Source organism: Pseudomonas sp. CFII64, assembly GCF_000416235.1.
Classification (GTDB): Bacteria; Pseudomonadota; Gammaproteobacteria; order Pseudomonadales; family Pseudomonadaceae; genus Aquipseudomonas.
In genome coordinates this window covers 113,581-203,049 of the sequence record NZ_ATLO01000007.1, presented here as the reverse complement: position 1 = coordinate 203,049, position 89,469 = coordinate 113,581, and the positions used below count along the sequence as shown (strand labels likewise).

The 89,469-nt window shown below is 59.9% G+C and carries 79 protein-coding genes and 1 pseudogene (1 of these 80 only partly in view); 49 read left to right on the top strand and 31 right to left on the bottom strand.

Annotated features, from left to right (window positions below):
- Positions 1 to 116: 116 nt before the first annotated feature.
- On the bottom strand, positions 117 to 680 hold the full coding sequence (locus CFII64_RS04400) for a murein L,D-transpeptidase family protein (RefSeq protein WP_020289558.1): 564 nt from the start codon (positions 678 to 680) through the stop codon (positions 117 to 119).
- A 43-nt stretch (positions 681 to 723) separates the two neighbouring features.
- Complete coding sequence (locus tag CFII64_RS04395) at positions 724 to 1,275, bottom strand: NUDIX hydrolase (RefSeq protein ID WP_020289557.1); 552 nt, start codon at positions 1,273 to 1,275, stop codon at positions 724 to 726.
- Positions 1,276 to 1,431: 156 nt separating this feature from the next.
- Between CFII64_RS04395 and CFII64_RS04390 the strand changes: the two genes are divergently transcribed.
- From CFII64_RS04390 to purT, 5 genes are all read left to right on the top strand, one after another.
- The gene (locus CFII64_RS04390; RefSeq protein WP_020289556.1) at positions 1,432 to 2,034 is read left to right on the top strand and encodes a CoA pyrophosphatase; all 603 of its coding nucleotides are present in this window, start codon (positions 1,432 to 1,434) and stop codon (positions 2,032 to 2,034) included.
- Positions 2,035 to 2,066: 32 nt separating this feature from the next.
- Positions 2,067 to 2,591, top strand: a complete 525-nt coding sequence (locus CFII64_RS04385; protein ID WP_020289555.1) for a gamma carbonic anhydrase family protein — start codon at positions 2,067 to 2,069, stop codon at positions 2,589 to 2,591.
- Between the two features lie 2 nt (positions 2,592 to 2,593).
- Positions 2,594 to 2,797 (top strand): DUF1289 domain-containing protein, encoded by a 204-nt coding sequence (locus CFII64_RS04380; protein WP_020289554.1) that lies wholly within the window; start codon positions 2,594 to 2,596, stop codon positions 2,795 to 2,797.
- 102 nt (positions 2,798 to 2,899) lie between these two features.
- Positions 2,900 to 3,367: a hypothetical protein gene (locus CFII64_RS04375; protein WP_020289553.1), complete on the top strand. Its 468-nt coding sequence runs from the start codon at positions 2,900 to 2,902 to the stop codon at positions 3,365 to 3,367.
- 103 nt (positions 3,368 to 3,470) lie between these two features.
- Entirely contained in the window at positions 3,471 to 4,652 is a 1,182-nt protein-coding gene (gene purT, locus CFII64_RS04370; protein ID WP_020289552.1) for a formate-dependent phosphoribosylglycinamide formyltransferase, read from the top strand.
- Positions 4,653 to 4,726: 74 nt separating this feature from the next.
- Here the strand turns inward: purT and CFII64_RS04365 are convergent, their stop codons facing one another.
- The 4 genes and pseudogenes from CFII64_RS04365 to CFII64_RS04350 all read right to left on the bottom strand — a co-directional run bounded on the left by CFII64_RS04365 (position 4,727) and on the right by CFII64_RS04350 (position 9,279).
- A complete protein-coding gene (locus tag CFII64_RS04365; protein WP_020289551.1) occupies positions 4,727 to 5,446 on the bottom strand; it encodes a WbqC family protein in 720 nt (239 codons plus the stop codon).
- A gap of 159 nt (positions 5,447 to 5,605) precedes the next feature.
- Positions 5,606 to 6,906 (bottom strand): annotated as a pseudogene (locus CFII64_RS04360) (MFS transporter).
- Between the two features lie 300 nt (positions 6,907 to 7,206).
- Positions 7,207 to 8,454, bottom strand: a complete 1,248-nt coding sequence (locus CFII64_RS04355; protein ID WP_020289550.1) for an HlyC/CorC family transporter — start codon at positions 8,452 to 8,454, stop codon at positions 7,207 to 7,209.
- Positions 8,455 to 8,466: 12 nt separating this feature from the next.
- Complete coding sequence (locus CFII64_RS04350; protein ID WP_020289549.1) at positions 8,467 to 9,279, bottom strand: inner membrane protein YpjD; 813 nt, start codon at positions 9,277 to 9,279, stop codon at positions 8,467 to 8,469.
- A 198-nt stretch (positions 9,280 to 9,477) separates the two neighbouring features.
- Between CFII64_RS04350 and ffh the strand changes: the two genes are divergently transcribed.
- The 11 genes from ffh to CFII64_RS04295 all read left to right on the top strand — a co-directional run bounded on the left by ffh (position 9,478) and on the right by CFII64_RS04295 (position 23,004).
- Positions 9,478 to 10,854: a signal recognition particle protein gene (gene ffh / locus CFII64_RS04345; protein WP_020289548.1), complete on the top strand. Its 1,377-nt coding sequence runs from the start codon at positions 9,478 to 9,480 to the stop codon at positions 10,852 to 10,854.
- A gap of 248 nt (positions 10,855 to 11,102) precedes the next feature.
- A complete protein-coding gene (gene rpsP / locus CFII64_RS04340; protein ID WP_020289547.1) occupies positions 11,103 to 11,360 on the top strand; it encodes a 30S ribosomal protein S16 in 258 nt (85 codons plus the stop codon).
- Positions 11,361 to 11,365: 5 nt separating this feature from the next.
- A complete protein-coding gene (rimM, locus tag CFII64_RS04335; RefSeq protein WP_020289546.1) occupies positions 11,366 to 11,902 on the top strand; it encodes a ribosome maturation factor RimM in 537 nt (178 codons plus the stop codon).
- Positions 11,903 to 11,907: 5 nt separating this feature from the next.
- Positions 11,908 to 12,660, top strand: a complete 753-nt coding sequence (trmD, locus tag CFII64_RS04330) for a tRNA (guanosine(37)-N1)-methyltransferase TrmD (RefSeq protein WP_020289545.1) — start codon at positions 11,908 to 11,910, stop codon at positions 12,658 to 12,660.
- A gap of 43 nt (positions 12,661 to 12,703) precedes the next feature.
- Positions 12,704 to 13,054 carry a 50S ribosomal protein L19 gene (rplS, locus tag CFII64_RS04325; protein WP_020289544.1) on the top strand — a complete coding sequence of 117 codons (351 nt, stop codon included), beginning with the start codon at positions 12,704 to 12,706 and terminating at the stop codon, positions 13,052 to 13,054.
- Positions 13,055 to 13,169: 115 nt separating this feature from the next.
- The gene (xerD, locus tag CFII64_RS04320) at positions 13,170 to 14,066 is read left to right on the top strand and encodes a site-specific tyrosine recombinase XerD (protein WP_020289543.1); all 897 of its coding nucleotides are present in this window, start codon (positions 13,170 to 13,172) and stop codon (positions 14,064 to 14,066) included.
- A 150-nt stretch (positions 14,067 to 14,216) separates the two neighbouring features.
- The gene (locus CFII64_RS04315) at positions 14,217 to 14,957 is read left to right on the top strand and encodes a thioredoxin fold domain-containing protein (protein ID WP_020289542.1); all 741 of its coding nucleotides are present in this window, start codon (positions 14,217 to 14,219) and stop codon (positions 14,955 to 14,957) included.
- Between the two features lie 138 nt (positions 14,958 to 15,095).
- Complete coding sequence (locus CFII64_RS04310) at positions 15,096 to 16,400, top strand: homoserine dehydrogenase (protein ID WP_020289541.1); 1,305 nt, start codon at positions 15,096 to 15,098, stop codon at positions 16,398 to 16,400.
- Positions 16,401 to 16,504: 104 nt separating this feature from the next.
- Complete coding sequence (gene thrC, locus CFII64_RS04305; protein WP_020289540.1) at positions 16,505 to 17,914, top strand: threonine synthase; 1,410 nt, start codon at positions 16,505 to 16,507, stop codon at positions 17,912 to 17,914.
- 180 nt (positions 17,915 to 18,094) lie between these two features.
- A complete protein-coding gene (locus tag CFII64_RS04300) occupies positions 18,095 to 21,646 on the top strand; it encodes a transporter substrate-binding domain-containing protein (RefSeq protein ID WP_044901163.1) in 3,552 nt (1,183 codons plus the stop codon).
- Between the two features lie 83 nt (positions 21,647 to 21,729).
- Positions 21,730 to 23,004: an EAL domain-containing protein gene (locus CFII64_RS04295; RefSeq protein WP_020289538.1), complete on the top strand. Its 1,275-nt coding sequence runs from the start codon at positions 21,730 to 21,732 to the stop codon at positions 23,002 to 23,004.
- Here the strand turns inward: CFII64_RS04295 and CFII64_RS04290 are convergent.
- Positions 22,973 to 23,629, bottom strand: a complete 657-nt coding sequence (locus tag CFII64_RS04290; protein WP_020289537.1) for a response regulator — start codon at positions 23,627 to 23,629, stop codon at positions 22,973 to 22,975. The two genes, CFII64_RS04295 and CFII64_RS04290, sit on opposite strands and share 32 nt — an antisense overlap.
- A gap of 533 nt (positions 23,630 to 24,162) precedes the next feature.
- Between CFII64_RS04290 and CFII64_RS04285 the strand changes: the two genes are divergently transcribed.
- Positions 24,163 to 24,459 carry a DUF3509 domain-containing protein gene (locus CFII64_RS04285; RefSeq protein WP_020289536.1) on the top strand — a complete coding sequence of 99 codons (297 nt, stop codon included), beginning with the start codon at positions 24,163 to 24,165 and terminating at the stop codon, positions 24,457 to 24,459.
- Positions 24,460 to 24,641: 182 nt separating this feature from the next.
- Here the strand turns inward: CFII64_RS04285 and CFII64_RS04280 are convergent, their stop codons facing one another.
- Positions 24,642 to 25,487: a TIGR02285 family protein gene (locus CFII64_RS04280; protein WP_177325395.1), complete on the bottom strand. Its 846-nt coding sequence runs from the start codon at positions 25,485 to 25,487 to the stop codon at positions 24,642 to 24,644.
- A 381-nt stretch (positions 25,488 to 25,868) separates the two neighbouring features.
- Here CFII64_RS04280 and CFII64_RS04275 point away from each other — a divergent pair, with 381 nt between their 5' ends.
- The 3 genes from CFII64_RS04275 (at position 25,869) to CFII64_RS04265 (ending at position 29,386) form a co-directional block, all read left to right on the top strand.
- Positions 25,869 to 26,411: a YaeQ family protein gene (locus tag CFII64_RS04275; RefSeq protein WP_020289533.1), complete on the top strand. Its 543-nt coding sequence runs from the start codon at positions 25,869 to 25,871 to the stop codon at positions 26,409 to 26,411.
- A gap of 53 nt (positions 26,412 to 26,464) precedes the next feature.
- Positions 26,465 to 28,180 carry a single-stranded-DNA-specific exonuclease RecJ gene (gene recJ / locus CFII64_RS04270; RefSeq protein ID WP_020289532.1) on the top strand — a complete coding sequence of 572 codons (1,716 nt, stop codon included), beginning with the start codon at positions 26,465 to 26,467 and terminating at the stop codon, positions 28,178 to 28,180.
- Positions 28,181 to 28,279: 99 nt separating this feature from the next.
- Positions 28,280 to 29,386, top strand: coding sequence for an NADH:flavin oxidoreductase/NADH oxidase (locus tag CFII64_RS04265; protein ID WP_020289531.1), 1,107 nt, complete (start codon positions 28,280 to 28,282; stop codon positions 29,384 to 29,386).
- Between the two features lie 549 nt (positions 29,387 to 29,935).
- Here CFII64_RS04265 and CFII64_RS04260 read toward each other — a convergent pair.
- The 5 genes from CFII64_RS04260 to ydcS all read right to left on the bottom strand — a co-directional run bounded on the left by CFII64_RS04260 (position 29,936) and on the right by ydcS (position 35,552).
- A complete protein-coding gene (locus CFII64_RS04260; RefSeq protein ID WP_020289530.1) occupies positions 29,936 to 31,360 on the bottom strand; it encodes a gamma-aminobutyraldehyde dehydrogenase in 1,425 nt (474 codons plus the stop codon).
- A gap of 28 nt (positions 31,361 to 31,388) precedes the next feature.
- Positions 31,389 to 32,216: an ABC transporter permease gene (locus tag CFII64_RS04255; protein ID WP_044901150.1), complete on the bottom strand. Its 828-nt coding sequence runs from the start codon at positions 32,214 to 32,216 to the stop codon at positions 31,389 to 31,391.
- Positions 32,206 to 33,144 (bottom strand): ABC transporter permease, encoded by a 939-nt coding sequence (locus CFII64_RS04250; protein WP_020289528.1) that lies wholly within the window; start codon positions 33,142 to 33,144, stop codon positions 32,206 to 32,208. Before CFII64_RS04250 ends, CFII64_RS04255 begins: the two co-directional genes overlap by 11 nt.
- On the bottom strand, positions 33,141 to 34,193 hold the full coding sequence (locus CFII64_RS04245) for an ABC transporter ATP-binding protein (RefSeq protein WP_020289527.1): 1,053 nt from the start codon (positions 34,191 to 34,193) through the stop codon (positions 33,141 to 33,143). Before CFII64_RS04245 ends, CFII64_RS04250 begins: the two co-directional genes overlap by 4 nt.
- 207 nt (positions 34,194 to 34,400) lie before the next feature.
- Positions 34,401 to 35,552 carry a putative ABC transporter substrate-binding protein YdcS gene (gene ydcS, locus CFII64_RS04240; RefSeq protein ID WP_020289526.1) on the bottom strand — a complete coding sequence of 384 codons (1,152 nt, stop codon included), beginning with the start codon at positions 35,550 to 35,552 and terminating at the stop codon, positions 34,401 to 34,403.
- A 206-nt stretch (positions 35,553 to 35,758) separates the two neighbouring features.
- Between ydcS and CFII64_RS04235 the strand changes: the two genes are divergently transcribed.
- The 15 genes from CFII64_RS04235 (at position 35,759) to CFII64_RS04165 (ending at position 52,500) form a co-directional block, all read left to right on the top strand.
- On the top strand, positions 35,759 to 36,526 hold the full coding sequence (locus tag CFII64_RS04235) for a tellurite resistance TerB family protein (RefSeq protein ID WP_020289525.1): 768 nt from the start codon (positions 35,759 to 35,761) through the stop codon (positions 36,524 to 36,526).
- Positions 36,527 to 36,827: 301 nt separating this feature from the next.
- On the top strand, positions 36,828 to 38,450 hold the full coding sequence (locus CFII64_RS04230; RefSeq protein ID WP_020289524.1) for a methyl-accepting chemotaxis protein: 1,623 nt from the start codon (positions 36,828 to 36,830) through the stop codon (positions 38,448 to 38,450).
- A 9-nt stretch (positions 38,451 to 38,459) separates the two neighbouring features.
- Positions 38,460 to 38,987, top strand: a complete 528-nt coding sequence (locus CFII64_RS04225) for a chemotaxis protein CheW (RefSeq protein ID WP_020289523.1) — start codon at positions 38,460 to 38,462, stop codon at positions 38,985 to 38,987.
- Complete coding sequence (locus CFII64_RS04220; RefSeq protein WP_020289522.1) at positions 38,984 to 40,288, top strand: protein-glutamate O-methyltransferase CheR; 1,305 nt, start codon at positions 38,984 to 38,986, stop codon at positions 40,286 to 40,288. Before CFII64_RS04225 ends, CFII64_RS04220 begins: the two co-directional genes overlap by 4 nt.
- Entirely contained in the window at positions 40,285 to 40,974 is a 690-nt protein-coding gene (locus tag CFII64_RS04215) for a chemotaxis protein CheW (protein ID WP_020289521.1), read from the top strand. Before CFII64_RS04220 ends, CFII64_RS04215 begins: the two co-directional genes overlap by 4 nt.
- The gene (locus CFII64_RS04210) at positions 40,971 to 43,358 is read left to right on the top strand and encodes a hybrid sensor histidine kinase/response regulator (protein WP_020289520.1); all 2,388 of its coding nucleotides are present in this window, start codon (positions 40,971 to 40,973) and stop codon (positions 43,356 to 43,358) included. Before CFII64_RS04215 ends, CFII64_RS04210 begins: the two co-directional genes overlap by 4 nt.
- Positions 43,355 to 44,365, top strand: a complete 1,011-nt coding sequence (locus CFII64_RS04205; protein ID WP_020289519.1) for a chemotaxis response regulator protein-glutamate methylesterase — start codon at positions 43,355 to 43,357, stop codon at positions 44,363 to 44,365. The genes CFII64_RS04210 and CFII64_RS04205 overlap by 4 nt, the downstream gene beginning before the upstream one ends.
- A 45-nt stretch (positions 44,366 to 44,410) precedes the next feature.
- Positions 44,411 to 45,415 carry a PleD family two-component system response regulator gene (locus CFII64_RS04200; protein ID WP_020289518.1) on the top strand — a complete coding sequence of 335 codons (1,005 nt, stop codon included), beginning with the start codon at positions 44,411 to 44,413 and terminating at the stop codon, positions 45,413 to 45,415.
- Positions 45,416 to 45,668: 253 nt separating this feature from the next.
- Positions 45,669 to 46,764 (top strand): peptide chain release factor 2 gene (prfB, locus tag CFII64_RS04195; RefSeq protein ID WP_154232620.1). Its coding sequence is split into 2 segments (ribosomal slippage): positions 45,669 to 45,740 and positions 45,742 to 46,764, totalling 1,095 coding nucleotides; the frame shifts between segments, so codons are not numbered across the junction.
- Between the two features lie 97 nt (positions 46,765 to 46,861).
- Positions 46,862 to 48,364 carry a lysine--tRNA ligase gene (lysS, locus tag CFII64_RS04190; protein WP_020289516.1) on the top strand — a complete coding sequence of 501 codons (1,503 nt, stop codon included), beginning with the start codon at positions 46,862 to 46,864 and terminating at the stop codon, positions 48,362 to 48,364.
- A gap of 223 nt (positions 48,365 to 48,587) precedes the next feature.
- Positions 48,588 to 49,319: a TetR/AcrR family transcriptional regulator gene (locus tag CFII64_RS04185; protein WP_020289515.1), complete on the top strand. Its 732-nt coding sequence runs from the start codon at positions 48,588 to 48,590 to the stop codon at positions 49,317 to 49,319.
- 22 nt (positions 49,320 to 49,341) lie between these two features.
- A complete protein-coding gene (locus CFII64_RS04180; RefSeq protein WP_020289514.1) occupies positions 49,342 to 49,887 on the top strand; it encodes a hypothetical protein in 546 nt (181 codons plus the stop codon).
- A gap of 57 nt (positions 49,888 to 49,944) precedes the next feature.
- Positions 49,945 to 51,222, top strand: coding sequence for a flavohemoglobin expression-modulating QEGLA motif protein (locus tag CFII64_RS04175; protein ID WP_020289513.1), 1,278 nt, complete (start codon positions 49,945 to 49,947; stop codon positions 51,220 to 51,222).
- An 88-nt stretch (positions 51,223 to 51,310) separates the two neighbouring features.
- Positions 51,311 to 52,174: an alpha/beta hydrolase gene (locus tag CFII64_RS04170; RefSeq protein ID WP_371106420.1), complete on the top strand. Its 864-nt coding sequence runs from the start codon at positions 51,311 to 51,313 to the stop codon at positions 52,172 to 52,174.
- Positions 52,171 to 52,500, top strand: coding sequence for a hypothetical protein (locus CFII64_RS04165; RefSeq protein ID WP_020289511.1), 330 nt, complete (start codon positions 52,171 to 52,173; stop codon positions 52,498 to 52,500). Before CFII64_RS04170 ends, CFII64_RS04165 begins: the two co-directional genes overlap by 4 nt.
- 217 nt (positions 52,501 to 52,717) lie before the next feature.
- On the opposite strand, the gene CFII64_RS04160 is transcribed toward CFII64_RS04165, so the two are convergent.
- From CFII64_RS04160 to CFII64_RS04150, 3 genes are all read right to left on the bottom strand, one after another.
- Complete coding sequence (locus tag CFII64_RS04160) at positions 52,718 to 53,500, bottom strand: OmpA family protein (protein ID WP_020289510.1); 783 nt, start codon at positions 53,498 to 53,500, stop codon at positions 52,718 to 52,720.
- Between the two features lie 48 nt (positions 53,501 to 53,548).
- Positions 53,549 to 53,968 (bottom strand): DUF4398 domain-containing protein, encoded by a 420-nt coding sequence (locus CFII64_RS04155; RefSeq protein ID WP_020289509.1) that lies wholly within the window; start codon positions 53,966 to 53,968, stop codon positions 53,549 to 53,551.
- A gap of 261 nt (positions 53,969 to 54,229) precedes the next feature.
- Positions 54,230 to 54,574, bottom strand: coding sequence for a hypothetical protein (locus CFII64_RS04150; protein WP_020289508.1), 345 nt, complete (start codon positions 54,572 to 54,574; stop codon positions 54,230 to 54,232).
- Positions 54,575 to 54,805: 231 nt separating this feature from the next.
- Between CFII64_RS04150 and ppc the strand changes: the two genes are divergently transcribed.
- The 7 genes from ppc to CFII64_RS04115 all read left to right on the top strand — a co-directional run bounded on the left by ppc (position 54,806) and on the right by CFII64_RS04115 (position 62,255).
- Entirely contained in the window at positions 54,806 to 57,442 is a 2,637-nt protein-coding gene (gene ppc, locus CFII64_RS04145) for a phosphoenolpyruvate carboxylase (protein WP_020289507.1), read from the top strand.
- 276 nt (positions 57,443 to 57,718) lie between these two features.
- Complete coding sequence (adk, locus tag CFII64_RS04140; protein ID WP_020289506.1) at positions 57,719 to 58,366, top strand: adenylate kinase; 648 nt, start codon at positions 57,719 to 57,721, stop codon at positions 58,364 to 58,366.
- An 85-nt stretch (positions 58,367 to 58,451) separates the two neighbouring features.
- A complete protein-coding gene (tsaB, locus tag CFII64_RS04135; RefSeq protein WP_020289505.1) occupies positions 58,452 to 59,126 on the top strand; it encodes a tRNA (adenosine(37)-N6)-threonylcarbamoyltransferase complex dimerization subunit type 1 TsaB in 675 nt (224 codons plus the stop codon).
- Positions 59,127 to 59,467: 341 nt separating this feature from the next.
- Positions 59,468 to 59,782: a hypothetical protein gene (locus CFII64_RS04130; protein WP_044901149.1), complete on the top strand. Its 315-nt coding sequence runs from the start codon at positions 59,468 to 59,470 to the stop codon at positions 59,780 to 59,782.
- On the top strand, positions 59,779 to 60,663 hold the full coding sequence (locus CFII64_RS04125) for a DUF72 domain-containing protein (protein ID WP_020289503.1): 885 nt from the start codon (positions 59,779 to 59,781) through the stop codon (positions 60,661 to 60,663). Before CFII64_RS04130 ends, CFII64_RS04125 begins: the two co-directional genes overlap by 4 nt.
- Before the next feature lie 57 nt (positions 60,664 to 60,720).
- Entirely contained in the window at positions 60,721 to 61,554 is an 834-nt protein-coding gene (locus CFII64_RS04120) for an oxaloacetate decarboxylase (RefSeq protein WP_020289502.1), read from the top strand.
- Between the two features lie 2 nt (positions 61,555 to 61,556).
- Positions 61,557 to 62,255, top strand: a complete 699-nt coding sequence (locus tag CFII64_RS04115; RefSeq protein ID WP_020289501.1) for an extensin family protein — start codon at positions 61,557 to 61,559, stop codon at positions 62,253 to 62,255.
- Here the strand turns inward: CFII64_RS04115 and CFII64_RS04110 are convergent.
- Positions 62,252 to 62,875, bottom strand: coding sequence for a hypothetical protein (locus tag CFII64_RS04110; protein WP_044901148.1), 624 nt, complete (start codon positions 62,873 to 62,875; stop codon positions 62,252 to 62,254). The two genes, CFII64_RS04115 and CFII64_RS04110, sit on opposite strands and share 4 nt — an antisense overlap.
- A 96-nt stretch (positions 62,876 to 62,971) precedes the next feature.
- Between CFII64_RS04110 and CFII64_RS04105 the strand changes: the two genes are divergently transcribed.
- Positions 62,972 to 63,772, top strand: a complete 801-nt coding sequence (locus CFII64_RS04105; protein WP_020289500.1) for a class I SAM-dependent methyltransferase — start codon at positions 62,972 to 62,974, stop codon at positions 63,770 to 63,772.
- A gap of 330 nt (positions 63,773 to 64,102) precedes the next feature.
- Here CFII64_RS04105 and CFII64_RS04100 read toward each other — a convergent pair whose 3' ends face one another.
- The gene (locus CFII64_RS04100) at positions 64,103 to 64,738 is read right to left on the bottom strand and encodes a TetR/AcrR family transcriptional regulator (protein ID WP_020289499.1); all 636 of its coding nucleotides are present in this window, start codon (positions 64,736 to 64,738) and stop codon (positions 64,103 to 64,105) included.
- A gap of 93 nt (positions 64,739 to 64,831) precedes the next feature.
- Here CFII64_RS04100 and CFII64_RS04095 point away from each other — a divergent pair, with 93 nt between their 5' ends.
- Both CFII64_RS04095 and CFII64_RS04090 read left to right on the top strand, forming a co-directional pair.
- Positions 64,832 to 65,932: an efflux RND transporter periplasmic adaptor subunit gene (locus CFII64_RS04095; RefSeq protein WP_020289498.1), complete on the top strand. Its 1,101-nt coding sequence runs from the start codon at positions 64,832 to 64,834 to the stop codon at positions 65,930 to 65,932.
- A gap of 6 nt (positions 65,933 to 65,938) precedes the next feature.
- Complete coding sequence (locus CFII64_RS04090) at positions 65,939 to 69,004, top strand: efflux RND transporter permease subunit (protein ID WP_020289497.1); 3,066 nt, start codon at positions 65,939 to 65,941, stop codon at positions 69,002 to 69,004.
- A 178-nt stretch (positions 69,005 to 69,182) separates the two neighbouring features.
- On the opposite strand, the gene CFII64_RS04085 is transcribed toward CFII64_RS04090, so the two are convergent.
- From CFII64_RS04085 to CFII64_RS04060, 6 genes are all read right to left on the bottom strand, one after another.
- Complete coding sequence (locus CFII64_RS04085) at positions 69,183 to 69,872, bottom strand: DUF4197 domain-containing protein (protein ID WP_020289496.1); 690 nt, start codon at positions 69,870 to 69,872, stop codon at positions 69,183 to 69,185.
- Positions 69,873 to 69,941: 69 nt separating this feature from the next.
- Positions 69,942 to 72,443: a glycerol-3-phosphate 1-O-acyltransferase PlsB gene (plsB, locus tag CFII64_RS04080; RefSeq protein WP_020289495.1), complete on the bottom strand. Its 2,502-nt coding sequence runs from the start codon at positions 72,441 to 72,443 to the stop codon at positions 69,942 to 69,944.
- Positions 72,444 to 72,618: 175 nt separating this feature from the next.
- Positions 72,619 to 72,996 (bottom strand): hypothetical protein, encoded by a 378-nt coding sequence (locus tag CFII64_RS04075; protein ID WP_020289494.1) that lies wholly within the window; start codon positions 72,994 to 72,996, stop codon positions 72,619 to 72,621.
- A gap of 83 nt (positions 72,997 to 73,079) precedes the next feature.
- On the bottom strand, positions 73,080 to 73,889 hold the full coding sequence (locus tag CFII64_RS04070; protein WP_020289493.1) for a putative RNA methyltransferase: 810 nt from the start codon (positions 73,887 to 73,889) through the stop codon (positions 73,080 to 73,082).
- Positions 73,889 to 75,040 (bottom strand): succinyl-diaminopimelate desuccinylase, encoded by a 1,152-nt coding sequence (gene dapE / locus CFII64_RS04065; protein ID WP_020289492.1) that lies wholly within the window; start codon positions 75,038 to 75,040, stop codon positions 73,889 to 73,891. Before dapE ends, CFII64_RS04070 begins: the two co-directional genes overlap by 1 nt.
- Positions 75,041 to 75,140: 100 nt before the next feature.
- Positions 75,141 to 77,729, bottom strand: coding sequence for a glycosyltransferase family 2 protein (locus tag CFII64_RS04060; RefSeq protein WP_020289491.1), 2,589 nt, complete (start codon positions 77,727 to 77,729; stop codon positions 75,141 to 75,143).
- Positions 77,730 to 78,024: 295 nt separating this feature from the next.
- On the opposite strand from CFII64_RS04060, the gene tcdA reads away from it, so the two are divergent.
- The gene (gene tcdA, locus CFII64_RS04055) at positions 78,025 to 78,870 is read left to right on the top strand and encodes a tRNA cyclic N6-threonylcarbamoyladenosine(37) synthase TcdA (protein ID WP_020289490.1); all 846 of its coding nucleotides are present in this window, start codon (positions 78,025 to 78,027) and stop codon (positions 78,868 to 78,870) included.
- Here tcdA and CFII64_RS04050 read toward each other — a convergent pair.
- From CFII64_RS04050 to map, 7 genes are all read right to left on the bottom strand, one after another.
- Positions 78,846 to 79,259: a SufE family protein gene (locus tag CFII64_RS04050; RefSeq protein ID WP_020289489.1), complete on the bottom strand. Its 414-nt coding sequence runs from the start codon at positions 79,257 to 79,259 to the stop codon at positions 78,846 to 78,848. The genes tcdA and CFII64_RS04050 overlap by 25 nt on opposite strands.
- Positions 79,256 to 80,461, bottom strand: coding sequence for an aminotransferase class V-fold PLP-dependent enzyme (locus tag CFII64_RS04045; protein ID WP_020289488.1), 1,206 nt, complete (start codon positions 80,459 to 80,461; stop codon positions 79,256 to 79,258). Before CFII64_RS04045 ends, CFII64_RS04050 begins: the two co-directional genes overlap by 4 nt.
- Before the next feature lie 67 nt (positions 80,462 to 80,528).
- On the bottom strand, positions 80,529 to 81,563 hold the full coding sequence (gene dapD / locus CFII64_RS04040; RefSeq protein WP_020289487.1) for a 2,3,4,5-tetrahydropyridine-2,6-dicarboxylate N-succinyltransferase: 1,035 nt from the start codon (positions 81,561 to 81,563) through the stop codon (positions 80,529 to 80,531).
- Between the two features lie 45 nt (positions 81,564 to 81,608).
- Positions 81,609 to 81,917 (bottom strand): arsenate reductase, encoded by a 309-nt coding sequence (locus tag CFII64_RS04035; RefSeq protein ID WP_052026570.1) that lies wholly within the window; start codon positions 81,915 to 81,917, stop codon positions 81,609 to 81,611.
- A 414-nt stretch (positions 81,918 to 82,331) separates the two neighbouring features.
- Positions 82,332 to 83,525, bottom strand: coding sequence for a succinyldiaminopimelate transaminase (dapC, locus tag CFII64_RS04030; RefSeq protein ID WP_020289485.1), 1,194 nt, complete (start codon positions 83,523 to 83,525; stop codon positions 82,332 to 82,334).
- Positions 83,526 to 83,594: 69 nt separating this feature from the next.
- Positions 83,595 to 86,294 carry a [protein-PII] uridylyltransferase gene (locus CFII64_RS04025; RefSeq protein WP_020289484.1) on the bottom strand — a complete coding sequence of 900 codons (2,700 nt, stop codon included), beginning with the start codon at positions 86,292 to 86,294 and terminating at the stop codon, positions 83,595 to 83,597.
- Positions 86,295 to 86,341: 47 nt separating this feature from the next.
- Positions 86,342 to 87,124: a type I methionyl aminopeptidase gene (gene map, locus CFII64_RS04020; RefSeq protein WP_020289483.1), complete on the bottom strand. Its 783-nt coding sequence runs from the start codon at positions 87,122 to 87,124 to the stop codon at positions 86,342 to 86,344.
- 316 nt (positions 87,125 to 87,440) lie between these two features.
- On the opposite strand from map, the gene rpsB reads away from it, so the two are divergent.
- From rpsB to pyrH, 3 genes are all read left to right on the top strand, one after another.
- Positions 87,441 to 88,184 (top strand): 30S ribosomal protein S2, encoded by a 744-nt coding sequence (gene rpsB / locus CFII64_RS04015; RefSeq protein WP_020289482.1) that lies wholly within the window; start codon positions 87,441 to 87,443, stop codon positions 88,182 to 88,184.
- Positions 88,185 to 88,375: 191 nt separating this feature from the next.
- A complete protein-coding gene (tsf, locus tag CFII64_RS04010; RefSeq protein ID WP_020289481.1) occupies positions 88,376 to 89,239 on the top strand; it encodes a translation elongation factor Ts in 864 nt (287 codons plus the stop codon).
- Between the two features lie 213 nt (positions 89,240 to 89,452).
- Positions 89,453 to 89,469: the start of a UMP kinase gene (gene pyrH, locus CFII64_RS04005; protein ID WP_003172271.1), read on the top strand. It continues 727 nt past the right edge of the window; the window shows 17 of its 744 coding nt (coding positions 1-17); its start codon is at positions 89,453 to 89,455; its stop codon lies off the right edge, out of view.

Sequence of the window (89,469 nt, the reverse complement as noted above, 5' to 3'; positions counted from 1 at the left end):
CAGATGTACCACTTCTCGCGGATGAATCCGCCCCTACGGCTTGGAGTCTAACGGCCTCTTTGCGGATGAGTCTCCTACAGCAGGTTCTCGTAGGTTGATGTGTGCGGGCAACCGCCTTACGGCCTGATCTCAATCATCGTGCCGTCCTTCACCAGATCCCACACCTCGCGCATGTCATTGTTTTTCATGGCAATGCAGCCGTTGGTCCAGTCCAGTGTCTGGAAATACCATTCCGGGTATTCCTCATCCACAGGCGTGCCGTGGATCATGATCATGCTGCCGGGCTTGACCCCTTCGCGCCGCGAGCGAGCCGAATCGGTGATGTTCGGGTAGGAGATGTGCATCGACAGGTTGTAGTTGGTGCTGTTTTTGCGCCAGTCCAGCCAGTAGAAACCTTCCGGCGTGCGTTGATCGCCTTCCTGCAACTTGGTGCCCTTGGGTTGCTTGCCCAGGGAAATGCGATACGTCTTGAGCGCTTCGCCGCCACTGATCAGCTGCAACTGACGCGCCGATTTGAGCACCAGAACCTTTTCGATCTTGCGATCGGCAATGTTCTCGGTGTTGATCACTTTGTTGCCGACGATTTTCTGCTCGCTGCCCTTGGGCACGATGGTTTGCGTGAACGCAGCCTGGGACAGCGGAACGAATGACAAGCACAAGACAGCAAGCAACCAACGCATCGAAACGATTTCCCTGAAGCGGCGCCAAGCTGCGCCGATGATGTTAAGTGTCCTGTATAGGCCGCGACGGCGGCAACGCGTCGGTTCGCACAGGGTAAATCTGTTGGCGCCGGTCGGCGAAGAAGCATTCTAGAGTACGTCTGACCGTCGTGAAAGCCAGCTCGGACCATGGGATATCGGCTTCGTCGAACAAGGCCACTTCCAGGCTCTCGATGCCGGCGGCGAATGTCGGGGATGCCATCTGCGCACGATAGAACACGTGGACCTGATTGATATGCGGCACATCGACCAACATGTACAGATGCAGATCGCCCAGGACCGCACAGGCTTCTTCATCCGTCTCACGGCGCGCGGCCTGCTCGATGGTCTCGCCGTTCTCCATGAATCCGGCGGGCAGGGTCCAGAAACCCAGGCGCGGCTCGATGGCACGCCGACACAGCAGGACTTTGTCGTCCCACAGGGGCAGGCAACCCGCCACGATATTCGGGTTCTGATAATGAATGGTGTGGCAGTGCTCACAGACGTAGCGTGGGCGGCTATCGCCTTCGGGAATACGCTGTATGACCGGGTTACCGCACTGGCTGCAGAATTTCATGGAGTTATTCGATTGCTGAATTCAGGCGCTATCTTGGCGTGCGACGCGCCTGCTCGGCAAGAAGCGCTTTGTATTGGTCAGAGTTGTCCTACAAGGGCTTGGGCAGTTGGCTGCTTTGGTGCATGATGCCGGGTAGGCAACAGATCGAGATTTCCCATGCTGGACGAGCTACTTCGCCGTGTAAGCAGTCATACGCCGAGCACTCTTGAGACGGATCGACGTTTTCCCGAGGCTGCGGTGTTATTGCCCATTACTCGCAGTGACGAACCCGAGTTGATCCTGACCCTGCGTGCCAGCGGTCTGTCGACCCATGGGGGCGAAGTGGCGTTCCCCGGCGGGCGGCGCGATCCTGATGACGTGGACCTGGTGTTCACCGCCTTGCGCGAGGCCGAAGAGGAAATCGGCTTGCCACCAGGTCTGGTGGAGGTTATCGGCCCGCTCAGCCCATTGATCTCCAAGCACGGCATCAAGGTCACGCCTTACGTAGGACTGATCCCTGATTTCGTTGAATACCGCCCCAATGATGCAGAGATTGCTGCCGTTTTCAGCGTGCCACTGGAGTTTTTTCGCCAGGACACCCGGGAACATACCCACCGCATCGATTACCAGGGGCGCAGCTGGTACGTACCCAGTTATCGTTACGGCGAGTATAAAATCTGGGGCCTGACCGCGATCATGATCGTCGAGCTGATCAATGTGCTGTATGACAGCAAAATCAGCCTGCATCAGCCACCCGAACATTCCGTGACCCGAGCTTGAACAATCGGCCGCCGAGCCTTGAGGAACGATGCATGAAATACCGCCTGGGCGACTCCCGTGTCGAAACCGATCCTGACAGCTGGGTCGCACCCAACGCCGTGCTAATTGGCAAGGTCAAGCTGGAGGCGGGCGCCAGCGTCTGGTTCAACGCCGTGCTGCGTGGCGACAACGAGCTGATTCATATTGGCGAAAACAGCAACGTGCAGGACGGAACCGTCATGCACACCGACATGGGCTCGCCGCTGGAAATTGGCAAAGGCGTGACCATTGGCCATAACGTCATGCTGCATGGTTGCAGCGTTGATGATTACAGCCTGATCGGCATCAATTCGGTGATCCTCAATGGCGCGAAAATCGGCAAATACTGCATCATCGGCGCCAACTCGCTGATCGGCGAAGGCAAGGTCATTCCCGACGGATCATTGGTGATGGGCTCGCCCGGCAAGGTGGTGCGCGAGCTCACCGATATCCAGAAGAAAATGCTCGAAGCCAGCGCCGCGCATTACGTCAGCAATGCCCGGCGCTACGCCCGGGACCTGCAGCCGCAGGAAGACTGATCATGCAGGAACGTCGCGTCGCGTCCCCTTGCGTGAGCATTTGTGCGCTGGATAACGATGATGTCTGCATGGGCTGCCAGCGCACCGTCAAGGAAATCACCGACTGGCACGCTCTGGACAACGAGCAGCGTCGTGCGGTGCTGGTGTTGTGCCATGAGCGGGCCGAGGCGAACGGGTTGATCTGGTCGGTGCCGTCCCCTTCCTGAGACTGCGGTCTGTCCGACACTACGCCTCGCCAACAAGTTGGCGCCTACAGAGTCACGCGGCTGGTACTATCAGCGCATCTTCCCGCCACATAAGCCTCGCCCATGCTCTTCCTGATCACCTACATCGGCAGTGTCGTGCTGATCAACTTTGCGTTCTCCACCGCGCCGCACCTGGACGTCATCTGGTCGGCGTGGGGTGGCCTGGTGTTCGTGCTGCGCGACATGGTGCAGACCCGCTTCGGCCATGGCGCGATCTTCGCCATGCTGGCGGCATTGGTGTTGTCCTACGTGACTTCCGATCCCACCATTGCGCTGGCCAGTGCCACGGCGTTCGCGGTGTCGGAATGCATCGACTGGCTGGTTTTCACCATCACCAAGCGGCCGCTGCATGACCGACTCTGGCTGAGCTCGGCGCTGAGCATCCCGCTGGACACCTTTATCTTCTTCGGCATGATCGACGCCATGACCACGCCAGTCATCGTGACTGCTCTGGCCTCCAAATTCGTCGGTGTGACGGCGGTCTGGCTGATCATGGTCTGGCGCGCGCGCAAGAACGCTTGTCCGGGCTGAGATCCAATTCCCGGGGCTTCGTGGTAAATTGCGCGCCTTTCTCCACCGTGGCGTCCCGCATTCTGGCGGGCTGCCCTCGATATCTGCTCCACGAGGACCTGAGATGACTCAAATCGGAACTCCACTGTCGCCTACCGCGACCCGCGTTTTGCTCTGCGGTTGCGGCGAACTGGGCAAGGAAGTAGTGATCGAATTGCAACGCCTTGGCGTCGAAGTGATCGCGGTTGATCGCTATGCCAACGCGCCAGCCATGCAGGTCGCCCATCGCAGCCATGTGATCAACATGCTCGACGGCGCCGCGCTGCGTGCAGTCATCGAAGCCGAGAAGCCACATTTCATCGTGCCGGAAATCGAGGCCATCGCCACCGCGACGCTGGTGGAACTGGAGTCCGAAGGCTTCACCGTGATTCCCACTGCACGCGCCGCACAGTTGACCATGAACCGCGAAGGCATTCGTCGTCTGGCCGCTGAAGAGCTGGACCTGCCGACTTCGCCGTATCACTTCGCTGACACCTTCGAAGATTATCGCAAGGCCGTGGAAGACCTGGGTTTCCCTTGTGTCGTGAAACCGGTGATGAGTTCGTCGGGCAAGGGCCAGAGCCTGCTCAAGACCACCGATGACGTGCAGAAAGCCTGGGATTACGCCCAGGAGGGCGGTCGCGCCGGCAAAGGTCGGGTGATCATCGAAGGCTTCATCGACTTCGATTACGAAATCACCCTGCTGACCGTGCGTCACGTGGGCGGCACGACGTTCTGCGCGCCGGTCGGCCATCGTCAAGAGAAAGGCGACTATCAGGAGTCCTGGCAGCCACAGGTCATGAGCCCGGTTGCCCTGGCGGAGTCCGAGCGCGTCGCCAAGGCCGTGACTGAAGCCCTGGGCGGTCGCGGGCTGTTTGGCGTCGAGCTGTTTATCAAAGGTGATCAGGTCTGGTTCAGCGAAGTCTCGCCGCGTCCACACGATACCGGCCTGGTGACCCTGATTTCGCAGGATCTGTCGCAATTCGCATTGCACGCCCGCGCCATTCTCGGTCTGCCAATCCCGCTGATTCGGCAGTTCGGACCCTCGGCGTCAGCCGTGATTCTGGTTGAGGGCAAGTCCACCCAGACGGCGTTCGCCAACCTGGGCCAGGCCCTGAGCGAGCCGGATACGGCACTGCGTCTGTTTGGCAAACCGGAAGTCGATGGTCAGCGCCGCATGGGCGTGGCCCTGGCTCGGGACGAGTCCATCGAAGCCGCTCGCGCCAAGGCGACGCGTGCTTCCCGGGCAGTGAAGGTTCAGTTGTAACCTGACCCACGCGCACGCCACAGTTCCCGGATGGCAACTGTGGCGTGTGTATCCAGCGGGGCTCGCCGGATCGTTTAACAGGCTGTTCGCGTGTTTTCGTGAATGTAAGCCGTGACGTCGCCCGGCGGGTTCCACATCAGGACGTCGAGAATCGATAGATTGCCGATGAACTCGTAAGGCGCGGTGTCGTAGACAAACGTCGACACATCCAGAAAGCGCAACTCTATGCCCCGTTGCTGCCACTCACTGGCAACGAATATCGCCCGTCCACCCGGCGCGTTGATATACCGGCTCGCCTCCAGTGCGCTGCTGATTTCCAGTGCCCATTGGCCTGGATGTTGAATGGGCGGCAATTGCAGATCCATGGCCGAATGCGGCTTCCAGCTGAACGGCAGGTCGAGGTAATCGCAGGTGGTTTTGAGCGACTGCGTGTTCAGTTCGCCGACGCCATTGTCCCTGACCGAGGCAAATGTGTTTCTGATCAGGTCGCGGACTTTTTGATAGAAAGGGGCCTTGCCGCGATAGTGCTCCAGCTGGCCAAGAATGCGTTGTAATGCGGCCGCGTGATCAATCACCGTGGTGGCCTGGATCGAGGTGCCCAGTGTGGTGCTGACCGGCACGTTGATGTATTGCCAGCCGCCCTTTGCATCAAGAATCCGGTTGCGATTCATCCAGGTCTTGCGGCAGTACTGCGCGGTGTCGAATATCACTCCGCGTTCCGCCGCCGCGATGAGTTGAAAGTACCCCAGATAGGGGAAGAAATAAGGTTGCATGATGGCTAGCGTGTTGTTCATCTCTGGCGTCTTCAGAACGGTTCCCCGGAGTCTTCAGAATAGCCGTCGAAATCACTGTGCCTGCGGGAATAACCAATGAATACGGGGTTTTCGGCGGTTAGCCGACAAATGACCGGCAGCACGCGCTGCAAATCATCCGTCGACTTTACACAAGTGGCGTCAGGCAATCTTGTCCAGATCGGCGTGGCGCGTTTCCTTCAGGCACAGCACGGCAATCACGCTGATCAATGCCGCAGCTGATACATAGCCGCCAACCCAGCTCAGGCCGCCCATCGCCACCAGTTTCTGGGCGAAAAATGGCGCCACTGATGCGCCGACGATTCCTCCCAGGTTGTAGGCCGCCGACGCGCCGGTGTAACGCACGCGTGTCGGAAACAGCTCTGGCAGCATGGCGCCCATCGGCGCGAAGGTGATGCCCATCAAGAACAGTTCGATGCACAGGAACAAGGCCACTGCCCAGGTCGTGCCATGGGTCAGCAAGGGCTCCATGGTAAAGCCGGACAGAACCGCCAGAACCCCGCCGATGATCAGCACCGGACGCCGACCGAACCGGTCACGGCGGCCGCCATGAACAACACGGCGAAGCACAGCAGGCCGAGGAAGGTTTCGCGACTGTAGCCCAGGGTCGAAACCCCGTAACTCAGCGAGAACACGGTCGAGATGTAAAACAGCGCGTAGCAGACCACCATCGACGCCGCACCCAGCAGCATCGGCGCCCAGTATTGGCTGAACAGCTCGGCAATCGGCATTTTCACCCGCTCGTGGCGCGCAATGGCATTGGCGAAAATTGGCGTTTCTTCCAGTTTAAGCCGCACGTACAGGCCGACCATCACCAACACTGCACTGAGCAGGAACGGAATCCGCCAGCCCCAGGAGCGGAACTGTTCGTCGTCCAGCGTCATCGCCAGGGTCAGAAACAACCCGTTGGCGGCGAGGAAACCAATCGAAGGGCCCAACTGCGGGAACATGCCGAACCAGGCACGCTTGCCCGGCGGGGCGTTTTCAGTGGCCAGCAACGCCGCGCCGCCCCATTCGCCGCCCAGGCCCAGGCCTTGCCCGAAACGCAGGACGCACAGCAGAATCGGCGCCCAGGCCCCGATGGTTGCGTAACCGGGGAGCACGCCGATCAGCGTGGTGCAAACCCCCATCAGCAACAGCGAAGCGACCAGCGTCGACTTGCGACCGATGCGGTCACCAAAGTGGCCGAACAGCGCTGAACCCAACGGGCGTGCGAGAAAAGCGATACCGAAGGTCAGAAACGCCGACAGCATCTGTGCGGTGCCGGACGTCTGCGGAAAGAACACCGGACCGATCACCAGCGCGGCGGCGGTGGCGTAGACATAAAAGTCGTAGAACTCGATCGCCGTACCAATGAAGCTGGCCGTGGCGACCCGTGTCGCAGAGTTGGCCGGACGAGCCGGAGCAGCGTGAGTGTCGCCCAAGGCGGAAGTTCTGGTCATGCGGGAATCCCTGACAGTCATCTTGCCTGTCGACAATCGCCTTGGCTGGGCGACGTGCGGCGGCAAACGTTAATTATTGTGGGGGCAGCGCTGATCAGGGTAGCCCGGATGTGGGCAAGAGGCGTGGCAATGCCGAAGGGTAGGGCGGATGCCAGGGAAGTGCGCGGAACGGTTCAGGCTGTGTGTCTGGCCGATCAGCCAGAGTGCGGGTAGCACGCGGATCGGCGGGGCTGGGTAAGCGGCTCGATTATAGAAAGGCCGCTGCGGGCAGAACAAGGAGGTTTTGCCTGCAACGACGCTTTAATTGACGGCGCGGGTCGCCGAGTTCTGCCACATCAGCACACGAGTGACGCGATTGTCTTCGGTTTGCAGGATTTCCAGGCGATACGGCCCGATCTTCAGGCATACCGAGCTTTCCGGAATGGTTTCCAGCGCTTCGGTCACCAGGCCGTTCAGGGTTTTCGGGCCATCTGAAGGCAGGTGCCAGCCCAGACTCTTGTTCAGATCGCGGATCGACGCTGCGCCATCGACCACCAGACGACCATCGGCCTGAGGATGAATGTGCGGGTTGTCGAGGGTCTGTTCGTTTTCGAATTCGCCGACGATTTCTTCGAGAATGTCTTCCAGGCTCACGATGCCCAGCACTTCGCCGTATTCGTCGACCACCACGCCCAGGCGCCGCTGCTGTTTGTGAAAGTTCAGCAGTTGCAGTTGCAGCGGCGTGCTTTCCGGCACGAAGTACGGCTCATAGCAAGCCGCCAGCAATTGCTCCTTGGTCAACTCGGCCTTGGGCAGCAGATGGCTGATCTGGCGCGTGTTGAGGACGCCCTGAACCTGATTGATGTCGTTGTGATACACCGGCAAGCGGGTATGCCGGGAAACGATCAGGCGCTCGATGATTTGCTCAATGGAGTCATCCAGATTGATCCCGTCGACATCACTGCGCGGCACCAGAATGTCGTTGACGGTGATGCTGTCCAGCGCGTGAATCCCGGACAGTACCGGCGAACCGCCAGGCTCATGCTCGTGGACCCCGTCCTGATTCGGGTCCGACAAGGAATCCTGATCGTCTTCGCGTCGGGGGGCAGGCTTGTTGCGGGCGTTGAACGGCAGCACCAGTACGGTGGCGAGGGTGCTCATTAGCCAGGCCAGCGGCCACATGATTTTCATCGGGATACTGAGCATGCCGTTGGCCAGTTTGATAATGGCCAATGGATGCCGCACGGCCAGACGGCGCGGGGCGTATTCGGCGAACACCAGGATCAGGCCGGTGGTGACAAGCCAGGCAATCGTCGGGCCGTTATCAAGCCAGTATCGCAGCGACAGCAACGTCGCGATTACCACGATCAGGGTTTTGACCAGGGTATTGGTCAGGATCAGGCTGCCGAGCTGGAATTCCAGTCGCGGCTTGGCCGGGTCGGTTGGGCGAGTGCCGATTCGCAGGGCCTTGACGCGGTGGTGCGCGGCTTCGACGGCCGTGAACAAGGCTGACCAGAGGATCAGCAGCGCAACAACACCAAGCATTGGGCCGATGGGCAAGTTATCCATGATCTACGCCCGTCAGATGTGCAGAATGAATTCACGGACCAGCTTGCTGCCGAAATAGGCCAGCATCAGCAGGCAAAAGCCGCCCAGGGTCCAGCGGATGGCCTTGTGTCCGCGCCAGCCCAGACGATTTCGACCCCACAGCAACACACTGAAGACTATCCAGGCCAGACACGCCAGCAGGGTTTTGTGCACCAGATGCTGGGCGAACAGGTTTTCGACGAACAGCCAGCCGGAAATCAGCGAGAGCGACAGCAGCGACCAGCCGGCCCATAGAAAGCCGAACAACAGGCTTTCCATGGTTTGCAGCGGCGGGAAGTTCTTGATCAGCCCTGAAGGGTGCTTGTGCTTGAGTTGATGGTCCTGCACCAGCAGCAGCAGCGCCTGGAACATCGCGATGGTGAACATGCCATAGGCCAGGATCGACAGCAGGATATGGCTGAGAATCCCCGGTTCCTCGTCAATCGGCTGCACGGTGCCGGTCGGCGCGAACTGCGCCAGCAGCACGGTGGCCAGCCCCAGCGGGAACAACAGCACCAGCAGGTTTTCCACCGGAATCCGTACGGTGGCGAGCAGCGTCAGGGCAATCACGGCCACCGCAATCAGGCTGGCGGCGCTGAAGAAGTCCAGGCCGAGCCCGATAGGCCGCACCAACTGCGAGAAAAGCCCAGTGGCGTGCGCGATGACGGCAAGCGTGCCGAGCAGGCAAAGCAGCCGTTTGTCGGCCTTGGTGCCCTGGCTCAGGCGAAGGCCCTGATAGATGGTCGCAGCGGCATAAAGGCAGGCGGCGGCGAGGCTGGGTAGCAGGCTGGGTGGCAAGGGGAACATAAATCCTGATGGGCGGGCCCGAAAGGCGCTGAGTTTCGCATACAACCCGCATTTCACGAAAGACCACAGAGGCAGACTCCGGGCGGAGTCTTCGCTATAATCCGCGACCTGCTCAAGCCGCAGGCTCGCCGAGCGCCAATTTTAATACGGGCCGGGCCGCATCAACCGGGGTTCGACGAGAGCCTGAAAGGATCGCGCATGTTTGAAAACCTTACCGACCGTCTCTCGCAGACGCTGCGCCACGTAACTGGCAAGGCCAAGCTGACCGAGGACAACATCAAAGATACCTTGCGCGAAGTGCGGATGGCTTTGCTTGAAGCTGACGTTGCCTTGCCGGTAGTCAAAGACTTCGTCAACAAGGTCAAGGAGCGCGCTGTCGGCACTGAAGTGTCGCGCAGCCTGACGCCGGGCCAGGCGTTCGTGAAGATCGTCCAGGCCGAGCTGGAAGACATGATGGGGGCGGCCAACGAAGAGCTGAGCCTTGCCGTCACGCCTCCGGCGGTAATCCTGATGGCCGGTCTGCAGGGTGCGGGTAAAACCACCACTGCGGGCAAACTGGCCAAGTTCCTCAAGGAGCGCAAGAAGAAAACCGTCATGGTGGTTTCGGTGGACGTGTATCGTCCCGCGGCCATCAAGCAGCTGGAAACCCTGGCCAATGACATCGGCGTAACGTTCTTCCCTTCCGACATCAGCCAGAAGCCGGTCGAGATTGCGCTGGCAGCTATTAAAGAAGCCAGGCTCAAGTTCATTGACGTGGTGATCGTCGATACCGCCGGTCGTCTGCACATCGATGTCGAGATGATGGGCGAGATCCAGGCTTTGCACGCTGCGGTCAAGCCGGCTGAAACCCTGTTCGTGGTCGACGCCATGACCGGCCAGGACGCCGCCAATACCGCCAAGGCGTTTGGCGATGCCTTGCCGCTGACCGGAGTGATCCTGACCAAGGTCGATGGCGATGCACGCGGTGGCGCGGCGCTGTCGGTCCGGGCAATTACCGGCAAGCCAATCAAATTCATCGGTATGGGCGAGAAGAGCGACGCGCTCGAGCCGTTCCACCCCGACCGTATCGCTTCGCGAATCCTGGGCATGGGCGACGTGCTCAGCCTCATCGAGCAGGCCGAACAGACCCTCGACAAGGACAAGGCCGACAAGCTCGCGAAGAAGCTGAAGAAGGGCAAGGGCTTCGATCTCGAAGACTTCCGCGATCAGCTGCAACAGATGAAGAACATGGGCGGTCTCGGCGGCCTCATGGACAAACTGCCGAGCATCGGCGGTGTGAATCTCTCGCAAATGGGCAATGCCCAGGGCGCGGCAGAGAAACAGTTCAAGCAGATGGAAGCCATCATCAACTCGATGACCCCGGCCGAACGTCGCGACCCGGAGCTGATCAGCGGTTCGCGCAAGCGTCGCATCGCCATGGGTTCGGGCACGCAGGTTCAGGACATCGGGCGTCTGATCAAGCAGCACAAACAGATGCAGAAGATGATGAAGAAATTCTCCGCGAAAGGCGGAATGGCGAAAATGATGCGCGGCATGGGCGGAATGTTGCCCGGCGGCGGCATGCCGAAGATGTGATTACGTCGCGCGCAAGTTCGTTTGCGCGCAGCTCGCCGGGGGGGAACCTCTGGCAAAACACCCGTCTGGCGGGTGTCTATCCGCCGTCGAAACTGACGGCTCCATAGCAAATCTTGATGGCATGCCGATAGGCGCCGGAAAAAGACATTTGCAAAAGTCCGGATATTCCTTAGAATATGCGGCCTTTCGGGCACCTATGCCCGCTGTGCATCTTAGATTTGCAGCACCGACTACAGGAATGATGTTCAATGCTAACCATCCGTCTTGCCCTTGGCGGCTCTAAAAAGCGCCCGTTTTACCACCTCACTGTTACCGATAGCCGCAATGCGCGCGACGGTTCACACAAAGAGCAAATTGGCTTCTTCAACCCGGTTGCCCGTGGTCAGGAAGTTCGTTTGTCCGTGAACGACGAGCGTCTGGCTTACTGGATGAGCGTGGGTGCACAAACATCCGAGCGCGTTGCTCAGCTGTTGAAAGAACGAGCCAAGACTCAGGTCGCGGCCTGAGCAATATGAACGCGACGCCAACTGTTGCCGACGATTTGATCGTCATTGGCAAGATTTACTCGATTCACGGCGTTCGCGGCGAAGTGAAGGTCTTTTCCTTTACTGATCCGATTGGAAACCTGTTGGATTACAAAACCTGGACGCTTCGGCGCGAAGGCAGCGTTAAACAGGTAGAGCTGGTCAGCGGACGCTTGCAAAACAAGTTCCTGGTCGCAAAGCTCAAAGGTCTCGATGATCGTGAAGAAGCTCGTCTTCTGTCCGGTTACGAAATCTGTGTGCCACGCAACCTGTTCCCTGATCTGACCGACGGCGAGTACTACTGGTACCAGCTGGAAGGTTTGAAGGTTATCGACACTCTTGGGCAATTGTTCGGGAAAATCGATCATCTTCTGGAAACCGGCTCGAACGATGTAATGGTGGTCAAGCCCTGCGCAGGCAGCCTGGATGATCGCGAACGCCTGTTGCCCTATACGGAGCAATGCGTGTTGGCAATCGACCTGAGTGCCGGCGAGATGAAGGTGGATTGGGATGCGGACTTCTAAGCGCCATGGCTAGCCTGCGCATAGAAGTGATCAGTCTGTTCCCCGAGATGTTTTCCGCCATCAGCGAATACGGCATAACCAGCCGAGCGGTGAAACAAGGGCTGTTGCAGCTCACTTGTTGGAATCCGCGGGACTACACCACGGATCGACATCACACTGTGGATGATCGCCCATTTGGCGGTGGTCCGGGCATGGTGATGAAGATCAAGCCCCTTGAAGATGCTCTGGTTCAGGCCAGGCAAGCGGCAGGGGAAGCGGCGAAGGTAATTTACCTGTCGCCACAAGGCCGCCAACTGAATCAGTCTGCTGTACGCGAACTGGCACAGGAGGAAGCGATTATCCTCATCGCCGGTCGTTATGAAGGCATTGACGAGCGTTTCATTGAAGCTCATGTCGATGAAGAGTGGTCGATTGGTGACTATGTACTGTCTGGCGGCGAGCTGCCGGCAATGGTGCTGATCGACGCGGTTACGCGGCTGCTGCCTGGAGCTTTAGGGCATGCGGACTCCGCGGAGGAAGATTCCTTCACGGATGGTCTGCTGGATTGCCCGCATTACACCCGACCGGAGGTGTATGTGGATCAGCGTGTTCCCGACGTGTTGCTTAGTGGCAATCACGCACATATCCGGCGTTGGCGTTTACAGCAGTCCCTTGGGCGGACCTGGGAACGACGCGCCGATCTTCTGGAAAGCCGCTCGCTTTCTGGAGAAGAGAAGAAGCTGCTGGCGGAATACATCCGCGAGCGGGACGATAGTTAACGTATCGATGGTCGATCCAGATGGATCACCTTAGGAGCACAGCATGACTAACAAAATCATTCTTGCACTCGAAGCAGAGCAGATGACGAAAGAGATCCCTACCTTTGCCCCGGGCGACACTGTTGTCGTTCAGGTGAAAGTGAAGGAAGGCGACCGTGCGCGTCTGCAAGCGTTCGAGGGCGTAGTAATTGCCAAGCGTAACCGTGGCGTGAACAGTGCTTTCACTGTTCGTAAAATCTCCAACGGTGTTGGCGTTGAGCGTACTTTCCAGACTTACAGCCCGCAAATCGACAGCCTGGCTGTGAAACGTCGCGGTGACGTTCGCAAAGCCAAACTGTACTACCTGCGTGACCTGTCCGGTAAAGCAGCTCGCATCAAGGAAAAACTGGCTTAAGTCCAGCAATCCGATGCAAAAAAAAGCAGCCTTCGGGCTGCTTTTTTGTGCCCGGGATTTTATTGTCCGTGTTCAATAGCGGTCTTTCGCGAAACAGCACAAGCGCCCATCACCTATGTCTGCAATCGACCATCCGCTGATCGACCGTTTTCTCGACGCCCTGTGGCTGGAGAAAGGGCTTTCGGACAACACTCGCGATGCGTATCGCAGCGACCTGGCCTTGTTCAACGGCTGGCTTGAAGAGCGGGGCGTGGACCTGATCAGTGTCGGGCGCGAAGCCATTCTGGATCATCTGGCCTGGCGCGTGGACCAGGCTTACAAGCCACGTTCGACCGCACGTTTTTTGTCCGGAGTGCGCGGTTTCTATCGCTATTTGCTGCGGGAAAAGCTGATCCAGGTCGACCCGACATTGCAAATCGACATGCCACAGCTGGGCAGGCCCTTGCCCAAGTCGCTGTCGGAAGCCGATGTCGAAGCCTTGTTGGCGGCACCCGATCTGAGCGAGGCCATTGGCCAGCGGGATCGCGCGATGCTTGAAGTCCTGTACGCCTGCGGTCTGCGCGTCACCGAATTGATCAGCCTCACGCTGGAGCAAGTCAACCTGCGACAGGGCGTATTGCGGGTCATGGGCAAAGGCAGCAAGGAGCGGCTGGTGCCCATGGGTGAAGAGGCCATCGTCTGGATCGAGCGCTACATGCGCGGTGCTCGCGATGAGCTATTGGCCGGGCGTCCCAGCGATGTGTTGTTCCCCAGCTTGCGCGGCGAACAAATGACGCGCCAGACATTCTGGCATCGCATCAAGCACCAGGCCGCCGTGGCCGGAATCGGCAAGTCACTGTCGCCACATACCTTGCGCCATGCGTTCGCGACCCATCTGCTTAACCACGGCGCAGACTTGCGCGTGGTGCAGATGCTGTTGGGCCATAGCGATCTGTCGACCACGCAGATCTACACCCATGTCGCTCGGGCCCGCTTGCAGGACATGCACGCCAAACATCACCCGCGCGGCTGAACGTACCAATGGCAGGAATTGCCCGATATCCGGCGTCGGTCCGGGTCGGTGTTGCGGGGCTTATGTGATAGTCTTTGCCGGTTTCGCAAATGGATGCTGGCATCCGCTGTTTTCAGCGCCGCCCATTTGCCCACCGCCCGAGGAGTTTTCATGCGCGTGACCCAGATTTTCGCCGCCGCAGTCATTGCGCTGGCCAGTACCTTCAGCCTGATTGCTCAGGCTGATGCGCCCGCCGAACAAGCTATTCGCAAGACGCTGGATTCACTCAAGCTGGAGTTGCCGGTCGACAGCATCGCGGCCAGCCCGCTGAACGGCCTTTACGAGGTCAAGCTCAAGGGCGGCCGCGTGCTGTATGCCAGCGGCGACGGGCAGTTCGTCATGCAGGGTTATCTGTTCCAGATCCAGGATGGCAAACCGGTCAACCTGACCGAGAAAACCGAGCGCCTGGCGATCTCCAAAACCATCAACGGCATCCCGACCGCTGAAATGGTGGTCTACCCGGCCATTGGCGAAACCAAATCACACATCACCGTATTTACTGACACCACGTGCCCGTATTGCCACAAACTGCATGCCGAAGTGCCGCAGTTGAACAAGATGGGTATCGAAGTCCGCTATGTGGCTTTCCCGCGTCAGGGCCTGGGTTCGCCCGGCGATGAGCAACTGCAGGCAGTCTGGTGTTCCAAGGATCGCAAGGGCGCCATGGACCGCATGGTCGATGGCAAGAACATCCAGGCGTCTAAATGCGCCAACCCTGTGACCAAGCAGTTCGAAATGGGCCAGTCGATCGGTGTCAACGGCACACCGGCCATCGTTCTGGCTGACGGTCAACTGATCCCGGGTTACCAGCCTGCGGCGCAAGTGGCCAAACTGGCGCTCGGCGCCGAATAATCCAGCGTCATCAAGGTTTCCTTGAAGACCGTGGGACGACAGCTGCAAGCGTCGTCCCGTTAAATTGAGAGCCGCATGGTGACGTGCGGCTGTTTTCCACGGCCAGCCTTGCGTTGGCCGTTTTACGGGGAGTTCATAGTGAAACCGGTCAAAGTAGGCATCTGTGGGCTAGGTACTGTCGGTGGCGGTACCTTCAACGTACTTCAGCGTAACGCCGAGGAGATTGCCCGCCGCGCCGGGCGTGGAATCGAAGTGGCACAAATTGCCATGCGTACGCCGAACCCCAACTGCCAGATTACCGGTACCTCGACCACCAGCGATGTATTCGCGGTGGCAACCAACCCTGAAATCGATATCGTCATCGAGCTGATCGGCGGCTATACCATAGCCCGCGACCTGGTCCTCAAAGCCATTGAAAATGGCAAGCACGTCGTCACTGCCAACAAGGCGCTGATTGCCGTGCACGGTAACGAGATTTTCGCCAAGGCGCGTGAGAAGGGCGTCATCGTCGCGTTCGAAGCGGCAGTGGCAGGCGGTATTCCGGTGATCAAGGCAATCCGTGAAGGACTGTCGGCAAACCGTATCAACTGGGTAGCCGGGATCATCAACGGCACGGGCAACTTCATCCTCACTGAAATGCGTGAAAAAGGCCGTACGTTCCCGGACGTCCTGGCCGAAGCTCAGGCCCTGGGTTATGCCGAAGCCGATCCGACCTTCGACGTCGAAGGCATCGATGCCGCGCACAAACTGACCATTCTGGCTTCCATCGCGTTCGGTATCCCGCTGCAGTTCGACAAGGCCTACACCGAAGGCATCACCAAGCTGACGACAGCTGACGTGAATTACGCCGAAGCGCTGGGCTATCGCATCAAGCACCTGGGTGTGGCGCGCAGCACTGCCGCCGGCATCGAGTTGCGTGTTCACCCGACGCTGATCCCGGCCGATCGACTGATCGCCAACGTCAACGGCGTGATGAACGCGGTGATGGTCAATGGCGACGCAGCGGGCTCGACGCTGTTCTACGGCGCCGGTGCCGGCATGGAGCCTACGGCTTCGTCGGTAATCGCTGACCTGGTGGACGTCGTGCGCGCCATGACTTCCGATCCGGAAAATCGCGTACCGCACCTGGCCTTCCAGCCGGACTCGCTTTCCGCGCATCCGATCCTGCCGATCGAAGCCTGCGAAAGCGCGTACTACCTGCGAATCCAGGCCAAGGATCATCCGGGCGTACTGGCGCAAGTGGCGAGCATTCTGTCGGAGCGCGGCATCAACATCGAATCCATCATGCAGAAGGAAGTCGAAGAACATGACGGCCTGGTGCCGATGATTCTGTTGACCCATCGCGTGATCGAGCAGCGCATGAATGACGCGATCCAGGCACTGGAAGCGTTGCAGGATGTGGTGGGTCCGGTGGTCCGGATTCGGGTTGAACATCTCAATTAAACACAGCTGCAAGCGGTCAGCGACAAGCTGCAAGCCAGGAGCCTATCGCTTCGAACTTGCAGCTTGACGCTTGAAGCTTGAAGCTCAAACCGAAGGTTTGACTTATGCGCTATATCAGTACCCGCGGCCAAGCGCCTGCGCTGAATTTCGAAGACGTGCTGCTCACTGGCCTGGCCAGCGATGGCGGCCTGTATGTGCCGGAAAACCTGCCGCGCTTCACCCAGGAAGAAATCGCTTCCTGGGCCGGCCTGCCTTATCACGAACTGGCCTTCCGCGTGATGCGCCCCTTCGTGACCGGGAGCATCCCGGATGCGGATTTCAAGAAGATTCTCGAAGAAACCTACGGCGTGTTTGCCCACAGTTCGGTGGCGCCGCTGCGTCAGTTGAACGGCAACGAATGGGTGCTGGAGCTGTTTCACGGCCCGACCCTGGCGTTCAAGGACTTCGCGCTGCAACTGCTGGGTCGTCTGCTCGACTACGTGCTGGCCAAGCGCGGCGAGCGTGTGGTGATTCTGGGCGCAACTTCCGGCGATACCGGTTCGGCAGCGATTGAAGGCTGTCGTCGCTGCGACAACGTCGACATCTTCATCCTGCACCCCAACAACCGGGTTTCGGACGTTCAGCGTCGGCAGATGACCACCATCTTCGGCGATAACATCCACAACATCGCCGTCGAAGGCAACTTCGACGACTGCCAGGAAATGGTCAAGAACAGCTTCGCTGACCAGGCTTTCCTCAAGGGCACGCGGCTGGTGGCGGTCAACTCGATCAACTGGGCGCGGATCATGGCCCAGATCGTCTACTACTTCCATGCGGCCCTGCAGTTGGGTGGCCCGGCGCGTTCGGTGTCGTTCTCGGTGCCGACCGGCAACTTCGGCGACATCTTCGCCGGTTACCTGGCCCGCAACATGGGGCTGCCGATCAACCAGCTGATCGTCGCCACCAACCGCAACGACATCCTGCACCGCTTCATGAGCGGCAATCAGTACGTCAAGGAAACCCTGCACGCCACGTTGTCGCCTTCGATGGACATCATGGTCTCGTCGAACTTCGAGCGGCTGCTGTTCGACATGCACGGTCGCAACGGCGCGGCCATTGCCGGTCTGATGGATACGTTCAAGCAAGGTGGCGGTTTCAGCGTTGAAGACGAGCGCTGGACCGAAACCCGCAAGCTGTTCGACTCCCTGGCGGTCAGTGACGAACAGACCTGCGAAACCATCGCCGAGGTGTTTGCGCAAACCGGTGAGCTGCTGGATCCGCACACCGCCATCGGCGTCAAGGCGGCTCGCGCCTGCCGTCGCAGCCTGGATACGCCGATGGTGATCCTCGGCACCGCCCATCCGGTCAAATTCCCTGAGGCAGTGGAGAAGGCGGGCGTAGGAAAAGCGCTTGAACTACCTGCACATTTGTCTGATTTATTCGAGCGTGACGAACGCTGCACTGTCTTGCCAAACGACCTCAAAGCCATACAGGCCTTCGTCAGCCAGCATGGCAATCGTGGCAAACCGTTGTAACGGTATCGTTGTGTAACAACTTTAGGCCCGCCACCCGGCGGGCCTTCTCATTTCCGCATGCCAAACTTTGGGGGTTGAGGACCTGCGGATGAGTCAGTTTTAGTGAAAGAAACAAACATTGTGCGTGCTTTGAAGGCGCCCGGCCATGCAGCGAATAATCGCGTATTTCACGCGGTTTTCTTGTCGATATTGCTGCTGCTCAGTCAACGGGCCTTCGCCGCCCAGAGCCTGCCGTTCAATCTTGTGGCGCCTTTTGTGGTGCTCGAACCCCTGGCGCTCGACATCCCGGATCGCCAATGGCTGCAGCAGCGCAAAAAACTGCGCGTCGGCATTTCCATTGCAGACTATGAACCCATCGACATCACCAGCGACCACAACCGTTACCAGGGAATCAGCGCCGATTACCTGAGCCTGATTGGCAGTAAGCTGGGTACAACGATTGAGGTCGTGGGTTTCGCCAAACGGCATGAGGCGGTTGTTGCGTTACGCAACGGGACGATCGATATCCTGACCAGCGCCAACGGCTATGAGCGCGGAGTGTCCGGGTTAGCCTATTCAAGCGACTATATGCCGGATCGCTCGTTCGTCATCGGTCGCGGCTCCGACACAGAACTGCCGCCCCATCTGGCCGGAAAAAAGATCGTATTGCTCGATGGCTATGCCGATGATCATGTCGTGCATACGACGTATCCGGACAGCGAGATCATTCTTGCGCCGAACCTGTTCAGTGCCCTGGAAGCCTTGAGTCACGGTGAAGCCGACGCCTTCATTGGCAATGAAGTGATCGCGCGCTCCTACATCGCCTTGCATCCGTATCTGGATTTCCAGATCAAGTTCGAGAGCGCGCTGCCGCCGATGGGCTTTGCGTTTGCAGTTCGGGACGACCAGAAGCGGCTGCTGGCGATGATCAATCAAGCGTTGAACAGCCTCGGTACGGCCCTTAACCGCGAAATTCTCGGCCGCTGGACGCTGGGTCTGGGCTCCGATGTGAATGGCCAGCGCATAACGCTGAGCAATGCCGAAAGAAAATGGATCGTCAAACACCCCAATGTCACGGTGGCCACCAGTCAGCATCCGCCCTATATCTACAAAGACGCGAACGGCCAGTGGGTGGGTTTGAACGTGGATATTCTGGCGAGAATCTCCCGTCTGACCGGTCTGCAGTTCGTGCATGCGGAAGTCGCTTCGACCCGCGCGACCCTGAATCTTCTGCGCGCCGCTCAAGCCGACATGAACACAACCCTGGCGGAAAACAACGAGCGGCGGAAAATCCTCGATTTCACCTATGCCTTTGGGGGCAACAGTTGGGTCTTCGTGGTGCGGGCAGGCAGCGAGTCGCCTGCATCGCTGAAGGATTTGACGGGGCGGACGCTGGCATTGCCCGCCCGGCACGCGCTGGAAGAAGTGATCCGGCGCGAGTTTCCCGCAGTCAAGCTGCGTCAGGTGTCGACTTACGAAGAGGCGCGTCAGCAGGTCGCCAACGGTCAGGCCGACGCGACTGTGCAGAATGAAGCGGGCGCTCACCTGAATCTGCCCGACACACTCAAGGTGGGTCGCAGTGTCGATGGCCGCTGGTCCCCGGACCGGTTTTCGGTGATCAAGGCCCAGCCGGAGTTGCTGAGTATTCTGAACAAGGCCCTTGAAGAGTTTCCGGTGCCTGAAATGCGCGCCATTCGCATGAAATGGCTGGGTGCGGTGGTCCCGCAGCCTTCAATCTGGAACCGGATTCCGGCCTGGATTTACTGGTTGCTGGTTGTGGCGTTGCTCATTGGCATGGTTTCCATGATCTGGAGCAGCCGCTTGCAGGGTCAGATTCGCCAGCGCCAGAAAGCCGAAGAAGCGCTTAACGATCAACTCGCATTCAAGCATGCGCTGCTCAATGGCATACCCAACCCGATTTACGTTCGTGATCTCATGGGGCGCCTGGTTTCCTGCAACAGCAGCTACGAAGAAAGTTTCGGGGTCAGTTTTGAACAGATGAACGGCCGACGTCTGATTGACGTCGACGTGATTCCTCACGAAAGCGCGCAGCAATTGCATGCTGATTACCTGACGTTGCTGAAAACCCGTAAGCCTATGTTTGTGGACCGCAGCATGCAGCTGGTCGACAGACGGATTGATGCCCGGCAATGGACCGTACCGTTTTTCCGTGCCGACGGTCAGCTGCAAGGTCTGTTGGGGGGCTGGATTGATATTACCGACCGCAAACTGTTGGAATCCCAGTTAAGGGACGCCCGCCAGCAGGCGGACCGGGCCAGCGAGGCCAAAAGTGCGTTTCTGGCCAGTATGAGTCACGAAATCCGCACGCCGATGGGGGCGATCATCGGCTTGCTGGAGCTGGAGCGGGAAAAAGCGCTGCGCCTTGGCCAAGCCCCATCCCAAGGCCTGGAAACGGCCTTTCGGTCGGCAACGGAGCTGGTCGAACTGATCGGCGAAAGCCTCGATCTGGCAAAAATCGAAGCGGGAAGTCTGCGGTTGAACCTGGCACTGGTGCCTTTGCAGCCATTCATGGAAGGCATCGTTCAGCTGTTCGAGGCTCAGGCTGCGGAAAAAGACGTTGACCTGTCCCTGAATTTCGCCGAGAGAGCACAGGGCGTTTATCAGCTGGACGCGCTGCGTCTACGTCAGGTTCTGCACAATCTGCTGGCTAACGCATTGAAATTTACCGAGCAGGGCGCGGTGGTTCTGGGTATCGACGCCACGTCCCGTGACGCCGAGTCGGTGCTATTGCACATCAGCGTTCGTGACTCAGGTGTTGGAATCAGCCCCGAGCAGCAAAGGGAGTTGTTCCAGCCATTCGTCCAGGGCAGCGAAGAGATTGCTGGCACTTATGGCGGAACAGGGTTGGGGCTGAGTATTTGCAAACAGCTGGTCGAATTGATGGGGGGCAAGATCAGTCTGTCCAGCGAGGAGGGACAAACCGGCACTGAAATTATCGTAGATATCCCCATCAAGCGTGGTGCCGAGGTGCCCGCCACTTCGATCTCAACGCCGATTCAGACAGCGGCGCTACGCTGCTTGCGGGTGCTGGTCGTCGACGATCTTTCCGCGAACCGTCTGGTCATGACTCAACAGCTTGAGTTCCTTGGTCATCAGGTCGTGGCGGTTGAAGAGGGGCAATTGGCGCTGAAGTTGTGGCGTGAGCAGGCGTTTGATCTATTGCTCACCGATTGCAACATGCCCGGCATGACCGGTTATCAGCTGGCCGAGGCGATTCGGTTATTGGAAGGCGAGCAGCCACGTTGGCGTTGCCCGATCATCGGCTGTACCGCCAACGCGTTGGTGGGAGAGGAACAGCGCTGCATTGCCGCAGGTATGGATGCGGTCATCGTGAAACCTGTTTCCCTTGAGCGTCTGGCTCAGCTCCTTGCGGCCCACGCGCCGCCACTGAGCTTCGATATGGACGCGTTAAGGCGTCTGACCCAGGCCAATCATGAACAAATGCAGCGCATGCTTGCCGAACTCTGCAGAAACCTGGATCAGGAGCAGGGTTTGATTCAACAGGCTGTAGAGCGGCACGACTGGAAGGCCCTGAGCGCAATTACGCACCGTTTGAAAGGCGCTGCCTGTCTGGTTGATGCTGTCGAACTCGCCAGGGCCTGCGCGGCTGTTGACGAACACGCACGTGATAAATCGCAAGCCGCTCTGGATGAGCACTGGCCAATCCTGCAACGATCCATGGTTCGCCTACGCGCCGACATCATTTTGCAGATGGATCGGTCCCTCATTTAGGACATGTCCTATAGGGCAAGGGGGGAGTGGCTGGTTAAAGTACAAGGCATTCGGCCAGGCGGCCTGGAGTCAGGAAACCGATCGTGCGTTCACTTACCGTATTGATACTCGAAGACAACCCTTTCCAGCTGATGGCGTTGCATCAAATGCTCAACGCCAATCAGATTTTCGATGTGCTGACTGCCCCCAGCGTGGCTCAGGCGCGGCAGTCATTGGACAAACGCGGCGGGGTGGACATCGCCATTTGCGATCTGATGATGGAAGGGCCTGATGGTCTGGAGCTGATCCGTCATCTGGCGTTGAGCGGTCAGGCGCGCGCCGTGATCATCCTCAGCAGCACCGAGTCCAGCGTTCAGGAAAGCGTTGCGCAGCTGGCTCGGCAACAGGGCATCACGGTGCTGGGCTGCCTGCAAAAACCGGCGTCTACAGTCGCTATCGGCGAATTGCTGGAAGCGTACGATGTGTTGCCGGATGCTTGCGACGAACCCTTGCCGAGCCCACGTTCCGCCTTGAGCTTCGAGGAACTGTACCCGGCGGCACAGGATGGGCCAATCGATGTGTCGGTGTTGTCCGAGCAATGGGTCGCCTGTTATCAACCCAAGGTCAGCCTGTCTGGTGAAGTACTCGGTGTGGAAGCTTTGGTGCGCTGGCAGCATCCGGAATATGGACTGCTAACCCCCGACTGCTTCATCCCGGCCCTGGATGGCGCGGGATTGATGGTGCCGTTGACCTGGCGCGTGCTCGGTCTGGCGCTGAAACTGTCTGCCGATATGCTGTGCGAGCAGGGCGAGGCGCTGCCGGTGGCGGTCAACATCACCCCGCAAATACTGGAACAGCCCGATTTTGCCGAGCAGGTGCTCGCCCGGCTGGTGCATTTCGGATTACCCGCGCAGATCCTGACCCTGGAAATCGTCGAGCAGGCGGCTCCCGAACCTGCGACCTGGCAAGTAGAAGGTCTGCTGCGCTTGCGCATGCAGGGCTGCAAGCTGTCCATCGATGATTTCGGGACCGGCGCGTCGAACCTTGAACGGTTGCTGCAGCTGCCTTTCACCGAGCTCAAGCTGCCCGCTGAATTCGTGCGTGATATGGCAGAGGACTCGCGCAAAGGTGCCGTGGTTGCCGGAGCAATGCTGATCGCCCGGCAAATGTCGCTGGACGTGGTATTTGAAGGGGTTGAGTCTGTTGACGATTTCTACTCGGTGATGGCGCTGGACGGTGCATCGCTGCAAGGGTATTTCATATCCCGACCCTTGTTGGTACACGATGTAATGCCGTGGATTGCCGAGCGCAGGAGCCAGCAGGCCCGTCAGACCTGGCTAACCACTATCAGCCAAGACCATTCTCCTGCAGGTAGATGAACAACGCGGCCTCGCTTGCCAGCCCCAGTTTGCGCATTGCATTGATTTTTTGCGCACTCACGGTTTGCTTGCTGCGATTGAGCTGAACGGCAATCTCTCCGATTGTCATGCCGGTCGCAAGCAGCCTGATGACTTCGATTTCCCGGGATGACAGCGGTTTTACAGTCCCGTTCAGGTCATGATCAGCAGCGTCCAGCATGATCTGACGCACCGAGTCAGCAATATAGAGATGTTTGCGTCGCACACTGGCGATGGCGGCTGGCAGTTCGCCGGCAACGCTGGCCTTGCTTAACAGTCCCTGGATTTTCAACTCCAGAATCGCTCGAAACAATGCGGCATTGTTGAGCATGGTGACCACGATAATGGGCAGTTCCGGAAAGTCTCGGCGAATCCTGTGCAACAGCCGCAAGCCATCGTTGTGATGTTCGTCGGGCATCATGAAGTCCGTCACCAGCACATCAGCTTCAACCCGCCGCAGGATTTCCAGCAGCTCGTCCGGGTTGCTGGCCTGGGCGATGACTTTCGCGCCATTGTTCTGTTCCAGCACCACCCGCAAACCGATGAGAAATATCGGATGGTCGTCGGCCAGGATGATGCGCAGGGATTTCTCGGCGTAAGCGCTCACAATGTTCATTCCATTTGAATTACGTATCGGGGCGCATCCCCATGAGCAGCGGCTTGCGCGGTCCCTGGCGGCATTAGATACCAGGATTCGACAGGCTGCGGCGCCATGGCAGGAGGAATCTGCGTAGGAATAGGTCGTGATTCTCCGTGAAATTTCCTACAGTTTGTTTGCGGCGGCCAGGCTGCTCACTAAATCCGTAGCAGGTTCTATGGCCGGAATGCCTTGCGGTGCGAGAGAGGGCTTTTGTGGGAGAGGACTTGTCCTCAATAGCCAGCCCAGACGCCTCTGATCCGCCTGACTCACCTGCAGTGCTGAAATGACAGCCATCGAGGACAAGTCCTCTCCCACAGGGGCAGAGCGTCGGATTGTGCCGTCACATGGAATACCGGACTGGTTTTTTCTCTGTCACATTGCGCTGGCATGCTCGAGTGCTCGGTGAGTTGCACCCTCTGGTCAAGCAATAAGAACTTTCTGATGACGCCGATGGTCATTGATAAGCACCTTTGCATTCAAACTGTTGAGTGGTGATCTAGATGGAAAATATCAGCTTACTGCTAAGTCAGGCTCTGGCCCCTTACCAAGCCCACCTTGGGCCGGCCGGACCTCAGGGTGAGCGTTTGGTCTCGCTCAAGGATGCGGCTGGAGCGGTGGTGATCAAGCGTGTTTTCAGCGCAGCGCAACTGGGCGACAAGCGCCAGTTGACGGATGTGGTCGACGGTTTGCGCCGTGATCTGATGGTTGCCGAAGGGCGAATAGAACCTTCTGTGATCGCCGCAATGCGTCATGCGGCGTTGAGTCGCCCGTTTATCTCGTCTCCCGTTTTTGTTTGAGCAGTCCGGGAACCTTATGGTGGCAGTACGCTCTGATTAATTACGGCAGGTTCAACATTGTGCTCCGGTGATTGATGCCTGCCGTACTGGTCCCGATGGACCACGGTTTACCCCGAGTAGTCTCCCCGCTGCTCGGGGTTTCTTTTTTTCCGGGTCGGTATATTCCTGCCGCCGGCCGCCAGTTACCGCAATTCATCCTCAAAGAATGCCTTGGCATCCTGCAGATACTCTTCCCGCTGGCCGTTAGGCAGCCATTGCGCGTACAGCCCGATCAGGCTGGTTTTGCGCAGCACCCGCATCTCGCGATTGATGATCTCCATGGCCTGCTGGCCTTGGGGGGAGTCCGAGCAACCGACATGGGTGAATTGATATTTGGGCGTGCCCTTGACCGGCAGGAATATCAGCTCCTCCTCGACAATGCCTTGTTGGCGGGCCTGATAAAGCGCTTCAGGCCAATAGCTGATCAAGGCTTGCAAGCGGCCCAGGCGCTCCATTTGCAGCAGGCTGCCGATGGCATCGTTGCCGTAATGCAGATTGAGTTCATTTGCTGGAGTGTCCCGCAGGATCCGGTCGATGACCGGCCCGTAGCTGCGTTCGGCAACCACGCCGAGCTTGATCGTGCGGCTCTTGAGCAACGCCGCCAGATCGATCTGGTTATCGGATATAAACGGCGCGAAGCTGGCCATATCGTCGTGACGCACCACCAGGCCATTGCTGCGTACGGCATAGGTCGGGATCGAAAACAGCAGGTTTTTCGCACGCTCGGCAGTCCAGAGCAGCATCGGATCGCAGGTAAACGACGACCTGTCGAGAAGCATCTGCATCCCTCTGGCGCGATTCACGTGCATCAGCAAGTGATCGTACTCAGGCATTCGGGCGATCAGCAGCGGCATCAGCCTGTCGATAGCGCCTTGACCCTGTTGCGGTCCGGAGAAAATGGTCACCGGCGGCATGTCGCGCAACAGCCAGATCAACGTTTCTTTCCCCTGGCTGCTGGAGGGCAAGGCACACAGCGTCAGCAAGGCCAATAAAGAAGCCATGCAGGACCTGGCGGGCAGTGCGCTGCAATAAGGCATTCGCGAATGTCGTCCCCGAGAGATGGCTGAGTATAGGATGCAAAGAAAGAAGCGGGTGTGATCAGCGTCTGAAACAGACATATTCAGCAACAATGCCCGCAATGCCGTCGAGGATATCGTTTTTTTTGATTGAATATCAAAGCCTTGAAACCAATGTGCGCCAATTGAACCAATGTGCATGACAGTGGCGTGGATTTCCGGTGATTCGCCGCATTACAGGTTCGCCACAGGGGTTCATCGATACTCGCGGTCAGGTGATCGGCCGGCTTTGGTCGTTCAACGGGGCTGCATCGGGTAGACTTGCCGCCTTTCCCCGCATCTAGAAGCCCGTTCATGGCCCAGCCGTCCACGACCTACAAATTCGAACTGAACCTCACCGACCTGGATCGTGGGGTTTACGAGAGTGTCAAACAGACCATCGCCCGTCACCCTTCGGAAACCGAAGAACGCATGACTGTGCGCCTGCTTGCCTATGCCTTCTGGTACAACGAGCACCTGTCGTTTGGTCGTGGGTTGTCGGAAGTCGACGAGCCCGCACTTTGGGAAAAAAGCCTGGACGACCGCGTCCTGCACTGGATTGAAGTCGGCCAGCCTGACGCTGATCGCCTGACCTGGTGTTCGCGTCGTACGGAACGCACCAGCCTGCTGGCTTACGGCAGTCTGCGCGTCTGGGAAGGCAAGGTCATCCCGGCAGTCAAGAACCTGAAGAACGTCAATATCGCTTCAGTGCCGCAAGAGATTCTGGAAGTCCTGGCCAAGGACATGCCCCGCGTTATCAAGTGGGACGTCATGATCAGCGAAGGCACGATTTTCGTGACCGATGATCGTGGTCAGCATGAAGTCCAGTTGCAATGGCTTACGGGCGAACGCGACTGATTGGCAGGCTCTACGCTTTAGATCGATAACCACAGAGAACCAGCGAAAACCGCATGCGCATCGAACCTCGTCTGTTGCCGGAAACCCTGCCTTTTCTCGGCGATTTGCCGCCATTGCTTACCCGGCTGTACGCCTCGCGGGGGGTGTTGTCGGAGGCCGAACTCGACAAGAGTCTGGCGCGGCTGATCCCGTATCAGCAGCTCAAGGGCATTGATGCGGCAGTGGATCTGCTGGTGACAGCGCTCAACGAGCGCCAGCGCATTCTGATCGTCGGTGACTTCGACGCAGACGGCGCCACGGCAAGTACCGTCGGCGTGCTGGGTTTGCGTCTGCTGGGCGCGGCCCATGTGGATTATCTGGTGCCCAATCGCTTTGAATATGGCTACGGCCTGACCCCGGAAATCGTCGCCGTCGCCTTGCAGCGCCAGCCGCAATTGCTGATGACGGTGGATAACGGTATTTCCAGCGTTGAAGGCGTGGCAGCCGCCAAGGCCGCCGGCTTGCAGGTGTTGGTTACCGATCACCACTTGCCAGGCCATGAGCTTCCCGCCGCTGACGCCATCGTCAATCCCAACCAGCCGGGCTGTAGCTTTCCGAGCAAGGCGCTGGCCGGTGTCGGGGTGATTTTTTATGTGTTGATGGCCTTGCGCGCGCGGCTGCGGGAAAACGGCTGGTTCGAGGCCAATCAACGTACGCAACCGAATCTGGGCGAATTGCTCGATCTGGTCGCATTGGGCAGCGTTGCCGACGTCGTGCCACTGGATGCCAACAACCGCATCCTCGTCCATCAGGGCCTGATGCGTATTCGCGCCGGGCGTGCGCGCCCTGGACTCAAAGCCATTCTCGAAGTTGCCCGCCGCGAAGCGTCGCGCATCACCTCTACGGATCTGGGCTTCATCATCGGCCCGCGCCTCAATGCGGCGGGGCGTCTGGATGACATGAGTCTGGGCATCGAATGCCTGCTCTGCGAAGACGAAACCCTGGCCCGGGAAATGGCCGGCCAGCTGGATGAGCTCAATCAGGATCGCAAATCCATCGAGCAAGGCATGCAACGCGAAGCCTTGGCCCAGCTCAAGGATCTGCCGCTGGAATCCATGCCGTTCGGTCTGTGTCTGTTCGAGCCGGATTGGCATCAGGGCGTGATCGGTATTCTTGCTTCACGCCTCAAGGAGCGTTATCACCGGCCAACCATTGCCTTCGCCAGTGCGGGCGATGGCGTGCTCAAAGGCTCGGCGCGCTCGGTGCCGGGTTTTCATATTCGTGACGCGCTGGATGCGGTCGCGGCACGGCATCCCGAGCTGATCAGCAAGTTCGGCGGGCATGCCATGGCGGCGGGTCTGTCCTTGCCTGAGGCCAATTTCCCAGCGTTCGCCGAGGCGTTCGATGTCGAGGTGCGGCGTCAGCTCAATGAAGACGATCTGACCGGGCGCTTGCTGTCCGACGGAGCCTTGGCGGTCGAAGAATTCCACCTGGAACTGGCCCGCGCCTTGCGCAATGCCGGCCCTTGGGGACAACACTTTCCAGAGCCGCTGTTTCATGGCGTGTTCCAGCTGGTGGAGCAGCGGGTCGTGGGGGAGCGGCATCTGAAAATGGTGCTCAAAAGCGAGTGCGGCACGCTCAAGCTCGATGCCATCGCGTTTGGCGTGGATCGTGACATTTGGCCCAACCCGAACATCCGCTGGGTCGAGCTGGCTTACAAGCTGGACCTGAACGAGTTTCGCGGCAATGAAACGGTGCAACTGATGGTGGCCCACATCGCGCCGCGCTAGCGATCGGCAGGAACCCTCGGTTGCAAAGGATTGTCGACTACTCTCTTGGTACGGTTTTACAGCCAGCCAAAACGACATTATTCAGCCTGAGAGGTCCCCATGAGCCTGTTGCTAGAACCCTACACCTTGCGCCAGCTGACCCTGCTCAATCGCATTGCCGTATCGCCGATGTGCCAGTACTCATCGGTGGATGGTCTGGCCAACGACTGGCACCTGGTGCATCTCGGCAGCCGCGCAGTCGGCGGCGCCGGCCTGATTTTTACTGAAGCCACGGCGGTCACCAAAGACGGCAGGATCACCCCCGAAGATCTCGGGCTGTGGAACGACGAGCAGATCGAACCGCTGCAACGCATTACCCGCTTCATTACCGCCCAAGGCGCAGTCGCCGGCATTCAGCTGGCTCATGCCGGGCGCAAGGCCAGCACCTGGCGGCCATGGCTCGGAAAATCCGGCAGCATCAAGGCCGAAGAGGGCGGCTGGACGCCTTGGGGTCCGTCGCCGATTGCCTTTGATCCAAAACACACGGCGCCGGTGCAGCTCAGCGAAGCGCAAATCCAGGAAGTCATTCAAGCGTTCGTCGATGCCGCCAAGCGTGCGCTGACTGCCGGCTTCAAGGTCGTGGAAGTGCATGCTGCCCATGGTTATCTACTGCACCAGTTCCTTTCGCCACTGAGCAATCAGCGTCAGGATCAATACGGGGGTTCTTTCGAGAATCGCATTCGCCTGACCCTGGAAGTTACCAAAGCGGTACGCGCGATCTGGCCCGAAGAGCTGCCATTGTTCGTACGCGTGTCGGCTACCGATTGGGTCGAAGACGGCTGGAATCCCGATGAAACGGTCGAACTCGCGCGCCGTCTCAAGGATCTGGGCGTGGACTTGATCGATGTTTCCTCCGGCGGCACGTCGGCCAACGCGGAAATCCCGGTCGGCCCCGGCTATCAGACCCGTTTCGCCGAACGCGTGCGCAAGGAGTCGGGCATGGCCACTGGCACGGTGGGCATGATCACCGAACCCGCCCAGGCCGAGCACATCTTGCGCACCGGTCAGGCCGACATCATCCTGCTGGCCCGCGAACTGCTGCGCGATCCGTACTGGCCGTTGCACGCCGATGACGACCTGGGCGGCCGTCTGGCAACCTGGCCCGCACAATATCAACGCGCGACCCATCGCGATCAGCCGATTCATGAGTCTGATTTGCGGGATTGATAGCACCGGCGTTGAGTTTCTGAGGCGGCGCAACTCCCTGTAGGAGCGAACTTGTTCGCGAAGGGCCGGGACATCCGCCAGAGATTCAGGGCCTGGTACGTTGCTTCGCGGGCAAATTCGTTCCTTGTATGTGCTAGTACGCTTCGTCCGGGCGACGACCCACCCGCATGTTGAGTCGTGTGGCACCCACAGCATTCGCGGTGCGGCTGATGTCGGTTCCGTCCTGACGGCGGGGTCACTTTTGTTTCGACAAAAGTAACCAAAACCATTTTCGCTGACGTCCGGCCCCCGCTTCGCGGCGGTTCCTTCGCTCGATTGTCGGTGTCTGCCAGATCGCGGCACGGAAAAACAAAAGCAAATCCGCGTTGCGGATTCTCAGGCGGTATTTTCTGCCTGCCTCACCGCAAATTCTGGGCAGCTGAATGTATGCTTCACCGCCGCTGCCGGATATGCTTGCGACTCCAGCACCCGGCAACAGAGTACCTACAGGGATTCTGCGGGATTTATCCCGACTCCAACGGAGCGGTGATTGCTGCGCGATATCTCCCCTCAATGCTTGAACATCACATGCCGCACCGTGGTGTAGTCCTCCAACCCATACATCGACAGATCCTTGCCATAGCCGGACAGTTTTTGTCCGCCGTGGGGCATTTCGCTGACCAGCATGAAGTGGGTGTTGACCCAGGTGCAGCCGTATTGCAGGCGTGCGGCCAGGCGGTGGGCGCGGCCGATGTCCTGGGTCCAGACGGATGAGGCCAGGCCATAGTCGGATTCATTGGCCCAGGCCAGCACTTGCGCTTCTTCCTCGAATTTCGTCACCGAAACCACCGGGCCGAACACTTCACGGCGCACGATCTCGTCGTCCTGCTGGGCGTCGGCGATGACCGTGGGTTCGAAGAAGAAACCGTTGCCTTCCACGGCTTTGCCGCCGGTAATCAACCGCGTGTGGGACTGGGCGAGGGCGCGCTCGACGAAACCGGCGACGCGGTCGCGATGCTGGGCACTGATCAGCGGGCCGAGTTCGGTTTGTGGATCGTTCTGCAGGCCGTATTTGATGCTGCTGACGGCTTCGCCCAGCTTCTCGACGAACTTGTCGTAGATGCCTTGCTGCGCGTAGATCCGGCAGGCAGCGGTGCAGTCCTGACCGGCGTTATAGAAGCCGAAAGTGCGAATCCCCTCGACGGCGGCGTCGATGTCGGCGTCATCGAAGATGATCACTGGGGCCTTGCCGCCCAGCTCCATGTGCAGGCGTTTGACCGTGCCAGCGGTGCTGGAAATGATGTGTGAACCGGTGGCAATCGAGCCGGTCAGCGACACCATGCGCACTTTGGCGTGGGTGATCAGCGCATTGCCAACCGTCGAACCGCGCCCGAACACCAGGTTCAGGACGCCAGCGGGGAAGATATCCATCGCCAGCTCCACCAGCCGCAAGGCAGTCAGCGGCGTCTGTTCGGACGGTTTGAGCACTACTGTATTGCCTGCGGCCAGCGCCGGGGCGATTTTCCAGGCGACCATCATCAGCGGGTAGTTCCACGGCGCAATCGAGGCGATCACGCCAATCGGATCGCGGCGGATCATCGACGTGTGCCCCGGCAAGTATTCGCCGGCGGCCGAACCGCCCATGCAGCGACTGGCACCAGCAAAGAAACGGAACACATCGGCAATCGCCGGGATCTCGTCGTTCAAGGCCGCGCTGTAGGGTTTGCCGCAGTTGTCCGATTCCAGCTTCGCCAGCTCCTCGCCGTGGGCTTCAATGGCGTCGGCGAGTTTCAGCAGCAACAGGGCGCGGTCCTTGGGCGGGGTTTGCGACCAGCTTTCAAAGGCGATGTCGGCGGCGCGCACGGCGGCATCCACCTGCGCCTCGCTGGCTTCCTTGAGTTCCACCAACACCCGGCCCAGCGCGGGGTTGAATACTGCCTGGCTCGGACCTTCACCCGCCACGAGCTGGCCGTTGATCAGCAGTCTGGTTTGCATGTTGTTCTCCTCGATCAAGCCTTCAGGTTTATTTACCGCCGCTGCCCGCCACGCTTTCGCCACCGCGCGTCAGGTAATACGCGCCGAGAATCGGCAACATGGTGACCAGCATGACCAGCATCGCCACCACGTTGGTGACTGGCACGTCCCGTGGGCGGCTGAGCTGGTTGAGCAGCCAGATCGGCAGGGTGCGTTCATGACCTGCCGTAAACGTGGTGACGATTATTTCGTCGAACGACAGGGCAAACGCCAGCATGCCCCCGGCCAGCAGCGCCGAGCCAAGATTGGGCAGGATGATGTAGCGAAAGGTCTGCCAGCCGTCGGCGCCCAGATCCATCGAGGCTTCGATAAGGCTGTGGGACGTACGACGCAAGCGGGCGATGACATTGTTATAGACGATGACCACGCAAAATGTGGCGTGGCCGACAATGATCGTGAACATGCCGGGCTCGATGCCCAGGGTCTTGAACGCCGCCAGCAGCGCCAGGCCGGTGATGATGCCGGGCAGGGCGATGGGCAGGATCAGCATCAGGGAAATCGCATCCTTGCCGAAAAAGTCCCGCCGATACAACGCGGCCGACGCCAGGGTGCCGAGCACCATGGCGATCAGCGTCGCTACACAGGCAATCTCCAGGGAAAGCTTGATCGCCTCCAGCACATCAGGCCTGGCGAATGCCACGCTGAACCACTTCAAGGTGAAACCCTGGGGCGGAAAGCTGAAGGCCGCGTCCTGGGTATTGAAGGCGTACATGAAGATGATCACGATCGGGAAATGCAGAAATACCAGGCCGCCCCAGGCGGCGATGCGCAAGCCGAGCGAGGCTTTATCTCCTTGCGGTACGGGACTAGAGCGCATCGAAAGCCCCCAGACGTTTGACGATGGCCAGGTAAATCGCGATCAGCACAATCGGCACCAGGGTAAACGCCGCCGCCATGGGCATATTGCCAATCGCGCCTTGCTGGGCATAGACCATGCTGCCGATGAAATAGCCCGGCGGGCCGATCAACTGCGGCACGATGAAATCGCCCAGGGTCAGGGAAAAGGTGAAGATCGATCCGGCGGCGATCCCAGGAATCGACAGCGGCAGAATCACCTGCATAAAGGTCTGGCGCGGCCTGGCGCCGAGGTCCGCCGACGCTTGCAGCAGTGACGGCGGCAGTCGCTCCAGCGAGGCCTGAATGGGCAGAATCATGAACGGCAGCCAGATATAAACGAATACCAGAAAGCGCCCCAGGTATGACGTCGATAACGTGCTGCCGCCAACGCCCGGAATGCCGAGGATGAACTGCAACGCCGGCTCCAGCCCCAAATGCTGGACAAACCATTGGGCGACGCCGCCTTTGGCCAGCAGCAAGGTCCAGGCGTAGGCCTTGACGATATAACTGGCCCACATCGGCAGCATGACGGCGATGTAGAAAAACGCCTTGATCTTGCCGGTGGTGTAGCGCGCCATGTAATAGGCGATCGGGAAGGCGATCACGCCACTGGCGATGGAAACCGCGACCGCCATCGTCAGCGTACGCTTGATCACGTCGAAGTTGGCTGGCTGCAATAGCGCAGCGAAGTTGGCCAGGGTCAGCTCTGGAGTGACCGCCATGGTGAAGTCGTCGAACGTATAGAAACCCTGCCAGATCAGGCTGAGCAGCGAGCCGAAATACACCGCGCCAAACCAGAGCAATGGCGGGATCAGCAACAGCGCCAGATACAGGTTCGGCCGCGTATACAACAGATCGCAAAAGCGTCGCAGTACTGAGTGGTTCGGTCGCGACGCAATCGGGTTCATGTCAATGATCCTGATGCTTCGCTGGCGGGTGCATCCTGCAAGGCAACCATGGCTTGTTTCGCCCAACGCACCGTCATGCGCTGGCCGGGCGCGTGCTGTCCGGCATTGTCCAGCCATTGGGTATTGGCCTGGCTGATGCTCAGTAACTGGCCGCTGTCGAGGGCCAGTTCGTAGCGCGTCGAACTGCCCTGATATTGAATGTCGTGCAGCAGGCCGGTGACTTCCATTTCATCGCTGGCCAATGGCCCGGCGGCGAAGCGGATATGTTCCGGGCGAATGGAAAAAGGCTGGGCATTGCCGCTCAGCTGGCGGGCCAGATCGCCACGCACGACATTCGAGGTGCCGACGAACTCGGCGACGAAGATCGTGGCGGGCTTCATGTACAGATTACGCGGGGTGTCGACCTGCTCGATGCGGCCTTTATTGAACACCGCGACCCGGTCGGACATGGACAGTGCTTCGGTCTGGTCATGGGTGACGAAGATGAAGGTGATGCCCAACTGACGTTGCAGCTTCTTCAGTTCGCCCTGCATTTGTTCGCGCAACTTGAGGTCCAGCGCGCCCAGCGGTTCGTCGAGCAGCAGCACCCGAGGACGATTGACCAACGCCCTGGCCAGGGCAACCCGCTGGCGCTGACCGCCGGACAATTGCACCGGCTTGCGCTGGCCATAGCCGTCAAGAGCGACCATCGCCAGCGCTTCGTCGGCGCGGGCGTAACGTTCGGCCTTGCCCACGCCCTTGACCTTCAGTCCGTAGGCGACGTTATCGCGCACGTTCATGTGCGGAAACAGCGCGTAATCCTGAAACACCGTGTTCACGTCGCGCTGATATGGCGGCAGGCCAGCGGCTTCTTCGCCATGAATCCGGATCGAGCCGGCGCTGGGCTGTTCGAATCCGGCGATCAAGCGCAGGCACGTGGTCTTGCCCGAGCCGGACGGCCCGAGCATGGAGAAGAACTCACCGTCCTCGATTTCGATGGAAACCCGGTCAACGGCCTTCACCTCGCCAAACTGCCGAGAGACATTGGTGAACTGGACTGCTAAGGGCATTGTGATTGCTCCGCCAGATTGCCAGATTGCCAGATGGCCCGTTGGAGCGAGGCTTGCTGTAGGACCGGCTTTAGCCGGGAGGGAATTTAGGATCTCGCGGCTAAAGTCGCTCCTACGGTCGCTCCTACGGTCGCTCCTACGGTCCGCGCCCACGGTCGCTCCTACGGCGATTCGCGGGCAAGCCTCGCTCCAACGAAATTCGGATTATCAGCGCCCGCCCATAATCGCGATGTAGTCCTGGGTCCAACGGCTGTAAGGCACGAATTTGCCGCCTTCGGCCTGCGGGGTTTTCCAGAAGGCGATGTGCTCGAACTGATCGAAGCCATTGGTGGCGCAGCCTTGAGGGCCAAGCAGCTCATTGGTCTTGCAGGCTTCCGGTACGGCGGGGAGCGAGCCGAACCAGGCCGCGACGTCGCCCTGGACTTTCGGTTGCAGCGACCAGTCCATCCATTTGTAGGCGCAATTGGGGTGTTTGGCGTCGGCGTGCAGCATGGTCGTGTCAGCCCAGCCGGTCGCGCCTTCCTTGGGAATGGTCGAGGCGACAGGCTGTTTGTCGGCTTGCAGGCCATTGACCATGTAGCCCCACGAACTGGACGCTGCGACGCCTTCGTTTTTGACGTCGCTCATTTGCACGGTGGCGTCATGCCAGTAGCGGTGGATCAGCGGTTGTTGTTTGCGCAACAGATCCAGCACGGCGGCGTACTGGGTTTCAGTCAGTTGATAGGGATCAACGATGCCCAGTTCCGGCTTGGCGGATTTGAGGTACAGCGCCGCGTCGGCGATGTAGATAGGGCCGTCGTAAGCCTGGACCCGGCCTTTATTGGGCTTGCCGTCGGGCAAATCCTGCGCTTCGAACACCACGCTCCAGCTGATCGGCGGCACCGGGAATACCTTGGTGTTGTACATCAACACGTTCGGACCCCATTGATAGGGCGTGCCATAAGTTTGCTGATCAACCACGTACCACGGGCCGCCCTTGAGGCGCGGGTCGAGGTTTTTCCAGTTGGGGATCAGCGCGGTATTGATCGGCTGGACGCGCTTGCCGGCGATCAGCCGCAACGATGCATCGCCCGAAGCCGTCACCAGGTCGTAACCACCTTTGGTCATCAGGCTGACCATTTCGTCGGAAGTCGCAGCGGTCTTGACGTTGACCTTACAGCCGGTTTGCTGCTCGAAGCCCGTCACCCAGTCGTACGCTTTGTCGCTCTCGCCCCGCTCGATATAACCCGGCCAGGCAACGATATCCAGTTGACCTTCGCCGTCGCCGACGGCTTTGAGCGTTTCGGCGGCCTGCACGCTGGCGCTGGCGATCAGGCCGGTGACGAGCGCGCTCAGGAGTGCGGTTTTGTGTGCTGACATAAGGATCCCTCTTCTATAGTTATGTTCGGGGCAGTTATCAACAGCGGTGGTGCGACGACGGTAATGCGACTTATTGGAATGCTCACAATGTGCCGGAGCGCCGGTTGCCTTGCAACATCCAGAAGCACACCTGAAGCCAGTGTCGACACACTTCGTTTTAATCTGCTTGCCACTGAACTGCCTGACACAGTCAACGGAGGCTTTCCATGAACACACGTGGCTTACTCGACCAACTGCTTAAATCCGGCCAGCAGATGCTGCAAGACAAGACCAGCGGCTCGCGAACGGCGGGGAAATCCTCGTCCGGCGGCCTGGGTGACCTGCTCGGCGGCGTGGGCAAATCTTCTTCCGGCGGTCTCGGCGATCTGCTGGGCGGTGCCGGTAAGGGCGGCTTGGGCGGCCTGTTGTCGGGTGCCGGTGGCGGCGCGCTGGCGGCAGGCGCCATGGGCTTGCTGATGGGCAACAAAGGCGCACGCAAAGTGGGCGGCAAAGTGCTGACTTACGGCGGTCTGGCAGCGCTCGGGGTTCTGGCCTACAAGGCTTATGGCAACTGGCAGGCCAGCCAGGGTTCCGCGCCACAGAATGAACCGCAAACCATTGATCGCCTGCCACCTGCGCAGGTTGAGGAACACAGCCAGGCGATCTTGCGCGCGCTGGTCGCTGCCGCCAAATCCGATGGTCATGTCGACGACCGCGAACGCGCGCTGATCGAGGGCGAGTTCACCAAGCTGACTAACGATCAGGAGCTGCAACACTGGCTGCATGCCGAGCTGAACAAACCTCTGGATCCGGCGGAAGTCGCCCGCGCCGCCGCCACACCGGAGATGGCCGCCGAGATGTACATCGCCAGCGTCATGCTGGTGGATCAGGAACACTTCATGGAGCGCGCCTATCTCGATGAGCTGGCGCGGCAATTGAAACTCGATCCGGGACTCAAGGCAGAACTGGAAGCGCAGGTGCGCGAGGTGCAATAAGCAGGGGCGCGTCTGGCGTGTCTTCGATAACCGCAGACCCGAAGGCTCTTCTCGATACACCGGGAAGGGCCTTTTTTTATCCAGCACTCGTTTGTGAGGTGATGAATAGTCGGGTCAATTCATTTGTGTGGATTGGTTATGTACGAAATTTCCGATAATCCGGCGGAATAACGCTCTAACTAGCTGTGAAACATCCCTTAATGGGTAAAACGCTGGGCTATAATCATGCCGCGTTGGGCCGCTGCCGGTCCGCTTCTTGAACTCGGTGATCACACCGATGTTGAACTCTTGAGGGCTGACTGTGAAGAACTGGACCTTGCGCCAACGGATTTTGGCGAGTTTTGCTGTAATCATCGCCATCATGCTGCTGATGGTCGTCGTGTCTTACTCGCGCCTGCAAACGATCGAGTCCAATGAAGAGCAGGTCCGCGTCGACGCGCTTCCCGGCGTGTACTTCAGTACGCTGCTGCGCAGTGCATGGGGCGAAAGCTACATCCGCACCCTTGAGCTGATTGGTGAAGGCAAGGGGCGCGAGCTGACGGCAGCGGAAAAAGATCAGTTTCATGAGTTCGAGGGTCGTCTGCAGGAGCAGCTCGACAACTATAAGCGGACCATTTTCGACGACGCCGACCAGGCCAACTTCACCGATTTCGAGAAAAGCCGCGCAACTTACTACCGTCTTCTGGCCCAGGTGCACGAGGCCTATCAGCGCGGCGATTATGCGACCGCGCGTGCGACGTTCTACGACGATATCCGGCCGGTATGGTCCCAAGGCCGCAAGCAGCTGAATGACATCATCGTCGTCAACAAGAAAGTCGCTGATGAAGCAACGTTACGCATCGATGCGGGGGTGAAGGCCGCGCAAATCAGCATGGTCATCTCGCTGTTCGTGGCAATCATTGCTGCCGGGCTGTGCGGCCTGTTGTTGATGCGCAGCATCATGTCGCCCATGCAACGCATCGTGCAGATTCTCGAGACCATGCGCACCGGCGACTTGAGCAAACGGCTCAACCTGGATCGCAAAGACGAGTTCGACGCGGTGGAAACCGGCTTCAACGACATGATGGCCGAGCTGACCGGGCTGGTTTCTCAAGCCCAGCGTTCCTCGGTGCAGGTCACGACTTCCGTGACCGAAATTGCCGCTACCTCCAAGCAACAACAGGCGACGGCCACCGAAACTGCCGCCACCACCACCGAAATTGGCGCGACCAGCCGCGAAATCGCAGCGACTTCACGTGATCTGGTGCGCACCATGATCGAGGTCACCGTGGCTGCTGATCAGGCCTCGGTCCTCGCCGGCTCCGGCCAGCAAGGTCTGGCACGCATGGAAGACACCATGCATTCGGTGATGGGCGCGGCGGATCTGGTCAATGCCAAACTGGCCATTCTCAATGAAAAGGCCGGCAACATTAATCAGGTGGTCGTCACCATCGTCAAAGTGGCCGACCAGACCAATCTGCTGTCCCTCAACGCCGCCATCGAGGCTGAAAAAGCCGGTGAATATGGGCGTGGATTTGCGGTCGTCGCCACCGAAGTGCGACGTCTTGCCGATCAGACGGCCGTCGCCACTTATGACATTGAGCAAATGGTCCGGGAAATCCAGTCGGCGGTGTCGGCTGGAGTGATGGGCATGGACAAATTCTCCGAGGAAGTGCGCCGGGGCATGTTCGAGGTCACCCAGGTAGGCGAGCAGTTGTCGCAGATCATCCATCAGGTGCAGGCGCTGGCGCCTCGGGTATTGATGGTCAACGAAGGCATGCAGGCACAGGCCACCGGTGCCGAACAGATTAATCAGGCGCTGGTGCAGTTGGGCGATGCCAGCAGCCAGACAGTGGAATCCCTGCGCCAGGCCAGCTTTGCCATCGACGAGCTGAGCCAGGTCGCGGTGGGCCTGCGCAGCGGCGTTTCGCGTTTCAAGGTCTGAGCCCGGTCCATGAGTATTCATCCAGTCAAGCGTGGCAGCCACTCGACCTGTAACAACAAATTGTTTTTGTTGTTTCGCATCGGCGAGGAGCGTTACGCCCTGGAAGCGCTGGAAATCGCTGAAATATTGCCGCGTCTGCAACTCAAGCCAATCGGCCATGCGCCGCATTGGGTGGCCGGGGTGCTCGCCCATCGGGGCGCGCTGATTCCGGTCGTCGATCTGAGTGCGCTGACTTTCGGGCTGCCTGCGCGGGTGCGCACCAGTACCCGCCTGGTGCTGGTGAACTATCGCGTCGATGCCCTGCGCCCGGCGCAACTGCTCGGTTTGATTCTGGAACAGGCCACCGACACGTTGCGGTGCGCGCCTGGCGAGTTCAAACCTTATGGGCTGGACAATCCTGAGGCACGCTATCTGGGACCGGTTCGCGAAGACGAGTCGGGCCTGTTGCAATGGATTGGTGTGCAGGACCTGCTCAGCGATGCGGTGCGGGCGCTGCTGTATCCGCTGCCCGCTGATGCGGGCGAGGTGCAGCAATGACCGATCCGGCGCGGTTTTTTGCTTTCCTCAAGGACCGCATCGGTCTGGACGTCGCGTCCGTGGGCGAAGCGATCATCGAACGTGCGCTGCGCCAACGTTGCACGGCGTCCGCGTCGGTGAACTACGACGGTTATTGGGCGCTGCTCCACGGCTCGGCCAGCGAGCAGCAGGCTTTGATCGAAGCGGTGATTGTTCCCGAAACCTGGTTTTTCCGTTATCCGGAATCCTTTGTCACCTTGGGCAAACTGGTGGGCGAAAGACTCGCGGCGCTACAGGGCGTGCGTCCGATGCGCATCCTCAGCTTGCCGTGTTCGACGGGTGAAGAACCTTATTCCATCGCCATGGCCTTGTTCGATGCACATATCGGCGCGCAGCAATTCCAGATCGACGCCATGGACATCAGCCCGATCTCCATCGCCCGTGCCGAGCGTGGGGTTTACGGCAAAAACTCCTTTCGCGGAGCGGACACCGCCTTTCGCGAGCGCTATTTCAGTGCCGTGGAAGAAGGTTTCCTGGTGGATGAACGGGTTCGTGATCGTGTCCGTTTGCGCAGCGGTAATCTGTTGGATCCGGCGCTGCTGACCCAGACGGCTTACGATTTTGTGTTCTGCCGCAATCTGCTGATCTATTTCGATCAGCCGACTCAGAAACAAGTATTTGAAGTGCTCAAGCGCCTGACCCGAGGCGACGGCGTGCTGTTCATCGGACCTGCAGAGGGCAGCCTGTTGACGCGCATGGGCATGCGCTCCATCGGCGTGCCGCAGACATTCGCCTTCAGTCACCACGTCGAGCCGCCTCGGGAAACCAGCCCGAGCCAGGTGCCGCTGCCGCTGGCAAACCTGGCCCGCAGTATGCCGGGCACGGCCGTCGCACCGCCGGTGCGGATGCCGGCCCGTGCCTACCCGCGAGCGAGCGCGCCCGCGCCAACGCCACGCCCCGCGCCTGTTGCCCCGATAGCGGCGAGCGGCACCACGGATGACGTCGCGACCTTGCTGGCAACCATCGCCAGCCTTGCCAATGAAGGTCGCAGCGTTGAGGCGCGTGCAGCGTGCGAGCGTTTCCTGCAACAGCACGAACCGATCGCCCAGATTTTCTATTGGCTCGGATTGCTCAGCGAAGTCGAGGGCAATGCTGCGCTGGCGCAAGGTTTTTACCGAAAGGCCCTTTATTTGCAGCCGCAGCACGCCGAAACACTCGCGCAGCTGGCCGCATTGCTGGAGGCTCAAGGCGACCGCAGCGGTGCGCGTCGCTTGCAGGAGCGTGCAGCCCGTGGCCTGACTAAACAAGGAAGCAGGCAATGAGCGGCAGTTACGGCTATGCGAGTGTTACCCACGAAGACGCTCAAGCCATTGATGATTGCTGGAATCGCATCGGCATCCACGGCGACCGCTCCTGCCCGTTGCTGGTCGAGCATATTCACTGCCGCAACTGCCCGGTTTATTCGGCAGCGGCCACGCGTCTGCTCGACCGCTATGCCCTGACCCGTGACGATCATGATTACTCGCTGACCAGCGAGATGCACGTCGACATCAAGACCCGTTCGATTCTGGTGTTTCGCCTGGGCGAAGAGTGGCTGGCGTTGCCGACGCGCTGCCTGGTGGAAGTCTCGCCATTGCAGGCGATTCACTCGTTACCCCATCAGCGCTCCCGGGCGTTGCTCGGCGTCGCCAATGTGCGCGGAGCGCTGGTTGCCTGTCTGTCGCTGGTGGAATTGCTGGGCCTGGATCCCGCGCCGGCCCTCGCGCACTCGTTACGGATCATGCCGCGCATGCTGATCGTCGCGGCCCAGGGCGGTTCGGTGGTAGTGCCGGTGGATGAAGTCGATGGTATTCATGCCATGGACGAAACCCTGCTCGATTCGGCGTCCGCCTCCGGCGCTCACGCCAACGCACGCTTCACCCGGGGTGTGTTGCAGTGGAAGAACTACAGCCTGCGCTTGCTCGATGAAGAGCAATTGATCTCGGCGATCAATCGGAGCCTGACATGACCCCGGATCAAATGCGCGACGCTTCGCTGTTCGAGCTGTTTACTCTGGAAGCCGAGGCCCAGACCCAGGTCTTGAGCGCCGGGCTGCTGGCCCTTGAACGCAATCCGACCCAGGCCGAGTATCTGGAATCCTGCATGCGTGCCGCCCACTCGCTCAAGGGCGCGGCACGCATCGTCGGAGTCGAGTTCGGCGTCAGTGTTTCCCACGTCATGGAAGACTGCCTGGTCAGCGCCCAGGAAGGTCGCCTGCACTTGCAGCCCGAGCATATCGACGCTTTGTTGCAGGGCACAGACTTGCTGATGCGTATCGCCACGCCCGGCGCGAGCAACATCGCACAAGCCGACATCGATACCTATGTGGTGCGGATGAACACCTTGCTGAAACAGGGTGCGGGCATGTTGCGCGGCGCGACCTTAATGTCAGCCGCGACCGAGTCTGCTGCCGACTTGGCGTTGCTGACCAACGCCATGCTATTGGCAGAAGCTGCGCCTGCCGGCGCCGCTGCCCCGTCGAGCGTGGCGAGCGCGGATCCTGCGTCGCCTGCTGCGAATCTGCTGCCCGAAGCCTTGCCTGCTCAGGCCGAAGCGCAACCCACCACCGCCGCGCCGCGCCGCAACCGCCGGGCCAGCGAAGGTGGCGAGCGGGTTTTGCGGGTCACTGCCGAGCGTTTGAATGGCTTGCTGGACATGTCCAGTAAATCCCTGGTCGAGACGCAGCGCCTCAAGCCGTTTCTGACCAATATGCAACGCCTCAAGCGTCTGCAAGGCAACAGTCTGCGCGCGCTGGATGACCTTGAAGCCGGGTTCGGCGAAACCGGCATGGCGCCCGAGGCCCAGAAAACCCTGCACGAAGCGCGTCGCTTGTTGGCCGAGGCGCAACAGATGCTGATTCACCAGACTGCCGAGCTGGATGAGTTTGGCTGGCTGGCGGCGCAGCGTTCCCAGCAGCTGTATGACATGGCGCTGGCCTGTCGCATGCGGCCGTTTGCCGACGTATTGACGGGTCAGGCGCGGATGGTCCGTGATCTGGGCCGCGAACTGGGCAAGCAGGTACGCCTGGAAATCGAAGGCGAGAAAACCCAGGTTGACCGCGATGTGCTGGAAAAACTTGAAGCGCCGCTGACCCATTTGCTGCGCAATGCCGTGGACCATGGCATTGAGCTGCCGCAAGAGCGTATCGCGGCGGGCAAGCCGGCCGAGGGGCTGATCCGGCTCAAGGCCTCGCATCAGGCCGGTCAACTGCTGGTTGAACTGAGTGACGACGGCAATGGCGTCGACCTGGACAAGCTGCGTAGCAATATCGTCAAGCGGCAGTTGTCGCCCGCTGAAACCGCCGCGCAGTTGAGCGAGGAAGAGTTGTTGAGCTTCCTGTTTCTGCCGGGTTTCAGCATGCGCGACAAGGTCACTGAAATTTCCGGTCGCGGCGTCGGACTCGATGCGGTGCAGGACATGGTGCGCCAGTTGCACGGCGGAGTCGGTCTCGAACAGGTCGCGGGGCAGGGCAGTCGCTTCCTGCTGGAAATGCCCCTGACCCTTTCGGTGGTGCGCAGTCTGGTCGTGGAAGTGGGCGGCGAAGCCTACGCCTTCCCGCTGGCGCACATCGAACGCATGAGCGACGTGGCGTCCGATGAAATCATCCAGCTCGAAGGCCGCCAGCATTTCTGGCACGAAGGTCGGCATGTGGGGCTGGTTGCCGCCAGTCAATTGCTGCAACGTCCTTCCGGGCAAAACACCGATGGCGTGCTCAAGGTGGTGGTGATCCGCGAACGTGACGCCGTGTATGGCGTGGCGGTGGAGCGCTTCATCGGCGAGCGCACGCTGGTGGTTTTGCCCCTGGATCCGCGCCTGGGCAAGGTTCAGGACATCTCGGCCGGCGCATTGCTCGATGATGGTTCGGCGGTGCTGATCATCGATGTCGAAGACATGCTGCGCTCGGTGGAGAAACTGCTGAATACCGGGCGTCTGGAACGTATCGACAGGCGCAATCGCCAGGTCGACGCAGTCACTCGCAAGCGCGTGCTGGTGGTCGATGACTCGCTGACGGTGCGCGAGCTGGAGCGCAAATTGCTGGTCAATCGCGGCTATGAAGTCGTGGTTGCCGTGGACGGCATGGACGGCTGGAATGCCTTGCGTGCCGAAGATTTTGACTTGTTGATTACTGACATCGACATGCCGCGCATGGACGGCATCGAACTGGTCACGCTGTTGCGCCGGGACACGCGTCTGCAGTCGCTGCCGGTGATGGTGGTTTCGTACAAGGATCGCGAAGAAGATCGGCGTCGTGGCCTGGATGCCGGCGCGGATTATTACCTGGCCAAGGCCAGTTTCCATGACGACGCGCTGCTCGATGCCGTTGCCGAATTGATCGGGGATGCTCACGGATGAAAATTGCAATCGTCAACGACATGCCGCTGGCTATCGAGGCGTTGCGTCGCGCGCTGGCCTTCGAGCCTGCGCATCAAGTGGTCTGGGTGGCGTCCGACGGCGCCGAAGCGGTGCGGCGCTGTGCCGAGCTGACACCGGACCTGATCCTGATGGATCTGATCATGCCGGTGATGGATGGCGTGGAGGCGACGCGTCAGATCATGGCGGCGACACCTTGCGCCATTGTCGTGGTCACCGTGGATCGTGAACAGAACGTGCACCGCGTATTCGAGGCCATGGGCCACGGTGCGCTGGACGTGGTGGACACGCCAGCCATTGGCGGCAGCAACCCCAAGGAAGCCGCCGCGCCCTTGCTGCGCAAGATTCTCAATATCGGCTGGTTGATCGGGCAGCGCGGCACGCGTGAACCCGCCGCCGCGACCCCGATCCGCGCGGCCGTGCAGCGACGCGGCCTGGTCGCCATCGGCTCTTCGGCAGGCGGTCCGGCTGCTCTGGAAATCCTCTTGAAGGGCCTTCCGGTGAATTTCCCGGCGGCCATCGTGCTGGTGCAGCACGTGGATCAGGTGTTCGCCGCAGGCATGGCCGAATGGTTGAGCAGCGCTTCCGGCTTGCCGGTGCGCCTGGCCAGGGAAGGCGAACCACCGTGCAGTGGCACGGTTCTTCTGGCGGGCACCAATCACCATATTCGCCTGTTGAAAAACGGCACGCTGGGCTACACCGCCGAGCCGGTCAACGAGATCTATCGGCCCTCGATCGACGTGTTTTTCGAAAGTGTTGCCCGCTACTGGAACGGCGACGCAGTGGGGGTTTTATTGACTGGAATGGGACGAGACGGCGCCCAGGGACTCAAGTTAATGCGCCAGCAAGGTTATCTGACCATCGCGCAGGATCAGCAGTCCTGTGCGGTTTATGGCATGCCCAAGGCTGCCGCCGCCATTGATGCAGCCGTCGAGATCCGACCGCTGCACACCATTGCGCCTCGCTTGACAGAGGTGTTTATCCAATGACGCCTCCGTTGAATCCACTGCCACCTGGTGCTCAGGAGTTCCCCAATGAATGACCTGCAGATGGGCAATTTCAAGTCCTCAGATGAAAACGCTGCAATGGTATTGCTGGTCGATGATCAGGCGATGATCGGCGAAGCGGTACGTCGCGGGCTGGCCAATGAAGAAAACATCGACTTTCATTTTTGTGCCGATCCGCACCAGGCCATCGCCCAGGCCGTTCAGATCAAGCCGACGGTGATTCTCCAGGACCTGGTGATGCCAGGGCTGGACGGCCTGACGCTGGTGCGCGAATACCGCAACAATCCGCAGACCAAAGACATCCCGATCATCGTGCTCTCCACCAAGGAAGACCCGTTGATCAAGAGTGCGGCGTTCGCCGCCGGTGCCAACGATTACCTGGTCAAGCTGCCGGACAACATCGAACTGGTGGCGCGTATCCGCTATCACTCGCGGTCCTACATGACGCTGCTGCAACGTGACGAGGCCTACCGCGCCTTGCGCGTCAGCCAGCAACAGCTGCTCGACACCAATCTGGTGCTGCAGCGCCTGATGAACTCCGACGGTTTGACCGGGTTGTCCAACCGCCGTCATTTCGATGAATACCTGGAGCTGGAGTGGCGGCGTGCGATCCGTGAGCAGTCGCAGTTGTCGCTGATGATGATCGATGTGGACTATTTCAAGGCCTACAACGACAACTTCGGGCACCTGGAGGGCGACGAAGCGCTGCGTCAGGTCGCCAAGGCGATTCGCGCCAGCTGCGCACGCCCGTCGGACCTGCCGGCGCGCTACGGCGGCGAAGAGTTTGCCCTGGTACTGCCCAACACCTCCCCCGGCGGCGCGCGCTTGCTGGCCGAAAAGCTGCGCATGACCGTGGCCGGCATGAACATCCCGCACATCGCTCCGGCGCCGGGTTCGGGCCTGACCGTCAGCATCGGCGTGGCGACCATGATCCCGCCGGTGGGCAGCAATAGCCGGCAATTGATCCAGGAAGCCGACCAGGGCCTGTATGCCGCCAAGAACAATGGGCGTAATCAGGTTTCGGTGGGGTAACCTGTTGGAGCGAAGGAACCCCTGCGAAGCAGGGGCCGTACGTCAGCGCAGAATGGTTTCGTCCTTTGCCGAAACAAAGGACTCGACCGTCAGGGCGAAACCGGAGCAAGCCGCACTGAAGATGCGGCTGCTGCCACGCGATTCGGGAATTGCATCGCGTCAGCTGAATCCACTGCCCAACGGGCTGCCTTCCGGGCCAACAGCGGTGTATACTCGCCGGCTTTGAAAATTTCGCCTGCGAGTGCTGCCTACCATGGAAATCAACCCGATCCTAAACAGCATCAAGGACCTGTCCGAGCGCTCCGAAACCATTCGGGGGTATCTTTGACTACGATCACAAACATGATCGTCTGACCGAAGTAAACCGCGAGCTCGAAGATCCTAACGTCTGGAACAAACCCGAATACGCCCAGAGCCTGGGCCGCGAGCGCGCCTTGCTCTCGCAGATCGTCGACACCCTGGACGAAATGTCCACCGGGCTGGTCGACGCCAAAGACCTGCTGCTGATGTCCGCCGAAGAAGAAGACCAGGCCGCCGTCGATGACGTTGCCGCTGAAGTCGAGCGTCTGCGCGAGTCGCTGGAGAAGCTGGAATTCCGTCGCATGTTCAGTGGCGACATGGACCAGAACAACGCTTACCTCGATATCCAGGCCGGTTCCGGCGGGACTGAAGCGCAGGACTGGGCCAACATCCTGCTGCGCATGTACCTGCGCTGGGCTGACAAGCGCGGCTTCGAAGCGATCATCATGGAGCTGTCGGCCGGTGAAGTCGCCGGTATCAAGGGCGCCACGGTCCACATCAAGGGCGAATACGCTTTTGGCTGGCTCAAGACCGAGATTGGCGTGCATCGTCTGGTGCGCAAAAGCCCGTTCGACTCCGGCAACCGTCGCCACACCTCGTTCTCGGCGGTGTTCGTTTCGCCGGAAATCGATGACAACATCGAAATCGACATCAATCCGTCGGACCTGCGCATCGACACATACCGCTCCTCGGGCGCCGGTGGTCAGCACGTAAACACCACCGACTCGGCGGTTCGTATCACCCACGTTCCAACCAACACTGTGGTCAGCTGCCAGAACGAACGTTCCCAGCACGCCAACAAAGACACCGCGATGAAAATGTTGCGCGCGCGTCTGTACGAACAGGAAATCCAGAAGCGCAATGCCGCTTCCCAGGCCGTGGAAGACACCAAGTCCGACATCGGCTGGGGTCACCAGATCCGCTCGTACGTGCTCGATGCCTCGCGGATCAAGGATCTGCGTACCAACATCGAACGCAGCGACTGCGACAAGGTGCTCGACGGCGACATCGACGAATACCTGATCGCAAGCCTCAAGCAAGGGCTGTAACCACGCGCAGCCGGCCCGGCCCTGCCGGTGTGTGGCTTGCCCGCGATCCCCTGCCGCAGGCGGGGGACAACGAACCTGTGATGGAATATCTAAAGACATGAGCGACCAACAACTCGACCCGCAAGCCCTGCAACAGGAAGAAAACACCCTGATCGCCCTGCGCAAGGAAAAGCTTGCTGCCGAGCGCGCCAAGGGTCAGGCCTTCCCGAACGACTTCCGCCGTGACAGCTACTGCGAAGATTTGCAGAAGCGATACGCCGACAAGACCAAGGAAGAACTGGCTGAAGCGGCAATCCCGGTCAAGGTTGCCGGTCGTCTCATGCTCAATCGCGGTTCGTTCATGGTGATCCAGGACATGTCCGGGCGCATCCAGGTCTACGTCAACCGCAAGACCCTGTCCGAAGAAACCCTGGCCGCCGTCAAGACCTGGGACCTGGGCGATATCATTGCCGCCGAAGGCACCCTGGCGCGTTCCGGCAAGGGCGACCTGTATGTCGAAATGACCCACGTGCGCCTGCTGACCAAGTCGCTGCGTCCGCTGCCGGACAAGCACCACGGCCTGACCGACACCGAAACCCGCTATCGCCAGCGTTATGTCGACCTGATCGTCAATGACGACGTGCGTCAGACGTTCCGCGTGCGTTCGCAAGTCATCGCGCACATCCGCAGCTTCCTGATGAAGCGCGACTTCCTCGAAGTCGAAACGCCGATGCTGCAGACCATTCCGGGTGGCGCCGCCGCCAAGCCGTTCGAGACGCACCACAACGCGCTGGACATGGACATGTTCCTGCGCATCGCGCCTGAGCTGTACCTCAAGCGTCTGGTGGTCGGTGGCTTCGAGAAGGTGTTCGAGATCAACCGCAACTTCCGCAACGAAGGCGTCTCGACCCGTCACAACCCGGAATTCACGATGCTTGAGTTCTATCAGGCGTACGCGGACTACAAAGACAACATGGACCTCACCGAGGAACTGTTCCGCGAGCTGGCGCAACTGGTTCTGGGCAGCACCGACGTGCCTTACGGCGACAAGGTGTTCCATTTCGGCGAACCGTTCGTGCGCCTGTCGGTGTTCGATTCGATCCTCAAATACAATCCGGAACTGACCGCTGCCGATCTCGAAGACATCGACAAGGCGCGGGCCATCGCCAAGAAAGCCGGCGCCAAGGTGCTGGGTTTCGAAGGCCTGGGTAAGTTGCAGGTGATGATTTTCGAAGAGCTGGTCGAGCACAAGCTTGAGCAGCCGCACTTCATCACTCAGTACCCGTTCGAAGTGTCGCCGCTGGCGCGCCGCAACGACGACAACCCGAACGTCACTGACCGCTTCGAGCTGTTCATCGGTGGTCGTGAAATCGCCAACGCCTATTCCGAGTTGAACGACGCGGAAGACCAGGCCGAGCGCTTCATGGCTCAGGTAGCCGACAAGGACGCCGGTGACGACGAAGCCATGCACTACGACGCTGACTTTGTTCGCGCCCTGGAATACGGCATGCCGCCAACCGCCGGTGAAGGTATCGGCATTGACCGGCTGGTGATGCTGCTCACCAACGCTCCGTCGATCCGCGACGTGATCCTCTTCCCGCACATGCGCCCGCAAGCGTAGATGTCGTGAAAACAAGCCGCCTTTGATGGGCGGCTTTTTTATGCCTTACAGGTGGTTAAGCCGCTATCCCGTTGGAGCGAGGATCGCTGTAGGACCGGCTGAGGATTGCTGTAGGACCGGCTTTAGCCGGGAGGGCAGGGAGGGCAGTTGAAGCGCTCGCGACTAAAGTCGCTCCTACGGCCGCTCCTAAGGCTGCGGATGTATTTATCAAAGGAACCCCATCGTGACCCGTTTCATCGCGCAAAATGGAGCTGCAGGAGCCGCCACCGCCGTGGCGAAGAGTGTCGAGTACCGTGGCCGCAAGGCTAGTCGGGAGGGCAGCGAGCAGCGTCGCCAGCAGATTCTCGACGCGGCCATGCGCATTGTGGTGCGCGATGGTGTGCGTGGGGTGCGGCACCGGGCGGTTGCGGCTGAGGCCAGCGTGCCGCTTTCGGCGACCACCTACTATTTCAAGGACATCGATGACCTGCTCACCGATGCCTTCTCCCAATACGTCGAGCGCAGCGCGGCGTATATGGCCAGGCTCTGGGAAAACACTGAAGTCGTCCTGCGCGACATGCTTGCCCGCAACGATGGCTCGGCCGCCGCGCGTTCACGCCTGGCCGATGAGATCGCCGGCATGGCCATGGAGTACATCCGTCATCAATTGCTGACCCGGCGCGACTTTCTGATCGCCGAACATGCCTTCCACCACGAAGCCTTGATCAACCCGCGTCTGGCCCGTCTGGTCAGCGCGCATCAGGAAATTCTGCTGCAAGGCACCTGTCAGTTTTTGCAGGTCATGGGCTCTGCGCAGCCCCTTCAGGATGCTCAAGTGTTGACGGGGGTAATGTGCCGGATGGAGTATCAAGCTCTATTGCACGGCCCGCAGCCCGACGCGGACAAAGAAAACCTCGGTATTCTGACTCGCCAGATGCATCTGGTGCTGGGAACAGCGAATCCTGCTGGCGAGTGACATGCCCTTTCGGGAGCAACCCATGAACGCCTGGCGTCTGGTCATAGTGTTGTCGTTTCTGCTGCTCAGCGGCTGTCTGGTGACCTTCAAGGAACCGATCCCCGCCCATGACGCCGCGCCCGCGCAGTTGCTGGGGACCTGGACCAGCAAGAACGCCTGGGGCGAACCCCTTGAACTGGAGATCAAGCGCGCTGGCAACAATGAATACAAGGCCACCAGCTATCGTAAAGGTGACCGCAAGAATCGCGATGAATACGCGTTTACCGTGGCGCGACACGGCAGCCGCTGGTACCTGTCGGCGGGTCTGCCGGACAAATACGGGGCTAATTTCGTGATTGCCGGGTTTGAACTGACGGAAAGCGATGAACTGGTGGTCTACAACCTGGATCTGGATCACATCAGGCAGTGGACCGAGCAAAAGCTGCTCGACGGGCAGACGATGGAAACCGAAAAGGGCGACGGTGTATTGATCACCAGCCCGCTTGAAACCGTGTTCGGGTACCTTGACGATCCGGCCAATTCAGATGTTTTCCTTGAGGTGGCGCGTTACCAGCGCCTACCCAAGTAGGGCCACACGCTCATCAACCAAGGCCCAGCCAGGGCCTGACCAACGAAGGAGCAACGGGTGGACGAGTACCAGCAGACTATTCGTACGTTGTCGGATCGGATTGTTTTGGCGCAAACGCCGATCCGTGTTCTGGATGCAGTGAAGTGGGATGACACCGTCCGCCAGGAATTCCTCGCCGCCAAAGGCAAGGCGATGCCCAACGTGGACCGCGCTTACTACGACAACCGACCTCTGGGTTTTGACTCCGGCGCGGTCAAGCTGGAGTTTCAGAACATCGAGCGCGATCTCACCCGGCAACTGGGTCAGTTCAACCCGGTGGGGCAGATCATGCGGCGCATGTGCAAGGAATACCGCATGGTGATCCGCATGCTCGAAGCGCGAGGCACACCGGACTTCGGCCTGATCTCCCAGGAACTCTATGGCGCGGCATCCGATGCGTTTCATGCGGGCGATCCAACGCTGTCCGATCTGGGCCTGATGCTGTCCGATTACCTGAACAACATTGCCGGGCGTGGCGACCTCAAGGATGAAGCCAAGACCCTCACCGCCAAGGACGCCGTGGCGATGCTGCAAAGCCGCCTGAACAAGGTGTTTGGCGAAGCCGAGGAAACCATCCGCGTGTTCGAGTCCGACGGCATCGTCGCCGACGCTGCCGCAGGTGCCGACTACATCAAGATCCGCACCGACGCGATGTTCAACGAACGTGACGTGCGCGCGCTGGAAGTCCATGAAGGGCTGGTGCATGTCGGCACCACCCTCAACGGCCAGAACCAGCCGATCTGCACCTTTCTGTCCAAGGGCCCGCCGTCGTCGACCGTGACTCAGGAAGGCCTGGCGATTCTCATGGAAGTCATCGCCTTCGCGTCCTATCCGAGTCGCCTGCGCAAGCTGACCAACCGCACCCGCGCGATTCATATGGCCGAGGAGGGCGCGGACTTCCTGCAGGTTTTCGAGTTCTATCGCGAGCAGGGCTTCGGCATGTCGGAAAGCTATGGCAATGCCAGTCGGGTTTTCCGGGGATCGGTACCCAATGGGCTGCCATTCACCAAAGACTTGTCCTACCTCAAAGGCTTCATCATGGTTTACAACTATATTCAGCTGGCGGTCCGCAAAGGCAAGCTGGAACAAGTGCCGCTGCTGTTCTGCGGCAAAACCACCCTTGAGGACATGCGAACCCTGCGTCAGCTGGTCGATGAAGGGCTGGTGGTCCCGCCCAAATACCTGCCCGAACAGTTTCGCGACATGAACGCCTTGTCAGCCTGGATGTGTTTCTCGAACTTCCTCAACCACCTGAGCCTGGACCGGATCGAAGCGGATTATTCGAATATTTTATAGGGGCATTGAATCCAACAGGCAAAAGGAATCCCGCTTGAAGTTGCTGACCACGCTTGCGCTGCTGTTCACGCTTTCCGGCTGCAGCTCCATGCTTTTCTACCCGGAGCCCGGTCTGCCGTTCACTCCGGAAAAGGCTCACCTGCAATTTCGCGATGTGACCCTGACCGCCGCCGACGGCACGCGCCTGCACGCCTGGTGGCTGCCAGCCAAGGAAGGCGTCCCGGTCAAAGGCACGGTGCTGCACCTGCATGGCAACGGTGGCAATCTGGCCTGGCATCTGGGCGGCAGTTGGTGGTTGCCGGAGCAGGGTTATCAAGTGCTGCTGCTGGATTATCGCGGTTATGGACTGTCTGAAGGGCAGCCGAGCTTGCCGGCCATCTACCAGGATATTGACGCCGCGTTCGCCTGGCTTGATCGCGCCCCGGAAGTTCAAGGCAAACCGTTGGTGGTGCTCGGGCAGAGCATCGGCGGTGCGCTGGGCGTGCATTATCTGGCCGAGCATCCCAAACAGCGCGCCAGACTCAAGGCCCTGGTGCTGGACGGCACACCCGCCAGCTACCGGCAGGTCGCGCGCTACACCTTGAGCACCTCGTGGTTGACCTGGCCACTGCAAACCCCGCTTTCATGGCTGATTCCTGATGCTGACAGCGCCATCAATGGCCTGCCACAACTGGCCGGTACGCCCATGCTGATGTTCCAGAGCATGGACGACACCCTCGTGCCGCTGGCCAACGGCATCAGCCTGTATCAGGTCGCGCCACCGCCGCGCGTGCTGCAATTGACCCGTGGCGGTCATGTGCAGACCTTCTCCGATCCAACCTGGCGTGCGGTCATGCTGCGCTATCTGGACGACCCGCTGCACTTCAACGGCCTGCGGCGCCTGGCCGAAGTGCCGAACTATCCCGCTGCCCCATCGAATCCGAAAACTGTTGAGTCCGAGAAAACGCAATGAACGAAGAACGTAACGCCATCCCGCTGATCATCACCGGAATCTGCTGCATCCTGGGTACGGTCGGCACCCTCTGGTACTACGGCTATCTGCATTTCGCCAAGCCGGAAGATGCCTTGCTGCTCGATCAGTTCACGATGCTCAAGACCGTGCCAGGCGAGGATTACAAGATATCCGTGACCCCGGCCACTCAAGTGGCGCAGTGCATCGATGGCGTGCTGGTGTTGTTCGATACCGCGCAAAAAGGGTTGTCAGGCGTGCTGATCAACGACAAGAAACAGGCCGTACGTTGCGCTGGCGAAGAAACGCCGCAGCAGTTGCAGCCTTGACCTGAGCGGCCACCTTTCCCATAGGGCTACGCGTTGCTTTTGTGGGAGAGGACTTGTCCTCGAAGGGGTTGGCAGGCATTAAAGCTCTGTCAGGCAGATTGAGGTTGGCGGGGCTGACTCATCGAGGACAAGTCCTCTCCCACAAGGACGGGACAGCGAACAAAAAAAAGCCCGGCCAGTGAAAACTGGCCGGGCTTTTTGGTGTTGCTCCAGCGTTTTAGTGCATCGACGAACGCGGTGCTACGGGCTGGTTGTCGTTGGAGATGGTCACTTCCACACGACGGTTCTGGGCACGGCCTGAGGCGCTGGTGTTGTCGGCAACCGGATATTCCTTGCCGTAGCCCTGAGCGACGATGCGCGCTGGATCAACGCCCATCTGCACCAGAGCCATGCGCACGGAGCCGGCGCGGCGCTCGGACAGCGACTGGTTGTACGAAGCCGAACCCGAACTGTCGGTGTAGCCTTCGACAATCACTTTGCGGTCCGGGTTGTCCTGCAGGAACTTGGCCAGCTGGCTGACGTTGGTCAGGCCGCTGGATTTCAGCTCGGCCTTGTTCAGGTCAAACAGCACGTCACCGAAGGTCACCAGCGTACCGCGCTCGGTCTGCTTGGCGTTCAGGCTGCTTTGCAGCGCCTTGATCTGCGCGTCACGGGCATCCAGGCGGGCCTGGGCGCGGGCTGCGGCTGCACCTTTGAGATTTTCTTCAGCGGTACGCAGGTTGATGGTCTGCTTGGCGAGTTCGACGCGCTGGTTGGTCAGGTAAGCCAGCTGATCGACTTTCTTCTCGTTTTCATTGGCGCGAAATGCGGCGTCAGCCTTGTTTAACCAGTCGCTGGCATCCTTGGTTTCAAGGGCGGCGACCTGGGTGGCTTTCGGGTTGCTTTGCAGCGCGGAGAAATTGGTACGCGCCGATTCCAGATTCGGGTTAGGCGGCGTGGAGCAAGCAGCAAGAGCGACGCTCATGGCCAGCAGGGCAGGGATCATCAATTGTTTGCGCATAGTAGTCTCGTCCTTTAAATCGAATTCGAAATGCATGAAAAGCAGGTGTTATTGCGCCGGTGCCGGTTGCACCTGACGCATGCCTTCTTCACGTAGTTCGTTGACGCCCTGACGAGCATCCTGCACGGCTTTTTCAGCCTTGGCGGCCTGAGCCTTGCGCTCGGCTACGCGTGCATCCCATTCGGCCTGCTCAGCCAGACGACGTGCTTCGTCGTACTTCTGCTCTTGCATGGCGAGCTCGGCTTGCTTGAGCTTGTCCTGAGCCGACTTCATTTCGACCGCTGCGTACTCGGTGCCGCCGGCGCTGACTGCGCTGTTAACGGCCGACTGAGTCACTGCGTACTGCTCGCTCGGCGGATTGCCCGCGCAACCGGCCAGCACAAAGCTGGCGCCCAGGGCCAATGCGGCCAGTTTCAAACCTTTGAACTTGGATTTGGCAGTAAGGGTGTTCATGGTGTGCGATTCCATTGTTTATCTCCTGAAAACTTTGGTTTCCATGACAGTCTGCTCAGGGCTGAAGCGAGCGAGGTAGCAGCGACAACGCGAACTGCTATCCGTAGGCTTTTCTGTAATGGCTATGGGCTCGGACCTGTGCAGTTTTTGAATAGTTCATGTTTTTTTAGCCAGCGCCTGAAAACTGACGTCGTTTGTCAGGCATCTGGCAACGCAGCCAAGTGCTGCATTGCAGAGCCTTGAACAGGTCAGGCATGGACGACATTAACGGCGAAATCAAGATTGCTCAGCGTCCTGCTCTTCGTGAAGCGCGTGCAAATGGCGTCGCGACAAGTCGAGGAAACGCGGCGTGGGGCCAACATCTTCGTACAGCGGATCGCCTTCCTCATCGGTCGCCACCACATGCTGACCCTTGACGTAGGGAAAGCTGGTTTCCAGCTCTTCCAGCGCTGCGCCGATCAGCTCACCCAGAAGCTCTTCCGGGTGGCGCTTGGGGTACATCTCAGTCAACGCTGCCAGCCGTGCGGCGGATTCCACGTCCAGGTGAATCGCATAGCGGGTCTTGGTCAGGCGGCCTTTGGCATTCTGTTCCCAGTGATTGGCGAGCTCTCGGATTTTCATAGATACCTCTTGATTGGCCCGTGCTGGCGGGCCTGAGCGAATAACGAGCCAATCGAAACAGCCCATTACTGAGATTAGCTTGACTCCCGGCAAACGGTTGCCGGATGCCAAGGGTTTGTCGAACCGCAGGGTTTTGGTGCACTGTTGGTAGATCAGATTTCTGCACGCTGGTTCGCTGCTGACGGTTACGAACTCAATAGCGCCCCTATAAAAACGCTGGGAGAGGGAACGATGGCTGATATCGATGCACGTTTGCGTGAGGACGTTCACCTGCTGGGTGAGCTGTTGGGCAACACCATCCGCGAGCAACGTGGCGCGGAGTTTCTCGATACGATCGAACGCATTCGCAAAGGCGCCAAGGCTGGCCGCCGGGGCTCCGCAGCCGGTGCCGAGCAACTGAGTTCCAGCGTCAATGCGCTGGAGGAAGATGAGCTGCTGCCGGTCGCGCGGGCCTTCAATCAGTTCCTTAACCTGGCCAACATCGCCGAGCAATATCAGCTGATTCGCCGGCGCGACGATGCCCAGCCGCAACCCTTCGAGTCCCGGGTCCTGCCCGAGCTGCTCGACCGTTTGAAGGGCGCCGGGCATTCGCCGGAAGCGTTGGCACGGCAACTGGGCAAGCTGGAAATCGAACTGGTCCTCACGGCGCACCCGACTGAAGTCGCGCGGCGCACGCTGATCCAGAAGTACGACGCCATCGCCGCTCAGCTCGCGGCGCTGGATCAACGCGACCTCAGCAGTGACGAGCGCGAGCAGATCACCTCGCGCCTGCAACGCTTGATCGCCGAAGCCTGGCACACCGAAGAGATTCGTCGTACCCGGCCCACTCCGGTGGACGAAGCCAAGTGGGGCTTTGCCGTGATCGAGCATTCGCTCTGGCAGGCGGTGCCCGATTACCTGCGCAAGGCCGACCATGCGCTGCACGCTGCAACCGGCCTGCATCTGCCTCTGGAAGCCGCGCCGATCCGCTTCGCGTCGTGGATGGGCGGCGACCGTGACGGTAATCCGAACGTCACCGCTGCGGTCACCCGCGAAGTGCTGCTGCTGGCGCGCTGGATGGCGGCGGACCTGTACCTGCGCGACGTCGACCAACTGGCGGCGGAACTCTCCATGCAACAAGCCAGCTCCGCGCTGCAAGCTCATGCCGGAGACAACGCCGAACCCTATCGCGCGGTGCTTAAACAACTGCGCGAGCGTCTGCGTGCCACGCGCAATTGGGCCCACGCCTCACTGACCGTCACCCAGCCGATGCCGGATAGCGTGCTGAGCGACAACCGTGATCTGCTCGATCCGCTGCTGCTGTGTTTTCAATCGCTGCACGAATGCGGCATGGGCGTGATTGCTGACGGCCCGTTGCTCGATTGCCTGCGCCGGGCCGTCACCTTCGGTTTGTTCCTGGTGCGCCTGGACGTGCGTCAGGACTCCAGCCGACACAGCGCCGCCATGACCGAAATCACCGACTATCTCGGTCTGGGTCGCTATGAAGAGTGGGATGAAGCCGCGCGCGTTGATTTCCTGTTGCGCGAGCTGAATAACCGTCGGCCGTTGTTGCCCAGCCATTTCAAGCCGGCGGCGGACACTGCCGAAGTTCTCGCAACCTGCCGCGAAGTGGCGGCGGCGCCTGCGGCCTCGCTCGGCTCTTACGTGATTTCCATGGCGGGTGCCGCGTCGGACGTGCTCGCCGTTCAGCTGTTGCTCAAGGAAGCCGGGTTGCAACGGCCGATGCGCGTGGTGCCGCTGTTCGAAACCCTCGCGGATCTGGACAACGCCGGGCCGGTGATCGAGCAATTGCTCAGCTTGCCGGGCTATCGCGCGCGGCTGCACGGGCCGCAGGAAGTCATGATCGGTTATTCCGACTCCGCCAAGGACGCCGGCACCACTGCGTCGGCCTGGGCGCAGTATCGGGCGCAGGAAAAACTGGTGGATATCTGTCGCGAGCAACAAGTTGAATTGCTGTTGTTCCATGGCCGTGGCGGCACGGTCGGACGTGGCGGCGGCCCGGCGCACGCGGCGATTCTGTCGCAGCCACCGGGTTCGGTCGCCGGTCGCTTCCGCACTACCGAGCAAGGCGAGATGATTCGCTTCAAGTTCGGCCTGCCGGGCATCGCCGAGCAGAACCTCAATCTGTATCTGGCCGCCGTGCTGGAAGCCACCTTGCAACCGCCACCGCCGCCGGAACCCGCCTGGCGCAAGATGATGGATCACCTGGCGGCCGATGGCGTCAAAGCCTATCGCGCCGTGGTGCGGGAAAATCCAGAATTCGTCGAGTATTTCAGTCAGGCCACGCCGGAGCAGGAACTGGGTCGTTTGCCGCTGGGCAGTCGTCCGGCCAAGCGTCGCGCGGGTGGCGTGGAAAGCTTGCGGGCGATCCCGTGGATTTTCGCCTGGACCCAGACGCGCCTGATGCTCCCGGCCTGGCTGGGCTGGGAATCGGCGCTGAGCAAGGCGCTGGAACGGGGCGAAGGCGAGGTGTTGGCGCAGATGCGCGAGCAATGGCCGTTCTTTCGCACCCGCATCGACATGCTGGAAATGGTGCTGGCCAAAGCTGACAGCGACATCGCCCGTTTGTACGACGAGCGTCTGGTGGCGCCGGAGCTGCAACATTTAGGTACGCATTTACGCGACCTATTGTCGCAGGCGTGCGCCGTGGTGCTCGGTCTGACCGGCCAGTCCCAACTGCTGGCACATAGCCCGGCGACGCTGGAATTCATCAGCCTGCGCAATACCTATCTGGACCCGTTGCACCTGCTGCAAGCTGAACTGCTCGCCCGATCCCGTGGCCGCGAGGCGAGTCTGGACAGTCCGCTAGAGCAAGCGTTGTTAGTGTCTGTGGCAGGTATTGCGGCGGGGTTGCGCAATACTGGCTGATGTCGTTGGCGCACGGGCTGTCGGCGATTGCCTGCGCAGCCCGCGTCGTCAAAGCGTTGCAAGCCTGCAGTTGTGCACCGCCGAACTCGCTGGTACCGCTACTTGCAACCGCCATGAGGACTAGGGTTACTGCGACTTTCGGCGGCTTGTGCCGCCTGTGTCTGCTGTGTATCTTGATCAGCCTTTGGCCATTCTTCGGCTTTAAACCTTATTTAGAGATTGGTCCTGTAGTGGCGAATCCGACGATTCCATATAAAAAATTTGAGGAGCACATCGATGCGCGTAATTCTGCTGGGAGCTCCCGGGGCCGGTAAAGGTACTCAGGCAAAATTCATCACCGAGAAATTCGGCATCCCGCAAATTTCGACAGGCGACATGTTGCGCGCAGCGGTCAAGGCTGGCACTGAGCTGGGCTTGAAAGCCAAAAGCGTAATGGACAGCGGCGGTCTGGTTTCCGATGACCTGATCATTGGCCTGATCAAGGATCGCCTGTCCGAACCCGATTGCGCCAATGGCGTACTGTTCGACGGTTTCCCGCGCACGATTCCGCAGGCTGAAGCCTTGCTGGCTGCCGGCCTGGAAATCGACCACGTTGTGGAAATCGCTGTTGATGACGAAGAAATCGTCAAACGCATGTCCGGTCGACGGGTTCACGAAGGTTCGGGTCGCATTTACCACACCATCTTCAATCCGCCGAAAGTCGAAGGCATCGACGACGTGACGGGCGAGCCTTTGCTGCAACGCAAGGATGATGTTGAAGAAACCGTGCGCCATCGTCTGGCTGTCTACCACGAGCAGACCAAGCCGCTGGTGGATTTCTACAGCAAACTCGAAACCCAGAATGGCAAGCCCAAGTGCAGCCATATCGCCGGTGTCGGTTCTGTAGAAGAGATCACTGCCAAGGTGCTCGCAGCGCTGAGCTGATCGACTCCTTCAGTCAACAACGGCCCGCTTGCGGGCCGTTTGTCGTTTATAATGCGCCACTTTTTTCCCCACGACGGATACACCGATGACCACCTTGCTGGCCCTGGACACCGCCACTGAAGCCTGCTCGGTCGCTTTGCTGCATGACGGCAAAGTGCTGAGCCACTACGAGGTGATCCCGCGCCTGCATGCCCAGCGTCTGCTGCCGATGATCAAGACGTTGCTGGCCGAGGCGGGCATTGGCCTGTCGGCGCTGGACGCTATCGCGTTTGGGCGTGGGCCGGGTGCATTCACCGGCGTGCGGATCGCCATCGGCGTGGTTCAAGGCCTGGCTTTCGCCCTGGAGCGCCCGGTGCTGCCGGTTTCCAATCTGGCGGTATTGGCGCAACGGGCAATGCGCGAACATGGCGCTCATCAGGTCGCATCGGCCATCGACGCGCGCATGGACGAGGTGTACTGGGGTTGTTACCACGACGTGGCGGGCGAAATGCGCTTGCTCGGCGCCGAAGCAGTATTGCCGCCGGAACTGGCGGCATTGCCCGCCGATGTCGGCGGCGACTGGTTTGGATCGGGCACCGGTTGGGCCTACGCGCAACGTATTCCTGTGCAGCTGATCGGCCATGACGCCACCATGCTCCCCCATGCGCAGGATCTGCTGACGCTGGCGACCTTCGCCTGGAACCGAGGCGAAGCCATCATCGCTGACGACGCCCAGCCAGTTTACCTGCGCGACAAAGTGGCAACGCCCAAAGCGCGGTGACAGATAGTGTGGGAGCGAGCTTGCTCGCGCTGAAGATATTGCCCGGCAGACCCGACGCTTTTCCGGACAAATCCGGTCCTACCGAACGATACCTGACTCGGTAGGAGGGGACTTGTCCCCGAAGAGTCCGGTCCAGGCGCTACATCGTTGGTGTCTGGAAATGCTTCGCGAACAAGTTCGCTCCAAATCGGCGTTACGTACACCTTTCATCGCCTAAATTTCTCAATTAGCCTCTGCGCGTCAACCTTTTGGGAAATGTGTGGTCTAGTTATCGTTCGGATATTTGCTAAGTGCCTATCCGTGACGTTAAATTGCCACTATAAGATGCCGAGTACGCACACATGCGCATAGACGGACCCTCACATCGCTCCACCCCTATCAAGCGCAGGCCGCAAAAAGCCCCTGCGACTGTGGAGGGCACCTTCGAAGAAGTGGACGATGACATTGAGGTTTCGCAAAAACCTGCGCAAAACGCTGCAAAACCAGGCGCCGGCGCCCAAACCGGTTCCACCGCCAACGTCCCCGCCCGTCAGCAAGACATCATTTTCCCGCGCTCAATGAGCAGCCGTGTTGCCAATGCCCTGGCCAGTTATCTGACCACCGCGAGTTTTGTCGATTGGGATCTTGAAGTTTCGGGCCTCGATCTGCACGTTTGAATACCGCTCGTTTGAAAACCTCCTGCCTGCCGTATTTCCTGGGTTGCCCGTCCTGGAGTGAAAACGCCTGGCGCGATTTTCTGTATCCCGCTGATGCCCGTGCCAACGAAATGCTCGGCCTGTATTCGCAGGTCTTCAACGCCGTAGAAGGCAACACCACGTTCTACGCGCGCCCCAAGCCTGAGACCGTTCAGCGCTGGGCCGAAGTCTTGCCGGAGCATTTTCGTTTCACTGCCAAATTCCCCGGCGACATCAGCCATAACGGCGATTTGCGCCTGCAATTGCACGCCGCCGAAGACTTCATCCGGCTGATGGCACCGCTGGGCCAGCGCGTCGCGCCGCTCTGGCTGCAACTCGCCGCCAGCTTCACCCCGGCGCGTCTGGCTGAACTGGCCACCTTCATTGATGAGCTGCAATGCCCGTTGGCAGTGGAAGTGCGCAATCACGCCTTTTTCGACAAGGGTGAAGACGAGCGCATGCTCAATCGTCTGCTGCTGGATCGCGGAGTAGAGCGCATCTGCCTGGACTCGCGACCCCTGTTCAGTTGCGTGTCGACGGACCCTGCGGTGCTGCATGCGCAGTCGAAAAAGCCCAAAGTGCCGGCTCGGCCCGCCGCGCTGACCCAATTTCCTCAAGTGCGCTTCATTGGTCATCCGTTGCTGGAAGCCAACGAGCCGTTTCTGCTGCAGTGGGTGGAAAAAGTCGCGGGCTGGATCGAAGAAGGGCGCACGCCTTATGTGTTCCTGCACACCCCGGACAATATCCAGGCACCGCTGCTGGCCCAGCGCTTTCATCAACGGTTGATGATCCGCCTGCCGGGCATGCCGAGCTTGCCGGAACTGGATCGCGCACCGCCCGTGGAGCAACTGGGCTTGCTCTGAGGTCTGAAGTTGTGGGCTTATAGCAGCCCACACCAATGACCTGAGCAGGACTCGCCCATGGATGCCCGTCAATTGCTACGCGCCCAGACCTTTAAATCCTTGCATGAGCGCGACAGCGCTTTTGTGATCCCCAATCCGTGGGACGCAGGTTCCGCGAAGCTGCTGGCGTCCATGGGTTTCGAGTCCCTGGCGACCACCAGTGCAGGCTTGGCCTTTGTGCTGGGCCGACCCGATGCCGAAGGCGCGATCAGTCGCGATGAAGCGCTGGAAAATATCCGCGCCATCGTTGCCGCGACCGACCTGCCAGTTGCCGCCGACCTGGAAAACTGCTTCGCCGACAGCTCTGAAGGCTGCGCCGAAACCCTGCTCAAAGCGGCGCAGACCGGCATTGTCGGCGGCTCTATCGAAGATGCCAGCGGCAACCCTGACGACCCGATCTATGCGTTTGACCTGGCGGTCGAGCGCGTCAGAGCCGCCGTCGCTGCCGCCCGCAGTTTGCCGTTTCCGTTCATGCTGACGGCCCGTGCGGAGAATCTTCTCAATGGCCGGATGGATTTTGCTGACACGCTGCGGCGGCTCCAAGCCTACGCCGAGGCGGGGGCCGACGTGCTGTACGCGCCGGGCCTGCGCACCCGCGAGCAGGTCATCGCCGTGGTGCAGGCTGTGGCGCCGCGCCCGGTGAACGTGTTGATGGGCTTGAATGGGGTGGATCTCAGCGTCCAGCAGCTCAGCGAATGTGGCGTGCGGCGCATCAGCGTCGGCTCATCCCTGGCCCGTGCGGCATTCGGCGGGCTGTATCGCGCCGCCGAAGAAATCCGCAGCCAAGGCACCTTCACCTATGCCGAGCAGGCGCTGCCGTTCGATCAACTCAACGCATTGTTCAAACGCTGAGGATGCGTGGGTCGACGCTCTTTCTGGTCTTTGTGCTGCTGTGTGGCGCTGCCGTCGCGGCGGTGTGGCGTGGCTGGATCGAGGTGCCAGACATCTGGAATCCCTGGGCGCCACTGGACATCAAGGCTGAGCCCAACTTCCTGACGCCTTACAAGCTGTCGCGCCTGCAAAATGATCCGCAGCTGTGCGATCAGGCGCTCGGCAGTTCGTCCCTGCGTTTCAGTCATCAGGCTGACAGCGATCCATCTGCCGCCTGTCCGCTGCAAAACGTCCTGCGCGTGGAGGGCGGGGATGTGACCTTGAGCAGCAGCTTTCTCGCCAGTTGCCGACTGGCGGTGGCTTATGCGCTGTTCGATGTGCACACCCTGCAACCCGCCGCCCAAGCGGTATTCGGGCAAAAAGTGACGCGCATCGATCACTTGGGCAGCTTCGCCTGCCGCAATGTGTACAGCCGCGCTGAAGGTCGCCTGAGCCAGCACGCGACCGCCAACGCTCTGGACATTGCCGGCTTTCGTCTGGCGGACGGTCAGCGCATCAGTGTGCTTGGGGACTGGAAGGATTCCGGCGACAAAGGCCGGTTTCTGCGTCAGGTGCGTGATGGCGCCTGCAAGAACTTCAATACGGTGTTGGGACCGGACTATAACGCTGCCCATCGCAACCATTTCCATCTGGATATGGGGCGCTGGAGTGTTTGCCGTTAGGCGGCCATGCGCAGGTTTTGCAGGACGATCGGGCGTGCCCAGCCATTTTCGTAGTCGAACTGGCGCTGTTGCGCTACGACGGTGGCGTCGTCCAGCGGCAGCGCAGGCTTGTCAGCCAATTCCCATTCGAACTCGGCAATCGGCAGATGCAATGGGCGCGGCTCTGGACCTGGGCCTGGAATCACGCTGTCGTCGTAGGGGTTGAGCACAGTCGGGCGCACCCAGGTGCTGTCGAACTCAAGGTGGCGCTGTTGGGCAATCATTTCGCCCAGGCTGAACGGTTCGTTGGGTGGCGGCAGCAAGTCCAGTTCGAACTCGGCAATCGGCAGGAACAACGGCTCAGGCGGCTTGCGCTGCACATCGGCAACCGGGCAGGCGCGTTGCTCGACGATCTTGCCCAGGGTCCGCGCCCCGGCAATCGGTTCGCCGGTGGCAATATCGGTAACAACGGCGGCGGATTCTGCCGAGACGTCAGGGGTGTCGCCGATCTGTTCAGCCATCGCACGGGCAAATGCATCCGACCAGAGCTGGGTAACGCCACCCAGTGCTCGGGAATTACGCAGGCTGAAGTCACCCGTGTGGGTCAAATAGCCGATGGATGTTTGCTGAATCTCTGACATAGCGATCAGTACACGTCTTGGGTCTGGCAAAATGCCTGATACTGGGTTATCGGCCGTTTTTGTCGATCATTAACAATTTTTGAGCATGTGGACACAATGAGTGAGCAACCAGCGGGCAGCCGCATCCGGGTCGAAGCCCTGGCAAGCAATGGGCAGGAGCAGGCCGCGCAATGGGCCAGGCGTCTGGGCTTGCCGTTACAGGACGCCGAAGCTGATTTCGCCTTGCAAGTCACCGAGGACGGTCTGCAGCTGCAGCAGTTGAGCGATGACGCGCCGGGCCCGGTGCGCGTGGACTTTGTCGAAGGCGCGGTCGCCCATCGGCGTCTGTTCGGTGGCGGCAGCGGGCAGATGATCGCCAAGGCGGTCGGCATCCAGCCCGGCGTGCGCCCACGGGTGCTGGACGCCACGGCCGGGCTGGGCAAAGACGCTTTCGTCCTCGCCAGCCTGGGTTGCGAAATGAGCCTGATCGAACGTCAGCCGATCATCGCGGCGTTGCTTGAAGACGGTTTGCTGCGCGGTCGCCAGGATCGCGAAGTGGGTTCGATCATTGGCCAGATGCGCTTGCTGACCGGCAACTCCATCGAGCTGATTCGCAATTGGGAAGGCGAACCGCCGCAGGTGATCTACCTTGATCCGATGTTTCCGCACCGGGAAAAGACCGCGCTGGTGAAGAAGGAAATGCGCCTGTTCCGGCCATTGGTGGGTGATGACATGGACGCGCCGGCGCTGCTCGAAGCCGCGCTGGCCCTGGCGACGCATCGCGTGGTAGTCAAACGCCCGCGCAAAGCGCCGTGCATCGACGGCCCGAAACCGGGCTACGCGCTGGATGGCAAATCCAGCCGTTATGACATCTATCCGAAGAAGGCGTTGAAGTCCGCCGCCAAACCGGACGAATGACTGCGCTGCATCTGGTAGGAGGGGACTCGTCCCCGAAGAGGCCGGTGCAAGCGCTGAAGATCTTTCTCGGCAGACCTGCCGCCTTTCCGGACAAGTCCGGTCCTACCGAGCCATGCGCAACCCGGTAGGAGGGGACTCGTCCCCGAAAATGCCAGTGCAAGCGCTGAAAATGTCTTTGGCAAACCCGGCGCCTTCCCGGACAAGTCCGGTCCTACCGAATCTGCGCAACGGTAGGAGGGGACTTGTCCCCGAAGGGGTCGGTGCAAGCGCTGAAGATCTTCAGCGGCAGACTTGCCGTGTTCCGTGCGCTCGCTCCAACGGAATGAGCAATCAGACTCGGTAAGCCCGCATAAACAATCCCACCACATCCCGCACATGTCTTTCGGTGCTGGCGTCGTCCGGCCGCTCGCCGCAACCCACCAGCAAGCGGAAGTTGCAGGTGCCTTTGATCAGGCTCAGGAAGTGTTCCGCTGCGGTCCTTGCCGAGTCAAAGCGCAGCTCTCCGGTTTTTTCCAAGCGTGCCAGGAAGCGCTCCATTTCCTGAAGAATCCGCTGCGGTCCGGCTTCGAAGAAAATCTGCGACAACGTCGGATCCTGGGTGCCCAGGGTCACCATCAAGCGATGCAGCTCGATGGATTCGGGGCTGTTGATCAGCCTGTTGAAACTGCGGGCGATGTTCAGCAGCAGCGTTTCCACCGGCAATTCGCTGTGCAGATCAAAAAACAATTCAGGCATCTGTTCTTCGCAGCGGGCGACCACTGCCGAGGAAAACAACGTCTCTTTGTCCGTGAAATGGCTGTAGACCGTGAGCTTGGAAACGCCCGCTTCTGCGGCAACCGCATCCATGCTGGTACTGGCGTAACCGTTGCGCACGAACAGGTTTTTCGCCGCGTCGAGAATGGCCTGGCGTTTTGCCAGATCCTTGGGGCGGCCGGGGCCGGAGGGTGGTAATGAAGTTTCAGGCATATTCGTTTTAATAATGTACTGGTGAGTTTGATAATTTTTAATATACTCGCCAGTACAATTATTCCAAGTCTCAATTGCGAAGGTGTTGTCACCATGTTACGCAATGCACTCTCGGTCGTGCTGCCTGTCACCCTCATTTCGTTGCTCGCCGCGTGCGGCCAAGAGGTCGCTGCGCCGGTTTCCGTGCGTCCGGCGATGGTGGTGCAGCCATTGCCGTCATCCCAGTCCATGGACAGCTACCCCGGCGAAGTGCGGGCGCGGTTTGAGCCGGACCTGGCATTTCGCATTGCGGGCAAAGTCAGCAAGCGCTGGGTTGAAGAGGGCCAGCGGGTCAAGGCCAATCAGCCCCTGGCCGAACTGGATGCACAGGATGTTCGCCTGCAACTGGAAGCCATCCGCGCCCAGGTGGCGGCAGCCGAGGCCAATTTGCAACTGGTGCGCTCCGAACGTGATCGCTACAAGACGCTGATGGAACGGCAGATGGTCAGCCGCTCGCAATTTGATAATGCCGAAAACCTCTATCGTTCCGGCGAAGCGCGGCTCAAGCAGATCAGGGCCGAGCTGACCGTTGCTGACAACCAGACCAGCTATGCCGTGCTGCGCGCGCCGCAGGACGGCGTGGTTGCCAAGCGCCTGGTGGAAGTCGGCCAGGTGGTCGCAGCGGGGCAAACGGTATTTACCCTGGCGGCGGATGGCGAGCGTGAAGTGCTGATCAGCCTGCCGGAACAGAATTTCTCGCGCTTCAAGGTCGGCCAGCCGGTCGCGGTGGAATTGTGGACCCAGCGCGAGCAGCGTTTCCCGGGCCGGATTCGCGAGCTTTCACCGGCCGCCGATCCCCGTTCGCGCACCTTCGCGGCACGCATTGCCTTTGCTGGCGGCAAGATCCCCGCCGAACTGGGGCAGAGCGCCCAGGTGTTCATCCAGGCCGAACAGGTCGTGCCGTTGGCCGTGCCGCTGTCGGCGGTGACGTCGGAGAATGGCGTGCATTACGTCTGGCGTGTCGAGGCCGGCAATACGCTGAAACGCGTGACGGTCAGGCTCGGGCCTTACGGGCAGGAATCGGTGCCGGTGCTCGACGGGCTGGCCGCCAGCGACTGGATCGTGGCCGCCGGTGTGCATGTGCTGCATGAGGGTGAGCAGGTACGCCCGGTGGATCGCGAGAACCGCGCGGTGAAACTGGCGGCGAAGGAGTAAGCCCGGATGCATTTCAATCTTTCCGAATGGGCGCTGCGCAATCGGCAAATCGTCCTGTACCTGATGATCGTTCTGGCTGTCGTCGGTGCGCTTTCCTACACCAAGCTGGGGCAGAGTGAAGATCCACCGTTCACGTTCAAAGCCATGGTGATTCGTACCCTGTGGCCGGGCGCCAGCGCGGAAGAAGTGGCGCTGCAAGTCACGGATCGCATCGAGAAGAAGCTGATGGAAACCGGGGAATACGAGCGCATCGTTTCGTTCTCGCGACCCGGTGAGTCGACCGTGACCTTCGTGACCCGCGATTCGATGTTCTCCGCTGCGCTGCCCGAACTGTTCTACCAGATCCGCAAGAAAATCAGCGACATCCGCCAGAACCTGCCACCGGGGATCCAGGGCCCGTTCTTCAACGACGAATTCGGCACCACGTTCGGCAACATCTACGCGCTGACCGGCAAAGGCTTCGATTATGCGGTGCTCAAGGACTACGCCGACCGCATCCAGTTGCAATTGCAGCGGGTCAAGGACGTGGGCAAAGTCGAGCTGATCGGCTTGCAGGACGAGAAGATCTGGATCGAGCTGTCCAACGTCAAACTCGCCACCCTCGGCCTGCCATTGGCGGCTGTACAGCAAGCGCTTGAAGCGCAGAACGCCGTCGCCGCCACCAGTTTTTTTGAAACGCCCACCGAGCGCGTGCAGTTGCGGGTCAGCGGACGTTTCCAGACCGTCGAAGAAATTCGCGAGTTTCCGATTCGTGTCGGCGACCGCACGCTGCGCGTCAGTGATCTGGCCGAAGTGCATCGCGGCTTCAACGACCCACCGGCGCCGCGCATGCGCTTCATGGGTGAGGACGCCCTCGGTCTGGCAGTCGCCATGAAGGACGGCGGCGACATTCTGGTGCTGGGCAAGGCCCTGGAAGGCGAGTTTTCCCGTATCCAGAAAAACCTCCCGGCCGGTATGGAGCTGCGCAAGGTTTCCGATCAGCCTGCCGCGGTGAAAACCGGCGTCGGCGAGTTCGTCCGGGTGCTGGCCGAAGCCTTGGGTATCGTCTTGCTGGTGAGTTTCTTTTCCCTCGGCATGCGCACAGGCATGGTCGTGGCGCTGGCGATTCCGCTGGTCCTGGCGATGACCTTCGCCTGCATGTTTTACCTGGGGATCGGCCTGCACAAGATTTCCCTCGGCGCGCTGGTGCTGGCGCTGGGCTTGCTGGTGGATGACGCGATCATTGCGGTGGAAATGATGGCGATCAAGATGGAGCAGGGCTACGACCGGATGCGCGCGGCAAGTTTCGCCTGGACCAGCACCGCGTTTCCGATGCTCACCGGGACGCTGATTACCGCCGCGGGCTTTCTGCCGATTGCCACGGCGCAGTCGAGCACCGGCGAATACACCCGTTCGATCTTCCAGGTGGTCACCATTGCCTTGCTCGCGTCATGGGTCGCGGCAGTGGTGTTTGTGCCGTATCTGGGCGAACGGTTGCTGCCGGATCTGGCGAAAATCCATGCCGAGAAACACGGCGCGGGCGTTTTTGACCCCTATGCGACGCCGTTCTATAAGCGCGTTCGGGGGCTGGTCGGCTGGTGCGTTCGTCGTCGCAAGACAGTGATCGTTTTGACCGTGGGACTTTTCGTGCTGTCGGTGGTGATGTTCAAGTACGTGCCCCAGCAGTTCTTTCCGGCTTCGGGTCGACTGGAGCTGATGATCGATCTGAAACTCACGGAAGGCGCTTCGTTGAGTAACACCGCCGAGCAGGTCAAGCGGCTGGAGCAGATGCTCAAGGATCATGACGGCATCGACAACTACGTTTCCTATGTGGGCACCGGTTCGCCGCGTTTCTATCTGCCGCTGGATCAGCAACTGCCTGCGGCGAGTTTTGCCCAGTTCGTGGTACTCGCCAAATCCATCGAGGACCGGGAAACCCTGCGCACCTGGCTGATCACTCACCTCAATGAACAGTTCCCGACCTTGCGTGCGCGGGTAACACGCCTGGAAAACGGCCCGCCCGTGGGTTATCCGGTGCAGTTCCGGGTCAGCGGCGAGCACATTGACGAGGTCCGGGCACTGGCGCGCAAAGTGGCGGCCAAGGTCCGCGACAATCCCCATGTGGCCAATGTGCATCTGGACTGGGAAGAACCCAGCAAAGTCGTGTACCTGAATGTCGATCAGGACCGCGCCCGGGCGCTTGGGGTGACGACCGCCAGCCTGTCGAAATTCCTGCAAAGCTCGCTCACCGGTTCCAGCGTGAGTCAGTACCGCGAGGACGATGAACTGATCGAAATCCTTCTGCGCGGCACCACCAACGAACGTCAGCAACTGGGCGCGCTGGCGAGTCTCGCAGTGCCCACTGACAACGGCGCCAGTGTCGCCTTGTCGCAAGTGGCAACCCTGGAATACGGCTTCGAAGAAGGCATCATCTGGCATCGTAACCGACTGCCCAATGTCACGGTGCGCGCCGATATCTACGGCAAGGAGCAACCGGCGACGCTGGTCCAGCAAATCATGCCGACCCTGCAAGGCGTGCGCGATGAATTGCCGGACGGCTATCTGCTGGAAGTGGGCGGCACCGTCGAGGATTCGGCGCGGGGTCAGAACTCGGTCAAGGCTGGCGTGCCGTTGTTCATAGTGGTGGTGCTGACCTTGCTGATGATCCAGCTGCGCAGCTTTTCGCGGATGTTCATGGTGTTTCTGACTGCGCCGCTGGGGCTGATCGGCGTGACGCTGTTTCTGCTGGTGTTCAATCAGCCATTCGGTTTCGTCGCCATGCTGGGCACCATCGCCTTGTCGGGGATGATCATGCGCAACTCGGTGATTCTGGTGGATCAGATTGAACAGGATATTGCCGGCGGGCTGGATCAGTGGCAGGCGATTATCGAAGCCACGGTGCGGCGTTTCCGACCTATCGTGCTGACCGCGCTGGCGGCGGTGCTGGCGATGATTCCGCTGTCACGCAGCGTCTTCTTCGGCCCGATGGCAGTGGCGATCATGGGCGGCCTGATCGTCGCGACGGCGTTGACCCTGCTGTTTCTGCCTGCGCTGTATGCGGCGTGGTTTCGGGTCAAAAAGGAAGGCCAGTGAGATGTAGACCTTCCCGGACAAGGTAGAGCGCCACCCCGGCCGGTCCTACCGGGCCAAACACACTCGGTAGGAGGGGACCTGTCCCCGAAAGACGGCAGCTCAGGCGGCGTTAATTTTGCGGATTTCCGTGGTCAGGACCACCGCATTCGGGGACAAGTCCCCTCCTACAGTTACCGATTCAGAGCGACCCAAACACCTTCTTCGCCAGGCTTGTCGCCGCCGCAGCCGGGTTGGCGCGGATGGTTTCTTCCTGTTTGGCTATCATTTCGAACAAACCGTTCAGCGCCTGTTCGGTCACGTAGCCCTCGATGTTCGAGCTTTTGGCATCCAGAACGCCCAGCGTCGCCGCCTGACCGGCGAACGAGTTGTACTTCTGCGCCAGCCCGACCTTGTCCGTGGCTTGCTTGACGATAGGCAGGAATTTGGCGCGAATCTGCTCGCGACTGCTGCTATTCAGGTACTGCGTGGCGGAATCCTTGCCGCCGCTGAGAATGCCCTTGGCGTCAGCCACGGTCATCTTCTTCACGGCATCCACCAGCAACGTCTGCGCTTGTGGCATGGCGGCTTCAGCGGCCTGGTTCATGCTGGTTTCCAGCTGGTCGACCTGCGCGCCCATGCCGAACTGTTTCATTTTCTTCGCCACCTTGCCCAGACTGCCCGGCAGTTCGATGCGCACATCCTGGTTGTTGCTGAAGCCACCGGGCTTGCCCAGTTGCTTGACCGCAACCTGCGCGCCCTGGGTGAGTGCGTCCTTGAGACCGCCGGTTGCATCTGCCTGTGAAAGATCATTCAAGGATGCGGCAAAGACGTTGGCCGACAGCAGCAAGCCTGCGCACAGGCTGGCAAAGGTAAACGGGGAGCGAAGCATGGCAGCATCCTTTTCAAGGGGAATCTTGGTAACGGCGCCGGTTTTGATCCGGCGCCGGTTGCGCGGAATTTAACGGATTTCCTCAACCGGGTCAGCTTCGGTTACATCTTCGTTGCGATGCAAGGCGACCTGGCGAATTGACAGTCGAATCTCTGCAGGCAGCACACGCTTCGCGGCGCCTTCAGCCAGTTCCCCCAGCAGCGGGTGATAACTGAGCTTGCCGCCCGCATCCTTGCGCAGCACGCCCAGGTCCAGCAGGGTCTGGATAAAGTGGCGGAACAGGCTCTTGTCGAAGAACTCCGGCGCATTCAGGCCATGCAGGATCGACAGCCGTTGTGCCATCACCGTACACAGGTCTTCCAGTTCTTCGGCGCTCAGGGTGTTCTGGCCGCTGTTGAGCAACAGCGAGGTGGCCATGTAGAAACGCTGCAATGTCTGGGCAATCGCCCGCGACAGCAGGGTCAACAATACGAACTCACGAGAACTCGGCGCCGGGCGCAGGTAGACGTCATTTTCGAAGCGCAACAGGCCTTGTTCGACAAACGCCTCCAGCCATTGATCGACCACCGCATCCAGCTCTTCCAGCGACCAGCGGATGAACAGCTCCGATTGCAGGTACGGATAGAGCGCACGGGTGTAGCGCAGCAGCAGCTCGCGAGTCATGCGCGACGAGCTCTGGAAGAAGCTGGCGAGCAATGATGGCAGGGCGAAAATATGCAGCACGTTGTTGCGGTAATAGGTCATCAGGACCGCATTCTGTTCATCCAGATACAGAATTTTGCCCAACGCGTCCTTTTGTTCCGAGAGCAGGTCCATGCCTTTCACGTGTTCGATCAACGCCCGGCCGTCACCTTCGGGCAACGTGGTGTGCGGCGAATACGGCACCCGGCGCAGCAATGTCAGGTACAGATCCAGCACGCGGGCCATGGCCTGATCATCCAGCGCCAGGCGTTGCGTCGAAAGCAGCGCCAGCGCCACCAGATTTACCGGGTTGATGGCGGCGGCTTCGTTCAGGTGCCGGGCAACGCGTTCGCCCAGGCGATTGGTGGTTTCGTTGAGCCATGCCGGGCGGAACTGCGGCCCCAGTTCCTGGGTGCGCCAGTCCGCTTGCTCCGAGTCGAGAAACTCCGCGAGCTTGATCGGCTCACCGAAATTGACTGAGACCTGGCCGAAGCGCTGCTTGAGGGCGCCAATCACCTTGAAAATGTCGAAAATCGACTCCTTTTTCTTGGTCGCGCCACGCAGCTCGCCCAGATACGTGCGGCCTTCGAGCACCCGCTCGTAACCGATGTACACCGGCACGAACACGATGGGCATCCGCGAGTTGCGCAGGAAGCTGCGCAAGGTAATCGCCAGCATGCCGGTCTTGGGTTGCAACATGCGCCCGGTGCGCGAACGCCCGCCCTCGACGAAGTATTCGACCGGGAAACCTTTGGTGAACAGGGTATGCATGTATTCGTTGAACACCGAGGTGTACAGCGGATTGCCCTTGAAGGTGCGGCGCATGAAAAACGCGCCGCCCCGGCGCAGCAGACTGCCAATCACCGGCATGTTCAGGTTGATACCGGCAGCGACGTGCGGCGGCGTCAGACCATTGCGAAACAGCAGGTACGAGAGCAGCAGGTAATCGATATGGCTGCGGTGGCAGGGCACATAAATGATCTCATTGCCCTGCGCGACGTTCTGCACGCCTTCGATATGGCTGACCTTGACGCCATCGTAGATCTTGTTCCAGAACCAGCTCAGCACCACCTCGAGAAAACGAATCGCTGAATAGGTGTAGTCCGACGCAATTTCGTTGCCGTAACGCAGCGCTTGCTCGCGAGCCTTGTCGACGGGGATTTTCTCCCGTTCGGCTTCATCCAGAATCGCCTGCTTGACCAGCGGCTCATCCAGCAGACCTTTGACCAGATTGCGCCGGTGCGACACATCCGGGCCGATCACGGCGGTTTTCAGGTTGCGAAAATGCGTACGCAGCAGACGCTGGGTCATGCGCAGGGTCAGCTCGTGACCCTTGTTCTCGTTGATCAGGTCGCGCAGATGGATGGGGGCTGAGAACTGCACCCGGGTCTTGCGCCCCAGAATCAGGATGCTGACCAGCCGCCGCAGCCGTCCGGTCACCGCCCAGCTGTCGGCAAACAATAATTTCCACGGGCTCGATTCACGATCCGGCGACTGGCCCCAGAACACGCTGACCGGAATGATCTGCGCATCCTCGGCGGCGTTCTGGCTCACGGCGCTGATCAGCCGTTCCAGGGTCGGCGGCGCGCCGCTCTTGTCCTGACGGCCCAGCCAGTCCGGGCCCGGCGTCAGGTAAAAGAACGCTGCCGGTTCGTTCAGCTCGCCCACCGCCACGGACAACACCGGCCGAGGCAATCCCGCCTTGCTGCACTCGGTATCGATCACCGCCAGATCGCTCAGTGACGGCGATTGCAAGGCGTAGAACACCGGTCGACTGCGGTCGAGATTGAGGGTGAAAGACGATTGATTAATGGTCTCGGAGCGCACCCAGAGATACAACAATCGGCGCAGTGTGCCGAACACAAGACGGCGGAACGGAGAGCGTGTCATACGGCTTCTGCTGAAAAGGGGCGGAGCCCACGAGGGCGCCAGTTTGCCGTATCTGGCGGGGATGGGCAAAAGGGCGGAAGGGGCTCAATTCATTCCGTAGGACCGGCTTTAGCCGGGAGCGCGTTCTCCCGGCTAAAGCTGGTCCTGCAATGAATCAGGGGCCGTTGTTTTTACCTCACGCCGTATGCCAGGTAATCTCTTCCTCGCCATCTGCACTGATGCGAATCCAGCGGTCGGCGGTTTCGTCGCTTTCTTCTTCAACCCAGGTGCCGGGTGCGCAGCGCACTTCTACGTTGAGTGCGGCAAAGGCGGCGCGGCCACAGGCGATGTCGTCTTCCCACGGCGTCTCGCCGCTTTCCAGATAAAGGCTGTTCCACTTGCCGACCGCCTTGGGCAGCCAGGTCACGGGCACGTTGCCGGCCGTGCATTTCCAGGTCTGGCCTTTCTGTACCCAGTCCGTGCACGGGCCGATGGCTGCGCTGAGCCAGGTGGCGATGGCCTTGTAGTCGACGTCAGCGTCTTTCAGGTAAATCTCGATATCGGGTTGGCGCATGGATGCCTCGTAAGAAATTGAAAAAATCCATTCGCGGATTCAGTCGAGTGCTTCGCTTCTGCGAAGCACCTTCATTCGGATAGTTATTGGCGCACGAAATAATCGTAGCGCATGGAAACCGTGACTTCGAACGGCTCAACCTGCTCGACGACATGGGCCCGCCGCTCAGCGCTGGCGCGCCAGCCGTGGGGCGTCATGGCCAGCAGGTTGGCGCGGGCCTGACCGTCGATCAGGCTCAGTTTGAAACGCAGGGTTTCGCTGTGATCCAGCAGCATGCCTTCAGGAACCAGGGCCAGATGCTTGTCGTCAGCATAGTCGCGAACTTCGTCATACAGACGCTCGCGCAGTTCCATCAGGTGCTCGCTGGTCGGACCGACGCGCATCAGCCCGCCGCCCGGCGTCAACAGGCGTTTTGCTTCATTCCAGTCCAGCGGGCTGAACACGCTGGCGAGGAACTGACAGCTGGCATCCGGCAGCGGCACCCGCGCCATGCTGGCGATCAACCAGGTCAGCTGCGGATTGCGACGGCAGGCGCGTTTGACCGCTTCACGGGAAATGTCCAGCGCATAACCATCGGCGTGCGGCAGGGCGGCGGCGATTTGCGCGGTGTAATAACCCTCGCCACAACCGATGTCCAGCCAGCGCGCCGGGGCCCGTTCGGCTGCCAGCTCGGCCAGACGTTTCGCCACCGGCGCGTAATGCCCGGCGTTGAGAAAGTCGCGCCGCGCCTCGACCATGGCCTGATTGTCGCCAGGATCGCGGCTGTTCTTGTGCTGCACCGGCAGCAGGTTCAGATAACCCTGGCGCGCGCGGTCGAAGCGATGATTCGCCGGGCACGCCACGCCGTTGTCCACCGCACTGAGCGGCGCCGAGCAGATCGGGCAAGTGAGCATCATGCGAGCAGTTTGACCAGGGTCTGATAGTAGATTTCAGTCAGCACGTCGAGGTCGCTGGCCAGCACGCGTTCGTTGACCTGGTGAATGGTCGCATTCACCGGCCCCAGCTCGACAACCTGCGTGCCCATGGTGGCGATGAAACGACCGTCCGAAGTGCCGCCACTGGTGGACGCTTTGGTCTCGCGACCGGTAACCGCGCGAATGCTGTCCGACACCGCGTCCAGCAAATCACCCGGTTCGGTCAGGAACGGCAGACCGGACAGCGCCCAGTCCACATGCCAGTCCAGCTCATGCTTGTCGAGGATCGTCGCGACCCGCTGCTTCAAGCCTTCGACCGTGGATTCGGTGGAGAAGCGGAAGTTGAAGATCGCCACCAGCTCACCGGGGATCACGTTGGTCGCGCCGGTCCCGGAATTCAGGTTGGAAATCTGGAAGCTGGTCGGCGGGAAGAACGCATTGCCTTCGTCCCAATGCTCGGCGGCCAGTTCGGCCAGCGCCGCAGCGGTAAGATGAATCGGGTTGCGCGCCAGATGCGGGTACGCCACGTGGCCTTGTTTGCCTCGCACGGTCAAGGTTGCGCCGAGAGAACCACGCCGACCGTTCTTCACCACGTCGCCGACCAGCGTGGTGCTCGACGGTTCGCCGACGATGCACCAGTCCATGCGCTCGTTGCGCGCTTTGAGGATTTCCACCACAGCTTTGGTGCCGTGATGCGCCGGGCCTTCTTCGTCGCTGGTGATCAGAAAGGCAATCGAGCCTTTGTGATTGGGGTGATCACCGACAAACCGCTCGGCCGCCACCAGCATGGCCGCGAGGCTGCCTTTCATGTCCGCCGCACCACGCCCGCACAGCATGCCGTCGGCGTCGATCAAGGCATCGAACGGATCGTTCTGCCAGGCGTTCACCGGTCCGGTGGGCACCACGTCAGTATGCCCGGCGAAGCACAGGACCGGCCCTTCAGTCGTGCCATGGCTGGCCCAGAAGTTATCCACATCCTCGATACGCATCGGCTCCAGCTTGAAGCCGGCATCGCCCAGGCGTTGCATCATCACCGCCTGACAGTCGGCATCGACTGGCGTTACCGAAGGACGACGGATCAGGTCGCAAGCGAGTTGAAGAGTGGGCGAAAGGTCGGCTGGGGCCGTCATGTACAGGACTCCGGTGGTATGTCTGTAAGCGCGAAAAGGCGCGTATCTTAAAGCAAAAACGACGACCGAAGGCCGCCGTTTAGTCTTGCCGAGATTTATGTCAAACCGTAGCGGGTTCGGTAATCACCAACGGTTTGGGCAGCGAGGACAGGAAAGCCATGATCAACGCCGCCAGGTACGGCAGCGATTGCACCACGAGCATGATGACCCAGAAGCGCATGTCGGCGCTCGGCAAGCCCTGCACCAGACAGATCCCGGTCGCCGCGCCCCATAACAGCAGCATGATGAACAGCTCTTCCCGAGCTTCGGAAATCGCCACCAGCAGACCATGGCTGGCAGCATTTTTCGGGGTCCGGAAGAACGGAATGCTCGTCGTGAAGAAGCCATACAGCACGGCTTTGGCGATGGTATGCGACAGGGCCAGCCCGGCCAATGCGGCGTAAAACGCATCCTTGAGATTGACGCCCACGGCGCGGCGATAGAGGAAGATGATCTTGCCAACCTTGAACACGAACAATGCGAGCGGCGGGATGGCGAAGATCAGCAGCGGCGGGTCGACGCGTTTGGGCACGATGATCATCGCCGACGACCAGAGCAATGCGCCAACAGTGAAGAAGATGTTCATGCCATCGGCGACCCACGGCAGCCAGCCCGCGAGGAAGTGGTAGCGCTGGCCGCGCGTCAGTTCGGTGTCCTTGCCGCGCAGCAGGCTCGACGCATGGCGCTTGATGATCTGGATCGCGCCATACGCCCAACGGAAACGCTGCTTCTTGAAGTCGATGAAGGTATCGGGCATCAAGCCCTTGCCAAAACTGTTGTGCGCATAGGCTGCGGAATAGCCCTTTTCGAAAACCCGCAGGCCCAGCTCGGCGTCTTCGCAAATGCACCAGTCGGCCCAGCCCAGTTCTTCGAGCACTGAGCGCCGGGTCATGGTCATGGTGCCGTGCTGAATGATCGCGTCGCGGTCGTTGCGGGTGACCATGCCGATATGGAAGAAACCCTTGTACTCGGAATAGCACAGCTTCTTGAAGGTGCTTTCGTGCTGGTCGCGATAGTCCTGGGGCGACTGCACCACGGCGATTTTCGGATCGGCGAAGTGCGGCACCATGTGCTTGAGCCAGTTGCGGTCGACACAGTAATCCGAGTCGATCACGGCAATCACTTCGGCATCCGGCGCGGTGTGCGGAATCAGGTAATTCAACGCGCCGCCCTTGAAACCGGCGAGCGGGGCGACATGGAAGAACTTGAAGCGCGAACCGAGCAGTTCGCAATGGGCCTTGACCGGTTCCCAGACCGCCGGGTCCTTGGTGTTGTTATCGATCAACAATACTTCGAAATCCGGATAATCCAGGGCCGCCAGCGCGTTCAAGGTCTGCTTGACCATTTCCGGCGGCTCGTTGTAGCACGGCACGTGAATCGACACTTTCGGGCGGTAGGCATTGTCCGTCTCGACGGGCAGGAATTCGCGCCGCCGCTTGTGAGTCCAGACCGCTTCGGCCAGCTCGTGAGCCTCGGTCAGCAGCACGATAAACACCCCGAGCGCACCCAATGCCAGAAGGAATCCGACCAGCAAACTGAACCAGGTGCTGTATTGCTGGCTGTAGTCGTACCCGATCCACACCAGCACCGAGCCACACAAAAACGCAACGAAAGTCAGGAAGGTGCGACCGCGCTGACGCAGGGCCGAGCCGTCGATCAACAGCAACGCCAGCGACAACATCGCCAGCACTACCGAACCGATAGCCAGTACACGCCATTGCGGAATGGCCACCACAGGCCCTTCAAAGTTGAATTTCTGCTGGCGGTTGGCGTTGTAGACGCCCCAATAGGCGCCCACCGAGCCTTCATCGCTGGCTTTCCACGGCTGATCGAAGGCCTCGATCACAAAGTAGTTGTAGCCTTGCCGGTTGAGCTTGTTGACCAGCGTGCGCAGGTAAATCGCCTGATCCGCCTGGGTTGCATCTGCGCCACCGCGCATGCGCCCGTTGCTCGGCCAGCCAACCTCCGAGAGCAGCAGCGGTTTTTTCGGAAACATTTTCTTCAGTTCACGGGCGCGGTCGAGAACAAACTGGCCGGACTCGCTCATGGGAATGAATTCCCAGTACGGCAGAATGTGCGCGGCGACCAGATCGACGTGTTTGCCCAGTTCCGGGTATTTCTCCCAGATGTGCCACTGCTCGGAGGTGGTCACTGGCACTTTGACTGCGGCGCGCACCCGATCCAGCAAGGCGCTCAGTTCGCCGACGGTAATCTCTTCGCGGAACAACGCTTCGTTGCCGACCACCACGCGAACGACGCTGCGCGAGGTGTTGGCCAGCTCGATGGCGCGGGTGATTTCCCGCTCGTTACGTTCGGCGTCCGGGCTAATCCAGATGCCCAGCGTCACCCGCAAACCAAACTCTTCCGCCAGTTTGGGGATATCGCCCAGCGAGCCGTCCACCGAGTACGTACGAATACTGTCGGTTTGCTTGCTCATCAACTCCAGGTCCTGACGCATTTCATCGTCGGACGGGTACACGCCCTTTTGTGGGTTTTGTCCCAGACGGAAGGGCGAATAGGAGAAGCCGGAGATTTGCTCAGGCCAGTCCGGGGCCGTTACCGGGCGATTGATCAGCGCCCAGAAGCCGGTAAACAACGCGGCAATCGCCACGACTACAACAAGATTGAGCCCAAATTTACGCGATGACATAGATGCTTCTGGTTCCAAAGGGTGGAACGGGGAATCGCCGGCGAACGCCCGCTGTCAGGTACTTTGGCAGCTTACGCGTGTTGAAGTTCTTTTCTGGAATGGTTGTAGGAAAAATAACCTGCAGTGCTTGCGCCGACCTTTTCGGGGACAAGTCCCCTCCTACCGGTTGTGTAGGGCTCGGCCGGCCCCACAGAATCCTCATCAGTTCATCAGCTTTCTGACCAATCACTCACCACATGGATGCCCTCACTGCCGCAACGGCCTATAATGCGCGCCGGTTTTCGGGGTATTGGTCATGAGCACAGAAGATCCACGGTTTGCAGGCGTCGCCCGTTTGTATGGCATCGAGGGCCTGGAACGCCTGCGCGCGGCTCATGTGGCGATCGTCGGCATCGGCGGCGTCGGCTCCTGGGCGGCGGAAGCCATGGCCCGCTGCGGGGTTGGCGAGATTTCCCTGTTCGACATGGACGACGTCTGCGTCAGCAACAGCAACCGCCAGCTCCATGCACTGGACAGCACCGTCGGCCGGCCCAAGGTCGACGTGATGGCCGAACGGCTGCGCGCGATCAACCCGGACTGCATCGTGCATGCGGTGGCGGATTTCGTGACCCGCGACACGATGGCCGAATACATCACGTCCGATCTGGATTGCGTGCTGGACTGTATCGACAGCGTCAACGCCAAGGCCGCTCTGATTGCCTGGTGCAAACGACGCAAGATTCAGATCATCACCACCGGCGGCGCGGGTGGGCAGATTGATCCGACGCAGATTCAGGTTTGCGATCTGAACCGCACCTTCAATGATCCGCTGGCTTCCAAGGTGCGTTCGACCTTGCGCCGCGACTATGGCTTTTCCCGCACCGTGACCCGTCACTACAGCGTGCCGTGCGTGTTTTCTTCGGAACAGCTGCGCTACCCCAAGCCAGACGGCAGCATTTGCCTGCAGAAAAGCTTCGTCGGCGACGGCGTCAAACTCGATTGCGCCGGAGGTTTTGGCGCGGTGATGATGGTGACGGCGACCTTCGGCATGGTGGCGGCGACCAAAGCCGTGGACAAGATTGTGGCGGGAACGCGGCGTCCTTCAGAACGCGCCAAGCCGGTTTCGGTGCCGCCGCCTCAGCTGGCGACGACCGCTATTTGATGCATCCGCTGCAGGACGGCATTCAAGCCGTTACTGCGCGAAGGCGACAGCTGACGGCTCAAGCCAAGCTGGTTGAACCAGTCCGGCAGATCAACCTGTTGTAATTCTTCTGCCGACAAGCCATTGACCCGCGCCAGCAATACCGCAACCAGGCCGCGAATCACCCGGGCATCGCTGCTGGCCCGAAACTGCCAGCGGCTTTGGCTGAAATCCCCCACCAGCCAGACCTTGCTTTCACAACCGTGAACCAGGTGCTCGTCGCTTTTTTCGTCATCGCTCAGCGCTGGCAGGCGTTCGCCCCATTGCATGAGCAGACGCGCACGTTGCTCCCAACCTTGCAGCTGGTTAAAGGTTTGCAGTGCTGATTCGGCGTCGGCGGGCAGCTTCATTGAAGCATCTCCAAAGCCTGATCCAGCGCACTGAAAAAGCGCTCCAGGTCGTCGGAATCGTTGTACAGCGCCAAAGAAACCCGAATTGCGCCGGACAAACCCAGGCTCTTCAACAGCGGCATGGCGCAATGATGACCAGCACGGACGGCGACGCCTTGTTCAGTGAGCAAATGCGCCAGGTCAGCGTTATGCACGCCTTCGACGACGAAGCTGACCAGCGCCAGTTGCGGCGCGCCCAAAATCCGAATGCCGGGCCGTTGCTGCAAACCTTCCAGCAGCTGTGCGTGTAAACCGGTTTCGTGGGCGTCCACTGCGGCGTGATCGAGGCTTTGCAGGTAATCCAGCGTCGCACCCAGACCGATCACGCTGGAAATCGGTGGCGTGCCGGCCTCGAAACCCAGCGGAGCAGGGCGGAATTTCGCGTGGTGATAGTCCGTTGTCAGGACCATTTCGCCGCCAAACTGCCAGTGATGGAGGCGAGACAAGGCTGCATGGCGTCCGTACAACACACCGAGGCCTTCCGGGCCATACAGTTTATGGCTGGAAAACACGTAGAAATCGCAGCCCAGTGCTTGAACATCGTGTCGACCATGGACCACACCCTGGGCGCCATCGACGACCGTCAGCGCATGGTTGGCCTTGGCCAGCGCCAACAGTTGAGGCAGCGGCTGCCAGGCACCGAGCACGTTGGATAACTGGCTGACAGCCAGCAATCGGGTGCGCGGGCCGATCAGCCGGGCGGCGGCGTCCAGATCAATCAAGCCATCGGCTGCCAGCGGCAGCACCACCAGTTTCAGATCCCGGCGTTGCGCCAATTGTTGCCAGGGCAACAGGTTGGCGTGGTGCTCCAGCGCGCTGATAGCGATTTCATCACCCGCTGCGAACTCATGCTCCAGGCCGTAAGCCAGCAGGTTGAGCGCCGAGGTTGCGCCATGGGTAAAGACGATTTGCCCGGCCTCATTGGCGTTGAGCCAGCTGGCGACTTTGCCACGGCTGTCTTCGAACGCCTGGGTGGCATGCGCCCCCGGTAAATGTTGGGCACGATGAACATTGGCCGCGCCGTTGGCGTAGTAATGATTCAGGGCATCCAGCAGTGCCTGGGGTTTTTGCGTGGTGGCGGCGTTGTCCAGATAGGTCTGGCCTTGCCGTTGCAGGGCGGCGATGGCTGGAAAGTCAGCGCGCCAGGGAGACGAGAGGGGCATCGTTTTAGCTCGGTGAATCGGATTCGGCCTGCCGTTACAGCAGGCGCGAACCCGGACGCGGCATCGATCAGTTGTGAGCGTGCAGCGTTTCGTTCAGCTCGATGGCCGACTTGTGGGTTTTGCATTCCACAGCGCCGGTTTGCGAGTTGCGGCGGAACAGCAGGTCCGGTTGACCGGCAAGATCACGCGCCTTGACCACTTTGACCAGCTGGTTCTTGTCGTCCAGCAGGGCCACTTTGGTGCCAGCGGTCACGTACAGGCCGGACTCGACGGTGTTGCGGTCGCCCAAGGGAATGCCGATACCGGCGTTGGCGCCGATCAGGCAGCCTTCGCCAACCTTGATCACGATGTTGCCGCCGCCGGACAAGGTGCCCATGGTCGAGCAGCCGCCGCCCAGATCCGAGCCCTTGCCGACGAAAACGCCTGCCGAAACGCGGCCTTCGATCATGCCTGGGCCTTCGGTGCCGCCGTTGAAGTTGACGAAACCTTCGTGCATCACGGTGGTGCCTTCGCCGATGTAAGCGCCCAGACGTACGCGAGCGCTGTCAGCGATACGCACACCGCTCGGCACCACGTAGTCGGTCATTTTCGGGAACTTGTCCACCGAGAACACTTCCAGCAGCTCGCCTTTGAGGCGCGCTTCCAGTTGCCGCTCGGCCAGTTCGCTCAGGTCGACAGCGCCTTGGCTGGTCCAGGCCACGTTTGGCAGCAGCGGGAAGATCCCGCCCAGGTTCAAGCCGTGCGGCTTGGCCAGACGATGGGACAGCAGGTGCAGCTTGAGGTACGCCTCAGGCGTCGAAGTCAGTGCCGCGTCTTCGGCCAGCAGGGTCGCAACCAGTGGATTGTGGCTTTCTGCCAGACGGGTCAGCAACGCTGCCTGAGTGCTGTCGACGGATTTCAGCGCGTCGGCCAGCTTCAGGGCCATGTCGGTGTTGAAGGCGATTGCCTGGTTGCCGCCGGTGTAGCCCAGAACCGGGGACACGGCTGCAATTACCGCAGCCGACGGATTGATCAGCGGCTGGGCGTAAAAGACTTCCAGCCACGTGCCTTGACGATTTTGAGTGCCGACGCCAAAGGCCAGGCTGAACAGGGTAGTGGACATGCGAATACCTCTTACGGATTAAAGGACCATCGATAGCGCTTTGGCTTATCGGATGGCCGCTGCATACAAGTCGGGTTTAAAGCCAATCAGGGTTTTGCCGCCGAGATCCAGCACCGGGCGCTTGATCATCGAGGGTTGCGCCAACATCAGTTCTATCGCTTTGGCCTGGTCGAGATCGGCTTTTTGTCCGTCGTCGAGCTTGCGAAACGTTGTCCCTGCTCTATTCAGCACAACCTGCCAGCCGTGTTCATTGCACCACTGCGTCAGGTGCTCACGGTCGATGCCGACAGTTTTATAGTCATGAAAATCGTAGCTCACGGCTTTTTCATCGAGCCAGGTGCGCGCCTTCTTCATGGTGTCGCAGGCTTTGATTCCGTAAAGGTGCAACTTGTTGATTTCATCAGCCACGAGCTTGCCCCCTTGGAACGGTGCGAGAAAAAACGGTGACGGATTATGCCATGGACCAGCGGGTTCGGCTGCGACAGGTTGACGGGTTTATCGCAACTTGTCGCCGAAACGCTTGCAATTTGCCTCCGGGAAGAGGCCGCGCGCAGTGTAGGCAGTGGATATTGCAGTTGTGTGATGGGGTCGTGTCCGGCTTCGCGCCATCTGAGATATCGCCTCAACCGGCTCGGAGGACTGCATGAATGAACGGCGCGGGATTGAGACCGCTTATTTATAAGCCCTGTGCCGGGGGACCGGCTTTAGCCGGGAGAATGCCCTCCCGGCTAAAGCCGGTCCTACGGACGATCGACAAACCTTGTTGACTTAGCGGGTAATAAAGTCGCGAATCCGCTCGGCCGCTTCAATGCACTCGGCCAACGGCGCTACCAGCGCCATGCGCACCCGTCCGGCGCCGGGGTTAAAGCCGTCCACTTCCCGGGACAGATACGAACCCGGCACCACAGTCACATGCTGCTCGACGAACAGGTCGCGGCAGAAGGCGGCGTCATCGGTGCCGACATTCGGCCACAGATAGAAACCGCCGTCCGGGCGCTGGACGTCCATGACCGGCGCAAGAATTTCCAGCACGGCGTCGAATTTTTCCCGATACAGCGCGCGATTGGCCCGCACGTGTTCTTCGTCATTCCAGGCGGCGATGCTTGCCAGTTGGGTTTGTACCGGCATCGCGCAGCCGTGGTACGTGCGATACAGCAGGAACGCCTTGAGGATTTCCGCATCACCGGCAACAAAGCCGGAACGCAGGCCCGGCAGGTTCGAGCGCTTGGACAGGCTATGGAACACCACGCAGCGTTTGAAATCTTGACGACCCAACGCCACGCACGCACTGAGCAGGCCGGCTGGCGGGGTTTGCTCGTCGAAATACAGCTCGCTGTAGCACTCATCGGCGGCGATCACGAAGTCATATTCGTCAGCCAGGGCGATGAGCTTTTTCAGGGTTTCCAGCGGGATCAACGCGCCGGTCGGGTTGCCGGGCGAGCACAGGAACAGAATCTGGCAGCGTTTCCAGATATCGGCCGAGACTGCGTCGAAATCCGGATTGAACCCGTTCTCGCTCAGGCACGGCAGGTAATGCGGCTGCGCGCCGGCCAGAAACGCTGCGCCTTCGTAGATCTGATAAAACGGGTTCGGGCTGACCACCAGCGCGTCGTCGCCGCGATTGACCACGGTCTGGGTGAAGGCGAACAGCGCTTCGCGGGTGCCGTTGACCGGCAGCACGTTGCGCGCCGGATCAAGCCAGCCGCCCGGTACGCCGAAACGCCGCTCGCACCAGCCAGCAATGGCTTCACGCAGTGCAGGAATACCCAACGTGCTTGGATAAACCGCCATCTGATCCAGATTGTCGGCCAGTGCCTTGGCGACGAATTCCGGCGAGCGATGCTTGGGTTCGCCGATGGACAGCGCGACCGGAAGCTTTTCCGGGTTGGGCGTCACGCTGCCAAGCAGGGCGCGGAGCTTCTCGAACGGGTAGGGCTGCAGCAGTTGCATCGCGTTATTCATGGGTCTGGTCTCAAGAGCAGGGCGCTCGGGTCGGTGAGCGCCGTTGAATCGATTCGTGAAAAGCGCGGATCAAATGCTGATGCGCCACTCGCCGCCGGGTTCCTGGTCGACGCTCAACTGCTCGACGATTGCGTCCTGCAATTGGCTGCACAGCTGCGGATCGGATAACGGCTGGTTGTTTTCATCGGTGATAAAGAACACGTCTTCCACGCGTTCGCCTAACGTGGCGATCTTGGCATTCTGCAATGACAGATCAAATTCCAGGAATATCTTGCCGATTCGCGCCAACAGGCCGGGGCGGTCGGGCGCAGAGAGCTCCAGGACCGTGACCGGGCGCTGGGCGTCATTGTGAATCGTGACTTGCGGCGCAAACGCAAAGTGCTTGAGCTGGCGCGGCACCCGGCGCTTGATGATCGTCGGATAGTCGTCCGGATTACGCAGCGCGTCGGTCAGGCCGTCGCGAATCTGCTTGATCCGCTCGGGATTGTTGCCAATCGAGCCGCCGTCGTTGTCGAGCACGATATAGGTGTCGAGGGTGAACTTGCTGCTGGAGGTAATGACCCGCGCATCGTGAATGTTCAGGTTCAGCTGGTCCATGGCCGCCACGGTGACCGCGAAGAAATCATGCTGGTCGGGGGCATAGATGAAAATCTGTGTGCCGCCTTCGAATTCGCGCTGGGTGGTTTCCTTGATCAGCACCAGCGGGCCGCCATCCACGGGCTGTTGCAGGATCGCGTCGCTGTGCCACGCCACATCCCCGGCGGTATGGCGCAGGAAATAGTCATCGCCCAGTTGCGCCCAGAGCTGCTCGACGTCGTCCGGATCGGTGCCGCTGCGCACCAGAATATCCAGTGCGGCGCTTTGCGTGCGGCGGATCTGCTCTTCGCGGTCTACCGGGTTTTCCAGGCCGCGACGCAGGGCGCGCTTGGTTTCGGTGTACAGCTGGCGCAACAGGCTGGCCCGCCATGAATTCCACAGGGTCGGGTTGGTGGCGTTGATGTCGGCCACGGTCAGCACGTAGAGGTAATCCAGATGCACTTCGTCACCGACGAACTGGGCGAAATCATGGATCACCTGTGGATCTGACAAATCCTTGCGCTGGGCGGTGGTGGACATCACCAGGTGGTGGCTCACCAGCCAGACAATCAAGCGGCTGTCCCAGCTCGGCAGTTGATGACGCACGCAGAACGCCTCGGCATCTACTGCGCCCAGTTCCGAGTGGTCGCCGCCGCGGCCTTTGCCGATGTCGTGATACAGACCGGCCAGATAAATCAGCTCCGGCTTGGGCAGCTTGCCCATGATCTTGCTGGCCAGCGGGAATTTCTCGGACACCTGCGTGTATTGCAGCTTACGCAGGTGCTTGATGAGGTTCAGGGTGTGCGCATCGACGGTGTAGATGTGGAACAGGTCGTGCTGCATTTGCCCGACGATGTGGCCGAATTCCGGCAAATACAGGCCCAGAATGCCGTAGCGGTTCATCCGGCGCAGGTTGCGATGAATGCCGATTTCGCACTTGAACAGCTCGATGAACAGGCTGGTGTTGCGAATATCGTGGCGAAAATCATCGTTGATCAGGTGCCGATGCTCGCGCAACAGCCGGATGGTGTCGGCGCGTACGCCTTTGATTTCCGGGTGTTGGGCCATCAGTACGAAGATTTCGAGCATGGCGAATGGCGTGCGTTTGAACACATTCGGCCGGGTCGCTTCGATGTAGCCATCATGCAACTGGAAGCGCGAATTGAGCGGCTGGGTCACCGCGCCTTCGTCTTCGACCAGAATCACTTCTTCGAAATGCTGGATGATCAGGTCGCTCAGCTCGGCGATGCTCATGACCACGCGGTAATACTTCTGCATGAAGCGTTCGATGGCCAGCTTCGCGTCGCTGTCCTGATAACCCAGCAGGGCGGCGATGCTGCTCTGATAGTCGAACAGCAGCCGATCTTCGGAACGGCCGGCCAGCATGTGCAGGGCGTAACGAACCTTCCAGAGAAATTCCTGGGAGGAAGCCAGCAGGTTGTTCTCGCTTTCCAGCAAGAAACCTTCGCCGGCCAGTGCGTGCAAATTAAGGGTGCCGTATTGGCGCCGGGCAACCCACAGGATGGTCTGGATATCGCGCAGACCGCCGGGACCCCCTTTTACATTGGGCTCCAGGTTGTATTCAGTGTCGTTGTACTTGTGATGGCGGTTTTTCTGCTCGGCGCGTTTGGCGAGGAAAAACTCCTTGCTCGGCCACATTTGCGTCGGGCTGGTGACTTCCAGCATGCGCTGGCGCAGACGCTCCGGGCCGGCAATGGTGCGACTTTCCATCAGGTTGGTGATCACCGTCAGGTCGGCGCGGCCTTCCTGGGCGCATTCGTCGACCGAGCGCACGCTCTGACCCACTTCCAGGCCGATGTCCCACAGCAACGTCAGAAAACGCTCGATGGGTTCGCGGAAGACTTCGTGATCGGCGCTGTCCAGCAGAATCAGCAGGTCGATGTCCGAATAAGGATGCAGTTCGCCGCGCCCGTAGCCACCGACGGCCAGCAAGGCGATGTCGGCTTCTTCGCTCCAGTCGAAGTGATCCCAGGCCTGTTGCAGAATGTTATCGACAAACCAGGCCCGATCCTCGATCAGCCGGCGGATATCCCGACCGGACTTGAAGCGTGCGTCGAGCACTTCCCGCGCATTGCGGATGGCTTTCTTGAAGGCCGCAATAGGGCTCGCCTTCAAGGCCAGTTCGGCCTGGAACTGGCCGCGGTCGAACAAATCGGGATCCACCTGCGGCATGGAACTGCTTTCCTTCTATCTATATCCGGCGGGCGTAAGGACCGGGATCAGGCTGATGTGCGGGCGATAGTGTCATCGCTGCGCAGGGTGAAGATTTCATAGCCATCGGCGGTGACCAGAATCGTGTGTTCCCACTGTGCAGACAATTTGCGGTCCTTGGTGATCGCGGTCCAGCCGTCGCCCAGCAGACGGGTTTCGGCGCGGCCCTGGTTGATCATCGGCTCGATAGTGAACGTCATGCCTTCCTTCAGTTCCATGCCATCGCCAGCCTTGCCGTAGTGCAGAACCTGAGGTTCTTCATGGAAGACCTTGCCGATGCCGTGCCCGCAATATTCGCGCACCACGGAGAAACCGCTCTTCTCGGCGTGCTTCTGAATCACTTCGCCGATATCACCCAAACGGGTGCCGGGACGGACGATTTCAATGCCTTTATACAGGCATTCCTGAGTGATTTTCGACAGGCGCTCTGCCCATTCTGGCACTTTGCCAACATGGAACATCTTGCTGGTGTCGCCGTGGTAACCATCCTTGATGACGGTGATGTCGATGTTCAGCACATCGCCGTTCTTCAGCGGCTTGTCATTGGGGATGCCATGACAGACCACGTGGTTGATCGAGGTGCAGATCGATTTTGGATAGCCCTTGTAATTCAGGGGCGCAGGAATGGCTTGCTGCTCGTTGACGATGAAGTCATGGCAGATGCGATCCAGCTCTTCGGTTGTAACGCCAGGCTTGACGTAAGCACCGATCATTTCCAGGACGTCGGCAGCCAGGCGGCCGGCGATACGCATCTTTTCGATGTCTTCAGGGGTTTTGATGGTGACTGTCATACGAACTCTCTCGGCACGGCAAGCGTGCGGCTAATACGGAAAGCGGCGATTCTATCAGACCGTCGAAGACCGGGTGATCATGGCTTCCTTATATAGGGGCGCGAAGCCACTAATAAAAGTCTGTGAGAACAAGCGCTTGATGCGGGTTTCGTTATCCGGACTTTTATGATATAAAATGCGCCGCTTTCCGGGGTATGCCCCGCAAGCCCAAACCCACACACGTGTCGACACGATGACCTGGGTGCCTTCGGCTCGAAGCCGCTGGTTGGTCATTGGGATACGTGGAGGCCTAACCCGACTTACTCAAGGAACTATCATGTCCCAAGTCAATATGCGCGATATGCTGAAGGCCGGTGTGCACTTCGGTCACCAAACCCGTTACTGGAACCCGAAAATGGGTAAATACATTTTCGGCGCGCGTAACAAGATCCACATTATCAACCTTGAAAAAACCCTGCCAATGTTCAACGAAGCTCTGACTTTCGTTGAGCGCCTGGCTTCGGGCAAAAACAAGATCCTGTTCGTCGGCACCAAGCGTTCGGCTGGCAAGATCGTTGCTGAAGAAGCGGCACGTTGCGGTTCGCCGTACGTCGACCACCGCTGGTTGGGCGGCATGCTCACCAACTTCAAAACCATCCGTCAGTCGATCAAGCGTCTGCGTGAGCTTGAAATCCAGGCTGAAGACGGCACGTTCGCCAAGCTGACCAAGAAAGAGGCGCTGATGCGCACTCGCGATCTGGAAAAGCTGGATCGTAGCCTTGGTGGTATCAAGGATATGGGCGGTCTGCCAGACGCACTGTTCGTTATCGACGTTGATCACGAGCGCATCGCGATCACCGAAGCCAACAAGCTGGGCATCCCTGTTATCGGCGTAGTCGATACCAACAGCAGCCCGGAAGGCGTTGACTACATCATCCCAGGCAACGATGACGCAATCCGCGCTATCCAGCTGTACATGGGTTCGATGGCTGATGCTGTAATCCGTGGTCGTAACAATGTTGCTGGCGGCACCGACGTTTTCGTCGAAGAAGCTCCAGCTGCAGCAGTGGTTGAAGGCTGAGTAACTAACGCCTGGCGTTGACTCAGTACGCAGAAAGGGGGCTTGGCCCCCTTTTTGCTCCCTCGAAAACCATGTGTCGGCGTAGTCATGGCGCTGTTGTCATGAACGGCTGTCACCCTGTGTTTTCAAGAATTTTGTACGCCCGATCCGTCGGGTGGAATGGTTTAAGACCTATCCAAGAGGATTTTGAAATGGCAGAGATTACTGCAGCGTTGGTTAAAGAACTGCGCGAGCGTACCGGCGAAGGCATGATGGATTGCAAAAAGGCCTTGACCAAGGCTGGCGGCGACATCGAAAAAGCCATTGATGACATGCGTGCTTCCGGCGCGATCAAGGCAGCCAAAAAAGCAGGCAACGTTGCTGCTGAAGGCGCTATCGCAATCAAGGAAGACGGCAAGGCTGCCGTCATCATCGAAGTCAACTCGCAGACCGACTTCCTGGCTCTGCAGGACGATTTCAAGGCATTCGTTGCTGCCAGCGTCGAAAAAGCTTTCGCTGACAAACTGACTGACGTCGCTCCGCTGATCGAAGCTCAGGAAGCTGCACGCCTGGTACTGGTCGGCAAGGTTGGCGAAAACGTCAATATCCGTCGCCTGGTCCGCATCGAAGGCGACGTTGTAGGTTCTTACCTGCACGGCAACAAGATCGGCGTAGTTGTGACCCTCAAAGGCGGCACCGTCGAGCTGGCTAAAGATATCGCCATGCACGTAGCGGCAAGCAACCCTGAGTTCCTGCTGCCTTCGGAAGTTTCTGCCGAAGCGATCGAGCGCGAAAAAGGCGTCTTCATGCAACTCAACGAAGACAAGATCAAAGGCAAGCCAGCTGAAATCGTTGAGAAAATGGTTGGCGGCCGTATCACCAAGTTCCTGGCCGAAGCCAGCCTTGTTGAGCAAGCCTTCGTCAAGAACCCGGAAGTCAAGGTCGGTGAACTGGCCAAGAAAGCCGGCGCTGAAATCGTTTCTTTCACCTACTTCAAAGTAGGCGAAGGCATCGAGAAGCCAGTTGATAACTTCGCTGACGAAGTTGCTGCACAACTGGCTGCTGCCAAGCAGTAAGACGGTTTTTTAACTGTCGCCCCAAAGAGGCTGCCCGCTCACGCGCGCAGCCTCTTTGGCAAAGGCAAAAAGGAAAAGGTATTTGTTTTCCTTGGAGAAGTGGCTTACAAGGCTGCATTCTTCAGACGCTGTCGCAGCGTCAAGCTAGAGTTAGCGCAGGCTTAAAGTGCCCGCACAGATTTTTTTCAGAAAACGCCGCAGGAGAGATTCGCAATGGCTCAGCAGGGCAG

Coding starts and splice junctions, on each gene's coding strand:
- CFII64_RS04400 (WP_020289558.1), bottom strand. CDS start 680: ATGCGTTGGTTGCTTGCTGTCTTGTGCTTGTCATTCGTTCCGCTGTCC.
- CFII64_RS04395 (WP_020289557.1), bottom strand. CDS start 1,275: ATGAAATTCTGCAGCCAGTGCGGTAACCCGGTCATACAGCGTATTCCC.
- CFII64_RS04390 (WP_020289556.1), top strand. CDS start 1,432: ATGCTGGACGAGCTACTTCGCCGTGTAAGCAGTCATACGCCGAGCACT.
- CFII64_RS04385 (WP_020289555.1), top strand. CDS start 2,067: ATGAAATACCGCCTGGGCGACTCCCGTGTCGAAACCGATCCTGACAGC.
- CFII64_RS04380 (WP_020289554.1), top strand. CDS start 2,594: ATGCAGGAACGTCGCGTCGCGTCCCCTTGCGTGAGCATTTGTGCGCTG.
- CFII64_RS04375 (WP_020289553.1), top strand. CDS start 2,900: ATGCTCTTCCTGATCACCTACATCGGCAGTGTCGTGCTGATCAACTTT.
- purT (WP_020289552.1), top strand. CDS start 3,471: ATGACTCAAATCGGAACTCCACTGTCGCCTACCGCGACCCGCGTTTTG.
- CFII64_RS04365 (WP_020289551.1), bottom strand. CDS start 5,446: ATGAACAACACGCTAGCCATCATGCAACCTTATTTCTTCCCCTATCTG.
- CFII64_RS04355 (WP_020289550.1), bottom strand. CDS start 8,454: ATGGATAACTTGCCCATCGGCCCAATGCTTGGTGTTGTTGCGCTGCTG.
- CFII64_RS04350 (WP_020289549.1), bottom strand. CDS start 9,279: ATGTTCCCCTTGCCACCCAGCCTGCTACCCAGCCTCGCCGCCGCCTGC.
- ffh (WP_020289548.1), top strand. CDS start 9,478: ATGTTTGAAAACCTTACCGACCGTCTCTCGCAGACGCTGCGCCACGTA.
- rpsP (WP_020289547.1), top strand. CDS start 11,103: ATGCTAACCATCCGTCTTGCCCTTGGCGGCTCTAAAAAGCGCCCGTTT.
- rimM (WP_020289546.1), top strand. CDS start 11,366: ATGAACGCGACGCCAACTGTTGCCGACGATTTGATCGTCATTGGCAAG.
- trmD (WP_020289545.1), top strand. CDS start 11,908: ATGGCTAGCCTGCGCATAGAAGTGATCAGTCTGTTCCCCGAGATGTTT.
- rplS (WP_020289544.1), top strand. CDS start 12,704: ATGACTAACAAAATCATTCTTGCACTCGAAGCAGAGCAGATGACGAAA.
- xerD (WP_020289543.1), top strand. CDS start 13,170: ATGTCTGCAATCGACCATCCGCTGATCGACCGTTTTCTCGACGCCCTG.
- CFII64_RS04315 (WP_020289542.1), top strand. CDS start 14,217: ATGCGCGTGACCCAGATTTTCGCCGCCGCAGTCATTGCGCTGGCCAGT.
- thrC (WP_020289540.1), top strand. CDS start 16,505: ATGCGCTATATCAGTACCCGCGGCCAAGCGCCTGCGCTGAATTTCGAA.
- CFII64_RS04285 (WP_020289536.1), top strand. CDS start 24,163: ATGGAAAATATCAGCTTACTGCTAAGTCAGGCTCTGGCCCCTTACCAA.
- CFII64_RS04275 (WP_020289533.1), top strand. CDS start 25,869: ATGGCCCAGCCGTCCACGACCTACAAATTCGAACTGAACCTCACCGAC.
- recJ (WP_020289532.1), top strand. CDS start 26,465: ATGCGCATCGAACCTCGTCTGTTGCCGGAAACCCTGCCTTTTCTCGGC.
- CFII64_RS04265 (WP_020289531.1), top strand. CDS start 28,280: ATGAGCCTGTTGCTAGAACCCTACACCTTGCGCCAGCTGACCCTGCTC.
- CFII64_RS04260 (WP_020289530.1), bottom strand. CDS start 31,360: ATGCAAACCAGACTGCTGATCAACGGCCAGCTCGTGGCGGGTGAAGGT.
- CFII64_RS04255 (WP_044901150.1), bottom strand. CDS start 32,216: ATGCGCTCTAGTCCCGTACCGCAAGGAGATAAAGCCTCGCTCGGCTTG.
- CFII64_RS04250 (WP_020289528.1), bottom strand. CDS start 33,144: ATGAACCCGATTGCGTCGCGACCGAACCACTCAGTACTGCGACGCTTT.
- CFII64_RS04245 (WP_020289527.1), bottom strand. CDS start 34,193: ATGCCCTTAGCAGTCCAGTTCACCAATGTCTCTCGGCAGTTTGGCGAG.
- ydcS (WP_020289526.1), bottom strand. CDS start 35,552: ATGTCAGCACACAAAACCGCACTCCTGAGCGCGCTCGTCACCGGCCTG.
- CFII64_RS04235 (WP_020289525.1), top strand. CDS start 35,759: ATGAACACACGTGGCTTACTCGACCAACTGCTTAAATCCGGCCAGCAG.
- CFII64_RS04225 (WP_020289523.1), top strand. CDS start 38,460: ATGAGTATTCATCCAGTCAAGCGTGGCAGCCACTCGACCTGTAACAAC.
- CFII64_RS04220 (WP_020289522.1), top strand. CDS start 38,984: ATGACCGATCCGGCGCGGTTTTTTGCTTTCCTCAAGGACCGCATCGGT.
- CFII64_RS04215 (WP_020289521.1), top strand. CDS start 40,285: ATGAGCGGCAGTTACGGCTATGCGAGTGTTACCCACGAAGACGCTCAA.
- CFII64_RS04210 (WP_020289520.1), top strand. CDS start 40,971: ATGACCCCGGATCAAATGCGCGACGCTTCGCTGTTCGAGCTGTTTACT.
- CFII64_RS04205 (WP_020289519.1), top strand. CDS start 43,355: ATGAAAATTGCAATCGTCAACGACATGCCGCTGGCTATCGAGGCGTTG.
- CFII64_RS04200 (WP_020289518.1), top strand. CDS start 44,411: ATGAATGACCTGCAGATGGGCAATTTCAAGTCCTCAGATGAAAACGCT.
- lysS (WP_020289516.1), top strand. CDS start 46,862: ATGAGCGACCAACAACTCGACCCGCAAGCCCTGCAACAGGAAGAAAAC.
- CFII64_RS04180 (WP_020289514.1), top strand. CDS start 49,342: ATGAACGCCTGGCGTCTGGTCATAGTGTTGTCGTTTCTGCTGCTCAGC.
- CFII64_RS04170 (WP_371106420.1), top strand. CDS start 51,311: ATGCTTTTCTACCCGGAGCCCGGTCTGCCGTTCACTCCGGAAAAGGCT.
- CFII64_RS04165 (WP_020289511.1), top strand. CDS start 52,171: ATGAACGAAGAACGTAACGCCATCCCGCTGATCATCACCGGAATCTGC.
- CFII64_RS04160 (WP_020289510.1), bottom strand. CDS start 53,500: ATGCGCAAACAATTGATGATCCCTGCCCTGCTGGCCATGAGCGTCGCT.
- CFII64_RS04155 (WP_020289509.1), bottom strand. CDS start 53,968: ATGGAATCGCACACCATGAACACCCTTACTGCCAAATCCAAGTTCAAA.
- CFII64_RS04150 (WP_020289508.1), bottom strand. CDS start 54,574: ATGAAAATCCGAGAGCTCGCCAATCACTGGGAACAGAATGCCAAAGGC.
- ppc (WP_020289507.1), top strand. CDS start 54,806: ATGGCTGATATCGATGCACGTTTGCGTGAGGACGTTCACCTGCTGGGT.
- adk (WP_020289506.1), top strand. CDS start 57,719: ATGCGCGTAATTCTGCTGGGAGCTCCCGGGGCCGGTAAAGGTACTCAG.
- tsaB (WP_020289505.1), top strand. CDS start 58,452: ATGACCACCTTGCTGGCCCTGGACACCGCCACTGAAGCCTGCTCGGTC.
- CFII64_RS04130 (WP_044901149.1), top strand. CDS start 59,468: ATGCGCATAGACGGACCCTCACATCGCTCCACCCCTATCAAGCGCAGG.
- CFII64_RS04120 (WP_020289502.1), top strand. CDS start 60,721: ATGGATGCCCGTCAATTGCTACGCGCCCAGACCTTTAAATCCTTGCAT.
- CFII64_RS04115 (WP_020289501.1), top strand. CDS start 61,557: ATGCGTGGGTCGACGCTCTTTCTGGTCTTTGTGCTGCTGTGTGGCGCT.
- CFII64_RS04110 (WP_044901148.1), bottom strand. CDS start 62,875: ATGTCAGAGATTCAGCAAACATCCATCGGCTATTTGACCCACACGGGT.
- CFII64_RS04105 (WP_020289500.1), top strand. CDS start 62,972: ATGAGTGAGCAACCAGCGGGCAGCCGCATCCGGGTCGAAGCCCTGGCA.
- CFII64_RS04100 (WP_020289499.1), bottom strand. CDS start 64,738: ATGCCTGAAACTTCATTACCACCCTCCGGCCCCGGCCGCCCCAAGGAT.
- CFII64_RS04095 (WP_020289498.1), top strand. CDS start 64,832: ATGTTACGCAATGCACTCTCGGTCGTGCTGCCTGTCACCCTCATTTCG.
- CFII64_RS04090 (WP_020289497.1), top strand. CDS start 65,939: ATGCATTTCAATCTTTCCGAATGGGCGCTGCGCAATCGGCAAATCGTC.
- CFII64_RS04085 (WP_020289496.1), bottom strand. CDS start 69,872: ATGCTTCGCTCCCCGTTTACCTTTGCCAGCCTGTGCGCAGGCTTGCTG.
- plsB (WP_020289495.1), bottom strand. CDS start 72,443: ATGACACGCTCTCCGTTCCGCCGTCTTGTGTTCGGCACACTGCGCCGA.
- CFII64_RS04075 (WP_020289494.1), bottom strand. CDS start 72,996: ATGCGCCAACCCGATATCGAGATTTACCTGAAAGACGCTGACGTCGAC.
- CFII64_RS04070 (WP_020289493.1), bottom strand. CDS start 73,889: ATGCTCACTTGCCCGATCTGCTCGGCGCCGCTCAGTGCGGTGGACAAC.
- dapE (WP_020289492.1), bottom strand. CDS start 75,040: ATGACGGCCCCAGCCGACCTTTCGCCCACTCTTCAACTCGCTTGCGAC.
- CFII64_RS04060 (WP_020289491.1), bottom strand. CDS start 77,729: ATGTCATCGCGTAAATTTGGGCTCAATCTTGTTGTAGTCGTGGCGATT.
- tcdA (WP_020289490.1), top strand. CDS start 78,025: ATGAGCACAGAAGATCCACGGTTTGCAGGCGTCGCCCGTTTGTATGGC.
- CFII64_RS04050 (WP_020289489.1), bottom strand. CDS start 79,259: ATGAAGCTGCCCGCCGACGCCGAATCAGCACTGCAAACCTTTAACCAG.
- CFII64_RS04045 (WP_020289488.1), bottom strand. CDS start 80,461: ATGCCCCTCTCGTCTCCCTGGCGCGCTGACTTTCCAGCCATCGCCGCC.
- dapD (WP_020289487.1), bottom strand. CDS start 81,563: ATGTCCACTACCCTGTTCAGCCTGGCCTTTGGCGTCGGCACTCAAAAT.
- CFII64_RS04035 (WP_052026570.1), bottom strand. CDS start 81,917: ATGAAGAAGGCGCGCACCTGGCTCGATGAAAAAGCCGTGAGCTACGAT.
- dapC (WP_020289485.1), bottom strand. CDS start 83,525: ATGAATAACGCGATGCAACTGCTGCAGCCCTACCCGTTCGAGAAGCTC.
- CFII64_RS04025 (WP_020289484.1), bottom strand. CDS start 86,294: ATGCCGCAGGTGGATCCCGATTTGTTCGACCGCGGCCAGTTCCAGGCC.
- map (WP_020289483.1), bottom strand. CDS start 87,124: ATGACAGTCACCATCAAAACCCCTGAAGACATCGAAAAGATGCGTATC.
- rpsB (WP_020289482.1), top strand. CDS start 87,441: ATGTCCCAAGTCAATATGCGCGATATGCTGAAGGCCGGTGTGCACTTC.
- tsf (WP_020289481.1), top strand. CDS start 88,376: ATGGCAGAGATTACTGCAGCGTTGGTTAAAGAACTGCGCGAGCGTACC.